At 29.5% G+C, this 115,343-nt stretch carries 85 protein-coding genes, 14 tRNA genes and 1 other RNA gene (1 of these 100 only partly in view); 59 read left to right on the top strand and 41 right to left on the bottom strand.

The annotated features are described in order from the left end of the window. From FZC36_RS02050 to FZC36_RS02025, 6 genes are all read left to right on the top strand, one after another. On the top strand, positions 1-2,022 hold the 3' portion of the coding sequence (locus tag FZC36_RS02050; protein ID WP_148972324.1) for a hypothetical protein. Its footprint begins 2,394 nt before the window's first position; 2,022 of the gene's 4,416 nt are visible here — the last part of the coding sequence; its start codon lies off the left edge, out of view; it ends in the stop codon at positions 2,020-2,022. A 364-nt stretch (positions 2,023-2,386) separates the two neighbouring features. After that, positions 2,387-3,487: a 30S ribosomal protein S2 gene (rpsB, locus tag FZC36_RS02045; RefSeq protein WP_148972323.1), complete on the top strand. Its 1,101-nt coding sequence runs from the start codon at positions 2,387-2,389 to the stop codon at positions 3,485-3,487. Positions 3,488-3,490: 3 nt separating this feature from the next. After that, positions 3,491-4,315 carry a translation elongation factor Ts gene (tsf, locus tag FZC36_RS02040; protein ID WP_148972322.1) on the top strand — a complete coding sequence of 275 codons (825 nt, stop codon included), beginning with the start codon at positions 3,491-3,493 and terminating at the stop codon, positions 4,313-4,315. Positions 4,316-4,521: 206 nt separating this feature from the next. After that, positions 4,522-5,247, top strand: a complete 726-nt coding sequence (locus tag FZC36_RS02035; RefSeq protein WP_148972321.1) for an amino acid kinase family protein — start codon at positions 4,522-4,524, stop codon at positions 5,245-5,247. Then, positions 5,247-5,825, top strand: a complete 579-nt coding sequence (locus FZC36_RS02030; protein WP_148972320.1) for a ribosome-recycling factor — start codon at positions 5,247-5,249, stop codon at positions 5,823-5,825. Before FZC36_RS02035 ends, FZC36_RS02030 begins: the two co-directional genes overlap by 1 nt. Before the next feature lie 13 nt (positions 5,826-5,838). After that, positions 5,839-7,101 (top strand): M23 family metallopeptidase, encoded by a 1,263-nt coding sequence (locus tag FZC36_RS02025; protein ID WP_148972319.1) that lies wholly within the window; start codon positions 5,839-5,841, stop codon positions 7,099-7,101. 626 nt (positions 7,102-7,727) lie between these two features. Here the strand turns inward: FZC36_RS02025 and FZC36_RS02020 are convergent. The 3 genes from FZC36_RS02020 to FZC36_RS02010 form a co-directional block, all read right to left on the bottom strand. Continuing rightward, entirely contained in the window at positions 7,728-8,381 is a 654-nt protein-coding gene (locus FZC36_RS02020; protein ID WP_148972318.1) for a MarC family protein, read from the bottom strand. Between the two features lie 194 nt (positions 8,382-8,575). Then, positions 8,576-8,650: transfer RNA gene (locus FZC36_RS02015), tRNA-Thr, on the bottom strand. Positions 8,651-8,656: 6 nt separating this feature from the next. After that, positions 8,657-8,733: transfer RNA gene (locus FZC36_RS02010), tRNA-Met, on the bottom strand. 100 nt (positions 8,734-8,833) lie between these two features. Here FZC36_RS02010 and FZC36_RS02005 point away from each other — a divergent pair. From FZC36_RS02005 to FZC36_RS01990, 4 genes are all read left to right on the top strand, one after another. Continuing rightward, positions 8,834-9,427 (top strand): DNA-3-methyladenine glycosylase I, encoded by a 594-nt coding sequence (locus FZC36_RS02005; RefSeq protein ID WP_222912607.1) that lies wholly within the window; start codon positions 8,834-8,836, stop codon positions 9,425-9,427. A 274-nt stretch (positions 9,428-9,701) separates the two neighbouring features. Then, positions 9,702-10,445 (top strand): response regulator transcription factor, encoded by a 744-nt coding sequence (locus tag FZC36_RS02000; RefSeq protein ID WP_148972317.1) that lies wholly within the window; start codon positions 9,702-9,704, stop codon positions 10,443-10,445. Positions 10,446-10,589: 144 nt separating this feature from the next. Beyond that, positions 10,590-11,816: a serine--tRNA ligase gene (serS, locus tag FZC36_RS01995; protein ID WP_148972316.1), complete on the top strand. Its 1,227-nt coding sequence runs from the start codon at positions 10,590-10,592 to the stop codon at positions 11,814-11,816. 144 nt (positions 11,817-11,960) lie between these two features. Then, positions 11,961-13,178, top strand: a complete 1,218-nt coding sequence (locus FZC36_RS01990; RefSeq protein ID WP_148972315.1) for a LysM peptidoglycan-binding domain-containing protein — start codon at positions 11,961-11,963, stop codon at positions 13,176-13,178. A gap of 128 nt (positions 13,179-13,306) precedes the next feature. On the opposite strand, the gene lpdA is transcribed toward FZC36_RS01990, so the two are convergent. Both lpdA and greA read right to left on the bottom strand, forming a co-directional pair. Beyond that, a complete protein-coding gene (gene lpdA, locus FZC36_RS01985; RefSeq protein WP_148972314.1) occupies positions 13,307-14,695 on the bottom strand; it encodes a dihydrolipoyl dehydrogenase in 1,389 nt (462 codons plus the stop codon). After that, positions 14,682-15,164 (bottom strand): transcription elongation factor GreA, encoded by a 483-nt coding sequence (greA, locus tag FZC36_RS01980; protein ID WP_148972313.1) that lies wholly within the window; start codon positions 15,162-15,164, stop codon positions 14,682-14,684. The genes lpdA and greA overlap by 14 nt, the downstream gene beginning before the upstream one ends. A 33-nt stretch (positions 15,165-15,197) precedes the next feature. Here greA and ssrA point away from each other — a divergent pair. From ssrA to rpmA, 5 genes are all read left to right on the top strand, one after another. Next, positions 15,198-15,550, top strand: a transfer-messenger RNA (tmRNA) gene (gene ssrA, locus FZC36_RS01975). Positions 15,551-15,560: 10 nt separating this feature from the next. After that, positions 15,561-15,983, top strand: a complete 423-nt coding sequence (locus FZC36_RS01970; RefSeq protein ID WP_148972312.1) for a ClpXP protease specificity-enhancing factor SspB — start codon at positions 15,561-15,563, stop codon at positions 15,981-15,983. Positions 15,984-16,072: 89 nt separating this feature from the next. Then, positions 16,073-16,714 carry a ribonuclease D gene (locus FZC36_RS01965; RefSeq protein ID WP_148972311.1) on the top strand — a complete coding sequence of 214 codons (642 nt, stop codon included), beginning with the start codon at positions 16,073-16,075 and terminating at the stop codon, positions 16,712-16,714. 136 nt (positions 16,715-16,850) lie between these two features. Further along, a complete protein-coding gene (gene rplU, locus FZC36_RS01960) occupies positions 16,851-17,150 on the top strand; it encodes a 50S ribosomal protein L21 (RefSeq protein WP_148972310.1) in 300 nt (99 codons plus the stop codon). A gap of 56 nt (positions 17,151-17,206) precedes the next feature. Continuing rightward, on the top strand, positions 17,207-17,458 hold the full coding sequence (gene rpmA, locus FZC36_RS01955) for a 50S ribosomal protein L27 (RefSeq protein ID WP_148972309.1): 252 nt from the start codon (positions 17,207-17,209) through the stop codon (positions 17,456-17,458). A gap of 1,345 nt (positions 17,459-18,803) precedes the next feature. Here the strand turns inward: rpmA and tuf are convergent. The 7 genes from tuf to FZC36_RS01920 form a co-directional block, all read right to left on the bottom strand. Continuing rightward, complete coding sequence (tuf, locus tag FZC36_RS01950; protein WP_148972308.1) at positions 18,804-20,015, bottom strand: elongation factor Tu; 1,212 nt, start codon at positions 20,013-20,015, stop codon at positions 18,804-18,806. 38 nt (positions 20,016-20,053) lie between these two features. Further along, a tRNA-Gly gene (locus FZC36_RS01945) sits at positions 20,054-20,128 on the bottom strand. 8 nt (positions 20,129-20,136) lie between these two features. Next, a tRNA-Tyr gene (locus tag FZC36_RS01940) sits at positions 20,137-20,221 on the bottom strand. A gap of 325 nt (positions 20,222-20,546) precedes the next feature. Next, positions 20,547-22,004 carry an Asp-tRNA(Asn)/Glu-tRNA(Gln) amidotransferase subunit GatB gene (gatB, locus tag FZC36_RS01935; RefSeq protein WP_148972307.1) on the bottom strand — a complete coding sequence of 486 codons (1,458 nt, stop codon included), beginning with the start codon at positions 22,002-22,004 and terminating at the stop codon, positions 20,547-20,549. Further along, positions 22,004-23,533: an Asp-tRNA(Asn)/Glu-tRNA(Gln) amidotransferase subunit GatA gene (gatA, locus tag FZC36_RS01930; protein ID WP_148972306.1), complete on the bottom strand. Its 1,530-nt coding sequence runs from the start codon at positions 23,531-23,533 to the stop codon at positions 22,004-22,006. Before gatA ends, gatB begins: the two co-directional genes overlap by 1 nt. A 68-nt stretch (positions 23,534-23,601) precedes the next feature. Next, on the bottom strand, positions 23,602-24,048 hold the full coding sequence (locus FZC36_RS01925; protein ID WP_148972305.1) for a hypothetical protein: 447 nt from the start codon (positions 24,046-24,048) through the stop codon (positions 23,602-23,604). A 112-nt stretch (positions 24,049-24,160) separates the two neighbouring features. Further along, positions 24,161-24,739, bottom strand: a complete 579-nt coding sequence (locus tag FZC36_RS01920) for a hypothetical protein (RefSeq protein WP_148972304.1) — start codon at positions 24,737-24,739, stop codon at positions 24,161-24,163. Positions 24,740-25,040: 301 nt separating this feature from the next. On the opposite strand from FZC36_RS01920, the gene FZC36_RS01915 reads away from it, so the two are divergent. The 9 genes from FZC36_RS01915 (at position 25,041) to FZC36_RS01875 (ending at position 36,670) form a co-directional block, all read left to right on the top strand. Next, positions 25,041-25,964, top strand: a complete 924-nt coding sequence (locus FZC36_RS01915) for a hypothetical protein (RefSeq protein WP_148972303.1) — start codon at positions 25,041-25,043, stop codon at positions 25,962-25,964. A gap of 334 nt (positions 25,965-26,298) precedes the next feature. Then, on the top strand, positions 26,299-28,920 hold the full coding sequence (gene alaS, locus FZC36_RS01910) for an alanine--tRNA ligase (RefSeq protein WP_148972302.1): 2,622 nt from the start codon (positions 26,299-26,301) through the stop codon (positions 28,918-28,920). Between the two features lie 238 nt (positions 28,921-29,158). Next, positions 29,159-29,674: a ribosome biogenesis GTP-binding protein YihA/YsxC gene (gene yihA / locus FZC36_RS01905; protein ID WP_148972301.1), complete on the top strand. Its 516-nt coding sequence runs from the start codon at positions 29,159-29,161 to the stop codon at positions 29,672-29,674. Between the two features lie 120 nt (positions 29,675-29,794). Next, positions 29,795-31,111 carry a UDP-N-acetylglucosamine 1-carboxyvinyltransferase gene (locus tag FZC36_RS01900; RefSeq protein ID WP_148972300.1) on the top strand — a complete coding sequence of 439 codons (1,317 nt, stop codon included), beginning with the start codon at positions 29,795-29,797 and terminating at the stop codon, positions 31,109-31,111. A 2-nt stretch (positions 31,112-31,113) separates the two neighbouring features. Then, positions 31,114-32,991: a ribonuclease J gene (locus FZC36_RS01895; protein WP_148972299.1), complete on the top strand. Its 1,878-nt coding sequence runs from the start codon at positions 31,114-31,116 to the stop codon at positions 32,989-32,991. A gap of 130 nt (positions 32,992-33,121) precedes the next feature. After that, entirely contained in the window at positions 33,122-33,307 is a 186-nt protein-coding gene (gene rpmF, locus FZC36_RS01890; protein ID WP_148972298.1) for a 50S ribosomal protein L32, read from the top strand. A gap of 3 nt (positions 33,308-33,310) precedes the next feature. Next, positions 33,311-34,282, top strand: a complete 972-nt coding sequence (locus tag FZC36_RS01885) for a phosphate acyltransferase (RefSeq protein ID WP_148972297.1) — start codon at positions 33,311-33,313, stop codon at positions 34,280-34,282. 395 nt (positions 34,283-34,677) lie between these two features. Further along, on the top strand, positions 34,678-35,607 hold the full coding sequence (locus FZC36_RS01880) for a beta-ketoacyl-ACP synthase 3 (RefSeq protein ID WP_148972296.1): 930 nt from the start codon (positions 34,678-34,680) through the stop codon (positions 35,605-35,607). Positions 35,608-35,743: 136 nt separating this feature from the next. Next, positions 35,744-36,670, top strand: a complete 927-nt coding sequence (locus FZC36_RS01875) for a hypothetical protein (protein WP_148972295.1) — start codon at positions 35,744-35,746, stop codon at positions 36,668-36,670. Between the two features lie 177 nt (positions 36,671-36,847). Here the strand turns inward: FZC36_RS01875 and FZC36_RS01870 are convergent, their stop codons facing one another. Beyond that, positions 36,848-38,311 carry a glutamate--tRNA ligase gene (locus FZC36_RS01870; RefSeq protein WP_148972294.1) on the bottom strand — a complete coding sequence of 488 codons (1,464 nt, stop codon included), beginning with the start codon at positions 38,309-38,311 and terminating at the stop codon, positions 36,848-36,850. A 71-nt stretch (positions 38,312-38,382) separates the two neighbouring features. Between FZC36_RS01870 and FZC36_RS01865 the strand changes: the two genes are divergently transcribed. The 6 genes from FZC36_RS01865 to FZC36_RS01840 all read left to right on the top strand — a co-directional run bounded on the left by FZC36_RS01865 (position 38,383) and on the right by FZC36_RS01840 (position 43,786). Further along, entirely contained in the window at positions 38,383-39,210 is an 828-nt protein-coding gene (locus tag FZC36_RS01865) for a biotin--[acetyl-CoA-carboxylase] ligase (RefSeq protein ID WP_187440089.1), read from the top strand. Positions 39,211-39,291: 81 nt separating this feature from the next. Further along, entirely contained in the window at positions 39,292-41,586 is a 2,295-nt protein-coding gene (locus FZC36_RS01860; RefSeq protein WP_148972292.1) for a DNA gyrase subunit B, read from the top strand. A gap of 451 nt (positions 41,587-42,037) precedes the next feature. Further along, positions 42,038-42,111, top strand: a tRNA-Ile gene (locus FZC36_RS01855). A 230-nt stretch (positions 42,112-42,341) separates the two neighbouring features. After that, positions 42,342-42,417 (top strand) — tRNA-Ala (locus FZC36_RS01850). A 68-nt stretch (positions 42,418-42,485) separates the two neighbouring features. After that, positions 42,486-43,160, top strand: a complete 675-nt coding sequence (locus FZC36_RS01845) for a hypothetical protein (protein ID WP_148972291.1) — start codon at positions 42,486-42,488, stop codon at positions 43,158-43,160. An 89-nt stretch (positions 43,161-43,249) separates the two neighbouring features. Then, positions 43,250-43,786, top strand: a complete 537-nt coding sequence (locus tag FZC36_RS01840) for a hypothetical protein (RefSeq protein WP_148972290.1) — start codon at positions 43,250-43,252, stop codon at positions 43,784-43,786. A 335-nt stretch (positions 43,787-44,121) separates the two neighbouring features. On the opposite strand, the gene FZC36_RS01835 is transcribed toward FZC36_RS01840, so the two are convergent. Next, complete coding sequence (locus FZC36_RS01835; RefSeq protein WP_148972289.1) at positions 44,122-45,462, bottom strand: acetyl-CoA carboxylase biotin carboxylase subunit; 1,341 nt, start codon at positions 45,460-45,462, stop codon at positions 44,122-44,124. Positions 45,463-45,656: 194 nt separating this feature from the next. Continuing rightward, entirely contained in the window at positions 45,657-46,151 is a 495-nt protein-coding gene (locus FZC36_RS01830) for an acetyl-CoA carboxylase biotin carboxyl carrier protein (protein WP_148972288.1), read from the bottom strand. Between the two features lie 227 nt (positions 46,152-46,378). Between FZC36_RS01830 and FZC36_RS01825 the strand changes: the two genes are divergently transcribed. The 4 genes from FZC36_RS01825 (at position 46,379) to FZC36_RS01810 (ending at position 48,780) form a co-directional block, all read left to right on the top strand. Then, positions 46,379-46,460 (top strand) — tRNA-Leu (locus FZC36_RS01825). 130 nt (positions 46,461-46,590) lie between these two features. Next, positions 46,591-46,664, top strand: a tRNA-Arg gene (locus FZC36_RS01820). A 133-nt stretch (positions 46,665-46,797) separates the two neighbouring features. Beyond that, a complete protein-coding gene (locus FZC36_RS01815) occupies positions 46,798-47,466 on the top strand; it encodes a hypothetical protein (RefSeq protein WP_148972287.1) in 669 nt (222 codons plus the stop codon). Positions 47,467-47,880: 414 nt separating this feature from the next. Continuing rightward, positions 47,881-48,780: a Ppx/GppA phosphatase family protein gene (locus tag FZC36_RS01810; RefSeq protein WP_148972286.1), complete on the top strand. Its 900-nt coding sequence runs from the start codon at positions 47,881-47,883 to the stop codon at positions 48,778-48,780. A 100-nt stretch (positions 48,781-48,880) separates the two neighbouring features. Here FZC36_RS01810 and FZC36_RS01805 read toward each other — a convergent pair. The 3 genes from FZC36_RS01805 to FZC36_RS01795 form a co-directional block, all read right to left on the bottom strand. Then, positions 48,881-48,952, bottom strand: a tRNA-Val gene (locus FZC36_RS01805). Between the two features lie 109 nt (positions 48,953-49,061). Beyond that, entirely contained in the window at positions 49,062-51,017 is a 1,956-nt protein-coding gene (locus FZC36_RS01800) for a hypothetical protein (RefSeq protein WP_148972285.1), read from the bottom strand. Between the two features lie 100 nt (positions 51,018-51,117). Beyond that, a complete protein-coding gene (locus FZC36_RS01795; protein WP_148972284.1) occupies positions 51,118-53,148 on the bottom strand; it encodes a hypothetical protein in 2,031 nt (676 codons plus the stop codon). Between the two features lie 311 nt (positions 53,149-53,459). On the opposite strand from FZC36_RS01795, the gene FZC36_RS01790 reads away from it, so the two are divergent. The 7 genes from FZC36_RS01790 (at position 53,460) to FZC36_RS01760 (ending at position 62,721) form a co-directional block, all read left to right on the top strand. Next, the gene (locus FZC36_RS01790) at positions 53,460-53,927 is read left to right on the top strand and encodes a hypothetical protein (RefSeq protein WP_148972283.1); all 468 of its coding nucleotides are present in this window, start codon (positions 53,460-53,462) and stop codon (positions 53,925-53,927) included. Between the two features lie 122 nt (positions 53,928-54,049). Continuing rightward, positions 54,050-54,123 (top strand) — tRNA-Lys (locus FZC36_RS01785). Between the two features lie 177 nt (positions 54,124-54,300). Next, positions 54,301-55,668 carry an MFS transporter gene (locus FZC36_RS01780; protein WP_187440088.1) on the top strand — a complete coding sequence of 456 codons (1,368 nt, stop codon included), beginning with the start codon at positions 54,301-54,303 and terminating at the stop codon, positions 55,666-55,668. Between the two features lie 78 nt (positions 55,669-55,746). Beyond that, positions 55,747-58,143 (top strand): proton-conducting transporter transmembrane domain-containing protein, encoded by a 2,397-nt coding sequence (locus FZC36_RS01775; protein ID WP_148972281.1) that lies wholly within the window; start codon positions 55,747-55,749, stop codon positions 58,141-58,143. A gap of 199 nt (positions 58,144-58,342) precedes the next feature. After that, entirely contained in the window at positions 58,343-59,656 is a 1,314-nt protein-coding gene (locus FZC36_RS01770; RefSeq protein ID WP_148972280.1) for a TolC family protein, read from the top strand. 188 nt (positions 59,657-59,844) lie between these two features. Continuing rightward, positions 59,845-61,365, top strand: a complete 1,521-nt coding sequence (locus FZC36_RS01765) for a leucyl aminopeptidase family protein (RefSeq protein WP_148972279.1) — start codon at positions 59,845-59,847, stop codon at positions 61,363-61,365. Between the two features lie 420 nt (positions 61,366-61,785). Beyond that, positions 61,786-62,721, top strand: a complete 936-nt coding sequence (locus FZC36_RS01760) for a hypothetical protein (RefSeq protein WP_148972278.1) — start codon at positions 61,786-61,788, stop codon at positions 62,719-62,721. Positions 62,722-63,668: 947 nt separating this feature from the next. On the opposite strand, the gene FZC36_RS01755 is transcribed toward FZC36_RS01760, so the two are convergent. The 5 genes from FZC36_RS01755 to FZC36_RS01735 form a co-directional block, all read right to left on the bottom strand. Next, complete coding sequence (locus FZC36_RS01755; protein WP_148972277.1) at positions 63,669-64,394, bottom strand: prolipoprotein diacylglyceryl transferase; 726 nt, start codon at positions 64,392-64,394, stop codon at positions 63,669-63,671. A 99-nt stretch (positions 64,395-64,493) separates the two neighbouring features. After that, positions 64,494-65,006: a CvpA family protein gene (locus FZC36_RS01750; protein WP_187440087.1), complete on the bottom strand. Its 513-nt coding sequence runs from the start codon at positions 65,004-65,006 to the stop codon at positions 64,494-64,496. A 148-nt stretch (positions 65,007-65,154) separates the two neighbouring features. Continuing rightward, entirely contained in the window at positions 65,155-66,474 is a 1,320-nt protein-coding gene (gene radA, locus FZC36_RS01745) for a DNA repair protein RadA (protein WP_148972275.1), read from the bottom strand. Positions 66,475-66,541: 67 nt separating this feature from the next. After that, on the bottom strand, positions 66,542-68,326 hold the full coding sequence (gene nusA / locus FZC36_RS01740) for a transcription termination factor NusA (RefSeq protein ID WP_148972274.1): 1,785 nt from the start codon (positions 68,324-68,326) through the stop codon (positions 66,542-66,544). Next, positions 68,304-68,834: a ribosome maturation factor RimP gene (locus FZC36_RS01735; protein WP_148972273.1), complete on the bottom strand. Its 531-nt coding sequence runs from the start codon at positions 68,832-68,834 to the stop codon at positions 68,304-68,306. Before FZC36_RS01735 ends, nusA begins: the two co-directional genes overlap by 23 nt. A 171-nt stretch (positions 68,835-69,005) precedes the next feature. Between FZC36_RS01735 and FZC36_RS01730 the strand changes: the two genes are divergently transcribed. The 8 genes from FZC36_RS01730 to rpsF all read left to right on the top strand — a co-directional run bounded on the left by FZC36_RS01730 (position 69,006) and on the right by rpsF (position 79,623). Then, the gene (locus FZC36_RS01730) at positions 69,006-69,428 is read left to right on the top strand and encodes an OmpA family protein (RefSeq protein WP_148972272.1); all 423 of its coding nucleotides are present in this window, start codon (positions 69,006-69,008) and stop codon (positions 69,426-69,428) included. A 703-nt stretch (positions 69,429-70,131) separates the two neighbouring features. Continuing rightward, positions 70,132-71,298, top strand: a complete 1,167-nt coding sequence (locus FZC36_RS01725; protein ID WP_148972271.1) for an ABC transporter permease — start codon at positions 70,132-70,134, stop codon at positions 71,296-71,298. Beyond that, complete coding sequence (locus FZC36_RS01720) at positions 71,298-72,122, top strand: ABC transporter ATP-binding protein (RefSeq protein ID WP_148972270.1); 825 nt, start codon at positions 71,298-71,300, stop codon at positions 72,120-72,122. The genes FZC36_RS01725 and FZC36_RS01720 overlap by 1 nt, the downstream gene beginning before the upstream one ends. A 196-nt stretch (positions 72,123-72,318) precedes the next feature. Continuing rightward, on the top strand, positions 72,319-75,747 hold the full coding sequence (dnaE, locus tag FZC36_RS01715; RefSeq protein WP_148972269.1) for a DNA polymerase III subunit alpha: 3,429 nt from the start codon (positions 72,319-72,321) through the stop codon (positions 75,745-75,747). A gap of 382 nt (positions 75,748-76,129) precedes the next feature. Further along, a tRNA-Val gene (locus tag FZC36_RS01710) sits at positions 76,130-76,204 on the top strand. A gap of 396 nt (positions 76,205-76,600) precedes the next feature. Then, the gene (locus FZC36_RS01705) at positions 76,601-77,587 is read left to right on the top strand and encodes an SPFH domain-containing protein (protein WP_148972268.1); all 987 of its coding nucleotides are present in this window, start codon (positions 76,601-76,603) and stop codon (positions 77,585-77,587) included. A 240-nt stretch (positions 77,588-77,827) separates the two neighbouring features. Beyond that, positions 77,828-79,021, top strand: coding sequence for an aminoacyl--tRNA ligase-related protein (locus FZC36_RS01700; protein ID WP_187440086.1), 1,194 nt, complete (start codon positions 77,828-77,830; stop codon positions 79,019-79,021). An 86-nt stretch (positions 79,022-79,107) separates the two neighbouring features. Next, on the top strand, positions 79,108-79,623 hold the full coding sequence (gene rpsF / locus FZC36_RS01695; protein ID WP_148972266.1) for a 30S ribosomal protein S6: 516 nt from the start codon (positions 79,108-79,110) through the stop codon (positions 79,621-79,623). Positions 79,624-80,489: 866 nt separating this feature from the next. Here the strand turns inward: rpsF and FZC36_RS01690 are convergent. From FZC36_RS01690 to FZC36_RS01680, 3 genes are all read right to left on the bottom strand, one after another. Then, positions 80,490-81,266 carry a transcription antitermination NusB family protein gene (locus FZC36_RS01690; protein ID WP_148972265.1) on the bottom strand — a complete coding sequence of 259 codons (777 nt, stop codon included), beginning with the start codon at positions 81,264-81,266 and terminating at the stop codon, positions 80,490-80,492. Next, positions 81,260-81,991, bottom strand: a complete 732-nt coding sequence (locus FZC36_RS01685; protein WP_148972264.1) for an SDR family NAD(P)-dependent oxidoreductase — start codon at positions 81,989-81,991, stop codon at positions 81,260-81,262. Before FZC36_RS01685 ends, FZC36_RS01690 begins: the two co-directional genes overlap by 7 nt. 134 nt (positions 81,992-82,125) lie before the next feature. Next, positions 82,126-83,154: an ACP S-malonyltransferase gene (locus FZC36_RS01680; RefSeq protein WP_148972263.1), complete on the bottom strand. Its 1,029-nt coding sequence runs from the start codon at positions 83,152-83,154 to the stop codon at positions 82,126-82,128. A gap of 136 nt (positions 83,155-83,290) precedes the next feature. Here FZC36_RS01680 and tssF point away from each other — a divergent pair, with 136 nt between their 5' ends. From tssF to FZC36_RS01660, 4 genes are all read left to right on the top strand, one after another. Beyond that, on the top strand, positions 83,291-85,087 hold the full coding sequence (gene tssF, locus FZC36_RS01675; protein WP_148972262.1) for a type VI secretion system baseplate subunit TssF: 1,797 nt from the start codon (positions 83,291-83,293) through the stop codon (positions 85,085-85,087). Beyond that, a complete protein-coding gene (locus tag FZC36_RS01670; RefSeq protein ID WP_148972261.1) occupies positions 85,088-86,272 on the top strand; it encodes a type VI secretion system baseplate subunit TssG in 1,185 nt (394 codons plus the stop codon). Between the two features lie 216 nt (positions 86,273-86,488). Then, positions 86,489-87,235: an outer membrane protein assembly factor BamD gene (locus FZC36_RS01665; RefSeq protein WP_187440085.1), complete on the top strand. Its 747-nt coding sequence runs from the start codon at positions 86,489-86,491 to the stop codon at positions 87,233-87,235. 97 nt (positions 87,236-87,332) lie between these two features. After that, positions 87,333-89,294 (top strand): helix-hairpin-helix domain-containing protein, encoded by a 1,962-nt coding sequence (locus FZC36_RS01660; RefSeq protein ID WP_148972259.1) that lies wholly within the window; start codon positions 87,333-87,335, stop codon positions 89,292-89,294. A 318-nt stretch (positions 89,295-89,612) separates the two neighbouring features. Here FZC36_RS01660 and FZC36_RS01655 read toward each other — a convergent pair whose 3' ends face one another. The 11 genes from FZC36_RS01655 to FZC36_RS01605 all read right to left on the bottom strand — a co-directional run bounded on the left by FZC36_RS01655 (position 89,613) and on the right by FZC36_RS01605 (position 102,125). After that, positions 89,613-90,242, bottom strand: coding sequence for a hypothetical protein (locus tag FZC36_RS01655; protein WP_148972258.1), 630 nt, complete (start codon positions 90,240-90,242; stop codon positions 89,613-89,615). A gap of 20 nt (positions 90,243-90,262) precedes the next feature. Continuing rightward, entirely contained in the window at positions 90,263-92,281 is a 2,019-nt protein-coding gene (gene tssC, locus FZC36_RS01650; protein ID WP_148972257.1) for a type VI secretion system contractile sheath large subunit, read from the bottom strand. A 275-nt stretch (positions 92,282-92,556) separates the two neighbouring features. Next, positions 92,557-93,285: a deaminase gene (locus FZC36_RS01645; protein WP_148972256.1), complete on the bottom strand. Its 729-nt coding sequence runs from the start codon at positions 93,283-93,285 to the stop codon at positions 92,557-92,559. 177 nt (positions 93,286-93,462) lie between these two features. Next, positions 93,463-94,713, bottom strand: a complete 1,251-nt coding sequence (locus FZC36_RS01640) for a type II secretion system protein (protein WP_148972255.1) — start codon at positions 94,711-94,713, stop codon at positions 93,463-93,465. Positions 94,714-94,815: 102 nt separating this feature from the next. Next, positions 94,816-95,535, bottom strand: coding sequence for a type II secretion system protein (locus FZC36_RS01635; RefSeq protein ID WP_148972254.1), 720 nt, complete (start codon positions 95,533-95,535; stop codon positions 94,816-94,818). Between the two features lie 160 nt (positions 95,536-95,695). Beyond that, positions 95,696-96,709 (bottom strand): ParB/RepB/Spo0J family partition protein, encoded by a 1,014-nt coding sequence (locus FZC36_RS01630; RefSeq protein WP_148972253.1) that lies wholly within the window; start codon positions 96,707-96,709, stop codon positions 95,696-95,698. Positions 96,710-96,872: 163 nt separating this feature from the next. Next, complete coding sequence (locus FZC36_RS01625) at positions 96,873-97,631, bottom strand: ParA family protein (RefSeq protein WP_222912606.1); 759 nt, start codon at positions 97,629-97,631, stop codon at positions 96,873-96,875. A gap of 376 nt (positions 97,632-98,007) precedes the next feature. Next, positions 98,008-98,724: a 16S rRNA (guanine(527)-N(7))-methyltransferase RsmG gene (locus tag FZC36_RS01620; protein WP_187440084.1), complete on the bottom strand. Its 717-nt coding sequence runs from the start codon at positions 98,722-98,724 to the stop codon at positions 98,008-98,010. A 76-nt stretch (positions 98,725-98,800) separates the two neighbouring features. Beyond that, positions 98,801-99,676, bottom strand: a complete 876-nt coding sequence (gene era / locus FZC36_RS01615; protein ID WP_187440083.1) for a GTPase Era — start codon at positions 99,674-99,676, stop codon at positions 98,801-98,803. Between the two features lie 119 nt (positions 99,677-99,795). Beyond that, positions 99,796-100,497 (bottom strand): beta/alpha barrel domain-containing protein, encoded by a 702-nt coding sequence (locus FZC36_RS01610; RefSeq protein ID WP_148972250.1) that lies wholly within the window; start codon positions 100,495-100,497, stop codon positions 99,796-99,798. A 206-nt stretch (positions 100,498-100,703) separates the two neighbouring features. Next, positions 100,704-102,125, bottom strand: coding sequence for an AMP nucleosidase (locus FZC36_RS01605; RefSeq protein ID WP_187440082.1), 1,422 nt, complete (start codon positions 102,123-102,125; stop codon positions 100,704-100,706). Positions 102,126-102,488: 363 nt separating this feature from the next. Between FZC36_RS01605 and FZC36_RS01600 the strand changes: the two genes are divergently transcribed. The 6 genes from FZC36_RS01600 to FZC36_RS01575 all read left to right on the top strand — a co-directional run bounded on the left by FZC36_RS01600 (position 102,489) and on the right by FZC36_RS01575 (position 110,101). Next, complete coding sequence (locus FZC36_RS01600) at positions 102,489-106,610, top strand: hypothetical protein (protein ID WP_148972248.1); 4,122 nt, start codon at positions 102,489-102,491, stop codon at positions 106,608-106,610. 535 nt (positions 106,611-107,145) lie between these two features. Further along, positions 107,146-108,345: an APC family permease gene (locus tag FZC36_RS01595; protein WP_187440081.1), complete on the top strand. Its 1,200-nt coding sequence runs from the start codon at positions 107,146-107,148 to the stop codon at positions 108,343-108,345. Between the two features lie 260 nt (positions 108,346-108,605). After that, a tRNA-Gln gene (locus tag FZC36_RS01590) sits at positions 108,606-108,679 on the top strand. A gap of 143 nt (positions 108,680-108,822) precedes the next feature. Then, on the top strand, positions 108,823-109,347 hold the full coding sequence (locus FZC36_RS01585) for a cold shock domain-containing protein (protein ID WP_148972246.1): 525 nt from the start codon (positions 108,823-108,825) through the stop codon (positions 109,345-109,347). Between the two features lie 333 nt (positions 109,348-109,680). After that, positions 109,681-109,762, top strand: a tRNA-Leu gene (locus FZC36_RS01580). A 265-nt stretch (positions 109,763-110,027) separates the two neighbouring features. Further along, positions 110,028-110,101, top strand: a tRNA-Lys gene (locus tag FZC36_RS01575). Positions 110,102-110,335: 234 nt separating this feature from the next. Here the strand turns inward: FZC36_RS01575 and rsmA are convergent. The 4 genes from rsmA to rho form a co-directional block, all read right to left on the bottom strand. Beyond that, on the bottom strand, positions 110,336-111,178 hold the full coding sequence (rsmA, locus tag FZC36_RS01570) for a 16S rRNA (adenine(1518)-N(6)/adenine(1519)-N(6))-dimethyltransferase RsmA (RefSeq protein ID WP_148972245.1): 843 nt from the start codon (positions 111,176-111,178) through the stop codon (positions 110,336-110,338). A 26-nt stretch (positions 111,179-111,204) separates the two neighbouring features. Further along, entirely contained in the window at positions 111,205-112,641 is a 1,437-nt protein-coding gene (locus FZC36_RS01565) for a hypothetical protein (protein WP_148972244.1), read from the bottom strand. Between the two features lie 234 nt (positions 112,642-112,875). Next, positions 112,876-113,472 carry a ribonuclease HII gene (locus tag FZC36_RS01560; RefSeq protein WP_148972243.1) on the bottom strand — a complete coding sequence of 199 codons (597 nt, stop codon included), beginning with the start codon at positions 113,470-113,472 and terminating at the stop codon, positions 112,876-112,878. Between the two features lie 176 nt (positions 113,473-113,648). Next, positions 113,649-115,025: a transcription termination factor Rho gene (gene rho, locus FZC36_RS01555; RefSeq protein ID WP_420887542.1), complete on the bottom strand. Its 1,377-nt coding sequence runs from the start codon at positions 115,023-115,025 to the stop codon at positions 113,649-113,651. Between the last annotated feature and the right edge of the window lie 318 nt (positions 115,026-115,343).

Raw genomic sequence — 115,343 nt, 5'->3', positions numbered from 1 at the left:
AGCTCCACTGTAGGTGAAATTTTATCATCAGGGTATAACACAGAGCTACTAGAAGCTGTGTTTAAGTCTTACTTAAATGAGAAGATAAATTCATCCTACTTTTCAGAACAGAATGCAAAGGATGCTTTTGTTGGTAGGTTAAATGCAATTACTGAAAATATAATAAAGAACAGCAAAGATAGTAATACAATTAAACTTGGAATGAATGCTTTGAACGATACTTTATCAGAATCATTTGACTTATTTGATAGGATTTACAGTGTAGAGAAATCACACAATGTAGATAGTTTGGGTGGTGATAATCTTTTCTCATTCTATTCTTTGATTGAAATTTTAGAACAGGCTAGTAAAATCATCTCTAATACATTCCCAGATGGATCTAAGAGCGAATTAAGTTTTGAAATATCCAAAACATTATTTGCTCCTTTGAAAGCACTAGGGGTAAATGGATCTGAACCAGGTGTTATTTTAAATATAGAAAATCGCTTTTTGCCTTTATTGGAGTCTAATTCTAACGATAAAGAGGGAATACTTGTTTATAAATTACTATTTAATGTTTGGGATAAGGATGGTGTAAAAGATCAGTTAGATTCATATGAAGCAATTAAAGATAGGTTAAACTCAATTTCCACATTGTCATCAATTTTAAAAAATCCAGAAGCAAGAGTGTTTGGTAGATATGTAAACGAATTCTTTGGAGATGAAAATGCAAGGCTGGTTAATGTAGGTGGTAGCGGAGACTTTGCCAACCTAGTAGATGGAGTTAAAGATTACTTAATTGCTTATGAAAGATTTGAAGGCTTAGGTATCTCAGCTCAATCATTATTCAGATTTGATTCTCTTGTTCTTAAAATAACAAAACCTGGCGCTGCTCACGGATCAAATAGAATGCTTATTGGAACAGCTTCAGATGATAATGATCTTACAAAGGTTTCTGGAGTTTTAAGTGATTTTGTAGAAGGCTTTTCAAAACTGAGTTCTGATATAAAAATTATAGCTGAAAGCTACTTAAATAATAATTTAGAGTCAGGTAATACTAGCAGTATAGTTGATGTGGAAGGATTGAAAACTCTTTTGGATGATGCATTAACGGTTAACATAGCAAAATTATTTGATTCTGTAGAGAAATCATCTAAATCATCAGCATTTAAAAAAGCATTTATGGTTAAGGTTGTTGATCTAGAGAAAGGAATAACACATTCAGAAAAAAACAATGATTCAATTTTAATCAAAACCACAGATTACTTAACAAGCATTGATGAGCTAGAATCAAGTGATAATTTGGTTAAGGATTCTGATTTATTTGAAAGATATGATGAAGATAGTAGTGATAACAATCTAACTGAATTGAAGCCTATTTATGATCCAAAGTGGACAGGTGATCAGAAACTTCATGCAGTTGTAAGACAAACACATGCTAAATATCAAGATATGGATTTGACTACAAATGCTTTTGCAAGAGCTGTAACTAATGGAGACAAGAAAGAAATTGAATTGCATGTTAACTTGTATGACTTAAAGTTCTCTAAAGGTGATATTAACGCAAATAGAGATATTGATAAAAACAAGTTCTATAGAATAAATGTTCCACAGAGTGTTTGTGCTACATACTTAAAAAAGAACAGAGATGGAATAATTATTATAGATGGTGCTATGTTTAATGAAGCAAACTTCAAAACAGTTTTGAAACGTGCGTTTGGAGAAGGTCAAGCACAGATTCATCTAAGCAATGATGACAGTGAGATTTCACTTGAGAGAGTTGAATACAAAGATGAATCACAAAAAACATTCAAATACTACTTGAATGTTGCTAAGAATGCAGATGGCAATGTTTCTTTGAGGAACTTGAGCTCACTAAAAGAAACAGAAAGATTTGAAAAATTTGCATCATATTCAAACCTTCCTTCTGGAGCAGAGTCTAATAATGCATTAGATGCGTTTAAAAAGATTGAGATAATTTTCAATACAGTGAACAGAGAGATTAATGATGAGCACTTTATTGCTCAAAACAACCCTTCTTAATTATTAAGAATCTTTTTTTTATAATTTAAACTTTCACTAGTTTAATTTCCTTCAGCTAATTAAGTTTCTAGATCTTTTCTAGATAGCTTAATTTATTTTATATATAAGATCTAAAATTTATTTTATATTTTATATTACAATTTCTATTACAAGAAATCATTTTCTAAGAATTTCTAAAAACTGTTTATTTTAAAATTTACGTATTTCTAAAAATGTATTTTTTGTAACTCTAAATTGACCTAAATCACATTCTGATATTGATTTTTTCTTGTTTTATTGAGATATTTTATACGTTAGTGGCGAGAAACTTTCTGTGGACATGTACATGATACATTCCTAGCCCAACTAAAACAGAAGGAGTAGTATGGATATTCAAAAGCAAGAGAATTTAGATTCTGAGAAAGAAGTAGAGAAGGAAACTGAATCAAAGGATTCTGAATCTGAAGAAGCTGAATCAAGTAAAAATATAGAGGAAATAATTAAATTTAATGTATTTGATTTGAAGGATCATGCATTTCATTTTGGACACAATACAAAAAAACTAAATCCTAAAATGGATTCTTATGTTTTCGGTACAGTAGGAAACATGCATGTGATAGATATATCCAAAACAGTTCCTTTGTTTAAGGATGCTTTATCTTTTTTGAGAAAAATTACATGTAATGGTGGAAGAGTTCTTTTTGTTGGGACTAAATATCAATCAAAAGAAGTTGTTAAGAAAGCTGCAGAAGATTGTGGTCAATTTTACATGAACCACAGATGGCCCGGTGGTTTGATGACAAACTGGAATACAGTTTCAGTTTCAATTCAAGGAATGAAAGATTTAGAGAAAAAAATAGAAGAAGGTTTTTTCAAAAAATATAAAAAGCATGAGCAATCAAAAATAAACAAAAAGCTTTTTAACTTAAAAAGAATGTTTTCTGGTATAAAAGATATGCACGGTTTACCTAATGCAATAGTTGTAACTTCATGGAAGGAAGAAAATATTGCAATTAGAGAGGCTATTAAGTTAAGAATTCCTGTTGTTGCTCTTATGGATACGGATGCTGACCCTGCTTCTATAGATTACCCTGTTCCAGGAAATGATGATGCGATGAAATCAATAGAATTTTTCAGCTCTTTGTGTGCCTCTGCTTGTTTGTTAGGTATACATGATGAACAAATTAAAATTTCTGAGAAAAGCAAAGAAGTCGAAAGTAAGAAAAGAAGAAATCCTAGAGAATTTAATAGAGATTACAGAAAAGAATCTTTTAGACCTAGAGAAAGAAGAGATGCTTTTGAAACAAAGTTTGTTGCAAAGAAAACTGAGCCTGAATTTGATTCAAAGATTTCTGTAGAAAAGAAAAATATTCCTTCTAATGATTCAAAGATTGATGAAAAAAAATTAAGCGATGATTCTGTAAGTTCTATAAAAGTAGATAAGGTAGAGTCTAAATCTAAAGATTCTGATAGTAAAGGAGAGTAATATATGAGTGAAGAGAAAAGTTTATTAGAAAAAATTAAATCTGTTAGAGGTAGAACTTTTGCTCCTATGGGTGATTGTAAAAAAGCTCTTATGGAATCCAGTCAAGATGAAGAAAAGGCGATAGATTGGCTTAAGAAGAAAGGAATTGCTTCTTATGCAAAAAGAGCAGGGAGAGAAGCTTCTGAAGGTGTGGCTGCTTTTGAGATTAAGGATAATGCTGGTGTTTTGCTTTCATTACAATGTGAAACAGATTTCGTAGCTAAGAACGAAAAGTTTTATTCAATAGCTAAGTTTTTGGCAACAGAACTTTTGGATAAAGAATTAGAAGATATAAAAATAGACTCTGTTTCAGTTAGTGATTATCTTATGCAACAATCATCTTCTTTAGGAGAAAATATCAAGCTTGGTGAAGTGATTAAGTTTGATAAAAAGGATAATTCTTATGTTTATGGATATGCACACAATAAATATGCTGAAAATGTAGGTAGAATAGCTACTTTAGTTAGAGTTTCAAAAGAAGATTCTGAATTCGGAAATAATATAGCTCTTAATATAGTTGGTATGGGAGCTCAGTATTTAGAATTTTCTGACATTCCTTCTGAAGAAAAAGATAGAGAGCTGGAAATTCTAAAAGATTCTGTTGCTAGCCTAGACAAATCTGAAGAAGATAAGAGCAAAATTCTACAAGGAAAGCTGGAAAAGAAGCTTAGACCATCTGTTCTTATGGATCAAGTTTATGTAAAGGATACAAAATTAACTGTAAGACAGTATGCGCTTCAATCCAGTAATGAAATTTTAGAATTTAAGAAAATTTCTATAAAAGATTAATTTTATAGAACTAGTAAATAAATTTGTTAGATTTTTTTTTTGTTAACTTTAACTTTTTAATTTTATAGATTTTAATAATTTATATTCTTTCTGATTGTTTGTTGATCATATGGTGTTTCTTGTAATGAAAATACTTGTGATTTTGTAGTGTTTATAATTAGCGTTACTTATTTAAGTCATGTTATTTGATTGTTTAAAGGTGGTTTATGAGTAGAAATTTTAGTGCAGATTTTTTAAAACAAGGTGTAGGATTGGTCAAAATCTCAGGACTTTATTTTACTAACCAGCATGAAGGTTATGGTTTGTCAAAAAACAACACACAAGCTCCTAGAGAAGAATTAAAAGAATTTATAGACAATATTCCACTAGGAAAGCTGGTTTTTATGGTTGGTGGTGGAAATATTAGAAGAGGTAGAGATTATAAAGGTGTAGAAAAGGTTTTCAACGATAGAATAGGTGTATTGAGCACTGTTATAAATGCGTTGGATTTATCTAGTATGTTTAAGGCAAAATCTGTTGTTTATTCGCCTATTTGTAAGGAAGATATAATCAGACCTTATGATCCATTAAAAATAATTGATGAAAATGAAAAAAGTTATTCTATTTTAGCCGGTGGATTAGGTTGGTGTGGTAACATAAGCACTGATACTGCAATGGTTATCAGAGCATTAGAACTAGGTTGCAATTGGGCTTGTAAAATTTCTTCTTCAGGTGGGGTTTTTGATAAGGATCCAAAGTTTGATAAGGATGCTCAACTAATAAAGAGTATTTCTTATGATGAAGCTATAGAATTCGGGGCATTTGATAAGTCTGCAATTGCTATAGCAAAAGAGAATTCTCTGAAGTTGGTTATGTCCTCTATTTCTGAATTACAAAAAATTATCTCTTCAGATTTGAAAAAAGAGAATTTTGTGGGTACAATTGTATCGTGATGCAAGACTTAAATTCTATTGAAAACATAGAAGAACAAATGAATTTAGAATGTTCTACTGTTATAAAAAAACTGCAAGATTACGTATCTGGTCTAAGAACTGATGTTGTTTCTCCTAAAATGTTACAAAATGTGAAGATAAAGACCAAAAATGGATTTCTTCCAATAAATGCTTTGGCTAACTTATCATTAAAAGATTCTAGAACTATCCTGATAGAAGTGCGTAATTCCACAGATGTTAAAGATGTCGAAAGATCTATAATGGATAGTAAGTTAGGTTTAAATCCAGCTACTGCTGGGAATAGTATGTTTTTGAAAGTTCCTTCTTTAACTACAGAAGACAAAGTTAGGCTTGTAAAGACTGCTAAATCTACTTGTGACGATTTTAAGATTTCGTTGAGGAATGTTAGAAAATCTTTTATGGATAAAGTCAAAGGCATGAAGAAAAACAAAGAAATATCTGAAGATGCTTCTAAGAAATATCAAAAGAAAATAGATGCTATCTTGGATAAGTTTTCAAAAAATATAGATAGTATTCTTTCTGAAAAGGAAAAAGAAATACTTGGCAACAAGAAGTGATTGTTAAGTTAATATGATTCCGATTTTTTTTAGATTTTTATTTGAAGAAATGAATTTCTGGGTTAGTAGTTTGATTAAGCTGAGTGTAATTAGAAGATTTTTATCAATAAGCTTTATATCTTTTTCTAGATTTTTTTCTTTATTTAGATTAAGCATATTTTTATTTGGATCTATGTTTTTCGTTTATTTTATTAAAGAAGATATTTCTCCAGATCCACTTCTTAAAAAGGAAGATTTAGGAGAGATTTTTTGTAAAAATGGAAAAATAGATTATGAAGGTGTTGGTATAGCTTTGTCTAAACATGGAGTGCCTTTGATGGATTTACATAAAATTATTCCAGAAATAAAATCTATGATTCCTGGTGAGTGGATTAGGAATGCTACAATTTCTACAAAACTTGAAGATCATAAAGATAAAATGGTCTTTAAGGAATGTACATTAAAGCACTCTGGTTATGAAGTTTTGATTAAAAATGAAAATAACATAATAACTTCAAAATGGAAGCAAGAATCAAAAAAGCAATTTATTTCTATAAGGTCTGGCAACTTTCCAGCAGAAAATCTTTCTAAACATTTTCCAGATCCTATGGTTTCTGAGATCGTTAGGAATTTTGGAAAATTAAATTTGAAAAATAAAGTAATAAATATATCCTACGATACATCTAGCAGGAAAGGATGTATGCCTGTTATTAAGTTTATTGGAATAAAAGATAGTAATGGTGGATATGCTTCGTGTTTGATGAGAGTTTCAGGTTCAGACAAGTTATACAACCCTATAAAAGAATGTGCTCATAATGAGCCTATTAATTTTATAAGACCTGTAGATGGACGTGTTTCATCTCCTTATGGAATGAGATTACATCCAGTTTTTAAGATTCTCAGATTTCATCAAGGTATAGATTATGCATCTAAAAAAGGAACGCCTATCAGAGCTACTGCAGAAGGAGTGGTAAATAAAGTTGTTTTCTCTAATTCTGGGTATGGAAATATGGTTGAAATTATTCATTTTACTAATAAAGGTAAAATCATAAGTATTTATGGGCATTTGCATTCCATAAAAGTTTCTAAAAATCAAAAAATTGCTTCTGGTCAAAATATAGGGTGTGTTGGAGATACAGGAGTTGCTACAGCGCCTCATTTGCATTTTGGTTTGAAAATTGATAATAAGTTCGTAAACCCTAGTTCTCTGAAGGTTTTCTACAAAAGTTTAAATTCTGATGTTTTGAAAAAGCTAAGAAATGAATTTAGATTTTGTAAATCAAAATTTAAAAAATAATACAAATTATATATTTATGCATTTTGACTTATTTTTAAATTAGGTTTTGAAGTAAATAAGCAGATTCAAAAGTATTTGTGAATGTGAGATTAAGCAGGCATACAGTTAGCTAACAACAGTCTTTATAAGTATTAATCAGCTCCAGAGCATTGCTGTGATAAGTAATAATCAAGCTTATTGTGTTAACTAATATATATATGAAGTAATGATTTGATATGTTAATGAGTTTCTGAAATTCTTGTAGAGTGAAATTTAGTTAGTTAAAAATAGACAACAATCAACAGAAAAGGTTAAGCATAAATCTTAGAAATTAGTATCAAATCTGATTAGATATTACTGCTTATAGTTAAGGTATTTTTAATTTTTATTCATGGTTTTTTAATAGTTTTTGTTTTATTAAAGTGCTTTAAAGGTTAATTTATAGGTTAATTTATCTGTTAAGAATGATTTAATATTATTTTCTTAATCTGAAAACTTGCCTTAGTTGTTTTATATTTTTTTAAATTCTAACTATGCAAAATCCATTAAAATATGATCCATTTATGCAATGTGTTAAGTAAAAATTATATCTCAAGAGAGAAAGTTTAAGTATTGTTCACAAAGTATGTGAGGGGGGATTTCAAGTTTCAGGAATTATTTTGTTTATAAGTTAATGTGCGTGGTTTTGTATTGATGTATTCATTTGCAAACCCTCTTGCTCCATTGATAAAGAATTGTACACCTAAAGCCATTAATATTGTTCCAAAAAACACACTTAGTATTCTCATGTGCATCTTTTTTATTTTGTTTCCTATTTTTGCACCAAATACTAATACTAAATAAGTCAAAAATATTCCTAAAAATATAGCAATTATCGTTATTAATTTCTCATGGAATAAAGTTGCTTCTTTGAACAAATTCAAAGAAGTTGTAAATGCGCCTGGTCCAGCTATTATTGGAACTCCTATTGGGTATAATGATACGTCTGAGCTATCTGTTCCGATATCTTCTGATGCTTTTCCTGAAATCATATCATATGCCGATGGGCAAACTAAAATACCACCTGTGATTTGCATTGCATAGAAAACTACTCCTAAGGATTCAAGCATAAAGTTTCCTATAAAAATGAATGCAAAGATAGAAAAAGTAACCACTATGATAGCTTTTTGTATTATTTTTTTTCTTTCTAGATAAGAATTTTCCGCAGTAAGAGAAACTATGAAAAAAGCATTCATAATAGAATTTAATATGAAAAATATTTCCAGAGTATTATCTGCTAATAGTTTGAATAAACTGTACATTGAGTCATTCTACCACATCATTTCTATTTTAGTAATTGCAGGGTTGGACTTAGATTTTTGAAAACTTATTTTCTGAACGTTCGTAAATTTTTTTTTGGTTTTTACTCTAAAAACAGAGTAGTTCGTATTAAATTTACATTAAGCTATGAATTTGTTTCTAAAAAGTCTAAATAGAAATTATTCAATAAAAAAACTGGTGCCGCTAAAGAGAATCGGACTCTTGACCTCTCCCTTACCAAGGGAGTGCTCTACCACTGAGCTACAGCGGCTTAAAGTGGTAGCGAAGAAGGGACTCGAACCCCCGACACGCGGATTATGATCCCGCTGCTCTAACCAACTGAGCTACTCCGCCAATATTCTAATTCTGCACTTTTTAATTATTTATATCAAGATTATTTCTCAATTTTCTTAAGATTTTATTTTATTTGAAAATATATTTCTAAAAAAGTAGAATGATCTTTATGTTTAGATGTTTTGGAAATAAAAATAAAGTTTTTGGAGATTATCATGATGTGGAGTGGGGAAAACCTATATATGATGACCAAGTTTTGTTTGAAATGTTGATATTAGAAGGGGCTCATGCAGGTTTGAGCTGGGAAATTATATTGATGAAAAGAGATGCTTACAGAGAAGCTTTTCACTTTTTTGATCCAATTAAAGTTTCTGAAATGTCAGATGAAGAGCTTGAGAAAAATATGGAAAACAAAGGAATAGTTAGAAATAGGCTTAAAATATTTTCAGCCAGAAAAAATGCGATTGCCTTTTTAAAGATAGTAGAAGAATATAAATCCTTTTCTAATTATATATGGGGATTCGTAAATAATAAGCCTATAAACAATGCTTGGAAGGAGTATAGTGAGGTTCCTAGTGTTTCTGAAGAAGGTGATTTGCTGTCTAAAGATTTGAAAAAACGTGGAATGACATTTGTAGGGCCTAGAATAATATATGCTTATATGCAATCTATAGGTATGGTTAATGATCATTTAACTAAATGTTTCAGATATGACCAGGTAATAAAAATGCAGAATGATGCAGAAAAGAGTTGAATTAATTAATTCTTAACTAATTAATTTTTTAATTAACTAATCGTTTCTTTAATTTGTTTTTGAGTTAGGTTTTGTTCTTATTAAACAATAGACATAAAAATTATGGAATTTTTAACTATTTAATTAGATTGATTGTTGTTTTGTGATTTATAAAATCTCTTCTTAGAGGTGATTATATTTCTTACAGAACAGAAATTAACGTTTATTTTAAACCAGGTTAATCATTTATTTAATATTTTCTGTAAATGTCTTATATGAAAGTGAAAAGAAAAACATGAAAATTCTTATAATAGAGGATGACTCTTCAGTTGCATCTAGCATTATCTCATTTCTTCAATCTCATAATATGGTTTGTGAGCATGTAGATTCTGCTTTCGAAGGTTTAAAGTACGCTAGGATTTTTGAATATGACGCAATAATAATGGACGTGGTTATGCCTGATATGTCTGGATACGATTTGTTAAACAGACTTAGGAAGTGTAAGGTTTCCACGCCTGTTGCAATGGTTTCTTTTATGAAAGAGGTAGGTGATAAGCTTAAGGGATTTAATGCCGGAGCTGATGACTATATAACCAAACCTTTTGATAAAGATGAACTTTTGGCTAGGGTTAATGCTATGGTAAGAAGGTCCAATGGACAATCTTCATCTTTAGTAGATTTAGGGCAGCTTGTTTTGGATACAACCAAGAAAATGGTTTTTGTAAATGATCAAGAGATTAGATTAACAAACAAGGAATACTTAATATTAGAGTTATTAGCAGTCAGGAAAGATTCTATATTAACTAAAGACGTCTTTCTAAGTCATTTGTATGACTCTGGATGTGATGAGCCTACAAAAAAGATAATAGATGTGTTTATTTGTAAGCTTAGATCTAAAATTAGTGAATTTTCAAAAGATTATTTAGATAATATTCCGACAATTAAAACTGTATGGGGTAGGGGTTATAAATTATCTGTGGAACCAGCAGTTAAATCTTCTGATGAAAGTGAAAAAGCAAATAAGCAAGTAGTAGTTTAAGCTTATTAAACAAATATGATTTCAATTCATTCTTAAGTATTCTATCCGACAAAACACAAACAAAGCACAAGTAATATAATCAATATAAATAGTAAATAATTTTGTAAAATTGTATAAAGTTTGGAATTGGTTTAAAATTTCTTGATGCTGGATATAAAATGGATAAAAGAAAACCCAAAAGAATTTGACAGAAATATGCTTTTAAGAAGAGAAAGCCATAAATCTTCTGAACTTATTTCTTTGTATGAAAAATGGAAGACAGAAGTTTCTAAGATACAATCCATGAGACAGAATCTAAAACAAGAATCTGCAGAATTTCAAGGGAAAGTTGATTTACAAAAAGAGCAAGCAAAAGAAAATATAAAAAATATCAAACTTAATATAAAAGAGTCTGAGCAAATAGAAAAAGAGTTTAAGAAAAGCTTAGATGAAGCTTTGTTAACTGTACCTAATGTCTTAGATTCAGAGGTTCCAGAGGGAGATTCAGAGAGTGATAATATAACTATCAGGGGGTTTGGTGATAAAATAGAGCTTCAGAAAACTCATGATGAAATACTTTCGGGTAGTTTAAGTTGGCATGAAGCAAATATGTCGGGATCTAGATTTGTTGTTTCTAGTGATAAATTGGCTACATTAGAAAGAAAACTTGCAAACTGGATGATGGATTTCAATGTTAAGAATGGATACAAAGAATTTTCATTGCCTTACTTAGTTTTAGAAAAAGCGCTATTTAATTCTGGACAACTTCCAAAATTTAGAGATGATTTATTTAGATGTGATGATAAATTTCTTATTCCAACTGGTGAAGTTCCTTTAGTTAATTTAGGAGAAGGTAAGTTTTTTCTGGAGAACGAATTGCCATACAAAGTTACTTCATTAACTCCTTGTTTCAGGAAAGAAGCAGGTTCTGCAGGAAAAGATACAAAAGGAATGATAAGATTGCATCAATTTCATAAAGCTGAAATAGTTGCTTTTTGTACAGAAAAAAATTCAGATCAAATTCAAAATGAAATGATAGCAAATGTGGAAAAAATTCTACAGAAGCTTGGTTTGTCTTATAGATTGGTTGCAATTTGTGCTGGAGATATAGGTTTCACTGCTTCAAAGCAGTATGACATAGAGGTTTGGTTTGCAGGAGCAAAGAAGTACAGAGAAGTATCTAGTTGCTCTAACTGTAAAACATTTCAAAGCATGAGAATGAAATGTAAATATATAGATAAAGAAACAAAAGATAAGAAGTTTGTACATACTTTAAACTGCTCTTCAATTGCAGTTGGTAGAATATTAGCAGCATTATTGGAGCAGTATCAGGAAAAAGGTAATGCGATTGAAATATCAAATTACATTTTAGATAAATTGCTTCATATATGAGTTATTTAATACATGATTTTATGGGTATAATGAGTCATATAAACAAAACAAATACAGTAAAGGTGTATTGAAAGCTACTAAACATATTCTAAATTTAAAGAATAAGTAAGATATAGTAGAATTTAAGGTATAAGTAAGGGATTTATGAGTAATAAGAGTGCAAAAAACGATATATGTAATATAAAAATGTTAAAGAGTAGAACATTAAGAATCAGGTCTTTATCAGTGTTTTTATTGTCTATTTTCTTGTGCTCATGTAATGAAAGTGAGAAAGTCAGAAGGATATATATAGTAAAGGAAAATGAAACTATAGAAGAAGTATCTGAAAAGTTAAATGTTTCTAAAAAAGTTTTGGTGGATTTAAATGGTATAGATAATGAATATATACAAGAAGGACAGGTCCTAAGATATACGCCTAAAAGCTCTGATGAAAATGATTTAAGTTTAAGTGACAAAAATTCTGATTCTGTTAATAAGAAAAATAAATTTAATTCAAGCAAAACCAGTGAATTGGATGGAAAAGAGTCTAATGATTCTAGCAAAGAAAGTGAAGGGTCTAAAGCTCTTGATATGCAAAGTACAGATTTGAATGGCAAGTTGAATGTTACTGAAGAATCACTGAAAAGTCATAAAGATAAAAATAATAATAATATATTGGAGAATGAATCACAAAATATAAATAAATCAGATTTAGGCTTATTAGATGAGAAAAAAAGTAAGTCAAAGTCTACTACTTTGGTAGAAAGAGATAGTGATTTAAAGGCAAGTGAAGATTCTAAAGAGAGTGTACAGAAGTTAAAGACTCCGAAAAATGATAATAAGAAAAACAAGATAGAGGCAAGGCTCAACATAGATTCTGTTAATGATTTAGTAAGCGAATCAGAATTAGACAAGGAAATATCAGAAGAGTTTAAGAATTTTATTCCACAAAAAGTAAAAAGCAAAATCGTTGAGAAAAAGAAAAGTGCTCCTAAAATTGTGTTTCCTATGAAAAATGGAAATATAGATTCTAGTGCTCCATTTTCTACAAAGCATGGAAATGTTAGGGAAGGTGTGTACATCTTAGGATCTGGGGATGTTGTATCATCAATATCAGGAGTAATTAAATTTATATCTAAATCTGAAAAAGATAACAATCAGAAGGGTGTTTCTGGATATAATTCTGGTAGTACTATATTTATTGAAGAGAATAGAGGAAGTGATCAGAAGTACTTGATAATGTATAGTGGATTAGAGAGTGTATTTGTAAGGAAAGGTGAAATTCTAGAAAAAGGATCTGTGATAGGTTCATCTAAAAGGAAATTTTTCTATAGAGTTTGGGATGGAAAGCAATATATAAACCCATCTGTGATATTTGCTTAATTTATTTATTATTCTTACAAGTAATGTGCTAGAAAATTTCTAATATAAGAGCATATTTTATTGAGAATATATTCAATTAAGTATAAATTCAGTTCACATATTACTAGTTACTATCTTTAGTTATTATCTTATTTACTTAATTTAGCTTCTGCATCAGATACTGCATCATGAATGCTTTCAGCTAGAGTAGGGTGTGGGAAAATTGTATTTTTTATATCCCAAAGAAGCCCTTCCATGTTTTGTAATATACTGAATCCATGTACAAGCTCTGTAACGTTTTTTCCAAACATATGTGCCCCCAAAAATTCTTGATTATCTTTATCAAAAATAGTTTTTATAAAACCTTCATTTTCATTTTTTGTTAAAGCTTTTCCATTGAATTTTAAATTTTGCTTTCCTATCACAACAGAATGCCCTTTTTCTATTGCTTGCTTTTCTGTTAATCCAATTTGTGCTATCTGAGGAATTGTATAAACACATACAGGAACATCTTCATCTTTTATAGGTCTTTCTGATATATTATTTTCAATTGATGTGTTGTTAAAGATTCTATGCACACATCTGATTCCTTCATGGATTGCTTTGTGTGCTAGCCAAGGTGTCCTAGAAGAAATATCTCCTATAGCATATATTCCTTTTTCTCCGGTCTCATTTAGTGGATTTGTTTTTATGAAAGTTCCTTCTATTTCTATTTTTGGAAAATTTTCTAAACCTAAATTTTCGTGATTTCCTTGAATTCCTATTGCTACTAAACAAACATCAGATTCAAAATTTTTATTCAAGACAACTTGATTGTTTTTTATTTCACATGAGTTGATGGATGTAGAAAGTTTAAATTCAATTCCAAGTGATTCGAATTTATTTTTCGCTGCTATGCTTACTTCTTCATCTGCAAATGGTAATATTTTGTCTTGCATTTCAAATACTGTCACATTAGAGTCCAATGCGTTGAAAAATGAAGCGAATTCCATGCCTATAGCTCCAGATCCTATAATTGAAATTGATTTAGGTATGGATTTCATGTTCATAGCATCCTTGCAGCTTAGTATTTTCTTTCCATCAAATGGCATTGAAGGAATTTGTCTGTTCCTTGCTCCAGTTGCTATTATTAAGTTCTCAGCTGATATGGTTTCATTATTTACTTCTACTTCGAATGGATATTTATCACTTGATATTTTTCCGTATCCTTCTATAAAATCTATTTTATTTTTTAATAGAGCATAAAGTCCTGTAGAAAGTTGATTGATTACATCTTTAGATCTTTCTATTATTTTCTTTATATCTGGTTTTGCATCTTTGCATTCTATCCCTAGGGCAGATGAATCTTTTATTTTTTGATAAAGTTCAGCACTTTCTAGTAAGGTTTTAGTTGGTATACATCCTGAGTTCAGACATATTCCACCTACATGAGTTTTCTTTTCAACTATAGCAACATGTGCTCCAAGTTTTTGTGCTTCTAGCGCAGCTGTATACCCACCAGGTCCACCACCTATAACTACTAAATCATACTTCCTCATATCTAATCTCCTTTATTAAGAAAGTTTTATGTCCTCCAGGGGCTCTGAATTCAAACTCTTGATCCACTTGTTTTCCAAGTATGCTTTTTCCTAATGGAGAGTCTATTGAAATTAGCTTTTTTTGTATATCAGATTCGTATTTTCCTACTAATGTGTATGAAACTTCTTTACCTGTGTCGCAATCTGTAAGAGTTACTTTTGCTCCGAATCTAGCAAAGTCTTTGTCTATGTTTGCGGTGTCAACAACTCTGGAATTTAGAATCATGTTATGTAGTTTTTCAATTCTTTTGCTGATTTCTATTTGTTTCTCTTTCGCAGCACTATATTCTGCGTTTTCTGATAAATCTCCTAACCCTCTTGCATATTGCAGTTCTTTCATTATTTTAGGTTTTACTGTTTCAATTAATTCATTTAATTCTAGCTTAAGTTTCAACAATCCGGTTTTAGTAATAGGTTCTTTTTGTGACATTTTGATCTCCTGTTAATTAAAAAAATGTCTAAATTATTAGACAACTAAAAGTTATTGAATTATAATACATAAGCTATGTTTTTCATAGCTATGACAATAAACAACAGATGCAATAAGTTTAGCGGACTCGGGGGCGGTACCCGACATCTCCACCAAAATGTACTTTCATTTGTAGAAAATAGAATGGTTTATGGGGATGAAATAGGATCGACGTACTCCTAAAAGTCTGTTTTTTGTCCGTTAGTTTTCGTAAAAAGCGTTGATTTAAATGCAAATCAAAACAGTAGCATGAGTCCTGCTAACTTCAATAGGACTTCTTTTGCACCTGCAGTTGCAGTTGCTTAAGTAGAGGTTTAGAGGGATGCCTAGCAACAGAAATCCCTTAGAAGGAATTTAATGATTGACTATAAATCTGAGTTAAATATTTGCTTCAGAAGCATGGTAAGAAAGTTGATGCGAAGTATTTGTTTAGAAGGCTTGAAAGGTGATCAGCATTTGTATATCAGTTTTGTGACATTTCATAAAGATGTTGTTATACCTGAGTATTTAAGAATTAAATATCCAAAAGAAATGATCTTGGTTATGCAGTATGAATTTTCTGAATTGCAAGTTTTTAAAGATTATTTTTCAGTAAAAATGACTTTCGACAAAGAAGAGCAGATCTCAATTCCATTTAGAGCTATAACAAGTATAACTGATCCATCTGAGAACTTTAGTGTAAATATAAGCCCTGATTTTGAAGGAAAAGAAATTCCAGAATCTGAAGATGAAAAAGAAAAATCGAGTAATATCATTTTCTTTCCAGAGACAAAAAATTAATCACATTTAAATTATTTAGGATTACCTTATTTTAGTGCTGCCTAATGTTTATATTTCTATTTTATATGCTTATGTGATAAGTTTTTATTATGCATAAATTTCATTCTATTCATAATACTACTATATTAGTTCATAAAAGAGATCTTCCAGATGATTTGATTTTTGGGAATTCAGTTGCAATAGATACTGAGACAACAGGACTACATATATACAGGGATAGAATTTGTTTAATTCAAATATGCTTTAATGATGGATTTTGTCACCTTGTACAGATAGAGAAGGGTCAAAAGGAAGCTAAAAATATTCAGAGATTGTTAAAAGATGAAAATATAGAAAAATTATTCCATTTTGGAAGGTTTGATATGGCTATGCTTTACAATGCATTTGGTGTTATGGCTAACCCAATTTACTGTACTAAGTTGGCTTCGAAATTAGCTAGAACTTATACCGAAAGGCATGGTCTTAAAACTATTTGCAGAGAATTCCTGGCAATAGACATACCAAAAGAAAAGCAATCTTCTGATTGGGGTGCAGATATCCTAACAGAAGCACAAAAACAATACGCAGCTGGAGATGTTTTATACTTACATCAGATTCAAGAAAATCTAAATGAAATACTTGTGAGAGAGGGTAGAATAGAGCTCGCTAAAAAATGTTTTGACTTTTTGGAAAGTATAGTAAGGCTGGATTGTGCAGGATGGCATGATATGGATATATTTGCGCATTTGTAGTTTTATTCTTGTTAAATGTTAAATTTTTTTAATTTTAGTTTGTTTTGTTTCCTTTTTCTTCAATAAAGTGCTTATTTTTACTTAAAATAATTTAGTCAATATTGACATATTAATGATAAATAAACATAATCACTGTATGGACTTTGCAATAGTAAAATCTGGATCACACCAGTATGTAGTTGAAGCAGGGCAAAAAATAATTTGTGATAAAATTGATTTGGAGCCTGGTTCTACTTTGAATTTAGATTGTGTTATGGGGTGGGATGAATCTGAATTTACTAGAGACGTCGAAGTTAAGGCAGAAATTGTAAAAAGCTTCAGAGGAGATAAAATCCCTGTTTTCAAAAAGAAAAGAAGACATAATTACAGGAGAAGCAAAAATCATAGACAAGATTTTACTTTAGTAAAGATAATCGAGCTTAATAAAAAATCTTAAGCATTCTAGTTTGTTTTTATAAGAAGTTTTTTTTATAAAATTGAGAGGAGTTTTTCATGGCATATCATGGTTCGGGTGGTAGTACGCGTAACGGTAGAGATTCGGCAGGTAAAAGATTAGGATTTAAAATTTTTGGTGACCAAAAAGTAAGATCAGGTGCTATAATCTTAAGACAAAGAGGAACCAGATTTTTTTCTGGTGAAAATACCGGAATTGGAAGAGATCATACAGTTTTCTCTAAAGTGGACGGTTTGGTAAAAATTTCTACAAAAAGAGGTAGAAAAATAATTTCAGTAAATAGAGTTTAAGTCTTTAAATTATATTTTATTTTTTTATAGTCAGAGAAATTTGTTTATAAATTTGTCTGTTTTGTTATATATATTAAATTTGATTTAGTTTCTTTCTTTAAAGTAATTATTAATTTTTTACAATCTTTCTTTCTTACTTTAAGATTTTTTTATAAGAGTAATACTAGTGATTATGTAATTTTTTTTCTAGCTTTAGTTTTAAATCCAAAGCAATTGCTCATTACAACATAGGCAATAAGTTTTTTCTACAGATTTTTTGTACTTTTAAAATAAAAGTATATTTTGAGAATGTTTATAGTAATTTATCAAAACATCCTAATGATTAATATCAATAATATTATGATTATCTATATGCTTTGGTAAAAGTATTTTACAGATTTAAAGACATATGTTTATAGATATTTGGCATTTAAGATAGGACACTTCCTGTAATATTTTTATATACATAATTTTTTTTCATATATGGAAATATTTGAACTTGTTATTATTAGTTTTTTCACTAGCTTAGAGTTTATATAGATTTATTTCTTGTTGTATAAGAAATCTTTATTTGAACATGCTTAATCAAACAAAAAGATATTATATTTCATATTATACAATTATTTATTGAGATATTTTCATAAAGTTATTGATTTAAATATTTCTTTGTTTTTTACAAAAATTAGAGCCTTATTTATATATTTTTAAATTAAATTACTCTTATTCATGCTTTATAGTTATTATAGGATCTTAATCATTATACTATCCGTTTAAAACAATATCACAGTTGACTACTCTATTGATTTTATTAGTAACTCTCTCATATATATTCTATAAAAACTAATTTTAATCTTAAAAATAGATTTATGTTAGTTTGCTTGTGAGAATAGATAATAAGCATGTAATGTTTAAAATTTTTCAATTTTAGATTTTAATTTTTTATTATTAGTGAATTTTGTTCCTAATCTTTTTCTAGCTCATTTCCTCTTTATCATACATATATAAGGATTTATTTAACTAAATATAATAAAAGTTGAGAAGGGTGGTCCATGTAATAAAATGATTTTCAAAGCTTACAACAATGTTTATATATTAAGAAAGAATTTCTTTCTTCAGTGTTATGTTTTGTAGAAATGAATACAATACAAATGTTTAAATTTACATAAATTAAAACAGATATAAAAGTTAGATCATAATTATTCTTATAAGATTTCTATAAATTATTTAATAGAAAAGATAAATGTATTTTAATTTTTTTTCTATAAAGATTTTTATTGTGTAAATCTTAAGTTTAAAAATATGATTATAAGAAATTTTTTTAGAGCGTATGCTCAGTATGTTTTTTAAACAAGCTTATTTTGTAAGCTTATTTGATGACTTTGGTAATAACACCAGAACCTACAGTTTTACCACCTTCTCTGATAGCAAATCTTAGGTTGTCTTCCATAGCTATAGGAGAGATTAAAGTGATCTTAATGTCCTTAATGTCATCACCAGGAGAAGCCATTTCTACTCCTTCTGGCAATTCTATCTTTCCTGTAACATCTGTTGTTCTAAAGTAAAACTGAGGTCTGTAGTTTCCAAAGAAAGGAGTGGATCTTCCACCTTCTTCTTTTTTAAGAATATAAACAGTTGCTTGGAATTCTGTATGAGGGGTCACATGTCCAGGTTTAGCTAAGACCTGACCTCTTTGTACATCTTCTTTGTTTATTCCTCTAAGCAAGAATCCAGCGTTATCACCAGCTCTAGCATCATCCAGAACTTTTCTGAAAGCTTCTATTCCAGTAACTGTAGTTCTTTGTGTTTTTTCAACTATTCCTACAATTTCTACTTCGTCTCCAACTTTTACGTTACCAGTTTCTACACGTCCTGTTACAACTGTTCCACGTCCTGTGATTGTGAAAACATCTTCTATAGGAGCCAAGAAAGGTTTGTCTATAGGTCTTTCTGGGTTAGGGATGTAATCATCTACAGCTTTCATCAGATTCAATATAGATTCAGCAGATTTGCTTTTCTGTTCTGCAGAAGAATCAGGGTTTATTGCATGTAAAGCTGAACCTCTGACTATAGGGATATCATCTCCTGGGAAGTCGTATTTATTAAGAAGTTCTCTAACTTCTGCTTCAACAAGCTCTAAAAGCTCTTCATCGTCTACTAAATCTACCTTGTTTAAGAATACAACTATGTATGGAACATTTACCTGTTTTGCAAGAAGAATATGTTCTCTTGTTTGAGGCATGGGACCATCTGTAGCAGAAACAACTAAAATAGCACCATCCATTTGAGCTGCTCCAGTGATCATGTTTTTAACATAATCTGCGTGTCCTGGACAGTCAACGTGAGCATAGTGTCTTGCTTCTGTTTCATACTCTACATGAGTTGTAGAAATTGTAATACCACGCTTTTTTTCTTCTGGTGAGTTATCAATTTCTGCAAAGCTTTTAGCTTCGTTACTTTTGCTTTCGTTTGCTAAAATTGTTGTAATAGCAGCAGTTGTTGTTGTTTTACCGTGATCAACGTGACCTATGGTACCTATATTAATATGCGGTTTATTACGTTCAAACTTTTCTTTTGCCATCTTTTCTCCTGTGAATTAATGTGCTCCTAGAAGTAATTTGGAGCGGGCGATGGGAGTCGAACCCACGTCCCCAGCTTGGAAGGCTGGTGCTCTAGCCATTGAGCTACGCCCGCTTGATAAATGGAGGGAGTAGGATTCGAACCTACGTAGACACAATCGTCGGCAGGTTTACAGCCTGCTGCCTTTAACCACTCGACCATCCCTCCACGAAACTTTAAGAGCTTGAGATAAGGATCACTTTTTTTTTAATTTTTGTCAATATAAAAAAACATTTTTAGGCTATTTTTCATATGTTTTTGTGATTTTCTTTACTTAAAACCCGTTATTCTGAAGATTAAAATTTACTGAAAATGAAATTATTTATTTTAAGGAGGAAAGGTAGGTTAAATTAATGATTTTAGCTAGCTGTGCTGAATATACTGACAAATTGAAATTTTAATAAATTTTCATAAAGTATTATCATAAAATGCCTACTATTTTAATTTACTACCTGTAATTTTCCTTCTAAATTTGATCATGTCTTTGATCTTATTAGGTTGCTAGTTTGCTAAGCTCTTTTTTGAGTTCTGTTTGTAATAATACAGGATTTATTCTACCTTTTGTGATTTTCATAGCTTGACCTAAAAAGAATTTTTCTAGATTTGTTTTACCTTTTTTATAAGACTCAAGTTCTTTTGGATTTTCTTCCAAGACCTGATTTATAACTTTCATTACTTCTTCAATTGAGTCAGTTTGTTCCAAATTATTTTCTTTTATAATTTCTAGTGGATTTTTATTTTTATTAATAGATTCTATGAAAACTTCTTTAGCAACCTTGCTGGATATAGAGTTACTCTCTAGTTTTTCAATTATATTTTTAAGATAGATAGGGTTTATTTCTGTATTTTGATTTTCTTTTATATATGCAGAAACATCACCAATTAACCAATTAAAAAGAATTTTTTTACCTTTTGTAGAAAAGTTTTCTTCTATATCTAAAAACAAATTTGTCAAAACCGGATTTTCTGCAACAGTCCATGCATCTGAGTGTTTTACTCCTAGTTTAGATATTTTATCGCAAATATCATAAGGTAATTTAGCGCTAGATTCTAATGAATTTATAACTTCTTTTTGTACAGTAAAGCATGGAAGATCTGGATCTGGCATATAACGGTAATCTGAAGAATCTTCTTTGTCTCTCATATGTGATGTTTTGAATGTATTTTCATCAAAAAGTCTTGTCTCTTGATTTATTTTCTCACCTTTTTCTAATAAAGCAATTTGTCTGTCAAATTCATAATTAATTGCTTTTTTCATAAATCTTACAGAGTTTATGTTTTTTACTTCTACTCTTGTTCCAAGTGGGTCTCCTGATTTGTGTACAGAAACATTTACATCAGCCCTTATTTGGCCTTTTTCCATGTTTCCATCACAAGTGTCTATTGCTTTTAGTGTTGCTTGTAAGATTCTGAAAAAACATGCTGCTTCTTCGGCTGTACTAATATCTGGTTCTGTAACTATTTCCATCAAAGGAATCCCATTTCTATTTAAATCTATTAATGTCTTTCCATTTTTATGAATACTTTTACCAGCATCTGTTTCTAAGTGTATTCTGTTTAACCTTATTTCTTTTATGTTTCCTTCTGCATCCCAGATTTTTACAATACCATCTTGAGCTATAGGTCTGTAAAATTGTGTTATTTGGTATCCAGATGGAAGATCAGGGTAGAAATAATGTTTTCTATCAAAGCTAGATGTTTCATTGATTTTCATTCCAAATGCAAGCCCTGAGGTTATTCCTTTATACAAGCATTCTTTATTTAAAACAGGAAGAGCACCAGGAAGGGCTAATTCTAGAATATCTACTCCAGAGTTAGGTTTTTCACAAGAAGTGCTAGCTCTAGAAAACAGTTTAGATTTAGTGTTTATTTGAGCATGTACCTCAAGTCCTATTACCATTTTCCAACCTTGGTTTGTCTTTGTTGAATTTTCCTTATTATCTAAGATCATTACTTCACATCCTTTTTGTATTGAGAATCTGTTTTGTTACTTAAATTACTGTTTTCTGATTTTGAATTATTATTTTCATTCATATCATTCTCGAATTTTTTAATATAATTTACAAAATTTGCTCTTTTCTCTATTTCTATTGCTGTAGAAATTAAGATTTGCTCATCAAATGGCTTGGACATAAGATGTATTCCAATAGGAAGGCCATTTCCACCATATCCAGAAGGAACAGACATTGCTGGTGATCCTATAAGATTAGGTATAACAGTAAAAACATCTTCCTTATAAGATTCTGTAGGGTTTTCGAAAACTTTATTTACTGGAAAAGCCTCTCTAGGAGAGCAAGGGTAAACTATAGCATCAAATTCTTCAAATATTTTCATGAAATCATTTTTTATAATAGATCTTGCTTTAAGGCCTAACTTATAACCACATTCATTTTTGCTAGAAAGACTATGAACTCCCATTAATATTCTCCTTTTTACTTCTTTGCCAAAAAGTTCAAAAGTTGCGTTATATTTTGGGTTAGATTCTTGTTTCTTTGATCCATAACATACTCCTGTGTACCTAGATAAATTAGAAGCAGCTTCTGATGTTGTCAAAAGGTAATAAGTTGAAAGATAAAAATCAAAATCCATAAGCTCTATTGGTTTTACTATTGCTCCTGCATCTCTTAAATATTGTAAACAATTTTCCCAGTTTTTTATTATATGTTTATCTAAGTTTTCCATCCAATTTTTTGGATAAGCAAATACTTTTCCTTTTATGGATTTATTTATATCTAATGTAGGGGGTTTTTCAGAGCATGACATTGAATCTTTTGGATCATATCCCATCATATTATTCATCATGATAGCTGTATCTTCTACATTTCTAGCAAAAACTCCTGCTTGATCAAAAGAAGATGCATAAGCTGTCATTCCAAATCTAGAGCATCTTCCATAAGATGGCTTGAAACCTACAATCCCACAAAAGGATGCAGGTTGTCTTACAGATCCTCCAGTGTCACTTCCTAGAGCAGCAAAGCAAGATCCAGAAGCTACTGCAGAAGCGCTTCCACCTGAAGATCCTCCAGGGCTTAGTTTTTGGTCGTAATTCCAAGGATTGAAGGATGGACCAAAAGCACTTGTGTTATTTGAAGATCCCATTGCGAATTCATCCATATTCAATTTTCCTAAACAAATAGCTCCTTGGTTCCAGAGTTTTTGAGTTACATGTGATTCGTATGGTGCTATAAAATCTCTTAATACATTAGAAGCTGATGTCATTCTTTCATTTTTTACACAATATAGATCTTTAACTCCTATAGGAATTCCTTCTAAAGCTCTTGCATTTCCTTGCTTTATTCTTTCCCAACTCTCTTCAGCAGATTTAAATGCACGTTCTCTAGTAATTGTTATAAAATTATTCAGATGAGATTGAGATTCTATTCTTTCAAACATTTCATGAACTAGAGTAAGAGGAGACACTTCACCATTATGCAAAAGATCTTTTACTTCTTTTAATGTTAATTTCCATATTTCACTCATATTTTTCCTCCTAATTTTTTATTTAATTTATTTGAATACATGCTTTCAAACCATACTTCTTGAAAGTGCTATAACACTCCATCAGTTATGAAGAAATTTTTAGTTTCCATACTCTCTTGTTCTTTTAATTTTTCTATATCTTTTATTGGTGTTTCATAGTCAGGTGAATAGAAATCATTTTCTATATTAATTGTGCTTATACTTACAGAGTCATTAATTAGGTTTTGATTATTTATACAGTTTGACAATGAGTTGTACTTGTTTAGAAAAGCGTCAAACGCCACTGGATTTATTTCATCCTCTTGGGTCGGAGACATTTCGTATTTATGAATTCGGTTTGTATGAGAACATTCAAGTAAATTAGAGTTTTGTGATTCTGTGCTATTTGATGTAATTTGTTTTACTTTCTCTATTAATTGTAAAATATTTTCCAAATCTTGTTCAAAAGATTTTTTATCCTTATCCTTGATTTCCATCATAAGAACTTTGGATAATTTACTTAATACACATTCCATCGTTAGACAATTCTATATCACGTACACAATTTTGTACAGTTTGTTTGTTTATTTCACATTCTTGATATTGATTTATTTTGAAATGTTAAAAAGTTTATAGGTTAAGATATTCTCAGAAATCTATAATTTTATACTGAGGAGAGGGCTTTATGCCTGGCAGTCTGTATGATAAAACTTTGTCGAATGACGGTCTGCACTTTATACTTGAATACCATATTTTGATATTCTCATATTTTGTCCACTTTATTTCATTTAAGTAATCTAGATAAGAAATTATTGAAGAAAACAAAAAATCAGAAGAAGATGGTCCATATTTACCAATCCAATTTTGGTCAGAAAATATTGATTCTAACTTGATCAAGAAATCATTCATATCTCTCTTAGAGTATTCCAAAATCTGGCTACTGTGATTTGTATTGAATTCATTGAAGAACCTTTGTTTTATTATCAATTTTAGACTAGGAAAGAAATCAGTAATAATCCAGAAAAACCAAGGTTTATCATTTTTATCTATCTTATTGATAACTTCATCAGTAGAAAGCAGTCCTATGTAAGTTTTCCCATTCTCCTTGATATAAGGAAAAAAAACATCTTCAGGAGATTCTGACACAGTGAATTCAACTTTTTGTTCTTGTAAAATTATTTCTAAATACCTTCTAAACGGGCAAAAGACAGATCCATAAATTTTCATATATTTAACAAGTACAATCTTCACATTTTTAGTAGTAATTTAGAAGAGTTTGTAATGATTCATAGTGTATTTTATGAAACTATTTATGAATTGGGTCTGTTAGGTGAGTAATATAATATATGTATATATTAATTGATTTGTGTTGTTATTGTTTTAAAATAAGTGAAAGTTCTCTGATTTATAAAATTATTCATTTAATATCTTTTTTTAATAAGAAATAAATATATTGTTATTGATTTATTTACGTTTAGAAATTATTCTTTGAGAATAAATTGGGAGTAGGACTCTCTATGGAGGAAAAATGAATAGAAAAACTATTTTAGCTTTATCTTTGTTTACTTTGATTGGAAATATATCTGCTCAAAAGAAAATGGTTTCTAGCAAGAGACAGTCTGTTTCTAAGTACACACAAAGCCAGAAGAAGAACTACATAGGATTTGGTGCTGATTTGGATATAGAATTTCATAATATGAAACTAAAATCTGAATCAATAGAAACAGATGTAGACAGAGTAGGTGCTGTAGCTTTATCTAAGAATGATGCAGGAGTATACACTAACTCAGAAGATATAAAGGTAGAAACAAAAAATGCAGGAAGCCTTTTCAAAGGAAATCCTTTTGTAGAATACGGAAGAAAAATGGGGAATGCATTTATAGGAGCTAGATTTGGAATTAGTTTGGGTCACACTAATGCTTATCTAAATGATGCTTACACACATGGAGCAAAGCCTGGAGAAGAAGATACAATTCTTAATAATCTAAAAGAAAATGAGATGTTGCCTGTAGTGACAGAAAATTCTGCAGACGCTGATTCTTCTGCTCCTTTGAATCCTGAAGTAGCACACAATAGATTTAACTTAGAATCTTACTGGGGTCTTAATGCAAGTATTCTTGGTGGTTACATGGTAAACAAAATGGTTTGTTTGTACTCAGGTTTAGGACTAAAGCATGGAGCTTACAACGCTCAGTTGATTCTTGGTTCAAATGACAGTGATCATATTGAGTCCAGTTGTCACAGACTAGGGTTAGTGCTTCCTCTAGGTACTAAGATAGTTCTTTCTAATGGATTGTTCTTTAATGTAGAAGGTTCTCTTGGAGTAATGTTCTCTAAGAATGTAGAAATGGATGGAAAAGTCAAAGAAGTAGATCACAAATTCAAAGGTACATTGAAGAATGAATTCTGTGGTGGAATTAAACTAGGAATTGGATACAAAATTAGATTCTAATTCTAAATGAATTCGGAGTATGATTGTTTGTAAATAGCTTTATTTTAATTAAAATATTTAAAATAGATCTTAATAAGGTTAGTTAAAAAGTATTTTGTTCTTTAAATCTTATTTGCAATATATAAATAATTTAAATTTTATGTCTTAATTTACATAGGTTTAATATTTATGTCATACACAAGGTTAAGCGAATTAAATTTACTTAACTGTGTTTTTTGTATTAATTTATACATCAATTTGTTTATTATATAAAATTGAAATCACTTCAATTTTTAATCCTTATAAGATTTAATTTATCTTACTCTTACTAAGTTTTTAATATATCATTTCGTTAATGACTTTAATGAACCAATTTTTAAATTTCTTTGAAAATAAAAATCATAAAAAAATAAAATCTTTTTCTTTAATACCAGAGAGAGATGATTCTATATTGTTTATAAATTCTGGAATGGCTCCTATGAAAAGTTTTTTTCTTGGACAGCAAGTTCCTCCAGCAAAATCTGTCGTAAATTGTCAAAAATGCCTTAGAGCAGGTGGAAAGCATAATGATTTAGATGAAGTTGGTTTCACAAAAAGGCATCACACATTTTTCCAAATGCTGGGAAATTTTTCTTTTGGTGATTATTTTAAAGAAAAAGCAATTCACATGTCTTGGGATTTTATTAAATCTATAAATTTAGATATTTCTAAAATATATGTGACAGTGCATCCCTCTGATTTAGAGAGTAGAAAAATTTGGTCTAAATTTGTAGATAAATCTAGAATAATAGATGAAAAAACAAATGAATGGAGCGCTGGAGAAGAAGGTCCTTGCGGAATATGTACAGAAATATTTTATGATCATGGAAATCATATAAAAGGGGATTTCCACTCTGGGGATAGATTTATAGAGATTTGGAATATGGTCTTTATGACTCATACAGTGGAGAATGGCATAAAATTAAAACTTCCTAACCCTTGTGTAGATGCTGGTATGGGTTTAGAGCGCTTAGAAGCTACTGTATCTGGAACAAATGATAACTATGAAGCTCCATTTTTTAAAAATATGTTGAAAATAATTACAGAATTAGATTTCGACAATAAACATAAATCTTTATCTGAAACTGATAAGAGAGTTATAGCAGATCATTCCAGAGCAATTACTTTTATTGTTTCTGATGGAATAGAAACTTCTTCAGAAGGAAGAGGATATGTTCTTAGGAGAATAATGAGAAGAGCAATGCGTAGAATAGTGGACAAAGGTTTAGAAAATAAAGGAATAATTGAAGCTTGCGTAGATTATACCGTACAAAATATGTCTGAATTTTATCCAGAAATATTACATAATAAACAAAAAGTTATTCAGTCAATAAAAGCAGAACAAGAGCAGTTTGGTAGAATTTATGAGACAGGAATGTGCAGGTTAAACAAATATGTAGAACTTGAAAAAGTTTCTGCTCAGAATGTTTTTGAGCTTTATGATACATATGGATTTCCATATGATTTATCTTTTGATATTTTAAGAGAAAAAGGCATAGAAGTGGAAAAAAATGAATTTGATAGGATTCTTGCCAATAGGAAAAAAGATTCCAAAAAGAAATATGATTTAGGTATATGTGATAAAAATAGCGAATTTATTGGATATGAGCTAAAAGAAACTTCATCTAAAATCATTGATTTGAAGTGCTTAGATATAACAAAATGCAAAGAAGCAAATGATGTGATAAAGGTAGATAAAGAACTTTGTGGAAAAGTCTTTGTGTTGTTAGACAAAACTACTTTTTATACAGAATCTGGAGGACAAGCTAGTGATTCAGGTGTGATCTCTACAGATACTGGTGTTTTCGTTGTTGAAGAAATGTTTAAGGATAAAAATTCCATTTGGCACGTTGGTTACTTAAAAGAAGGTGAATTAGAAATAGGTCAAGATGCAAAATCCTCTATAGATATAGAAAAAAGGAAAGGACTAGAAAAACATCATACTTCTACTCATATTTTGCTTCATGTGTTGAGAAAGAAATTTGGTGATACAGTATTACAAAAAGGATCTTCTGTAAAACACGATTCTTTGAGGCTGGACTTCTCTAAACCTGAAAACATTACAAAAGATGAATTAGAAGAAATAACTTTAGAAATTAACAAGTTAATACAAAAAAATCATGAAGTCAAAATAGAAAGTAAAACTTTTGAAGAGGCTATGAAAGAAAATGTTTTGATTACAGAAAAGGGATACCCAAGTAAAGTAAGGGTTGTAAGGATAGGGCAGTTTTCTGCTGAATTATGCTGTGGTACTCATGTAGAAAGAGTAGGAGAAATTGGTTCATTTTATATAAGAAGTTGTAAAAGTGTATCAGCAGGAGTGAAAAGAATTGAAGCACTGACAGGTATTGCAGCTATTAAAAATGGATTAGAGAATATAAAGAATCTGGAAAATTACAAAAATGCAGATAATTACAAATCCAAAAATGGAAGCTCAGGGGATAATATTTCTAAAAAAATAAATTCTAATAAAGCTGATCTTAGAAATAAGTCTGGTTTTGATGGTGATTGTGCAGGATTTGATTCTAAAAACTTAGAAGAACTTGATAAAAACTTAAATGTTATAAAATCTAAAAGAGGTGATTTAGGGTACATAGAATGTGTAAATCTTCCAAAGTCAAAAATGAAAGAACTTAGTGATAAGTTAATCAAAAGGTGTGACTTGCTTATAATAATCAACAAAGAATCTGCTGATTTTAATGATAGAAAAGTAGATTCAAATAACGTAAATAACAATACCATACAAGATAAAAGAAAGAATGATAAAAACAATTCGATTGTTATTAGAGTTAATAAGATTTCTAAGCATGATTTTTTGTCTGCTAAAGAGTATCTTAAGGAAATAAATGCCACAGGAGGTGGAAGGGAAGACTTAGTGCAAGGAAGTATAAATAACCCTGACATATTGGGTTTAGTGAATATTATTAAAGAAATTTAAATAAATTATTTGTATATAACTAAAGTTTAATTGTCAAAATTTAAATCCACAAATCCATAAATCCACTTAAGCTGTTTATTTATTATTTGTTCATGTTAATAAAATTGTTCATAAAGTTTGGTTTTTTGATTTCAAATATTTTATGATAATTTTTTGAAAGTTTATTAAGTTTTTATAAAGCATTAGATTATTATTTATAATTAAGTTAATGTTTGTAATTGGATTGTGGTAAAAGATTATGGTAAAAAAAATATACGATTTTAAAAATCTACCAGTTAAAGAAAAATATGAAATAGCAATTATGGGTAGATCTAATGTTGGTAAATCTTCTTTTTTGAATTGTATTTTAGGTGAGAAAATTTCTAGGGTAGCAAAGAAGCCTGGGTGTACAAGATGGCTAGGGTTCCATGAGACTTCTTATTCAGTAAATTTTGTGGATTTGCCTGGATATGGTTATGCAAATATGGGTAGACAAAGAAAAAACTTTATGGTTGATATGGCTAGAGATTACTTGTTTTCTGGAAGAGTTGATGAGATTTTTATTCTTATAGATTCTAGAAGAGGAGTGATGGATTTAGATAGAGAGGTTATAGATTTCTGCCGTGAAAACAATGTGCCTTTTAAAATAGTAGGAACGAAGTCTGATAAAAAAGATTCTTTGGACTTTGAAAGTAATTTCCTTACTTCCTCACATACTAAAAAAGGATATGACAAAATTGCTAAATACTTGAGAAGTGTAAGCTCTTTTACTTGAATTTATTTAAATATTTCATGACTTTAAGTTATAATAAAAAGTTTTGTTTAGTGCATTAGTTCATTTTCGTTATATTTAGTCTTTCTGTTATTATTATTAAAACTAGGTTAATATCTTTATGTGAATTTTTGTCAAATAACTGGGAGTAAGAACATAGGTGGTAAAATAACCTGTTCTGGTTCTAAAAATTTTTCAACAAAGGCCATTATAGCTTCCATGTTATCTGATCAAACATCATTTTTCGAAAATGTTCCTGAAATAGGTGATATAGATTCCCTTAAAACTCTAATCGAAGATTGTGGTGGATCCCTTATTATTAAAAATAATAAAGCTGAAGTGATCCCAGGGAAAAGTAAATCTATAATAAAGGCAAGAGATAATGTTATGTATGGAAGGCTTTCCATACTCTTCCTTGCTGTGTTAATACATAAATTTGATTATGTGGAGGTTCCAAACCAAGACGGTTGTGATTTTTCTGGCAGACCATTGAATTTTCACGAAAAAATAAGTGAAAAATTTGGATTCAAATTAGGAAGTAAAGATTGTTCTTTTTTTGCTGAAAAATCTAAAAAACTAGAGGGTCAAGATATAAAGCTTGATTTTCCTTCTGTTGGAGCTACTGAATTTGCTATATTTCTTGCAGTAATGGCAAAAGGCTTTAGTACTATAGAAAATATAGCTATAGAGCCAGAAATCAAATCCTTAATTACTATGTTACAAAACATGGGAGCTAAAATACATTATTTAAAAACAAGAAAATTGTTTGTTGAAGGTGTGGAAGAGCTTTGTGGTATAAAAACAGAAATGATTGGAGACAGAGTTGAGGCTTCTTCATGGGCAGTTTTAGCAGCATGTACAGATTCTGTTATAGAGGTAGAAAATATAAATCCTGAGCACATGAGTGGATTTCTAGGAATATTTAGAAGAATGGGTGGGGGATTTGAATTAGAAAAAAATTCCATAAAATTTTTTAAAAAAGAAAAATTACATAACATTTTAGTACAAACAGATACTTATCCAGGTTTTTCAACTGATTATCAAGCAATGCTTAGCGTAATGATGACTCAATCTGAGGGAATGGGTATTATCCATGAAACTTTATTTAAATACAGATTGCATCACTTAGAAACTTTGAAACTCTTCGGAGCTAACACTTACTCTAGTGTTCATTGCGTTGGTGATGTTTGTAGGTTTAAAGATCAGAATTATTTGCATAGCGGTTTTATAGTAGGTCCTACAAAACTTACTGCACCTAAAAAAACTGTTTTTGCAGAAAACCTTAGATCAGGAATGGCTTACGTATTGGCTGCTTGCATATCTGAAGGGACTACATCGATAGGAAATATGGATTTTGTGTACAGAGGGTATTCAGACTTATATAACAAGCTGAAATCTGTTAATGTTAATGTAAAATTAATAGATAATGAGGTAATTTAATAGTGAACATAAAAAGAAAAAAGTTTAATTACAAAAGAGTTCCTAGAAAAAATACAGAAGAGCAAGAAAAAATAAACATAGATAGAAATTCTTTGTGTTTTTTGCCTTTGGGTGGTTCTGGAGAATTCGGATTGAATATGAATCTTTATCATTGCAATGGTAAGTGGATTATAGTTGATCTTGGAATTACATTTGATAAGGTCCCTGGATCTGATATTATGGTCCCTGATATAAGTTTTATAAAGAGCTTAGATCCACAAGATGTATTAGGGCTGATAATAACACATGGACATGAAGATCATATAGGAGCAATTCCTTACTTAATAGATGATTTGAATATTCCTGTATACGCTACTCCATTTACATCTTCTTTGATAAATAACAAATTGAAAGAAGCTAACTCAAAGGGAGTGCTTAAGACAGTAGATATGGGATCTACATTAAACTTAGGGCCTTTTGACATAAAATGGATAAATGTAACTCACTCTATACCTGAAAGTGCAATGATATACATTAAAACTCCTTTAGGAAATATTATGCATACAGGTGATTGGAAGTTTGAAGACAATCCTGTAATAGGAATCCCTACAGACTACAAATCAATGGAAAGCGCTGCTAAAGATGGTATATTGGCTGCTGTTTGTGACTCTACAAATGCTATGGTTGATGAAGAGACAGTAACTGAAAAGGAAGTCCAAAATACAATAGATCAAGCTTTATCAGAAGCTAAATCTAAGGACAGTCGTATAGTTATTGGTTGTTTTTCTTCTAATGTAGCTAGAGTAGACAGCTGTGCTAGATTGGCTAAGAAGTATGGTAGAAGTGTAGTATTAGTTGGAAGATCTATACATAGAATAAAAGATGCTGCACTGAAACATGGTTATTTCAAAGATTTGCCAGATTTCCTAACAGAAGATGAGGGAAGTAGGATAGATAAAAGCAGAGTAATGTTTATTTGTACAGGATCCCAAGGTGAAATGAACTCAGGGCTGAAAAGGCTTTCTGAAAACAATCACCCAAGAATAAAAGTAAACAAAGGAGATACTGTACTTATATCTGCAAGAACTATTATAGGAAAAGAAAAAGAAGTTTCTCAAATGTTGAACAACTTTGCAAAGATTGATGTAAATATAATTAAATATACAGATTCAACTCCGGTTCACGCTTCTGGGCACCCAATGCAAAGTGATTTGGTAAAATTCTATAAAATGCTGAAGCCAAAAATTTCAGTACCAGTTCATGGAGAAATATGCCATCAGAAAGCACATGCAAAGCTTGTTTCTAATCTTAATATAAAACCTTTTATTGTTTCAAATGGAGATATATTGGTACTTTCTGGTAAGAGCGTAGGTGTTTCACAGAAAATGATTAGCTCAAGAATGGTTGTGGATGGAAAGGCGCTTGTTCCAGAGTTTGGTAGTACTATTAGACAAAGATATCTTCTTGAGGATGGATGTATATTCGTTACTATCTTTATAGATAATAAGGATTATATAAGAACAAGTTTAAGTTTTTATGGAATATGTGAAAAAAATGACACATTGAAAGATAGTATCAAAGAAACTTTGAAAAAAGATATTATTGCTATGGATTCAAATGATAGAAAAGTGTACAAAGTTTTGACAGAAAAAGTAAAGCAATCTGTTCACCATGCTATGTTTGAGAGCAGAGGAAAAGATCCTGTTGTTTTGGTTCATTTAGTAACTTCAAATATTCCAAGAAAGAAAAAAGATTCTGAGAGAGAAAACGGTTCAAAAGAAGTTGTAAAAAATACTGTTGATATTGATTCTATAAGCTTAAACAAATCTTTGAGCAGTTCAGAAACTCAATCTCCTGAAAGAACCATTGATGAAAATGTTGATTTTATGGAAGGCTTTTAAAAAAAATTAGATAATTTTTAATTGTTTTGAGAGTTTAAGAGTGTTTTTTATTGAAAAAAAACTATGTTTATGTTAAAAAGTTAATATCTTGTAAAGATTTATTTCTTTACTAAAAAATGTTGGGGGTTGAATGGCTGTACAAAAAAAGAGAGTTTCGATTACAAAAAGAAGACAAAGACAAAGTAGTTCTTACAAAGTTACTTTACCTGAATTGTCTGTTTGTAAATGTGGATTTTACAAGCAACCTCATACAGTATGTATGGGATGTGGACAATATAAAGGAAGACAGGTCCTAAAAATAAAGGATAAAAAATAAAGAGTGAGTTTAACTTTATCTATTGATTGCATGGGTGGTGATTTAGGTCCCCAAATGGTTTTCGATTCAGTAAAGATTTTTCTAGAAGAAAACAAGGATTTATCTGTTTCTTTATATACAACTATTTTGCCTGAGGAAAATTTTTTTAGAAATTTCGAAGGAAGAGTTGAATTGGTTAAATGTTCTGATTTTGTTGACCCTAAAAAAAATATACTTGATTCTTTAAAGTATTATAAAAAATCTACAATGGGATTAGCATTGAAATCTGTAAAGGATGGAGCATCTCAGGGAGTAATAACTTTAGGAAGCACAGGTCCTTATATGATACTTTCTAGAAAGATTTTAGGATTTTTTGAAGGATTCTCTAAAACTCCATTAGCTGTTTTTATACCAGGATATAAAAAATCAAAAGTTCTTACAGATATAGGAGCTAATTTAACTTGCTCTGCAAAAGACTTACATTCCTTTGGTGTATTAGGATCTATTCTGGCTAAATGTTACTTGGGTGTAGATAAGCCTAAAGTGAGCTTGATAAATGTTGGTCATGAAAACATAAAAGGAACTCCTGAAGTTAGAGAAGCTGGGGACATGATGGAAAAAGATGGTAATTTTGATGGATTTATAGATTCAGATAAAATATTCTCTTGCGATGCAGATGTAATTGTTACTGATGGCTTTAGTGGAAATTGTATTTCTAAATCTTGTGAAGGAACATTTAGATTTTTAAGATCTAAATTAGAGAAAAATTTCATTACAAGAATGTTAGTCAAAGTTCTTAATAGATGGAGCGAAGATAAATATAATGGGGCTATTATGATGGGAATAAAGGGATTGTCTATAAAAGCTCATGGATCATCAAGTGAAAAATCTTTTTTGCAATCTTTAAGAACTGCAAGTAAATTCATAAGAAGCTATGAAAAGCTGAAACAAGAAACAAATGATGCATCTTTAATAGAGCAGAAAATTTCTACCTAACAATTACTTGTTGATTATTTTCTGTTAAATTAATATCTATATTTTTTAACTTTATACTTCTTTAGTATTAGTTTTTTTTTACAAATTATATATTGAGTTATGTCTGCATTTTACCATTATTTTTTACCATTACTTCTTGATTTGATTTTTTATGGTGATTTATTTCATAATATAGATTTTTGTTTGTTATAATCTGGATTAAAATAATAAGCATTATATGCTTGAATTTGTGTAATCTTCATGAATTTAAAATTTTATCAATTTGCAATAATCTCTGTATGTAATATAATGTTCTCAGTCGTTAGTTATATATTTTAAAGTCTGGATATGAAGATTGCCTTGGTTCTGATGGTTTAATATGTATTAAATATGAATAATTGAAAAAGGAATTGCGAATGAATGGTATGCTTATAAAAGATTGTGGTATTTTTGTCCCATCTAATTGTGTAAGTAATTTTGATTTACAAAAAAAGCTGGATACTTCAGATGAATGGATAAAAACAAGAACAGGGATAAGCTCTAGATTTATTGCAGAAAAAGAAACTACTTATTCAATGGCATATGAGTCTGCAAAAAATTTAAATTTAGGAAATGTGAAAATAATCTTATGTGCAACATCTACGCCAGATTGTAATTTTCCAACATGTTCATCTTATGTTCATGGAAAACTAGGATTAGGAAAAGATGTTATGTGTTTTGATATACATGATGCATGCAACGGTTTTGTCCAAGCATTTACAACAGCAATGGTTTTTCTACAGAACATGCCAGAAGATTCAGAAGCTCTAATTATTGGTTCAGAAAAAATGAGCTCTATACTTGATTGGAATGACAGGTCTACAGCAGTATTGTTTGGAGATGGAGCTGGAGCTGTTTTGGTGAATAATAAATTTGGTAAGTTGTTAAAGTATTCCTCTTATTCGAAACCTTCATTTGATTCATTAAATGTTGAGAACACAACCACAAAAATAAATGACAAGGAATTTGGGAATGGTTCTATAAAAATGAATGGACAAGATGTTTTTAAAAATGCATGTTCTAGTATGCGAGAAGATGTGATTAATATAGTTAAGGAATCAGGAGAAGTAGATTGGTTTATTCCACATCAAGCTAACTTACGTATTCTGAAAAAAGTATCGGAAAATTTGAGTGGTATAAAAAATCTAGTTTACAATGGTGATAAGTATGGGAACACTTCGGCTGCTTCAATTCCGTTGGCATTATATGATGTTTTTAAGGAAGGTAAGTTATCTTCTGGACAGAAATTGTTGTTTACTGGTTTTGCTGCAGGATTTAGGTGGGGGTCAGTTCTGGTTCAACTATAGATTTCTTATTTATTGAATATTTTTGAAATCTCTATATTTTGGAAATTTAACATTATTTTATTGTATTTTTATTCATGTGTTGTGAATTACGTGATTAAATAATGGAATGTGCTTAATAAATAAATTACATGTACTCATGCTTCTGTGTATTACATTTGAATCGAATAGTTATTTTGCAGAATATGCAAAAATGGATGGATTTACATCTGAAGCTAAAGAATTGATTGGGAAAATGGATGAAGCTATGGCTTTGCCTGATCAATGTACTGCTGGAGCATTTTGTGTTTACAGGGGAAATAACTTAGTAGACTTAGTTTACGGATCAGTATTTGATGAACTTTATAAAAAGACTGAAGTTATTAAAAGCGTATCTCTGAACGAGATTCAAAAATGGTTAATTATCAATGATGGTTCTTTAAAAGGAATTTCTTATGAGTTTTTTCTAGATAAAGAAGAGAAACATAAATATGGAAAAAGAACTGAATTAGTGGATTTAGGTCCTTTTATTCATTTTAGATCAGAAATGAGTGAAAAAGAATCTGAAAAGGTGTCTAGATCTGTTTGTATGCTGCTTTGTGATTATGATGGTAAATATATTCAAAATGGTTATGTGCAATCTATAGTTAATCAATACAGGGATAGTGTTTTGTTTGTATATGATGAAGAGAATAAATCTGTTTTAGAAAAAAAATCTAATATTGATGATGTTCTTTATGAAAATCTTTATTCCCATAGATTGTATAGTATTGATTCAGAAGTTTTTGAAATACGTACTAAAAATAAATTAGGTGGTTGGTTGCAGGTTAATTACAACAGAATTGATCCAGAAAGTTTCAATCTGGAATTTTATAATAGATTAAGCTCGTTGTTGAAAAGAACAAGTTATATTAACTCTGAAAAAATTCCAGAATATTCTACTGAAGAAGAATTTACATACGAAAAATATGTTAAAGATATAAGTCTGAATTTGCTATTTTATATAACAGAAGAAGAGTTTAACTCTAAAGAATCGAAGTATGATGCTTTGAAATTTTACTATACAAATATGAATGAAGTTGTTTAATAATTATTTCATTATCCTTGGTTTTTTTAGATTTAGATAAAAAAACTTTAGTTAAAAAATAGCTATTTTTATTATTAATATGGAGAATCCTTAATGTTTAAGTCTTATTTAGTTTGCTAACTTATCCTTTGGTTTGTTTGCTATTTTATACTGATGTAGGTTTAAAGGCCTTAGAAATCAAGAATCTCTATTGAAAAGTCTGAAATTTACTACTTCTATATCTATGTTTTCAAGTAAATCTGTTAGAGTAGGGCCGAATTTTCTGCCTGTTAGTACGAATCTTAATTCTTTTAGTATATCTCTTCTATTTCTTCCTTCGCAATTTCTTTCTATCCAATTTTTCCAGATCTCATTTTCTTCTTTTTCTAAAAATATAATCTTATCAGTTTTTTCTGTATTGTTTTCATTGTCTGATCTATAGAAATGAATCTTTTTGTAGAATATATCATGCCACTCCTCTAATTCATGCTCGAAATCAATCTCTTCCCTTACTAAAGAAAGCGTTTTTTCAGACATTTTATACTTATTTTGGAAATACGCATTTTGCTCTTTTATTTTGTTTCTGAGAATTTTCTGTTGTGTTTTTAAAAATTCTTTTTGATTAAATCTAGCTTGGGAAGATGAATAATTTATATCGAATGCTTTTAGCACTTCTTTCATATTACCAATGATATATTGTGATTTTCCTAAGTTAGTGATGTAACTTATTAATGTTTCTGGTAAAAAACCTTCCTCTCTGATTTCCTTGATACTTTTTGCTCCATTCCTTTTGGAAAGTACTTTTCCAGAATTATCTAGAATAATTGGCAAATGAGCCCATTTTATTTCTGATTTATTTCCAAGAGATTCTATATTTTGACTTGATTCTCTATCGAAAGTTGATTGTTCTGTAGGTTTTGAATTTCCGTCAGTTTCAGGTTTACTTATAATTTTTTGCTTAATTGTTTCTATCATATATTGTTGAACAGCAGTGTTTATGGTGTGGTCTTCCCCCCTAATAACATGTGTGACTTCTTCTGAAATATCATCAATTACGCTTGTAAAGGTGTATGTAAAGCTTGAATCGCTTTTTCTGATAACAGGATCGCTTACATTTCTGAGATTTATTGAAATTTCTCCTTTAATTAAATCTTTCCAGGTTATTTTTAAATCAGGTAGTTTGAATCTCCAGTATTTTGGTTTCTCTGACTTTGTGATCTTCTTATCTGATGTAGTGCTAGATTGTTCTGACTCTAGGCTAGTTTTTATGGAGTAAAATTTAAAAACAGGAGCTTTCCCTTGTGATTTTAATTTTTCTCTTAAATCTTCTAGTTCTTCGGGAGTTTCATCACATTCATAAACTAGATTTGCATTTAAACATATACTAAACCAATTGCAGTAAATTTCATTTCTTTTAGATTGGAATATTGTTTTGTCAGGATTTATTCCAAGCCAAAGCAAATCTTCTTTGATATTGTTTGAAAATTCCTGTTTAGATCTTTCTGTGTCTGTATCATCGAATCTAAGAATGAATTTTGCATTATTTTTTCTTGCCCAAAGATATGTTATCAATGCAGATCTTATGTTTCCTATGTGCATCAATCCAGTAGGGCTAGGAGCGAATCTTGTACAAAGTATATTATTACTGTTTGTATTGTTCATGCTGTTAAGTATATGTTTTGTTTATATTATTTGCTATTGCTATAGTTGTGAATTTAACAAAAACAAACTTTGTGAAGTTGAAAAAATTTCATGGTACAGAATTCTTTTTTAAATCTATTGATAGTACTCAAAAATTTGCTAGAGAGTTGATTAAAGAGAACTTAGATGAATATTTTGAAGATAATAAATTTATAACTGTACGAGCCACAAAGCAAGAAGTAGGGGTAGGGCAGTATGAAAGAGTTTGGAATTCTCCAGAAGGAAATTTGTATCTTACTTCTATAATTCCAGTTCCGAATGACAAAGAAGCACAAGATCTAATTAACTTATCACAAATGATTAGCTTGCTTATTCATCAGATTTTAAAAGATTACAGAATAGATACAGAAATAAAATGGATAAATGATGTAATGTATTGCGGCAAGAAAATATCTGGTAATTTGTCAGAATTGTATGATTACAACGGTTCAAATTCTGGCAAAATATCAAAAGTTGCAATTATAGGAATAGGATTGAATATTAACCTCTCTCCTTTAGGTAGGTCAACTTGTATGAAAGAAGCATTCATGTTGAATAACTTTATTAATAACAATGGAATGGTTTCTTTGAATTGTGTGCAAAATATAAGTGTAGAAGATTTTTCTGATCATATAGCTTGTAGGTTAGGTAAATTTTTTAGAGACTTTCTGCAAACTGGAATAAAGCCGCATTTGGATTATATAAACTCTAATTTGGCTTATGCAGGACAAAATGTGATTTTGAATAGTAGGGAAGAGACTTTTAAGGGTGCTCTAAAAGGAATAAATGACAATGGTATGGCTGTTTTGACTATAGATGAAAAAGAAAAGGAATTTTCATCTGGAAGTATGTTTTTAGATTTAAATGATACTGATCATTAGAGCAAGTAACAGGGATGCATAAAAGATCAAATGATAAAAAGATAAGTTGAAGAAAAGTTAATATGAATGTAGAATGTATTAGTGAATAATAACTATAGTGCTGAATCGATTCAGGTCTTAAAAGGTCTTGAGGCTGTAAGAAAAAGACCCGGGATGTATATAGGTGATACAGACGATGGAAGTGGTTTGCATCATTTAGTTTACGAAATAGTAGACAACTCTATAGATGAAGCTTTAGCTGGTTATTGTGAAAATGTTTCTGTGACTATATGTAAAGATGGTTCAGTTTCTGTAGAAGATGATGGTCGTGGTATTCCTGTAGACACACATGCTGGTGAAAAAATGTCTGCTGCTGAAGTTATAATGACACAGCTTCATGCTGGTGGTAAGTTCTCTTCAAACGCATATAAGGTTTCTGGTGGTTTACATGGAGTTGGTGCTTCTGTTGTGAATGCTCTTTCCGTATGGATGGAAGTTGTAATATGGAGAGATTCTCTAGAACATGTGATGAGATTTGAAAGAGGAAAAACAGTTCAGGTCTTGAAAGTAAATAGGGAATTAAAAGGTAAAGAGTCTAAAAGAACTGGAACTAAGATACATTTCTTTCCTGATGAGCAGATCTTTAGTAATATAATTTTCGAAAAAATTAAGCTTTTTAACAGATTTCAAGAATTAGTTTATCTTAATCCTGGTGTTAAGATAAATCTTTTGGATGAGAGAGATGGGTCCGAAGAAAAGTTACATGATGAGGGTGGTGTTACTTCTTTTGTAAAATCTGTTGCTAAGAGAAAAAAAATGGTTCACCCAGAGCCTATTAATATAAAAAGCAAGAATGAAGAAATGGAACTAAGTTGTTCTATGGTTTGGACTGAAAGTTATTATGAAACTTCTTTGTTTTTTACAAATGCTATACCACAAAAAGACGGTGGAACTCATATGCAAGGTTTCAGAAGTGGACTAACAAGAGCAGTTCAATCTTATATTAAAAATAGTAACAATAAGAATTACCAAAAAGTAAGCATAACAGGTGAAGATATTAGGGAAGGCCTTGCTTGTGTTTTGTCTGTAAAGGTTGCAGATCCTAAGTTTTCTTCACAAACAAAAGAGAAGCTTGTTTCTTCTAATGTTAGATCATTTGTTGAGTCTGCTGTTTTTAAAGATGTGTACGACTGGTTGGAAGAGCACCCAAGTGAAACAAAAATAATCATACAAAGAATAATTAGTTCTTCTTCAGCAAGAGAAGCTGCTAGAAAAGCTAGAGATATGACTAGAAAACAGAAAAATGGTATAGATTTTCAAGTTTTAAAGAAATTAGCAGGTTGTTCTGAAAAAGATCCAGCTAAATGTGAGCTTTTTATAGTTGAGGGTGATAGTGCAGGTGGTTCTGCTAAGCAGGCCAGAAATAGATTTGTTCAAGCTGTATTGCCATTGAGAGGAAAGATTTTGAATGTAGAAAAAGCACGTTTTGATAAAATGCTTAGCTCTGCCGCAATTACAACTCTTATATCTTCTCTTGGAACAGGGATAGGTGAGGATTTTGATGTTGAAAAGATCAGATATCACAAAATAATTATAATGACAGATGCTGATGTTGATGGAAAGCATATATTGTCACTTCTTCTTACATTCTTCTTCAGATACATGAGAGCTGTTATAGATAGAGGATACTTGTATATAGCTCAACCACCTTTATATGGATTAAAAAGGCATGGTAAAATTGTTTATGTAAGAGATGAAAAAGAGTTTTTATCTAAATTGATTGATATGAGTAAGGATCTTGCTATAGAAGATTTCGAAATGGAGCAAGAAAAACTTAAGCTGTTTTTGAAAGATGCAAATGAAGTTAAAAACAAAATAGTGAAAAAGTCTGATTCTTGGAGAGTAATGTTAGCTTCTAAAGCTTTCGATGGAGAAGTCTTGGGTGTAGAGCACGTAGGAAAAATGAAGGAATATTTGGAAAGCAAAGGTTTTAATGTATCTGTATCTCAAAGCGATTCAATATTCGTAATAGAAAAAGAAATTGATGGCATAAGAGAAGATATAAAGATAGACATCAGCAATATAACCTCTGATGAATTTAGATTGTTTAATGATTTTACTAAAAATTGGTCTGAATTTTGGAAAGAAGATCCAGTAGAATTGTTTGACAAAATTATAAAAAAGGCTAGAAAAGGTATAGTAATACAGAGGTATAAGGGTTTGGGTGAAATGAATCCTGAAGATTTGAGTGAAACTGCTATGAAAACTTATCAGGTTGTGAAAATCGATAGCTATGAAGAATCAGATAGAATTTGTATTGACTTGATGGGTGAAGAAGTAGAAGAAAGAAGATGTTTTATAGAAAGAAATGCAGAATACGCTGATTTAGATACTTAAATCCTATATATAATATATTAGTATAAAAATTCTTGAATATTTTATGAGTGGAGGAGAAATCCTTAGTATTTTAGTTATGACGCTATGATTTGTGTGTTTATACATTTTAATTGTGGTTTATATTTTTTTGATCCGTATATTATTTTTAATTATATTTTTTCACATAATGGATATTATGTCAAATTTCTGTTATTCTTGAATTTTACTAAATCAAATTTTCTTTTAGCTATCTTTAGTTATCCTTTTATCTTTAATTAGTTTTAATTATATATTTTTTATTTTATTGTTTAGCTTGTTATTATAGCAATATATAATTTAATTATATTTAATTATTAGAAATTTTTGTAAAACAATTATTCATATATATTTATTTAGAATTTTCAATAAATTTTTCATTTTTTAATGTGTAGATATTTAATATTTATTTAAACTGATATATAATTCAGCAAATGGGCTGGTAGCTCAGTTGGTTAGAGCGCACGCTTGATAAGCGTGAGGTCGGAGGTTCGAGCCCTCCTCGGCCCATTTTTGTTTCTAAGTTTTTAAATTAGACTCAAGTAATACCAGTTTTCTCAATAAACATGTTATTTTAATTATGTTTTTTATAATTAATCACTTCATTAGTACAAATTTATAGTATATTTTTAACTAAATGTAATTTTCTAGTATTTTCTTTTAGATATAAAATAGAAAGTGGTAAATAATATACGAAAAGACTTGATCATAACCAATAAATTTCTTATGATCTTATTGTTGGGGGTGTAGCTCAATTGGGAGAGCGCATGCTTTGCACGCATGAGGTAGTCGGTTCGAACCCGACCATCTCCACCAAACTCCTTGTAATTATCCAATAAATTTTTATAGCTTTACAGCTCAAATTCTTCATGATAAAAGAACTTATGAATATTATAAATAAATGTTTTGCTTTATGTGTTTTATTTAGTTTTGTAAACAAACCTAATGCATCATCTTTAGAATTGGAATTAGGAGCTCTTAATAAAGTTATAAGAAAAGAAGCATATCATTATGCAGAAAACTATGCAGAAAACTCGAAAGAATTTAAACTTGGCAATACACTTGGCATTGCTTTTGATAGCAATGGAATGAATGAAAATAAGCTTAATACTGGAATTAGACTTGGTATTGATATTTGTAAAATCTATGCAAAAGAAGCTAGATATAATCATATAACAAATGAATATGACAGTGATGATAAAAGTGATTATGAAAAAACAGGATATGATAAAAGTGATTATGAAAAAATAGGATTTGTTGCGATTTTTTTCGCAGGTACTTCTTTAAATTTCAGGCCTTTTTCTAGTGTAGGCAAATTACGTTTAAGAGTTTATCCAGGAATTTGTTTGTCTCAAAATATTCTTAATAATAACAACTTCTTTCTAAAAATTGGTCTTTCAGTTTGTTATGATATTTCTAAAAATTTGTATAGTTTTATTTCATTAGAGAAAAATGTTTTTTTTGCTTCTGAGAGTTATGGTAAAGGATTTGATTATGATGCAAAGAGTTCATTTAGTTTTTTGAAATTTGGAATAGCTATAAATAGAACAATAAAATAATTTGATTTTAGTAAATAGATAGGTTGACAAATGTTTTATTAGTTAAATTAAGGGTAGATTTTTCTGTTAAATATTAATATTATTACAGTATGAATATTAGAAATAAGTATTTTGCTTTATGTGTTCTATTTAGTTTTGTAAGCAGATCTAACACATCATCTTTAGAATTGGAAACAGGATTTATTAATACAGATTTATACAATACAAATAAAATTGGAAATAATATTTCCATAGAAAAACTTAAACTTACAAAGTCAGCAGGTATTGTTTTTGATACAGCAGGAATGAAGAATAGATTTAAAGCTGGAATTAGAGTTGAAACTGGGGTTGTTCGGTTTGAAGATGAACTAAAAAATATGTTATCTGGTTTTAAAGGATTTGTAGGGCTTTCTTTAAACTTTAGACCTTTTTCTAGTTTTGAAAAACTTTATTTTAGAGTTTATCCTGGGCTTTCTATGATTAATATAAGCTCTAATAATTCAGTATCTTTTAAAATTGGTGCTTCTGTTGGTTATGAACTTTCCAAGAATTTGTATAGCTTTGTTTCATTTGAGAGAATAATTGAGGATCAATTATCTGCATTTAATTGCTTTAAACTTGGAATAGCAATAAGAACAATTAAATAATTTGATTTTAATAAATAAATAGGTTTATAGAATTTCAAATTAAAAATCTTATTTCATATAGAAGATCAGAGCTGTATATGATTTATATGAATAAACTATATGTATGAATAAATTATGAGTAAGTTCATATTTAAAGAATTTTTTTAATATATAGTGCTTTTTTTGTAACTTGAACATTTTTTGCTATTTATGTTATATGTTATGTATTTCTACAATTAATTTAAATATATTATTTAGATATTAGTTTGATTTTATTCCTAAATATCACTTAATACGCTATATTTTAATTTACTATTGTGGTTAGTTTGTTATTACTTGATTAGTTTATATCTAATTTAGTTTGCTTGGTTATTCAAAAACTTTTCTAACCAATTAATATCTATATTATTGCTCAAAACATCTGCATTATTAACTAATTTTATAAACAGTGGGATTAAATGTTTTGGTCCTGTGATTATATATTCTTTTAGAGCATGTTTTAGATTTCTGATACATTCATCTCTATCATCTCCTTTGACTATAAGCTTAGATATCATGCTGTCATAATAAGGTTGGATTTGGTACCCATTGTATATTGCGCTTTCTATTCTTACATAAGGTCCTAATGCAGGTATGTGATTTGTTACTATTTTAGGGCTAGGTGCAAAATCTTTTGGATCTTCAGCATTTATTCTACACTCTATAGCATGCCCAGTTAAGTTTACATCTGATTGTTGTAAGCTCAATTTCTCACCGAAAGCAACCCTTATTTGCCACTTTACTATATCTACTCCAGTTATTTCTTCTGTAACAGTATGTTCAACTTGCAGTCTTGTATTTACTTCCATGAAATATAACTTTCCATTTTGGTATAAAAACTCCAACGTTGCAGCGCCTTTATAACCTATTTCAGAAAACATATTTGTGATTTTTTTGTAAAATTCTTGTCTTTCTGCATTTGTCAAAACCATTGAAGGTGCTTCTTCCCAGATTTTTTGTCTTCTACGTTGTAATGAACATTCTCTTTCACCTAAGCATATAGCGTTTTTCCCATCTGATAGAATTTGGAATTCTATATGCCTAGGTTCTTCTAGATATTTTTCTATATATATTGACCCTTCTCCGAAAATAGCAGTACTTTCTTGTATTACAGCATTATAGGAATCTTCCAGGTCTGCAGGTTCTAGGCATATTCTTATGCCCTTTCCTCCACCACCATTTGAAGCTTTTATTATTACAGGAAATCCTATTTCTTCAGCACAAATTTTTGCCTCTTCTAAACTTTTAACTGCATCTGAACCATCTATTGTAGGTATGTTATATTTCTTCATCATGGATTTGGAGTTTATTTTGTCTCCTAATTGCTTTATATGATTCGAAGAAGGTCCTATGAATATAATGTCATGTTTTTCTACCATTTCAGCAAATTCACTGTTCTCTGATAAAAATCCATACCCTGGATGTATAGCATCTGCATGAGTTAATAAAGCAGCAGACATTACAGCTTGCATATTGTTATAACTATCTTTAGCTTTTGCAGGACCTATACAAACACTTTCATCAGCAACTCTTACATGCATAGAATCTTTGTCGGCCTCAGAGTAAATGGCTACGGTTTCCATGCTTAAAGCCTTACAAGCCCTAATTATTCTGAGAGCCACTTCTCCTCTATTTGCTATTAAAATTTTTTTAATCATAGTGCCCTTTCTAAAGCTTATTTTTAAACCCTTATAAAAGTCTTCTTAAGAATTTATATTTTCTTGTCTTTATACTTTTTCTCTATTTAAGGTTAATTTTAAATAGCAGAGATTTTAATAAGAGATTGTCTTGTAATTAATTTCTGAATCACATATAAATTTTTTGAAGCTTTAATTATTTGTTATATTGCTTATTAGTTATCTTTTTTTATTCTAGCAAGCACTTGACCATACTCTACTGGACAAGAATCTTCCACTAGAATTTCTTCCACTGTTCCAGAAAATTCAGCTTTTACTTCATTCATGAATTTCATAGCTTCTATTATGAAAAGTGTCTGCCCTTCTTTTACACGATCACCTTTTCTTACAAAAGGATCTTTTCCTGGAGAAGGAGCAATGTACATTATACCAACTATATGTGACTTGATATCTGACAAATTAACCATATCTTCTTTTGAAGTTGCTTTGTTTTCAGAATTACTAACGTTTTCTTTTGCATCTGGATTATTGTTTAGTACAACAAAATCATTTAAATCTTCATTTGAGTTGAAATTTTCTATTTGATTATTATTAGATGAGTAAGGGTCTTGGGTTATTCTAATGCTTTTATCTCCCTCTTTGTACTCTATTTCTTTAAGTCCTTTAGTTTTTAAAACTTCTACTATGAAAGGAATCTTCTTTTCAAACATAAGTGAAATTTACCATAAAATGAAATAAATTTACATATCATACAAATTCCAATGTGCTTATAGAATTATTATCTGTTAAAAAACAAAATACTATTCAAACTATTATGCCTAATTTGGCTGTCATTTTATGTATATTTGTGGACACTTAAGAGTTATTTATGAATTTTCAATATGTATTGTATAAATATGATTGATTTTAATGGATTAATTTAGTAGATTTTACATGTGCCCACTTGGTGGAATGGTAGACACAGCAGACTTAAAATCTGCAGGCCCTAGGCCGTGCTGGTTCGAGTCCGGTAGTGGGTACTTTTTATTTTTCTTTTATTTTGTAGTTTTGCTATTTCAAGTTTTTAAATATCAAGATATAAGAAAGTAATCTTAAATCATTAGGATCTTTTATTATAATTTTTTGAGATTGTTTGATAAAAACTTTTATGCGCCCGTAGCTCAATTGGACAGAGCGTCAGACTACGGATTTGAAGGTTAGGAGTTCGACTCTTCTCGGGCGTGTTTTTCATATCTTGTAAGTAATTTATATAAGAAATTTATATATTTCAATTTGTTATAGTAAGTTTCTTGTAATTTAATTATAAAAAACCTGATTATATACTTATAAAAAAATAAAAATGTAATAGAATGGGTAATGATTTCAAATTGTAGGATAGTTATACTGTCATTTTTATTTGTTTTTGTAGAGTTAAAATCTGTGTCAATTTCTGTAGAAGGAGGAGCTGGATCTCTTTTAGATTTTACAGTATATGGAAGAGATAAAGCTATCTATGATAGAAAACAGGTTTATATTAAAAATAAATCTTACTTTAATGAATTTATTAGAGGTCAGATTAATATTGATTTATTTGAATCTATAAGCAAGCGTTTTATTTTTAAGCTTTATATTGGCTTGGCAAGTACTATTAGACAAGTACATCTTTCAGCAAAGTCAATTGAAAATGACCCAGAAGGTAATTATACAGAAAGTGATAGTGAAGATTTAATGCTTAGTGATATAAAACCGATCAGGTATATAGCTCCTTTTTTTGGTTACTCCATAGGTACAGAACTTAGCAATAAGATATGTGTTGGACTTTTAGCTAAAATGGGGTTTGTGGATTTTAAAAATATGAAATGGAAGTCTGGCGCTCCTATAAAAAGAAAAACATTGGATTTAAGTGAAGTTGTAACTGTGTATATGTTTGCAGGAGCTTTTTTAAGCACAAAACTTACAAAGAGAATTAATGTATTAGCTTCATTTGAAGTAGCTAATAATAAAAATAAGCAGATAACATTAAGTACTGAAGTGAAAATTATATAAAGATCTGAATCAGAGTTAATGAAGTGGAATTTATGTTTATAAGTGATCTTTTTTAATGTGGTTTAATTTTGAGTTTTTCTTTTTCTCATAGTTTTGCTTTTTGACTTTATTTGGTTTGGAGTAAGCACTATAACTGTCTTGTAGAGTTTGTAGAAATTGAAATCTAATATAATCATTGATTGTATCTCCCTTTTTTTATTCTAAAAATCAAAAATTAAGATTTTTAATACTTTTGAACAAAGTTGGATTAATTTTTTAAGAAAATTTAAAGCAAACTTTATTTTGGATATTAAAACAGGTAAATGGTAAAGAAACTGTAAATATTAATTTTATTTCTTTATTTGACTATGATTTATGCTTCGATGGATATAAGGCTTTAATGTTAATATACACAAAACATGATAAGGTTAGTCAATGGAAAGAAGTAGGAATTACGCCTGTATAGATTTGGGATCTAATTTATGCAGAATGTTAATAGGTTATAAAAACGAGAAACATGGCGTTACTGTGCTTAAGTCTTTAATCAGTCAAGTCAAATTAGGTGAAGATATTTATAAAAATGGATTTGTAAAAGAAGAAGCAATAGATAGATGTGTTAATTTTCTTAAAAAGTGTATGAAAGTTGCTAAGAATTATAAAGTCAGAAGAATAGAATCTGTTGTTACAGCTGCATGTAGATTAGCATCTAATAAGAAAACTTTGTTACATAGAATAAAAAATGAAACAGGTTTGAGTTTTCGGATGATAAACCCAGATGAAGAGATATATTTTTCAGCTTTAGGCTGTTTAGATGTTATGCCTTACAAGGATTGTTATGTAATAGATATGGGTGGCTGTAGTACTGAAGTAGGTTTATTTTCAAAGAGAAACAATAGGATATATCTACAGAAATGGGTTTCTTTGCCTATTGGTATTTTAAAATTCCAAGAGAGTGGAAATGAGCAGCATTTAACAGATGATTTAAAGGATATTATGAAAAATTTTTCTGACTCACAAACTGAAAAACTTCCACTGATTTTATCTAAATCTGGGATAATGAGTAATATTTCTAAACATATATCTCAAAATAGTAATGTAGATCCTGAAGTGTTCCATGGGAAGATAATCAGCAACTCTAGAACAGAGCAGATTTTGGATGAAATTATAAGTAAATATAAAAATGAAGGCCTGAAAAACAGAAACCACTCTACATATGGCAGTTGTAAGTTTATGAAAGACTTGCTTCATACAATACAAAGCACTGAAGCTATAGTCATGTCAACAAAAGGTTTAAGAGAAGGCTTGCTGTACAAGCTTTGTAACAATATTTATTAATTACACATTCTTTATTTTATTTACGTATTCAAGTAGAAAATTTTAAGGAATAATAATGTAATAAATTCAAATTTTTGGTGTGTTTATGTTAGGAAAAGTATGAGTATAACAGGATTTGAACCTGTGACCCCCACAATGTCAATGTGGTGCTCTACCGCTGAGCTATACACTCTCTCAGAAATCAATCTATCACAAGATTAGTGGACCTGTCTACATTTGTGATATAGATTTAATATAATACTTGAAGTAATATCTGGAAAAGATGCAAATTTTTTTGATCATCAGTTAGTTAGCTGATCTTCTTCGTATTCTTCAGTTTCTTCTTCGGATTCCTCAAGTTCCTCTTCTGACTTTTCAGATTCTTCCTCAGTTTCCTCTTCATATTCTGAAGAATTACTTTCAGTTTTATCTGAAGAACTTTCATAATTGTTAGTGTGAACAGGAACATTACTTTCTTCTGAATCTGCATCACTATTTCTTTCACAGTATTCAGAATACGTTTCGCTTGGTTCAGATTCTTCCTCTTCTTCAATTAACTCTTGTAGATGTTCTTTCATTACTTTGAATGCTTCTTCTTCAGCTTCATTCTCGGATAAATTATCATCTATAACTTCAATATAAGAATTAGGTTTGTGATTATTTATTGTTTCTGAAGCAGAATGAAGATCATCTTCACTGAAAGAATTTCCAGTTAAATCTAGAGAAAAATCAGCTTCAGGATGTATTGATTCACCAACAAGTTTAAGCAATTTAATCATTGTAGGGCAATCTTTAATCTCTGTCCAAGGGAATTCTTCTTCACAAAGTTGTTTTTTATCTTCTATACCTAGATCCTTTTCTATTCCTCTGTAATCTATATCATACCAGTATATGGATTCATCCCCTCCTAAGATTTTAATAGCTTTTACATTCTTAGCTGATAAAATTATAGGTATGAACTTTTCTATTTCTGGATCATTTAAATTTAGATTAGATAAGTTAATGTGTAAGTTAAAATAACCAGGTAGTGGTGAATTTGTATTATAATCCAAGAAATCTCCCAAATATCTCACAGCTTGAAATGCTGTAAACATTCCTTCTTGTGAATCTAGAGTTGGGTTATAAAATCGTTCACAAAATGCATTTATATTAATGCAAAATTCGTTTAAGTTGATTTGAATAGAATTACATCTAGGGTTATTTGTTTTTAGTGAATCTCTTAGATGTTCTATAGTTTTTCTAAATTCCTTCAATTTATCAGGCATGAAGTGTGTTATTTTACTTAGAGATCGCATTATTGATCCAGAGAAGATTCTGCTATACCCATTTGTACATAAGATGAATGAAACTATTGCATTTAGTTTTTCTGTAATTGATTCTAGTCTTTTATCTAAATCTGTGAATTTGCAGTTTTCTGATTTATTGAAACTTGATTCTTTAGAAACATCCAAGAAATATCTATACCTATGATACTTGCCAGGTATATGGAATGGAAAGTTAACTTCTGCATATTTATGATAAGGTTTTCTGCTTGCATTGTTTATAGTTATTCCTAAAGTTGCAAATTCTTCTGCAACAAAAAATGGGTTTAGAATTTTTATTTCATCTAAAGGTACAACAAAAATATCTAAGTATCCTAAAAGTGAGTTTATGAATCGTCCATTTCTTTTTTCAGGTTTTCTGGCTTGGTCTGAGCAGCTTCCTGCGCAAAACTTTAATGCAGAACAAGGGTCTAGAGATGTAGAAACCAGGAAATTACTATTTATATACTCACCTGTAGTTATATCTGTAGTTTCAAGTAGCATCTGAGACAATTCACTTGTTCTATCTTCAAGTTTTTCTTGGAAAAGATCATGATGTTGAACATACATTTCTTGTACAGCATGCATTGGAGATCTGAAATCTCTTTTTGTTGAATTGCTATTTCCTGTTTGAAATTTCATGGACCCTTGTTCGTACAATTTTGCAAAGTCGTTACTAAGTCTTGAGCAAGCATTTTCATCTAATTCGTTTTCAGCAGAGTACTTTGACAAGCAATCTATTCCTTGGAAATTTCTTTGTTTAGATTCACGAACAATTTTGTTTATATTGTCTTCTGTAAAGCTTGTATTAAAGTGGAACCCTCTGAAAAAAACGTACACTTCATTCGGAGCAGCAGATACAGCCAAACAAGTTAAGTAAATAAATTTGCATACATGTTTTGCTGCAAATCTGTCAGGTTTTTTTACAAATCCTAATAAATTTTGATTTTTTAACATTTTGATTAATTCGATTAATATTTTAAAGCTTTTAATAATTCACTTCCCTTATGTATAGAAGGTATTATTAAGTATAGAGCTTGAGCTGTAAAGAGCTCTTCTATTTGCTGCAGTTATTCGCGTTTCCGCTTTCTGAGCTGTCATGTCCATAACTTGGGTTACTGCTATCACTTCCATTACCAGAACCTTTAGTATCATCAGATTCTGAGTCTGTATATCCACTACTTCTTTCATCAAGATCAGAATTTTCTTCTCCTGATTCTGAAACTATTTCAGATTCTTCCTCTTCTTCAATTTCTTCTTCATATTCTGAAAAATCACTCTTTGTTTGATCTAAGGAGCTTTCATCGATGCTTGTGCATTGATTACTTTCTGAATCTGTACACCTACTTCTTCTTTCAAGATATTCGGAATATGTTTCGCTTGGTTCAGATTCTTCCTCTTCTTCCTCAATTAACTCTTGTAGACGTTCTTTCATTTCTTCAAATTCAAATTCTTCTGCCTGATTTGCATCTAAGTTTTCATCTATAATTTCAATATAAGAACCAGGTTTGTGATTATCTATTATTTCGAAAGCACGGTGTGATTCATCTTCGCTGAAAGAGTTTCCAGTTAAATCTAAAGTAAAAGTAGCTTTAGGATGTATAGATGTACCAACAAACTCAAGCAACTTAATAATTTCAGGGAAATCTTTAAGTTTTTTCCAAGGGAATAATTTTTCCTCACAAAATCGTTTTTTCCCTTCTATATCTAGAGATCCTTCTATTCCTCTGCGGTCTATATTACCCCAGTATATAAGCTCATCCATTCCTAGGATTTTAATAGCTTTTACATTTTTGGCAGACAAAATTATAGGTATTAATTTTCTTTTTTCTGGAGAATTTAAACAGAAATCAGATAAGTCAATGTGTAAGTTAAAATGACCATGTAGTGGTGCATTTTTATTGTAATCCCAGAAATCTCCTAGATATTTAATAGCTTGGAATTTGATAAACATATCTGTTTGTAAGCTTTGACTTGGATCATAATTTTCTTTAAAAACTTTTTTAAGATTAACATGGAAACAATGTTCTTGTGAATTACTGCTTCCATGATGTGGTTTTATATAGTTGCTTGGATTAAATAGATTAATAAGAGAAGATTTATTATTATTACTTTCACTTCCATGATGTGGTGCTATTAGAACAATTCTTGCTTCTTCTACAGCTTTTCTAAATAGCTTCAAGTCACTAGGTGTAAAATGTTCTACTTTGTTTAACATCTGCAAGGTAGGACCTGAGAATGTTTGTACAAACTTATTTTTAAGCAAGAAACCGGAAACCATAGTTTCTATATTTTGAGCAATTGGGGTTAATCTATTAGGGTTTTCGTTTCCTTTATTAAAAGTTTTAAATGCGCAGTTTTCTACCTTATTGAAACTTGGTTCTTTAGAAACATCTAAAAAATATCTGAGTTTGTGATACTTGCCAGGTATATGGAATGGAAATGTAACCTCTTCTTGTTCATGGCGAGGATTGCTAGCTCCATTAAATAAAGTTATTCCTAGAGTTGAGAATTCTTCTGTGACAAAAAATGGGTTCAGAGATTTTATTTCATCCAAAGGTACTACAAAGATATCTAAATATCCTAAAAGTGGATTTATAAATAATTCATTATTTACTTTTTCAGGTTTTCTGACTTGACCTTCTGGGCACCCTGCTCTTCCTGTACAAAACTTCAAAGCAACATAAGGGTTAAGGGATGTAGAAATTAGGAACTTTTTATCTATGTATTCACCTGTAGTTTCAAGTAGCATCTTAGATAGTTCACTTGTTCTATCTTTAAGCTTCTCTTGAAATAGATCACAATTTTGAACATGCATTTCTTGTACAGCATGCATCGGAGATCTGAAATCCTTGTTTGTTGATTTGCTCTTTCCTGTTTGAAATTTTATGGATCCTTTGTAGGATAATTCTGCAAAATCATTACTAAGCTGTTCGCAAGCACTTTCATCTAACTTATTTTCAGCAGAGTATTTAGACGTGCAATCTATTCCATGTAAGTTTCTTTTCTTAGAATCATTAACAATTCTGTTTATATCATTGTCTGTAACGTTCGTATTGAAATGAGTTCCTCTGTAAAAAACGTACACTTCACCTGGGGCGGCAGATATCGTTAAATAAAATAAGCAAATTAATGCATGCGATGACTTGCACGCAAATTTGTAGGACTTTTTCAAAAATTTGAACGACCTACTGAATTTATAGTTTGTTTTCGAGATCTTTATTTTAATAAAACTTTTCATAAAAAAGTACTTTATTGAATAGAAAGGACCAATCATACAAACCTCCTTAATATTATCAAAACATAAAAAACATTGTTTTCAAATAGTTTTAGAGTTGTAATTGGAATTTTTTATTGCTTTATTAATAGATTGTTAAGAGATAATGAGTATTATTTGTTATGAAAAAGTTCTATTTATCTCTGTTGTTGATATCTACTTCAGCTTGTTTTGCAATGAATGAAAGACCCTGTTCTAGAAATGGTGGTAAAAATATTGTAATGAGTGATTTTGTAGAAAAAAGAGATATGGGAGACGATTTTGATTTTTCAAGAGAAGCAACAGGAGTTTCTTTTGGGTCTAGAAGTAATACATTTGTAGATTTTGGTGAAGACGGCAAAACAGGAGTTAGTCCAGCTGCTGAATACAAAGCTTTTTTGAATGAAATAGGTGTGAATTCTAGGTCAGGAAAATATGACCTATTTGGATTTAACGGACCTGATTGTGATTTAAGTGATGATTTAATGGATGAAATGTTAAGTTCTAAGACTGGGTGTTCACTTGGTTCAGAGTCTAGTGAATCTAAAGAAAATGAAGAATGTGATTCAAGAAAAGTTGTAGAGCAGAAAGTTCCTACACTTGAACTGTAATACTAATACTTAATTTTCATTATAAGAAATACATAATAAAATAGTCCTAAAATAAACAAAATATAGTTAAATAGCGTACATCTTTTTTTATTAAGACAATCATAGTATAATTCCACCTGCAAGGGCACTTAGCTCAGTTTGGCAGAGCGTCTGACTCTTAATCAGATGGTCGTAGGTTCGAATCCTACAGTGCCTGCTTTAAAATCATATTCATATGTTGTTTACTTTCTTTACATAAATCTTTTAATTCTTTATAACCTTATATCGATGTATAAAATTAATAGTTATTTAGAATATTAATATTTTCAATAAATCATTAAATAAAAATTATTAATTAAATGTACAAGAAATTTTAATTGTGATAAAAAAAAGAATGAATTTTACTAAAGAAAACTTAAGTAATCATAAAAAACGCCAGTGGTTTGGAAGGTTCAATCTAAAGAATTTTATAGCGTTTTCTGCCACAGCGGTAGAATATTATGATTATATATTATTTATGGAAATGTCATTTTTTACAGCAGTTATATTTTTCCCTGAAAAATTTAACTCCTTATTTTATTTCTTCTCTATGGGGTATGGAGTAAGGCTTGTTGGCTCTTTCCTGATGTCTGTTTTTAAAAACAAAATAGAAAAACTGACTGGAATGAAAATTATGACATTTGCTTTGTTTAGTGTTAGTTTTATAACATTTTTTATATGTTTAATACCTCCATATAAGCAGGTAGGAATTGTATCTACATATTTATTTATTATTTGCAGAATAGTTCAAAGTTTCTTTTACGGCACTCAAATACCTTCTGCAATTTCTTTTGTTAGAAGCGGAAAAGATACTGAGAGCTTAAAAGGTATGGAGTATAGAAAGGACAATAGTTCTTCAAGTTCTTCAGAAAAAGCTGGTCTTGTGATATCTGGAGCTTCTTTGGGAACATTGGCATGTTCTTTAGTTGTGTTTTTATTATCTAAACTTTTCTCTAAAGAAAGTATAGTGAGTTTTTATTGGAAATTTCCGTTTTTATTTGGATCTATACTTGGATCTGTGATTCTGTATTTTTCTAAGCCTAGGAAAGTAGATAGCGAACTAAGTTCTGAAGAAGATCTAGAAAATAACTCTGAAAATGGTTTGGATGTAGATCAGGAAAATAAAAGTAAGTACGATAAAAAATCTAAAAGTGTATTTATGATTTATAAAAACTTAAATGTAGATGATTTTTTGGATTTCTTTTTTTCTGTTTCTATGATGTTAATGCCTGCTGTTTTGATTATAACTTATATATATTTTGCTAACTTCTTTTCTACAAAATGTTCTTATGATTTTAATGTAGTTTCTGCTTATAGATTGATAGGATATATCTCTGCTTTGTTTATGAATATATTTGCTTATAAAATAGTAAAACTTTTGGATAATATGAGATCTTTAGATATATTAAAGATTTTCGTATTCATTTGGGTTGTTTTCTTGATTTTGGCAACTAAGATATCATTTTTTCTGTTTTGCCTTTTGATGTTTACCCAATTATCAATTACTTACACAATGAACCATGCTTTGCAAAACATGTATAAACATAATAGTCATTCTTTGAACACATTATCTTATAATGTTTCATTCTTTATCGCATCTTTATCTGTATCAATGATGAACAGCTTGGTTAAGGTAATGTTAATTCCTGTGATTTTTTCTGTATTTTTCTATTTTGGAAAATCTTCCATTGAAAAGAAAAATGTATCAAAACACAGTATTTGATGACATTCAGTTCAATTTTTGAAGAATTTGAAGGAAATTATTTGATAATAACTAATATTTGACAATAATCAGTCTTATATGACTTTGAACTCAATATTTAATTTTATGCATATAGAGCCTACAGAAATATTTTTTCTTAGTTTGATTTTGTTTTGCATACCTATTTTTTTGTACAGATTATTTTTTATTAGTAAGTTTGATTTTGGAACAAGATTTTCAGGTATAAAAATATTATACGATAAGGAAAAGTTGCATATAATTTTTTTATTTATATGCTTTTCTATAATTTTCTTTGGTAGCAAATCAATAACTACTACGTTTGTAAAAAAATATATCAATACAGGAAATATGGAAACAAACATCAAAACAGAGCTAATTAAAAATCTAACTTTTGCATTACTTTTTATTTCTTGGGAAGTTACTACTTGGTTATCATATTTCTTGATGTACAAAAATGCAGAAGACAAGAAAGAAGCAAGAATACCATTAATTACTAATTTGCTTGGTGGTTTGTTTTTTATGATTTTTGTTGCCTTAAGCTTTAAATCAAAATTTTTTCTTGGTAACGAGATTGGTGACTTGAGATCTTTAGAAGCTATAAGTAACTTTTCGAAGTTTTTTTATAACTATAAGTATTTTAAGTATTTGAATTTAAATATTTCAGATTTAATAGGAATATCTGCTGCAATTTTTGTTTTAACAAAATCATCTCAATTCCCTTTTTGTTGGTTGGATTACGCAAAAAATGCATCTCCATATGTAAGTGCTTTTTTACATTCATGTACTTTAGTTAAAATGGGAGTTTTTATGTCCATGTTTCATCTAAGTTATTTACATACTAATGTATTCTTTAAAAATACAATTATTTTTTCTTCCATGATTACTTCTTTAAGTATTCTCAAAAATTTAAATAGAGAAAAGTTAGATTTAAAGAAATATTTGGCCTCTACTACTCAGATTTATATTTCTTTTTTACTTTTTTATAGCTTTGTAGTTGATAGTTTTACAATAATGAAAATGATTTTTGTACATTGTGTATATAAATCAGTTATGTTTTTGACTTGTCAGGATTTGAAGCATGCCAAGCAAGTAAACTTACAAGAGATCATAGAAAGCAAATCAAATGACAATGTAAGTATTGCAACAGGAAGTGGGGATTCGCATGAGGATTCGCATGAGAATTCAAATAAGGATTCAAATAAGGATTCGCATGAGAATTCAAATAAGAATTCAAATGATTCAAGTGCCTCGGATTATCCCTCTTCTGGCAATTACATAGCATGTCCTGAAGCTTTGAGAAAACAGCCCTTCTCTACTTTGTTTATATGGATTTCTTGTTTCTTTATTATGACTGGATTTCCATTTATATTTTCATCTGATTTATATAAAATAGAAAAACTAAAAATATTTAGTATTTTTATTAAATCTTTGCACGCTGCATTTGTTGTAAATTTCCTGTTTAAAACTAAAATGATCTCAGAGTTAAAATTCAGAATTCTAAACATAAAAAGCAAGATAAATCATAAGAAAGGCTCAGTACCTGTTTTAGAGAAAAGACACTTAGTTATTCTGTACCCTGTTTTGTTTTTGTGTCCAAGTATTTTTATTTCAGATTCAGTTAGGGAAATATTTAATTTAGGCCCTAGCTCTTTTAATTTTACTTACAATATAATTAGCTTCTTGATTGTTTCTTCAACAGGTTTCTTGATTTTTAAAGCAACTAAGTATTGCAGAATAAAATCTATATTACACAAAATTGGAGAATTATCTAATTTTAATATTACAAATTATATTTACAAAGCTATTGCTAGGAAAATGTACGTGCTAAGGGATATAAATATAATGTTTTTCTGCATTACATTATTCTTATTAAGTGTAGTTTGCCAGGTTTATAGTTCTTTTTACGAAAGTCTTTCATTTAATAGTGAGTTTAACAAGTTTATTAATGGATCATTGTTTTATGATTTGTTTTTTGTAAGTTCATTTTATGATAAATTATTTTTCTTATTTGTGTTTACTGGGTGTTTGTGTGTGTTTTCTAGAAACAAATTGAATATTATAGTTGGTCTGAACTTTATTGGACTCGGGGTTACAAGTTTTTTCATGAGATATGGAGGAAGTGATATAGCCGTTACAAATGTCATTGCAGATATATTGATTACAATTATTTTATTGAATAATGATAAATTTTGGAAAAATGACCATAGAATTGTATTCAGCTCTAAAATATTAAAAATATTGTTTTATAGTTTTTTGTTTTCTGCATTCATTGTTGCTAAAAATCCAGCCCTTTGGCAAAGTGTTTCAAGCGGTTTTTATTTCCCGAGTGAGACTACAGTAAATGATGTTGTTATAAACCTTAGGTTGTTTGACACTTGGGGGGAAACTTTGGTGTTTCTAATCTCAGGTATAGTAATTTCAAGTCAAATCAAAAATAAGAAATATAGAAAAAATAAAAATCAAACTAAAAAGTAGAATTATTAATGCTTGTAAGAATTGAATAAATATGAAGAAATGTGTGAAAACAAGAAAGTGATTTCAGACATAAAATTTTTTAAATGACAAGGTTAGATTTCAAGGTTATATAATGCAATAATTGAACATGACCTCATTTAGATTATTATTTACTTTTGTACTGATAACTTCAGTAATTAATTCTGTCCCAAAACAGAATATGAATAAGAGTGTAAAAAATTACAATAACAGCAAAAGCAAGTTAGTTTCAAAGAAATATAGCTTAGAAAGATCTTTCGATTTTAATAAGCTAGAAGAAGTTTTTAGAGGAACAACAGAAGAGCTAGATTCTGTAATCAGGCAGGTTGCTACTTCTGACATATATTTTTCGTACCTAAAACAAAAAATGTCCAGCGAAAAATGGGAAAATTTTTCAGAGTTTGCTAAGTATTTACCTTCTTTGGACTTTTCTTATGATTCTTCTTATGTTGGAGATAAGCTTGGTAATCATAAGGCAACCTTAAATGCAAGGTTGATTAGCATGGATTTAGGGTTTATATCATCTATTGTTAGAATGGATTCTAAGAATAAACTAATTATAGAAGATGCTCGATATGAAGCTTCAAAGTTTCTACTTGATGAAGTGATAAATGTATTGATTGATTTAATATCTCAGAAATACATAATTTCTTTATCTAAGCACAATGTACAAACTAGTGAGGATTTGCTGAATGCAGTTAAAGCTAGAATAAAGATTGGTGTAATGAGTAGAAGTGAATTACACTCAGCAGAAGCTAATTTGCAAAAAAGAAAGACAGATTTATTTAGAGACAAGAGAAAGTACTTGTTTTTAAAGAAGAAATTTTCTAATTACATAAAGAACTTTAAAGTTCCATCAAGAATCGGAAGAGTTCCAAATGTAGAGTCTTGGGAGAAGCAAGAAGCAAAAATATTAAAAAATTCTCATGAAATAAATAAGGCTAGAATTGCAAGAATGTATAACATGACAACTGCTCAGAAAAAAGTTTTCCAATCTGTGTTTCCTACTCTTAATATAAGTAAGCTTTTGGCTAGCAACTCATCAGGAGCAGATAAAGGTATAAAGATCTCTTTAAAATCTAAATTAGGATTCGATTCTTATACTTCATCTGTAAGCCATTCAAAAACAACTTTATATTTAAGAGAGTTTTACTTAAATGAAGTAAGAAAAATAAAAAACACTGCTTTAGAATCATTCCTTTCTTTGGAAAATAGTCTAGAGGAAAAAACAATGAACAAGAAAACATTGAGACATGAAAGGGAATCTGCAAAAGCTAAGAGATTGCTTTTCATGAATGATTTGGAACAAAGAGGCAGGAAATACTCTATAGATGAAATTATTTATGCTCAAAATGATGTTAACAATACATTTGGAAAGCTTGTTAGTAGCTATTCAAAGGCTTGCAAAGCTTACTTTACTTTAATGCACCATAAAGGTGAATTGATAGAAAAGTACTTTAGTCAAAATTCTGTTTTCGTAAACAAAGAAGATTAAAAAATAGACTCTGTTTTTTTAAGCAAATAGGATTAGAAAAATAGATTCTGTTTTTATAAGCAAACAAGGTTAGAAAAAATATAAAACAACTTGTCTGAAATACTTCTTATATATTCATATTTAGGCAATAATAAAAATAAATCTAAACAAAGTATATAAGGATTTAAGAAAAGAAATGGTGGTGTAAAATGAATAAAAAGATTTTCAAAGTATGTTTTGATATGAAGCTAGACAAAACTATTTCTATAAAAAAATCAAAGAAAAATAAATGTGAAATGTTAGATGGAAATATAACTTTTTTTTCTAATGAAGAAGATTTTCTTTTGATAGGTATAGAATTATCAAAGCATATAGGGATAGATAATTACAATGTCAATTTAGATAGTAATTATTTATTTGAAACAGAAACAAATGATCTAAACTCTAACTTTCTAAGCTTTGGAGATAAAGTAAAAAAACTTTACGAGGGATTGATGTTAGGATCTTGGAAGTATTCTGGTCATAAAACAATGAATAATGAAGATTCAGAAGCAAGCTTGGATAAATCTAATTTGGCAAAATCAGGCTTAATGGAAATTAACTTAAGTTTTGACTTAGAAAAAAGTTTGCTTGAATTTAATAACTCTAACACTAATGAATTTAATCAAACACTTAGGGATGCCATTTATGAAATGAATTTGAATCCAGAGTTAAAGAAAAATTATCTAAAAGAATGCTTAGAAAAAATAACATACGAAATTGATGAAGTTAGAAAAATATGTGAATGTACAAACTTTGCAAGAGAATTGGTGGAAATGCCAAGCAACTTCCTTACTCCTTCTATTTTTGCAGAAAAAGCAAAAAAAATTGAAAAAGAATCTGAAAACAAAAAGCTAAAAATAACAATTATAGAGGAAGTTTCTGGTGGAATATTAGAAGTTTCTAAGGGAAGCTTAGAGAAGCCTAAGCTTATAGTTTGTGAATATTATGGGGGAGAAGGAGAAATTCTCGGTCTTGTAGGTAAAGGTGTTACATTTGATTCTGGAGGACTTTCTTTAAAACCTGCTAAAAGCATGGAAGATATGAAAACTGATATGGCTGGAGCTGCCAATGTTTTGTCCATTATGAAGCTTTTGTCTGATACAAACTCTAAGAAAAATGTTGTTGCTGTAATGCCTTGTGTAGAGAACATGCCTTCTGGATCTGCATTAAAGCCAGGAGATGTAATCTCTGCCATGTCTGGTCAGACTATTGAAGTTTTAAATACTGATGCAGAAGGTAGGCTTATATTGTGTGATGCGCTTTGGTACATTCAAGAAAAATTAAATGCTAAAACAGTTATTGACTTTGCAACTCTTACTGGATCAGTTGTAGTAGGTTTGGGAGAACTTTTTGCAGGATTGTTTTCTAATGACGACTTTTTGTCTGAATCTTTGATAAAATCAGGAAAAAGGAAGTCTGAATTTTTGTGTAGGTTACCTTTGCATAAAAACTACGACAAGCTTATAGACAGTGATATAGCAGATATGTGTAATATACAAAAACCTGGATCTGGGGCTGGAAGTATTACAGCAGCTCAGTTTTTGCAAAGATTTGTTAAAAAAGATACAAAATGGGCTCATATAGATATAGCTGGAACTGCTTACACATCTCATAAATCAATGATTAATTTAAGGAAATCTACTGGATTTGGAGTTAGATTGATGTTTGATTTTATACAAAACATATAACTATTCTCTTATAGCATTCTTCATGGATCTATGGATTTAAATTGTATGATTTTTCTCTGAGAAATTAAAATATTTACACTAGAAAACAAGAATAAATGTTTAGTTTTATGTTGTAAGTTGTTATGTATAATTTTTTTACATCTTAAGAGTTGAATTTTCTTATAATGTAAGTTATTTTGGGTAGGTATTTTGTTAGAGTTTTTATATATTTGTTAATGCTTTTTCAGTGCTTTGCATAGCTTTTATTGTGATAAATATTAAGAATTTATTTAGGTTTTTTTGAGTAAGTTAATTTTCTATTAACTTTACTAAAAATTCCAATAAAAAAGCTAGAAAACTATTTGATTTGCAGAGAAAAGTATTGAATGGCGATATTTTTTATAATAGAATATTAGAGTTAATAAAAGAAAAGGGGATTAAATGAACAAAGTAAAATCTTTACTTAGTTTGGCTGTATTATCTGCAGCTTACTCAAACGCTAAACCAACACTTAGCCTTGGTCTAGGTGCTGCTCTTGTAAAGCAAGGAATGGACATTGAGCTTACAAAGACAAAGCAAATAATGCCAGAAAGCAAGGCAATTGGAGACATAAAGTCTGAAGCATCTTCATTCGTGATTAAGAATGAAGATTCTGAAACAAAAGGAATCTTTAATCTTTTCGGTGCTTATGCTTACTTAAATGCAGGATTGCTAAAAACAGGACCTGTATGTCATGAAATTAGAGCTGCTTTCGGACTTAGAGATGGAAACAGAACATTAGTAGATACAAAATCTACTAAGTATGCTGAGTTTATGGGCATTGCTACAGCTGCATCAACTGCTAAAGCTGACGATGACAATACAAAAGAAGAAAACAAGCAAGAAAACAAGTCTGCTCAATTGTCAGAAGAAAGACCGTTCAACATTGATCTTCATTACATCTTGAATTTCAAGCCAACATGTAGATTTGGTATTTACGCTGGTGGTGGAGTTTCCATGATCAAGACAAAAATCATTTCTTCCTTGTCAGATAATAATTCTGATACAGAAGATAATGATAGTATTAATGGCTATGCAGTAAAATTAAATAAAAAGTATAATGATGTTTCTGAATCATTCTTTGCATTCGTTCCTCAAGCTATTCTTGGATTTAGCATGAACTTTACAAAAAGAATTGCTATGAACCTTGAAGGTTTCGTAGGATTCCCAGTAGGTGGAAAGAAAGAAAACATTAACATGTACAATGGAACATATTCTTTCAAAGGTGTAGAAGGTGCAGCAGCACAAGCTGATTTGCATGACTCCATTTCAATTAAAACCAGAAAGCAAGCTTTGTCATATGGTGGAAGATTGATGGTTTCTTTCAAAGTAATGTAATTCCTTTAAGGAATACCTTTACTTGATATCGGATATTCTTACTTAGTTGTAGAGTTTTTGCTTTAATAACTTTTTGTAAGGTTTCCAATGTTATCTTTTTAGTGTATATATCTTATACACTTTATAATTCTTATAAAGTGAAATCTATATTTCTATTGAATTGATTTAAATTTTATTTATTTTTAATTCTTGAGTTAATTTCTGTTTATAAAAATTATGTTTATTTTCATATCATAATAAATAATAGAATATGTCTAGAAACTATTTAGTTTTAACTTAATTAATATTATTACTTTAATTTTATAAATTACTATGAATTGCTTAATATAATTGTAAAATCATTATAATTCTTATTGGTAATTTGGGTTAATTTAATAAGCTTAATTCATGAGCAACATTAATTTTATGTTTATGATAAATGCCCTCAAAACTCTTTAATTATAGAGCTATTTTATTATATGATTGTAGGTATGGCATAGCGCTTTAATTTACTTCTAAATTATTGTTTCAATTGAAATGTTAAACCTGTTCCTTAGAATAATTTACTATCATAAGTTCCAGACATAGAATTCTTTTATATATATTACTCATTAGCCTTCCTTATATCTATGCAGAAATTAGTGTAATTCACCTAAATCTTATTTACTGTAATAAATAATTGTATATAATTACAAAATACTTATTGAAAATTCTAGAAACTACTAAATCTCAATACAATTAAGCGATTTACAGGTATTAAGTAAAAAAATTCTTAAAGAAAGTTCATTATTTTTCATGAATTAATTTAATAAAAATTAGGAATACTTTGATTGGAAAAAAATAGTATTCGTCTGAATTTTAATTCTCAAGTATATTTCTCAAAGGTTAGGATTTGTCTACCCTAAATATCAAAGCGTAATTAATTTGATTACATAAAGAATTCTAATATTAGCAATAATGCCCTATTTCTAGAACTGTTTTGTTTGTAAATCTCTTTTAATAATTAATCCTATTACTAAGCTTATTAGTCCAAATACTTGTCCGTAAGTGATTTCTATTAAACTATTTTGTAAAAACATACTAGATTCAGTGTCTCTAAAGAAATCTAAAATTATCCTTATAATTCCATAATAAATGAAGAAATATTTAGTAGCATTCTGCTTTCTTTTTGAATTAAGAAGTAAATATAAAACAATGCCTTCTAACAATAGGGAGTATAATTGAACTGGGTGCCTATATAAGATTCCTTTATAAATAAAAACCCTTCCACTTATTTCTCCATTTATGAAATTGGCGAATCTGCCTAACCCTAACCCTATTGGCAGTTTTTTGATAATTTCATTTGATATTTTAAAGAAATCAATGTTAAAAATTTGCGAAGCATAAAACAGATATATTCCTGAAAGTAAAAATCCTCCGAAAAATGACATCCCTCCTTTCCAGAATGAAATTATATTAAGGAATGTTATTTTGTCTTTACTATAGAAGAATATGTACCCTAACCTACCCCCAATTAATCCAAATAGAAATATAAGGCTGATTAATTTATCTAAAAGTTCTATACTGTAATCTTTTTTTAGGTTTTGTAATAAATAAAATCTACATGTAAAATACCCTAATAAATAAGCAACTCCATACCACTTGATTTGTAAGCCGAAAAAATTGAATAAAACTGGGTCTATAAAAATATTCATAAATATAGTTATATTATAAGATTTTTATATAAAAACATAAGTATGTAAATCATTATTTAATTTATAAATTAGTATTTTTTTCCTAATTTATAATATGATTCAATTTTGGAAATTTTCAGTAAAACTTGAAAATCTGTCTGCAGAAAAGTATAGCAAGTTTCTTAATCCTGTAATTACAGAATTGTTAGATTCTAAAATTCTCATTACATAAGAATCTTTTAGCATATCGTTCATTCCTAAATCTAATTGAGATACTATGAATCCTAGCAACAATATAACCATAATTCCTCTTAGTAATCCAAAAATAAAGCCAGCGAACTTGTCTACTGTTCTCATGTGTCCCTTTTTTACATAAGAAGAAACCCTTGATACTAAAGATAGCATTGCAGATCCAACTATCATAAATATACCAAAACCAGAACCAAAACCTAATGCGTATCTCATCCATATTTTAGAAAGGCTATTAAATCTTCCAAACAAAGATACTCCAGCCCAAAAACTAACTAATGTAGATCCTAAAATAGAAACTATTTTTAGAATTTCCCAAACAAACCCTCTTAAAAACCCAAATAAAGAGGAGTAAATTACAATTCCTAAGGATATTAAGTCCATTATTTTACTATTATCCAAAACTTCCTCCGCTCAATAACATGTTATTATAAAAACATATACTTAAAAAAATAACAATAAAAATATCAAAAACATATGCATATATAGCTTGTTTTTAATAATCCTTATTTATAATTTTAATTAATTATTATCAATCTTTGGCTTTAGATCTTAGCCATTGTTGCACTTCTTGTACATGCTTGAATTGAATCAAATCCATTTTGGATGATGTTACCTCTGATTTATCTGGTATGCAAGCAGACTTAAATCCAAGTTTTTCTCCCTCTCCTAATCTTTGATCAACTTGACTTACCGGTCTTATTTCTCCAGAAAGTCCTATTTCTCCAAATACGAAATGATCTTGAGGAACTGGTATCATATACCAAGCTGACATTAGTACTATTGCAACTGAAAGATCTGATGAAGGCTCGAAAACCTTTATTCCTCCAACTATATTTAAATATATATCTTTTCCTGATAACGGAACTTTGCAATGATTTTCTAGAACAGCACATATCATGGCTAATCTTTGAACATCCCACCCAACTACAGCTCTTCTTGGGTTTTGTAAGTAAGAATTTGACACTAAAGCTTGAACTTCTACTAATAGTGGTCTATTTCCTTCCACAGCAGGGAATATACAGGATCCATATGTCAGAGATCTGTTTTTTAGAAATGACTTAGAAGCATCAACTATAGGAATTAATCCTTTATCTCTCATTTCAAAGATACCCATAGAATTCGTAGATCCAAACCTATTTTTTATAGCTCTAATTATTCTCATAGAGTTGTTTCCTTCAAAATACAGAACTGTATCAACCATATGCTCTAAAACTTTTGGTCCAGCTATCATTCCGTCTTTATTAACATGACTTACTATTAAAATAGGTATATTCTTATCTTTTGCCCATTGTATTAGCTTATTTCCACATATTCTGACCTGAGCAATACTTCCTGGCGTTGTATCAGAAAAAGGATCATACAAAGTTTGTACAGAATCTATCATGGCAAGACTTGGTTTTGCATCATTAAGTGTTTCTATTATTTGATCAACATTTGTTCCATACGCACATTCCATATTTTCTAGATTTATGTTTAATCTGTCAGCTCTTACTTTTATCTGATTAAGAGACTCTTCACCTGACACATAAACTACTTTTCCAGGAAAGGATCCACTTATTTGTAATAGCATGGTAGATTTTCCTATACCAGGATCTCCACCTACTAAAGTAACTGAACCAGCAACTAACCCTCCTCCACAGACATGATCGAATTCTGAAATATTAGTCTTGAATCTGATTACTTCATCAGCTTCATCGGATAAAACTTTTAATTCTAGAGGTTTAATAGAAGATTTTCTTACAATATTCTCCATAACACTGTTCCAAGTATTACAACTATCACATTTTCCTTGCCATTTGCTGTAATTTGTCCCGCAGCTTGCACATGTAAATTTAGGAGTTTTACTCATACTTACTAAAGACCCTTTCTTTGTTGATTGAAGTTATATTTTTTATTTTTAACGTAGTTAATTTACTTTAACTAACTTCCTCAATTTTTTCGTTAGATTTTTCAGCTTCTTCAGATACTTCAGATACTTCTTCAGATATGTCTGAAGAGATTTCTTCTGAGTCTACAGATGCGCTTGAATTGTCTGTTTCATGTTGATCAGATTCTTCAGGTGTGCTTGTGTTTTCTGAAGAAAGTTCCTCTTTATTAGTTTTGTCATCATCATTTGCATTTGTATCGCTTTCATTTTGACTACTGATACTATCTTCATTGGTATCCTCATTTTGAGAGTTTTCAGGTTTGTTAGCAAAAGTTTTTATAATTTCAGCACAATCCTCAATGCTATAGTCAGACAAAATCTCATTTAGTTCTTCTGGAGATAAGGAAACTAATTCTATGTTTTCATAAATTTCCTTTTCAGAAAGTGAGCAAGCTTCATAAAAACCTATTTTTTCATGCAAATCTATATCCAATGTGCTTTCGAAATCTTCCTTAAGTGTTTTTATTTGATTTGTCTTGTTTTTATCAAATGCTTTTGTTCTGATTTCATCCATTTCATTTTCTGAAAGATCTGATTGGTATTCTAGCATTTCTTCATCAGTTGCATATGCCAAAAATTCATAAGCTGGAATCCCAGATTCATATAGATTTTCTGCAAATATTTCTGAAACACCTATTTCAGCTAACTCTTCAATAGTTTCTTGCTTTAAGTTTGAATATTTGCTTTCTGGTATTATCGTAATATTGCACCCTACAAGATCTTTTATTAGCCTGATGTTTTGACCTTTGCTTCCTATGACTTTGTAATAATCTTCATCCCTTACAACAATATCAAATTCAGAATTATCTTCATCTTTTATAACTCTTAATGCATCTATTCTTTTTCCTAATGCATTAACCAAAAACACGTCAGTATTTTCAGACCATCTAACTATATCAATCTTTTCTTTTGAAATTTGATCTTCTACAGATCTTATCCTCATGTTTCCTTTTCCTATACAAGCTCCTACTGGATCTATTTCAGGATCATTAGAATGTACAGCTATTTTTGACCTGTTTCCAGCACTTCTTGCAATGGATTTTATAGTAATAATATTGTGTTGTATTTCTGGCACTGCTTCTTCGAAAAGTTTTCCTAAGAATTCAGGGCTTGTTCTTGTAAGTAAAACCTGTATTCCAAATACGCTTTGTTTTACTTCTTTTATACAAGCTTTTATTTTTTGATTGACTCTGAATTTCTCTCCATCAATAACATCGCTATTAAATAAGTATCCTTCACCCATAATCAGATCTAGAACAACATATCTATCTTCTCTTCTTTTTACAGGGCTTAAAAAGAACTCTCCAACTTTTTCTCTAAAGTATTCATATTCTTTCTCTTTTTCTAAAACAGTAAGATTTTTTTCTAGAGATTTTCTTGCGTTGAATGCTAAGGTTCTTGAGTTAAGTAATTTTTGCACTTGCTCGATATCTATAGCATCATTTACTGTGCCTTCGATTTCTGCTTCTGGATCAAGTTTTAGAGCATCTTCTAGAGAAACTTCATTTTTATATTTAGGCTCCTCCACAACATCTTTGATTAGATAAGCTTCTATATTTTGAGCTTTTCTGTTTATTTTTACAGAAACTGGTACATTCCCATTTGCTCTGGAAAGAAGTCTTCTCATAGCATCTTCAAACATTTCTATAACAGAGTCTTCTGAAAGACCCCTTTCTCTAGAAACCTCGGTTATGCTTTGCAAAACATCTCGTGTGTCTATATTTTGCTCTTCGTTAGCCTTTACATTTTTTTTACTTTTTGGATTGGTATGCATCGCTTATTAATTTGGCCTTCCTGATCGTATTATATGGTATAAAAACTTTATTATAAATAGAATTTTCTTCTGATCTTTTGTTTTGTGAATCTTTGTTTAACTCAATTCCATCTGGTAAAATAGACATTAGCTCACCTATTAAGGTTTTACTTTCAGAAATAGGAAATCTAGTTTTTACTTTTATTTCCTTTCCTTTGTGTTCTTCAAAATCTTTTAATCTAGTTAGATCTCTATCGATTCCTGGAGAACTTATTTCTAGATTAGCTTTTATATTATCTACTTTTAGTTTCGTATCTATAAGAATTCCTACTTCAGAGCAGTCTTCATGTGTGATAGGTTTTTTATCTATTCTTTCTATATTAACTCTTGTTATTACAGATCTATATTCATGTACAATTCTTATCATTGTTATCTCATAACCTCTATTTTTGACGAATTCAAAAACAGAATCATATACTTTTAATTCATTTTCATCCAAATAAACTATAATTTTTTCAGCATTGCTCATTGAAGTAACGATAAAACAATTTAATGTAAATTTAAATGTTTTTTATTGATTTGTAAGTTTTTATGATATAGGATTTATCCGTAACATTAAGTTGCCTTGAATGGTTTTTGCTTTTTAGATTTTAATTTTTGAGCAAGATATTTGAGTGATTTAATAGAAAAAGGAGTAAAAATGAATTCATTATTTCGTTTGTCTATTTTGTCTGTAGCTTTGATTTTGACAGGTTGTGGAGAAAAGGATAAGAGTGCATCTTGTTCTGAGCACGTACATTTTGCTAACAATGTATCCGCACCTTCAAAAGAAGAATCTGAAAAAGTTAAGAACTTTGCTGACAAAGTAAAAGGTGGACTATGTAAAGTTCACGTAGAAGGACACGCAAGTGCCGTAGGAAGCAAAGCATACAACCTTGGAATTTCTAAGAGAAGAGCAGATAAAGTAGCATCTCAGTTGGTAGAACACGGAGTAGATGCAAGCAGAATCGAAAAGAGAAGCTTTGGAGAAACAAAGATGAAAGATGACTCTAGCGAAGAAAGAAGAGTTGTTGTTCTATCTATGGGGCCATCCGAATCCTCACACGAATCTGAAGAAGCTTAAATTTTAAAGCTTGAAACAGATCAGTCTTGTTAATATTTAAATTATTGATAAGATAACTGTAAGAGTCGTTTGATTTTATAAATCTAGATATTTATTTAATTTGAATTTTTTTTAATTTAGATCAGTATTTAATTTATTCATTGATTGCGATCTTGAATTAGTTTTGTATAAATTTTTTAATTTTATATAGAGCTTTAGTAAGCTGAATTTTAATCATGGTTTTTGCTATGTTTTGTAAATTTGGTTTAAAAATAAGGAATAAAACCTGAGGGTAAGAAAATTAAAATGTCTAATAAGATGTACCTCATTTTTTATTTACTAGAAAATCCCATTTCTTAAAACCTTACACTAAAAATGGCTGGAGTAATCCAGTCGAATTTTGTCTAACAATTTTTATTTTATAATTAGAGCTGAGTTTAAAAGTGCTTATAAGATTATGCGCAATTTAATTATTTTGCTTTAAAATAGTAGAGATATTCAGACTATATTCAATAATGTATTCTAATTTATTTATTTGTTTTTTATCATCTATTTCTGTTTATTTTATGAATTTAGATTTATTTTTAAAGTGATTTATATGCTTACAATTTTAATTAGTTGTATTGAAATTCACTAGAAATAGATTTGTGACTTTTATATAAAAACTAAATTATATATTATTAACTTAGTGATAAGATTAGCTTTTAGGTATTTTTATATATCTATGACAGGAAAAAGAACCAAAAAAGTAATGTGGATAACTATACTCAGTATAGGATTTAGTTTAGGAATACTAATAAAAACCATAGCGATAATGCGTGGTTTCCAAGAATCTATTTTACAAAAAAGTTTGCATATTTACGGACATATGGATGTAGTGTCTCAAAAAGGATTTAAAGTTGATTTTCTAAAGAAAAAAGATTGGTATGTAAGGTCTATTAAAAATTCTGAAAAACATGGAATGATAAATCATTATAGCAGCACTAAAGGTGTGAAAATCGTATCTGCAGATCCAGAAGACATAGATTATATAATACAAAATAAGTGGATAAACAAAAAATTCCAAAAAAATAAAACTGGAGATGTGGAATCAATTGCAGTGGGTCAGAAACTTGCGAAAGAGTTTGGATTAAGAATAGGAAGTTACGCAGATTTGCTGATACCTCATGGATTTGGATCAAATAATATATCTATAAAAAAAATACGAGCAAAGGTTGTTGGTATTTTCAGTTTAGGGTTTCATTCTTTTGACAGGAATGTAATTTTCACGCTTGGCCATGGGTTGGATAAATATACAATAGGAAATCCTGAAGAAACACATACTGTATATACAACTAATCCTGAAAAGATAGAGAATTATAAAAAAGAAGTTTATAAAGAAAATAGAAATGCATTGAGCGTATGGACTTGGAAAGACACAAACCCTTCCCTAAAACAGATGTTTGTTATGCAGAACTTGGTGATTGGGATATTCATAGGTCTGTTTGTGTTGTGCGCAATGGTTCAAAGCACAAACAGTTTATGGATGTTAATATCAGAAAAAACTAGAGACATAAGTCTGCTTAAAGCTTTTGGAGCTAGCAAAAAACAGATTTTTTGGCTTTTTGCTAATCTAAGCATAATTATGAGTATTTCTAGTGTTTTAATAGGAACATTATTTGGAGTGTCTATGATAAAGATTTTCCCATATATTATGAGTTTTATAAAAAACAGAATGGGTATAAATATTATTCACGGAGATACATTCGGTTTTACAGAATTCTTTCCTAGAATAGAAGTTTTAGACTTGGTTATAATAACCTTTTCTGCCTTTTTTATAATGTGCTTTATATTATTCTTTGCCGCTAGATCAGCTACCAAAACAGATATTTTGAAAGGAATTAATTTCTAATGTTAAAATTTGACAAGGTGTTTTTTAAGTATCCAGACGAAAATAATAACAAATCAAGCAAGCTTAATGAAAACAAAAACCACAAAAGTAATTCTACTAAACATGAAATTGATCACAAATCTGATTATGAATCTTATGAATCGGGCAATGAAAAAGTTTTACAAAACTCAGGAAAGAAGAGTTTAGAAGAAAAGGATTCTGGGGAAAGTTATGTATTGAAAAACGTTTCTTTGGAAGTCTCAAAGGGAGAATCGTTGATTATAGAAGGTAAGTCTGGAAGTGGGAAATCTACATTTCTGAATTTAGCTGGTAAGTTAGAAACTCCTTCTGAAGGAAAGATTTTATTCGAAGGTCAAAACCTGATTGATTTTACAGAACATGAATTTAGAAGAAAAATAAGTTACATTTTTCAATCTCATTCATTGTGGAAGGATTTTACAGTTCTGGAAAATGTGAAAATGCCTTTGCTTATAAAAGGTGTAAGTGAAAATAAAGCTACAAAAATATCAAAACTATGGTTAGATCAAGTAGGGCTTTCAGATCATTTGAATAAGAGTGTAAATGCTATTTCTGGAGGAGAACAGCAGAGAGTTGGAATAGCCAGGGCATTTGCAAGCAGTCCTAAACTTATACTTGCTGATGAACCTACAGGTAATTTAGATAACCAAACTGGTGAAAAAATAATCAACTTATGTTTAAGCTTTTCAAAGCAAAATAATATAACCTTTATTTGCGTTACTCATAATCCAAATTGGAAAAATTTATTTGATAAATCATATACATGTTCCATGGGGAAGATGCATTTAACATCGAGCTTTAACTGATTTTAGTTTATGCTTGGATTTTATAATATTTTCTTTATTGAAGTTTGAACTATGTTTTTGTAGAAAATTTAACAGAATAGAAAAACAGAACAAAGAAATAAAAATATAAGTAAGGTTTTAATGAAGATTATTACAAATTAGTTTGCAAAGAGTATATAAGTAGACAAAGCATGCAAAAAGAATTAAAATTTAGCAGATGTACATTCCTCTAGGGATAAAAACCTCATACTCTCTTTTAGACAGCACTGTAAGAATAAACAAGTTAGTTGAATTTTTGACAAAAAATAATTTCTTAGGAGCCGGATTCATTGATAATCATAATTTGTTTGGAGCTATGGAATTTAATGAAAAATTTATAAATTCTAGCTTAAAGCCAATAACAGGGTGTGAAGTAAAATTGGAAAATGAAAAATCCATAATGATTTATTGTAAAAACTCAGAAGGATACAAAAATCTCTGTTTCTTGCTTAGTAAAAGTTACGAAAATGATCTTAAGAACCCTTTTATATATTGGTCTGATTTAGAAAATTTAATGAAATCTAAGTTAGAGATAGTTAAATCTAAACCAGAGAAAGAACTTAGTTTAGAAAAACTTAATTTAGATGACAAGCACAGCAAGGCTAATAATTCAATTCACTGTGAAGTAGATTTAGAAAGAAATATAGAAAGAAATAGTGAGTTAGGTAAGGTGGATTTAGGCTTGATGGCCATTGCTGTACCAAGTGAAATATGTGAAGTAAATGATATAGAATCATGCGCATTAAAAATGGAAAAATATTTTAATGGATCTTGGTGTGTTGGAATAAGAGATAGGCAAGAGAATGAATTTCTGGTTTGTAAAATGTCAGATTTACATAAAACACCTGTTGTGGCAATTCCTAAGGTAAATTACATAAAAAAAGATGATGATGAGGCTTATGAAGCATTAAAATGTATTAAAAATGGAACTTATTTAGAGTCAGGTTTTTTTAATGATTTCTATTTACAAACACAAGAAGAGCTGGAAGAAATTTTTCATGATTGGAAAGAACCTTTGGAAAACACTTTGTTGTTTGCTAAAAAATGCTCTTTTATACTTGAGAAAAAGAAACCAGAACTGCCTAAGTATACAGACAATGAAAATGAATGTTTGCGAGAGCAAGCTATAGAAGGAATTGAGAAAAAAGGTATTACAAAGCTAGAGAATTCTCAAGAATATGTGGATAGATTGAATTTTGAGTTAGGTGTCATAATCAAGATGAATTTTTCTGGTTATTTCTTAATAGTTGCAGATTTCATAAACTGGGCTAAAAAAAATGGTGTTTCAGTTGGTCCAGGAAGAGGTTCTGGAGCTGGTTCTCTTGTTGCTTATGCCATAGGAATTACTGATGTAGATCCTTTGCAGTTTGGTCTAGTCTTTGAAAGATTCCTTAACCCTGGAAGAGTAAGTATGCCTGACTTTGATGTAGATTTTTGCCCTAAAGGAAGAGCGAAAGTAATAAATTACATAGTGAACAAATATGGTAAAGATCATGTCGCGCATATAGTTACTTTTGGTTCTTTGCAATCAAAGGGTGTTTTGAGAGATGTTGGTAGAATATTACAAATACCCTACCCCGTTATAGATAGATTATGTAAGGCCATTCCAAGCATACAAGGGTTTAATGTAACTTTAGAAAAATTCATGGAAAATAATGCTGATTTAGAAAAGCAAATGAAATCTAATCCTAATATAAAGAAACTATTTGACCTTAGTTTAAGACTTGAAGGATTATTTAGACATGCATCCATACATGCTGCAGGTATAGTTATAGGAAGTAAGCCTTTGCATGAAATGCTTCCATTGCTTTTTGATGAACACACAGCTGTAACTCAGTTTTCTTTGAATTATATTGAAACTGCTGGTTTGGTGAAATTCGATTTACTTGGACTTACAACTTTAACTATCATAAGCAAAACTTTAGATGTGATTTCTGATAGGAGAAGTGGAGAATGTGATTTAGGTGATGTACATAGTTCAGTAGGTTCAGTAAGTGAAAATATGCTAGATATAAGCAAAATACCTTTAGAAGATGATAAGACTTTGGATATGCTGTCTAAAGGGCACACTGTAGGTATATTTCAATTTGAAAGCAAAGGAATGAAAGAAGTTCTTGTTGGATTGAAGCCTGAATCATTTAAAGACTTAATTGCTGTTATTTCTCTTTACAGACCTGGTCCAATGGAGAATATACCAAAATTTATCAAAGGTAAGCATAAAGAAATAAAAATAGAATATTTATATTCTGAGATGGAAAAAATACTAGAATCTACATATGGAGTTTTTGTTTACCAGGAGCAGGTTTTGCAGGTTGCAAGAGATTTGGCTGGATATAGTATGCAAGAAGCTGATTTGCTTAGAAGAGCCATGGGTAAAAAGAAGCCTGAAGAGATGGCAAGGCATCAAAAAGAGTTTATAAAAAGAGTTTGTGAAAATACTAAAAGTACAAAACAAAAAGCAGAAGATTTGTTTAATCAAATAGTAAATTTTGCTAAATATGCATTTCCTAAAGCTCATGCTACTCCATATGCACTTATAAGTTATCAAACAGCTTATCTGAAAGCTAATTACACAATAGAATTTATGACAGCTTCAATGATATTAGAGCAACAAAATACTGAAAAATTGGCAGAATTGATTTACGAAACAAAAAGAATGGGGATAAAAATATTAAAGCCTAATATAAATAAATCTGAGCGTGATTTTAAAGTGGAGAATGATACAACAATAAGTTTTGGGCTTTCTGCTATAAAGAACGTAAGTGGATCTTGTATAGAGGAAGTTATATCTAAAAAACCTTTTGTAAATATGCAGGATTTCTACGACAGAGCAAGTATAAATAAGAAAACCATGGAATCTTTTATAAAAGCAGGTGCTTTTGATGATTTAGAAAGAAACAGAGCGAAGATTTTTAATGAGTTTAATTCTGAGAAAGTTAAGAAACGTAAGATAAGTTTGTTTGAAGTGATAGAAGATGATATTCAAAAATGGACTGAAGAGGAAGAAGCGAATTACGAGTTTGAAGTAATAGGATCTTATATAGATCACCACCCTCTTCATAAAATAAATCCTAATAATTTTGGTATAAAATGGATTTCTACTAGACCCACAAAAGAAGAAGATGTTGAAGCTGTAGGTTTGTTAGAAAATTTGATTACTAAAAAAAGTCAGAGAAATAAGATTTACAAGATTGGTATAGTTTCAGACCCTTGCGGTATGTGGAGATTTATAGCGAATGATTCTGCAGAGCTGGCTGCTTTACATAAAAAAATGGTTTGGATTTCAATGCAAGATAAAGGTAAGTTTTTGTCAGTGAAAAATATATACCCTTTGTCAGAAAAACTAAAAAGAATTAGCAGAATAAATGTAAAAATAAAATCAGAACAAGATTTACTTAATGTGAGCAAAAAGCTTAAAGAGCATATAATAAGTCCTAGTGTAAGTAAGGATACAGTGGATTCTTATGATGAAATATACAAAAAACCAAGTGGAATAGAGCTAATGTTAAGATTTGAACAACAGCCCCCCTTGAAAATTGGTTACGTTAATTGGTCTGATAGTCTAATGAATTCTATAAAAGATATAGATTGGGAAGCAGAATTTTAGTTGCATAGTGTATTATGCTTATATAAATTATTACTACAGAAAACCTACCCTTCTGATAGCTTTTTATTCTAAAAACCTACCTTTCTGATAGCTTTTTATTCTAAAAACCTACCTTTCTGATAGCTTTTTATTCTAAAAACCTACCTTTCTGATAATTTTTTTATTAAAAACCTACCCTTCTGATAATTTTTTATTAAAAAATCACCATGCTGATAGCTTTTTATTCTAAAAGATTCTTTGTGCATACTACTTCTGTTTGTTTGTGTTTATTTAATATTTTGTTCAATTTTAAATTTATATTTATGTTCATGCGTAGAGTTTTATTTGAATTGTTTTTAATGTGAATATTGTAAAAAGTGTTAAAAAGATGTAAAGTTGTTCCGAGTGATTAGCTCAGCGGTAGAGCACCTCGTTTACACCGAGGGGGTCAACAGTTCAAATCTGTTATTACTCACCAGTGATTTAGATGTACAAGCTTATTTCTTTGTTTGTTTGATTTATTTTGTGTATCTTGAATAAGTTTTTAATTTATTTTTTGCTGTTAATTTATTACTTTTATACCTAAATAAAAGCAAATTGGTTTTTGATTTTGTTATAAAATCAAAAAGTTTAAAACATTACATTATAAATAAAATTTAACAAAATCCAACAAAATTTAAGCTTTAAAGATTATTATATTTATATTATCAATTTATTTAGTAATTTGATTTACTTGTGAGAATATATTGACCTCTTTAAACCTGCTTAAGAATATCTGTATCTGCATAAATATGGAGAAATAATACAAATTTGTGCTAATCTTAAATGTTTTCAGCACACTATTTTTTTAGCTTTAAAGTGATAATATGCCTATATGATTAATAATGACGTTTTTATATATGTAGGTGTGTTCGTTTTAGTGGTTGTTTTTATTACAATCACATCATCTCTTTTCATAGTAGAGCAACAAAAGGTAGCTTTGATCGAAAGATTGGGTAAATTTTCTAGAATTTCTGGAGCTGGATTACATTTTTTGACTCCTTTTATAGAGAAAGTATCTGGAGTTATCAGCTTAAGAATTAAGCAGTTAGATGTTTTGGTGGAAACAAAAACTCAGGACAATGTTTTTATAGATATAATGGTTTCTGTGCAATATAAAGTGCTTCCAAATAAAGTTTACGAAGCATTTTATACTTTAGATAATGCTGAAAAACAAATTCAATCTTTTGTTTTTGATGTAGTTAGAGCTAGAGTTCCTTTGATAGACTTAGATGATGTTTTTTCTAAAAAAGATGAAATAGCTATTTCTGTAAAAGATGAACTTCAAGAAGTTATGAATAATTTTGGTTATAACATAATAAAAACACTTGTTACAGATATTAAGCCGGATTCTAGAGTAAAGACTGCTATGAATGAAATTAATGAAGCTCAAAGGTTGAGAGTTGCATCCATGGAGCGCGGTGAAGCAGAAAAAATACTTAAAGTAAAACAAGCTGAAGCAGAGGCAGAAAGCAAAATACTTCAAGGAAAAGGTATGGCTGGTCAAAGAAGAGCAATTATGGATGGATTAAGAGAATCACTTGATGAGTTTCAGAAGCAGATTGGAGATGCTGACCCACATGATGCGATGACTCTTATAATGATGGCTCAGTATTTCGACACTATTAAAGATTTAGGCTTACATAGCAATCAAAATACTATACTAATACCTCATTCTCCAGGTGGAATGAATGATTTGTTCAATCAAATTAGGAATTCAATAATTACTGGTAATAAAATGTCTGATGATATGAATAGTAATACATCTGAAAAAAAATCCACAAAGAAATCTACATCAGCTAGTAATTTTTCTAAATACTAAAATAGAGATTTCTAAAAAGAATTAAGAAAAATCTAACTTAATTCTAAATAATTCTAAATTTTCGTTAAATTCTACAAAATCTAATTAAAGAATATTTTTTGTGTAAATTGAGCGTATAATATTTTACCAATTAGATTTATTTTATGGTTTTATTTAATTTTTGTTAGTAATTTGTCTAACAAGTTTTTTGTAATTTGATAGTATGAATATACAAATCTATAGATATAAAAAGGAATGATAATGAATACATCTAAAAATGATAATTATAGCTCTAATTGTGAGTCTCTTGGTAAGTTTTTTATACCCACAAAAAAAGACTCTGATGAATTTTCAGAAACAGCAAAATTGATGATGAAAAGTGGAATGATACATAAATTGTCTTCGGGTATATATGCTTGGCTTCCGTTAGGGTACAAAATTCTTTCAATCGTAGAGAAAATAATTTCTGATAAATTTGAGGATATTGGATTTAATAGAATGTGTTTACCAACTTTGCATCCTGCATCTCTTTGGATAGAAACTGGAAGATATGAAGTTTATGGAAAGGAAATGTTAAAGATAAAAGACAGGAATGAATCAGATCTTGTTTTTGGACCAACCGCAGAAGAAGCATGTGTGGATATGGTAAGGAATAAAATAAAATTGCATGACCTTCCTGTAAAAGTTTTTAACATACAGTGGAAGTTTAGGGATGAATTAAGGCCAAGATACGGAATTGTAAGATGCAGAGAATTTTTGATGTGTGATGGATATTCATTTCATGAAACAGAAAAAGATGCTTTGGATTTTTACGATAATGTTTCAGAAGCTTACAAAGAAGTATTCGATGAGTTAGGTTTGGATGTTATTTCAAAACCAGCTGAAACAGGGGAAATTGGAGGTTCTAAAAGTCATGAGTTCTTGATTGAATCTGAAATAGGCGAAGACACAGCAGTGGTAGATGGAGTTGAGAAGAGTTTTATGGAGTTAGGTCATATTTTTCTGCTTGGTACAAGATACAGTGAGCCAATGAACCTAAAAGTAACGAATAGTGAGAATAAAACTAATGCATTGGTTATGTCCTGTTATGGAATTGGTGTTTCAAGGCTTGTAGGGGCTTTGGTAGAGAAATATAGTGTAGAAAATGGAATTAATTGGCCTAAAAATATAGCCCCATTTAAAATTACAATTTTGAATATGTGTAAGGATAGCGAAAAAGCAGATAAAACTTGTGAGAAAATACGTAGAAAATTTTCTAAAACAACATATATCGTAAGTGGTAAAAAATCACCTGGTGAGAAATTTGCTGTTTCAGATTTGATAGGATCTCCTATTAAAATTATTATAGGAAATAAGCAGTTAGAGAGTGATTCTGTAGAAGTTAGAGTAATATCTGATAAAACTCATTATATAAAAATAGATGAAATTATAGATTTCTTAGATAAGGTTATTTAGATAAATTTATGCTGGATTTATTGTGTTACTTTGCTTCTCTTACAATTCTTTAAAGTTTTTGATACAGTATGTCCAGGAGGCGTTAATTGCGCAATTACAGGTTAAACTGTGTACTGAAACAAAACATATCAGAAGAAGAAGCTGAAAAAGTAGTTGATCAAATTTCAAAAGAAATTGACTCTTTAGGCGGAAAAGAAGTATCAAGGAAAAATTTTGGACTGAACAAGCTAAAATATGAAATACAAAGAAACATAAGAGGACATTATATTCTTATGGACTTTAATCTTCCTTCTGAACAATCAAAAAAACTTGTAAACACATTAAAATTAAACAAGGATTTGATCAGATACATGATCAGATTACTGGACAAGAAAGAAAGACCTTTGACAGAAGTTCAAAGTTTATTTGATCCAATCAGAGACCCTAGAAATAGATTTGCTGAGAATAAAATAGATTATCTAAGAGATACCTCTAGAATGACAACCCCTCATGGTCGTATTTTAGCTCCAAAGATATTAGGCTTTAGTGCTAAAGAAATGAGAAGACTTTCTAAGGCTATAAAAGAAAGAAGATTTCTAGCTTTAATGCCATACAAAGCTTAATTTTTACTTAATTCTTGTTCATTAATTTATATTCCTAAGGAAAACTTAGCTTTTATATTTTATGTACAAAACAAGAAAATATTTCAAAACCTTTAAATATTTTTAAGTTTCATTTTAATTTGCACTATTGGTTTTTGTTCTAAAAACTGTTTTTTAAGTGAAATCAATATATAAATCTTAAACTATAAGGTTAAGGTATTTGATTTCCATTTAACCAACTATCGAATCAAAGTTATTTCTTAATCAGTTTTCACATTTGTATAAAAATTAATAATACTTTTAATAAATAGAAAAGAATTTATTTTATAAATTTATTTTTATATTAAAATGAGTTGATAGCTCATATATCTAAATTTTTTTAGTATTAGTTTTTTAGTAATTTGTAATAAGTGTTATAGAAGTAGAAATTATGGAAATATAAAACCTGATTTAGATTCTAATTAAAACCAGTTTTATTAAATTTATTAATAATTTTCTACAAAATTTTGGACAGAATGTAAACCTGTTCAGATTATAAAGCTAATTTGTACATATACTATATTTAAGTTTAACAAGATGCTTTGTAACCTTATATATATAGTTTTAAGTTTATTGTAAAAAACTGAAACCTTGTAAATTGGTTATGAATTTCATACTATTTTTTGTTACAATTGTTATATTTTCATGAATAGAATATCAATAAAGTGCTTTAATAGTAGAAAATAATGAGTGTACCTGCTAAATCCATTATATAAATGAATGCTCAGAAGAAGTTGATACAAATATTATATAAAAAATATCAAAACCTGCTGGTTATATTATAACTTATATATTAAGCCATTGATTAGCTGTTTTTACAAAAAGTTGAATTATGTAATTTTTTATTATTATACGTTTATTTTGTGTTTGATTTTATGTAAAACAGAGAAGATTACATCTACCCCTTTTTCTTCTCCTAGTACTCTAGCTATAGATATGTAATTTTTTATTATATGCTGCTTTGTCTTTTCTAGATCTTCACCATTGTCCAAATTTGCAAAAATAATTTCATACCCAGCAGACAAAAATATACTTTTTAAAACTAATTGCATGTTCTTCCATTTGCAGCTACTAGTTAAGTATTTAGAAACTTTTTCTGTCACTTCTTGCTCATTATGTAGAACACCTGAAAAAAGTTTTTTGAATTCTACTTTATCCCCTAAATTATCGAAAATAATTTCTTCAAACTCACGCATCTTATAATTTATATCTATGTGTTCATTTATGTTTTCAAATTCTTTGGTTTCAAGATCTTCGATTAATTCTGTAGATTCAGTTTCGAGTTCATTGGTATTTAAGTTTATATCATTTAAAATTACATCATTAAATTCATCGGATTTCTCTTGTAAATCTTGTAAAGTATCATCTTCATCTTCCTTTACAATTTCATTATCTTCGTTTTCTTCATTTAAAGTGGTTTCTGTTGTTTGTTCAGATTCGAAAACTAGAGTTCCATCTTCGTTGTTAATGAAATCTGATTCAGGCTTTATTTCTTCATTACGTATTTTCTCAGATTTAACTTGCTCTGAATTATTTTTCCCTAATTTGTAAGGATTTTTATTTATTAGATGTTGGAAAATAGATTGCACTAACCATAGTCTTGTTTGTCTATATTTTGTTAGCACATCATCATCCCACCATTTATATGTAAACTCGTTCCAGTAACATATGCAGACTCTTCACTTGCTAAATAAATCACTCCAGCTGCAACCTCTTTAACTGTTCCAGCTCTTTGTAGTGGAATATTTTCTAATATTTTACCATTTGATTCCAAAAGTTCTTTTGTCATTTGAGTGTCTATAAATCCAGGGCAAATAGCATTTACAGTAATGTTGCTTTTCGCTACTTCTCTGGCTAGAGTTTTAGTCATTCCTAGAAGAGCAGCTTTTGAAGTGGAATATGCTACCTGTCCTATATTTCCAGTACAACCCACTACAGAAGACATGCTAATTACCCTGCCCCATCCATTTCTTCTCATTTTACTGAGAGCTAATTGAGTTAACTGAAAAACTGAATTTAGATTTACATCCATTTGTTTTTGCCATGATTCATTTGTTACAGCTGGGTATAGTCTGTCTTGTGCAAAACCTGCAGAGTGAACCAAAATATCTACTCCACCCATGCATTTTACAGCCTCTGAGAACATTTTCTTTAAATCATCATAGGATGTTAAGTCTGCTGCAAAATATCCACTCGCACCTATAGGTTTGGAAATTTCCTTAAGTTCTTCTGTTTTTGTGCCGGTCAAAAAAACGTCAGCCCCATGATTTTTTAATGTTTTTGCAACTTCAGATCCTATTCCACCTGCAGCTCCTGTTATAAGAGCTCTTTTGCCTGTAAGATCAAACACAAATCCACCTTTCAATATATAAATAATTAAAATAATTACACTTAAAATTAAAAATGTAAAAATAATAACAACCAAATCAGTATAGCAAAATTAAAGGCATTTATATATATGGCAGTTTATAGTAGTTAGAAAGTTTATTTATTCAAAAAGGATTCTAAATCCAAAAGCTCATTTTTATTAGATATCGAAAAAGAGTCTACTCCAAGTTTTGCAGATATTTTAGATAATACATTTCCTCCTACTTCAACAATTTTTTCTACTCCATTTTCTTTCATAAACATAATTGTTTCTCTCCACTTTACACCAGAAACAACATGATCCATTAAATTATCTTTTATTTTTTGTCCTATTTTTTCTGGCAGTGCAGTTTTATTAGATATTACTGGAATCTCTACATCATTAAACATGACCTCGTTGATTCCTTTAGATAATTCAGATTTTACACTTTCAACTAAAGGAGAATGAAATCCTCCGCTTACTTTAAGTTGTATACATCTTTTTACATTGAAATTTTTATAACTTTTATTAATTAAATCTATGCAATCATTTTCACAACTTATAACTACTTGAGTGTCATTATTATCATTTGCAATTTGGCATATTTTATTAGTCTTTTCAGACACAAATTGGCAAAGATTTTGTACATCATCAAATTTTCCTATACAAGCAAACATAGTACCCTTCGATTTAGACATTAATCTCGACCTTAGTTTTATCAGCTCTAACCCAGATTCAAAGTTTATTGCATTAGAAGCAAAGCAAGCTGAATACTCTCCTAAAGAATGCCCTGCAAAAAATGATGGAGCTGGAATCATTTTTGTATCATTTTTGTTAACAGTGGTTTGATCAGATGTTTGTAATTTATCAGCTTGGTTTATATGTCCATTTTGTATACTATGCTCATTATTATTACCTGCATTATTACTTAGAGATGAGAATGAATACATTTTATTTATTTCTTCCCATATCATACTGCAAGCTACAAATATTGCTGGTTGAGAATTTTCTGTCTGACTTAACTCTGGATCTGGTAATTTGAATATGTTTTCTATATTTGGGTATATGTTTTTAGATGTATCTAGCAATTTAGAACATGAATAAAAATCACTTGCCATATTTTGTTTCTGAGATCCTTGGCCAGGAAAAACGAATGCATACTTCATCACAACATCCTATACAAAATATATTTTAATTCCTACACTGAGCACTCTCTTTCATAGTTAAATACAGTTTAAAGATCAAATTTAATCAAATTTTGTATGAAAACTGACAGTTTAATACGTTTTTAACATAAATTTAATGATTTTATTTTTAAATTTGCCTATGAAATCTACACCAGATCTAAATAATCTGTTTCCACATTTTAGAAAATCTATGGATTATCTTTTGAAAAAAGGAAATGAGTTTGCAGAAAAATACCCTTCTGTAGCAAGGGAGTTGAATTTTGCTGAAAATAAGGTCGATGACCCGCATGTACAAAGAATATTAGAGTCTTTTGCTTTTTTTGATGCTAGGCTGCAATGGCAAATAGATGACCAGTTATCTTTCCTGAGCTCTTTTTTATTAGATTCTTTGTATCCACAATTTATGGCTCCGTTTCCATCATGCACAATAGTTCATTTTGAAAGTAAGAAAAATATATCTAATCAGAAGAATATTAAAATCCCTAAGCATACAAAAATCAGCGCTAATAATAAGGAAGATATTTTATGTGACTTTATTACTTCTCAAGAAATAACAGTTAATGATTTTAATCCTAAGAAAATAAGTTATATGAAGACCGAAGATACAGAATTATTAGAATCTCAGAATTATTGGTGTCTTTCACTTGAAACAGAAAATATGAAAAGTTTCAAAAATAATTCTAATGTAGTTTTTTATATAAATAGTGATCTTTTTTCTGCTAAGAGTTTATACGAGCATATTTTAGGGTATCACCCAACTGAACCTACTCCGATTTATTTATCTGATAAATCTGGGAAATTATTACAAAAGAGTAAAATAGGTGTAATAACTCCAAAAGGATTTGGAGAGGATGAATCTCTCATAGATAGACCTATATATACTTCTGATTCTCATAGGCTTTTGATGGAATATAATATATTCCCGCATAAGTTTTTATTTTTAAATTTCGAGATTAATAATTTAAATGTTAATTTAGAACAAATAAAAGGAGATATAGCTTTTCTTATCCCTCTTAGCAAAAGGACAAAGCCTTCACTTCTTCCAATGAGTGATAATATTCTTATGAATAATTGTTGCCCAGCAGTAAATTTGTTTGAACAGAAGTCTGAGCCATTGAGATTAGATTACGAAAAAGATTCATATAAAATCATGTCTGATAGATTTGATTCAAATTCAGAAATACACACTATAAAAGAAGTATTTAGTTACAAGAGTTCTTTTAAGAATAATAGAAAGGTATATTATCCCTACTTTTCATTTTCAGACATAGAAAATGGCTCTGAAAGATCTTTTTGGTATTCAAGAAGAGAAAAAGAAGATAAAGGATCAAAAATGATGATTTCTTTTATTGATGAAGATTTGGATGTAGAGGAATATAGTGAAGAAACTGTTTATGCTGATTTATTATGTACAAATAGAGATAAAGCTCAAAGTATAAATTACAAGACAAGTTTTCAGTTTAATAAAATAGATAACCTTTCTTGTGTTAATATTTTAAAACCGACAGAACAAGTAGATCCTCAGTACGGAGGGCAATCTCAATGGGAAATAATATCTAATTTATCTTTGAACCATGTGGATCTTTCTATTAATAACTCAGATATAAAACCTTTAAGGAAAATGCTAGAAATATATAATTTTAATTTCAATCAGAAATATAATGAGGTAATTTTAGGGATAAAGCACAAGAAAACAATAGCTAGGATGCCTAATTCTCCTTGGACAGGGTCAGTTCCTAAAATTGTTATTGACTTAAAAATAAAGGATGAAGTTGCAGAGCATTTTATGCTAGGAAAAGTTTTGTCTTGTGTCATAAGCAACAATGTAGGCTTCAATACGCTATTAGAAATGAGAGTTTTCGGGTCATCTAATGATGATGTACCGTGGAAAAAATGGGAAGTTCAGAATTAAGTGAGCTCAGAAGATATTAAATATTTAAATGTTACAAAACTGAAATTATTAGAAAGTAAATTAGAAAGTGAGTTAGAGATGGAGCAAAATAAATTAAATTCTGAAAGTAAGTTTTACTTAGATAAGTTAGATTCAGGCATAGATTCAGGCATGGATTCAAAAAATGAATTAAAAACTTATCATTATTTTGACAGTCAATTTGTTTTGTATAATTTGATTAAATCTCCTTGGAATTTTTCCGTACACCAAGCAATCTTTCTCTTGGAAAGTTATCAAAAAAAGAACCCGAAAGATATAAAAGAAATAGTTTTTAAAGGTTCTGTTGAAATGAGCGTAAACTCTAGTGATATAAAATCTATATCGTACGATAAGAAAAGAAAAAGAATAGAAATGATAGTTAATAATGTAAGTATGCTCGGAATACAGGGTGCTTTGCCATTATTCTATATACATAAATTTATTAATGATGGAAAAGAAAAAGATCATGTTTTCAAAGATTTCTTAGATATTTTTAATAATAAGATAATAGAAAATACTTACAAAATAGCACAGAGGGGAAATGTATCAATATGTAATCCTCAAAACAAGAGAGATCATGTTATTAATAAAGTTCTAGAATCTATAGGCTCTACAAAACCTTATGTAAATTCTTATATAAATAATATATCTAGATATGTGTCTGCAGCATTTTGGAAACAAAAGCATAATAAATTTCAATTAAAAAGGATAATTTTATCATTTTTAAATTATAAGTGTGATGTGGCAGTTTTTCAGTTTAAGGGGAAATGGGAATATATAAACGATGAGGATGTGTTTTCATTTGACAAAGTTACTAGAAGGCATGTGGAAAATAAAGGGTATTGTCTTGGGTATAGTGATGCTCCAGGAAGAAGTTTTGGAACTACTTTCTTAGGAAAGAGGTTTTTGGATAATACATATGGAATAGATATACTAATTACTATACACAGCTTGGATTTGTATAAAAAACTTATGCATGGAAAAAGGCTTAGGAGTCAAATTATAAAGTTGATTAAATCTTATGTTCCATTTGATTTGAATTTTTCAATAAAGTTAAATTTGAAGAAAGAATCAAGACCTGATGCATTATTAGGAGAAGATTGTATTTTAGGAGAGTTAAGTTGGTTGAATAGTAAAAATGGATACTGCAAAGTAAACTTGGCGTAGTTTTTACGTTGATTCTATGTATTCTATTTTGTCTAGCTGTTTTTATCTAGCTGTATATTAGTTAATAAATATAACTATTAAAATAAATAATATGATTCAAATGCGCTTATTCAAATTATTCATATTCTAATAATCTTTACAAAATGTTATATTTTTGATGTGTATTTCTTTAAAAAATCTAGAAGAAAAATTAATAAAATAATTAAGGCTATTTTAGTGGCTTTATTCTTATATACTTTAAGCTCTAGCGGTTTATATGATCTGAATCTTGAAAAATCTGCTGCTGTAAAAGAAAATAAGAAAGTAAATCAAAAGAGCTCTGACCAGAAAGATAAAGTGTCGGATTTGCAAAAAATTTGGCTTAATGCAGAGGATCTTTTGAAAAGGAAAAAATATTCACAGGCTGCAGAAAAGTACCTTGAAATAGAAGAAAATTATCCAACATCTAGCAAAGCTAAGTATGCTATTCTTAAAGCAGCTAAATCTTTTTATAATGCTAAGGAATATGAAAAGAGCTTAGAAGCTGCAAGAGTTTTGAAATCTATATTTCCTATTTTTTCTGGTGAAATGGATGTGAACTCTATAATAATTAAGTGTTTATATAAAAAAATAAGAGATGTAGGTAGAGATAATTCAGAAATAAGCGAAATTCTAGAATTAATTCCCCTTTCTAAATCAAATCATTCAGAAATAAGAAGTAAATGCATAAATATTCTTGCTTACCAAAATTTTCAATTAGGTATTTTTTACTCCAAGAAAGGAAATCCAATAGTTTCCTTAAAGTATTATGGAAAAATAATAAAAGAATATAGCAAAAGTGATTATGTACAAGAATCTTTGTTTAGGTGTGCTGAAATTTTTCAGAATATAGGTTCAAAAAGAGATAAAGAGAGAATCTTAAAATACTTTGAAATGAAATACCCCAAAAGTAAGTGGTACGTAGAGGCTAAAAACCTTAACTAACTAATCTAAATATGATTAATAAGTAAAAATGAAATTATAAAATTTATAAAAAAATAATTAAAAGATATTAAATATTAAAAGCAGAAAAGAGCTAATTATGGGAAGTTTATTTGATGAAATTGATGAAAGTAGTGTTTTAAAAAAAGATAAAAACTTAGAAAATACATCTAAAGTGAGTAAATTTGTTGAAGATAAACCTATAGGCAAAATAACCGAAGAAGGTTTAGGCGGAGATTTAGGTAAGTTGAAACAAGAGTGGAAAGAAGTTTCTAAGAAAGTAAAGTTTTATGACAAAAAATATGCTTATGGTAAGCCTTTAATTGCTGATACATCGTATGATTTATTAAAATATAGATTGCAAGAAATAGAAGAAAAAATAGGGAAGCAAAAAAACAGCCCTTTAAATAAAATCGGACATATAGAAGACAAAGAAGTTAAGCATAAATTTCCTATGCTTTCTCTGGACCATGGGTACGGAACTGATTCTATGGAGAAGTTTTATAAAAAAATACTTAATTCTATAAAATTAGAGCCAGAAATGGTTTTGGAACATAAGATAGATGGAATATCTGCGTCATTAAGTTATACAAAAGGGAAACTGAGTTTATGTGTAACAAGAGGAGATGGAACTTATGGAATGGATATTACTAAACAAGCTAAATATATAGAAAACATACCTCAAGAAATTCCAGTAAAAATAGAAGCTTTAGTAGAAATAGTAGAAAGTGCAGAAGAAGATAAAAATATAGATATAAACAAAGATACAAAAGATGAAAGCTCAGGTGCAGTAAGTGTAAATATAATGGATACAGAAGAAATTACTATGCCTGATGAATTTGAGATTAGAGGTGAAATTTTTATGGATTTTGAGTCTTTTAATAAAGTTAATAACTCTATAGAAAAGGAATTTAAGAATCCTAGAAATGCTACTGCTGGTATTTTAAGAAATAAAGAAATGGATTTTATAGCAAATTACAAATTGAAATTTATTCCCCATGGGTTTGTACAGAATTTAAGATCTAAGTACTCTAATCAGATAGATTTAATATCCAAATTGGGATTTAATACAATGAAATATGTCATTTGTGATGATTTATGTGAGGCAAAAGAAGCTTTTCAGAAAACAGAGCTGTCTAGAAACGATATACCCTACCCTGTAGATGGAGTTGTTCTGAAAGTGAATAGCTTGAAGAGCTGGGATGAATTAGGTTTTCATAGCACAGCACCTAGATTTTGCTTTGCTTGTAAGTTTTTTCCGAGAAATTCTTCCACAACTATTGTAGATATAGTTATGCAAATTGGAAAAAGTGGAGCAATAAGCCCTGTAGCCATTTTAGATCCGATTTTTATAGATGGAGTAGAAGTTAAGAAAGTTTCTTTGCATAATGTTCAAGAAGTTATTAACAAAGATTACAGAATTGGTGATGAGGTGATTATAGCTAGAGCTGGAGATGTAATTCCACACGTAATGTCTAAGAAAAATACTGGAAAAGAAAAGTTTATACTTCCTGTAATTTGCCCATCTTGCAATAGTGAATTAGTAAGAGAAAGTGTTATGTTGAAATGCATTAATCCTCAATGTAGTGAACAGAAAATATTACAAATAGAGCATTTTGTTTCTAAAAAAGCACTAAATATATCTAATCTGGGTGAGAAAAATATTAGAAAATTATTTGAAATTGGTTTAGTGAACAATCAAGAAGATGTAATTAAAAAATTAAGAGAACTTATACTTCAAAATAATAGTCAGGTAAAAAATATATTGGGCAGCAAAGTAGCTATAAATATATTGAATAGTATAAACTCTCAATCAAGAATAGAGCTTAATAGATGGATTTTTGCTTTATGTATTCCTAATGTTGGATATGGGCAAAGTACTTTGCTTGCAAAGAATTTAATTACCTTAGAAAATTTCATAGAAACTTTTACAGATAAAGAAAAATTAGCAAATATAAATATAAAAGGAATCGGCCCTTCTGTTATTGATTCTATAAGCAATTATTTGAAAGAAAACACATGGGTGTTAAATTCTTATAATTATTTGAAGAATATAAGTTGAGTCATATTTAAGAAATGTTTAAAAAGTCTATCTTATAAAAGTTTAAATTGAGTAAATATGTAATGTAATAGATCTGAATATTAGTAAATTAATATGCTTGAGCATTGTTATGTTTTTTTTAACTATTAAAATCAATATACATTAGTTTATTAGAAATAAAATTCCCTATAGAATAGAAAATAGTGTTTTGCTATTTTGAAAATATTTCTTAATTAGAACTAACCTAAAAAATTAAATGACACCATCCTGATATCATTTCTGCGAAATCATATATCATCCTGATACCATTTTTTCTTTAGATTGTTTTAAGCTCTTGTATTATGAAGGACTGTAAGGGTCTAGTTTACCGTCTGCCAACAAGGTTCCTTTTTCATTTGAATAAGCATATCCAAAGCTTCCAGTAGGATTTCCTGCTGAGTCATATTGGTTTATATGTTTATGAACTTCATTAAATCCAAGTTGTAACCAAACGTGATCACCTAGCTGACCTGCACTTCCAAGTACGAAAGATTGTACGAAAATTCTGGATTCAGAAATAACTCTTTCTTTCTTTACGATTTGTGTTCTAACTACTTCTATGAATTTAATACCTGTATTTGTTAAACCAGTTTCTTCCATAGACATGGCAAACACACCAACTGGAACTACAACTTCTATGTAACTTGATATTACTTTTCCGCTCAATGTTTTGTTTGGGTTAGACATATCTTTGTTAACTGATCCTGTGAAAGATTCGTGGTAACTCTTCATTGGATGGAAGCATGTGTATTTTTCAATATTACTAACTTCTTTTTTTGTATCTTCTCCCATTCTGATTAGAAGATCAGAACCAGAATCTTGTCTTTCGAGTTGGTTTATACCATCAACGCTCGATCCATCTCCATACTGTATTCTGTTATTTTCTAACTTTCCTAGATTTGAGCCCATATTATTGTTTTGTGCTATCATTTTCTATTTATCCTTTCTTTTTAAGCAGGAATCTTAGCTACTAGTCTTAATGAAACGGTTAGTTCTTCCAACTGGAAGTGAGGTTTCATGTATATAATAGCGCTATAAGATCCTGGATCAGATTCATTTGTTTTGATCTTTATATTTGCTTCTCTTAATGGATACCTGGATTTTATTCCTTGGCTTCCTGTGTCTGATAAGAATACATATTGTGCAATCCATGTGTTCAAGTATGTTTCTATATCTTCTGCAGAGGCGAATGAACCTATTTTTTCTCTCATGATCATTTTTATATAATGAGCAAATCTAGATACATTAAGCATGTAAGGCAATCTTGAAGAGATCAACGCATTTGAAGTTGCCTCTGGAAGGTTGTACTCTTTTGGTTTTTGTGTACTTTGTGATCCAAAGAATACAGCTTTATCTGTTCCTTTGTTATGACAAATTGTTATGAAACCTAAATCACTTAATTCTTTTTCTCTTCTGTCAGTTATGATTGTTTCTGTAGGGCATTTAAGAGCTATGTCACCATATTGTGTCTTAAATGTGTATGCAGGTAGATTTTCTACTAATCCACCACCTTCTACACCTCTGATAGCAGCAGTCCAACCGAATTTTGCAAATGCATCTGTAATTCTTGAAGCCATCGCAAAAGCTGGGTTACCCCAACAGAACTTAGAGTTATCTAGTCCATCGACTTTTTCATTGTAAGAAAATTCTTTTACAGGAATGGTATCATCACCGTAAGGAAGTCTTACAAGAACTCTTGGTAAGAACAAGTTTACGTATCTAGAGTCTTCTTTGTCTCTAAAGCTGTTCCACTTGATCATTTCTGAACTTTCGAAGATTTTTTTCAAATCTCTTGGGTAGTGAAGTTCTGTGAATGCAGACAAATCAAACATAGATGGATCAGCAGCAGCAAGGAATGGTGTGTGTGCAGCAGCAGCAACAGTGCTTATATGATCTATTAAAGAAACATCTACAGGACTTCTTCCTACGTAGAAATCACCTAGAAGACAAGAGTAAGGCATTCCACCCAATGTTCCATATTCTTCTTCATAAACTTTTTTGAATAATTTACTTTGATCGAACTCTATAGCATTTTCTAGATCAGATTGTAATTCATCTCTTGTAATAGATAAGACTCTGATTTTCAATCTTTCACCAGTTTCAGAATTCATGACTAAATAATGTAGCCCTCTCCAAGAAGCTTCTAATTTCTGAAACTCTGGATTGTGAATTATTTCGTCAAGTTGCAAGGAGATTTGTTGGTCTATGTTTGAAATTCTATTCATTATGTATGGATAGGAGTTACTCAACTCTTTAGCTTCATCCAAGGATCTTACAAAAGCTGCGACAATTTCTTTAGCTTTTAGAAGCTTGTCAGGGTCTACAGTTTCTCCTTCTTGTAGGATCATTTTTCCTTCTTTTATGATTTTTTCTATTTCTGGAGTTGCTTTAGAAATATCTGCTGATTCTGCTATTAGTTTAGCTTTATCTTCAGATTTTACTACATCGCATAGAATTTTATCTAAATCTTCGTTTCCATCTACTTTTGAAAGTAAATCTACCAAAGATACGTGATCTTTAATCATAGAATTCAATTCAGGAATTTTGTTTACTATTGATACTGGATGAAAATCATCAATGCTTTCGAACTTTATTTCTAAAGGAATCATTGCATCTTCGGATGCAGCATCATTAGATTTTGCTTTCTTTGAATCTTTCTCTTCTTTTCCATCAGATTTCTTAGCTTTCTTAGAATCTGGTGCCTTCTTTGCTAGTGTGTCTTTGACTCTGATTTTTAGCATAGGCTTGATAGAAGACATAACATCGTTAAAATTATCCCTATCTATAAAAATAAATCTTCTATCTTTAAGATCTATTTTTTCTTCCTGGTGTCCGTAAAGATCAGATATTACTCCCATTATGAAAGGGAGCTCTTTCTTTACTATAGCTCCACCTGTCTCTACATCATAGGTTATCTTAACTCTAGGAGGTCTTATTCTTGATAAAGTTTTTTGTATACTTTCTGTCATTTTTTTTCCTCTCAAATTAGTTAAAACATTTAACTTTTAAAAAACTGTCAAAATAATGTTTCAAAAAAATAAAATATAAGAAAGATTTGCAATAAACTTTTTAAAAACAAAGCAAAATAATCTATTGTTTTTATGTAATTAAGTTAGAAATTAAGACAAAAGCATAAAATTAATTAGAATTAACGCTTGATTTTACTAGGTTAAATGGATTTACCCATATTTTATTTTGGTTTGAAAATGATCCTTATATGTTTTGTTAGTCTTTTTGTAAGATATTAATTTCTTTCTCTGATTTTTTTAAAGAAATTCTGAAGTATTTTTTTACATTCAGTTTCCATTACTCCACCAATATGATGACTAGAGTGATTTTTATAGTGATAATCATGGTAATTGTTATGACTCTTGCAAGAATGATAATTAGTATTATGTTTTTGTGAATTATTTTGCATGTTACTAATATGTCTTTCTTTATGATTTTCTTGTAGATCGTTATCTAATTTATTTTGGTTTAAATTATTTCTATACGCTCCAAAGATAACTCTTTTTATTTTACATAGCTCTATAGCCTTCATGCACATATCGCAAGGCTCTAAGTTTGTTATTAAAATACAGTTTGTAAGATACTTTGTATTTAATTTTTTCAAAGCTAGCTCAAGTGCTATTAATTCTGCATGCTTTAATGGATTTTGTTTTAGCTGTACTTGATTTGAAGATTTAGATACTAATTCATATTTATACTCGTTATTATACTCATTAGTATTTTTATATTCATTGGAATTAATTTGAGATATACATTCGCTATACTTTTGGTTTTTGTTATTGTGAAATGTTTTTCTGTCAGGCTCTGTAGATTTTAGCTGTAATTTATTTAATGATGATGAGCTTTGATTTGTAAGTGTTTTATTCAAAATAACACATGCTACTGGTACTTCTTCATGATTCTTTGTTTTTAATGCTAGCTCAATAACAAATGACATCCATTTTCTGCATTCATCTATATACATTTTATCCTTATTCTATTTTTTGATGATAAATCTCAATAACTATTTTATTACAATTGTTATAATTATTTAGCTCTGTTTTTTAATTATTTCGTTCTATTTTCGCTCTAATTTTATTATCATATCTCTTTATATTTATTATATATACCCACTACATTTCTAGTTTTTAAGTTTGACTTTTTATTGATTATGTTCTGTCAAATTTTGTTTTTTAGCTATTTTATCAGCTATATGAGGTGCAGGTATATAAGGTACGTGTCTTTGGCTTGAACTTAATGATTCGCATAAGAATCCTCCGTAGAGTGCTGCAAAATTGAATCTGGATACAAATAAAACAGTATCATCGAAAATCTTACTCTTATCTTTTTTGGTTTCTATATCAGTTTCAAAAAAAGAACCATTATGCTTTGAATTACATCTTTTCCCTCTTGACACATCTCCCTTTAAAGGTTGCCTTGTTCCATTTGGTGTTATCCATCCACCTGAATCTCCGTGACTTATGAGTACTACAGCTATTGTATCCCTTACAACAAGCCCTTTGTGTGAAGAGCTCATTTTAGCAGAGAAAGCTTTGTTTAGAACATATGGTCTATGGTGTTGTCTATAGAGATCATTGTCATGTTGGTACATTTCACTTATAAAATATTTAGTAGCAAGATTGTTTTGAGGTATATATTCTGGATACATAAGCTGATATGCGTATACAGTTTTGTCTTCAATCAAACTAATTTTTTCTCTCCAATGCACTAAATCTACTAGAGATGCTCTGAAATTAAGTCCAATATGCTTGAAATACCCTGAATCTCCAACTCCTTTGGTTATTTCACCTTTGGTTATTTCTGTAGGATCTCCATAGTGTCTTACAAAGCAAAAGCTAGATATTTTTATATCTTTATCATCAGAATCATATTCATATTTTATTCTGTCATCATTTGGTGAAACGGATTCTACATATGTTCGTCCGCCTAATGTAGTGTCCATAACGTATGTAAAATATCTACCATTCCCATCTTTGGCCATGTGCTCAGGTATTTGTAATGTTTTGAATGGAACTATGCCTGAATATAAGTATATATTTCCCCATTCTTTATCATTTTTAGGCCAAGGGTATTCAAACCCTGGAGCTACAGTAACTGGATTATCAGGGTCAGGAAACTTATTTGAAGGTGTGGATGGATATGGTAATCTGCCACGTGACGAAACAAAAGTTCCAAGTGATTTTAAGATTTTTTCCATATTCGATTTAGTTACTTCACTTCTTTGCCACTTTACATACTTTTGCATCGAGCTAAACATAATGCTACTTAATGAACCAAATATTACTAAAACTATTGCCATTTCAAGCATAGAAAATCCTTTTGGTCTTAGAAATTTCTTCACATTATTTATGTACATTATGTTTGTATTTCTGGATATATATTTATTTTTCATTAAGGTTATTTTCCTTTATGTTCCTATTTTTTAATTATTAACAAACTGCTGAAATTTAAGTTTATATGGTTTTAATACTGTTATTAAACCACCGTACTATTATCATATTCTGATATATGCTGTAAAAATTTTCTTAGATGATTGTTTGTTTTCATTAGAAATTTCCTCAGGTTTCTTTGCAGAACCTTCATTTGCCGTTTTTATCATTAATTCTCCATCATCAATAGAATCACTAAGATTTTTGATTAACTCTATAATGTTCGTATAACTGAACAAAGGGCCATTAGCTCTGTTAGTTGATGTTACAGGTTTTCCTATAATTAACCATGCATCTTCTAATCCATCAGGGTTTTGCTCAACGGTAATTATACCCCCTCCCATTACACTTATAAAATGAGATTTAGGGATTTTAGTATTTTCATGCATGTAAAGGTGATCCCAAAAAACATAAGACTCTGAGTCTTTCTCTAATCCTTTTCCTTCTATTATATTGTTTCCATTTCCTGGTTTGTACATATTTTTATGAGGACAATCTCCTGGTAAGAATCCATGAGAAATCTTGAAAGATTCGATGGACATTTTTGTATCTCTTATTTTATTTGATACTTCGAACATTTTTGTCTTTTCCATGATTGTAGACCCTTTTTTTATTACATATCCAAGTAATATGCTAATCAAGAAAATCACTATACCTATTTCAAAAAAACTAAACCCCTTTGGTCTAAAATATTTCGAAAGTTTAGTTGAAAGTTTTGATAAACTGATTTTAAAACGTGAAATGTTAGAATAAATTGAATTACTATCCATTCGGAATTGTATCATCTTGACGTGTTTGTATCTACTGCGTATTTTGTATACATTTCAAGGAATCTATTCTAAAAAAATCTTAACTGTTTGTATCTATTGATTTTATTTTCTATTACATATATTTATTTTTTTAGTGTTGTTGCATTTGGTTTCTATAGTTCTTGTTTTTATTATATTATTTTTTTTTCTGTATCGAAGATAGTTTAGATAAAATATCATCAAGATCTATACTGTTTTTGAAATTTATTTTTATATTTCCGGAAGATTTAGATAACATTTCTATTTCAGTCGTGTAATCTAATAATTGAGAAATTTGACTTTCTATTAGAATCAGATCCTCATTTTTGGTTTTGCTTGCTTGTGATTTTGGTTCATTTACATTTATACATTGTTCTTCAGTTTTTTCTTGATTATGACCGCCTAGATTTATCTTTCCAGTTTTTCCATTCTGTGCGTTATCTGACTTCCTTGAATTTTTGTTATTATTTTTTGGATTATAATCATTCATATTCTCTGGAACATTGTTTGATCTATTTTCTATATCTCTAACAGAAAGATTTTCTTTTAGGATTCTACCTAACTCTTCTTCCATTAATTGTGTGTTTTCTTTTTGTAATAGAGCTTTCCCATGACCTACAGTTAGGTTTCCTTTTAATATTTCATTTTGTATATTTTCAGGTAATTTAAGTAATCTGACTAGATTAGCAATATGGCTTCTGCTTTTACCAACCTTCTTTGATAACTCTTCCTGTGTAATGCTGTATTTATCTAGTAATTTTTTATAAGCTCTGGCTTCTTCTATTCCATTTAACTGAGATCTTTGTATATTTTCCAGTAAGTTTGCTTCGATTATTTCTTCTTCTGACCAATTTACAACTCTACATGGAATGTTTTCTAAACCTGCTAATTTAGCAGCTCTAAACCTTCTTTCTCCAGCTATTATTTCGAATTTTTGTTCAGTATTAGAGGAAGATAGTTCTGTTTTTTTTACTATTATAGGCTGTAAGATACCGTTTGTTTTAATTGTTGCTGATAATTCTTCTATTTCGCTTTCTTTAAACTCTGTTCTTGTTTGAAATTTACTAGGGTGAAGTTTTTTAATGCTTATTTCTTTGAATTGGGATGTTTCTGTTTCTAACAAAGCTTGAAGCCCTTTTCCTATTCTAGGTCTATGATTTTTTGAATTCAATTAAATCTCCATTTTATAATTTGTAATAAATAATTTGATAGTAAAACAAATATTTTGTTTATTATGCTATTTAAAATCATTTAGTTTTAACTTTACCCACATTATATAACTTATTTTTATATTTCTTAAGGTTAGTTTAGTATTTATTTTCTGATTTAGATTCTTATTGATTTAATTTTTCTTTAGATAAAAATTCTTCTGCTAAATCATCATAAGCTTTTGCCCCTGGAGATAATGGACTGTAAATTACTCCTGGCTTCCCAAAAGAAGGAGCTTCTGCTAGTTTAACATTTCTAGGTATTTTTGTTTCAAAAACTAAATCTTTGAAAAACATTGTTACTTCATTCAAAACATCTTTAGAAAGCATATTTCTTCTGTCGAACATTGTCATTAGTATTCCATCTATTTTAATATCTTTGTTCCAATTTTCTCTTACAGAGCTTATTGTTTCCATTAGCTGAGCTATTCCTTCAAGTGAGTAAAACTCACATTGCATTGGTATAATAATTCCATTACATGCGTTCAAAATATTCAAGCTTATCAATCCTAGTGTAGGTGGAGAATCCATGATTATGTAGTCATATTCAGGATAATTTATAGATTGCTTTAGTTTGTAATTTTTTACTGGATCAGAAGCCAGCTCTATTGCAATCCCTGCTAAATCTTTACTACTAGGAATGCAATGTAAATTTTCCACAAAGGTTTTACTTTCTTGTACTTTTTCAAAAAATAGATCATATGAATTGCTTACGGAATTTTTCTCTAAACCAACTCCAGTAGTTGCGTTTCCCTGAGGATCTAAATCTATCAACAGAACTTTTTTCCCTTTTTGAGCAAGTGCAGTAGATAAATTTACAGCAGTAGTGGTTTTTCCTACTCCTCCCTTCTGATTCACCACCGCGATGGTTTTGTTTCTATTCAACTTGCGCTCCTGTTATTCTCCTTGGGGCATCTTCCTGATTCACCACCGCGATGGTTTTGTTTCTATTCAACTTGCGCTCCTGTTATTCTCCTTGGGGCATCTTCCTGATTCACCACCGCGATGGTTTTGTTTCTATTCAACTTGCGCTCCTGTTTTTTAACATTATCCTTATAAAATTTGTATTTCTAGGATTCTTTATATAATCCTTACTTATGATTGTGATGATTTTGTTCAACTTCGCCCCTGTTTGCTTATAATCATGTTTTAAAATCTAGTATATTTAATTTTTATTTATTTAAGTTTAATATTTAGCTTGTTTTGCAAACAGTTTAACCTAAAAATCATTATTACTACTATATCTATACTTTAATGCTTATCAGATTTTTCTTAAATTTTTTAACTCTAATACAAATCCAGGCATATACCTACTTAGAATCTTGTGATTAAAATTCCATTTTGTCAAAGCTTGTTCCAATTCAGACTCTACATCATTAGATTTTATGAACAAACCTACTGTATCTTCTGACCAAATATGCTCTGTATATTCTATGCATTTATCTACCTTGCCAAATCCCTTGGTAACTATATATTTTATTTCTTTATATTTGCATGAATTAGAAGATTGTAAATTAAAGTTTCTGATATCAGAATTATATACTTGCAAGTTATTTAGTTCTAATTTGATTTTTACCTCATCTAAGAAAATGCACTTCTTTTTATGAATTTCTACTAAAATTACATCCAATCCTAATATAGCTAAAATAACTCCAGGAAACCCATTTCCAGATCCAAAATCCAATATATATTTACATAGTTCTGGACTTTTTGGTTCATTTAATTGATCTTGTTCTGTGATATTCTTTATCCCAAAAAAACTTTCATTTTCAGATTTTGCAGAAGTTAGTTCACTGTCCATGAATTTTAACAAATAAGCAGAATCCAAAATATGTTTTCTTAGATTCTGAAGAGCGTTTGTGCTTACCAAATGAAGCATAGGTTGCCAATCCAGTATCATTTGCATATAAATATCTAATTTTGTTTGTTGATCTTTATCAAAAATTCTTGAAATTTTTTCTTTGCCAGATTTGTTCAATATAACCCCTTCTCTTAGTTTTAAAACCATTTAATATCTAAGTTTACGTTCAAAATTATTCCACAACATTATAGGTTTAGCTGCTGTAATAAAGTTCTTTAATTGTTTCTTCAAATTGATTGTCTTTTACAACTTCTACAAAAAGCTGTCCAGGTCCCCATAATGACATTAACTCAGCCCTTGCAGCAGATCCTATTTGTTGTAATTTGAATCCCTTTTTACCTATAATGATTTTTTTATGAGATAAAGTTCTGACTAATAATCTGACTCTTAAAACCCATTTTTCTGAATTGAAATCCCATTCAGTTGGTTGTACGGCTATGTTAAAGGGAACTTCTTGGTGTATAGATTGGAATACTTTTTCTCTAACATATTCAGCACCTATCCATTCTTTTGTTAGGTTTGTATCTTGATCTTTATCAAATAACCAAGGCCCTTCTTTAGCTAAGCTTACTATTTTATCCAATAATTTCTCTGTACCAGTTTTTGTGTTTGTGGAAGTTAAGAAAATTGGATCTTCATAACTTTTGGATTCCTTTAACCATCTTCCTATTTCATATAATTTGCTTTTTTTAGGTCTATCTGTTTTATGTACTGTGACTAATAAATTTGCATCAGTTTTTTTTGCTACATCAAATAATATCTCTGTTCCTAGCTTAAATGGACTTAAAGAATCTATAACTAATAATATTGTGTCTACATCTTTTAAGGATTCATACATAGATTTTTGTAGGTGCTTTCCCCATACACCATGTTTTTTAGCAAATCCTGGAGTGTCAACGAAAACAACCTGCGTATCTTCTTTTGTTACTGATCCGAACACATTATTTCTAGTGGTGTGTGGTTTTGAGGAGACTATACTTATTTTCTTGTTAAGCCAATTATTTAGTAAACTAGATTTTCCAGCATTTGGTGGTCCAACTATCGCAACTAAAGAGCATTTTTGATTCATAAAGTGAGTATACATCATAAGATACAATGATAAAATGAAAACTTGTACATTGTTTGTTTATTTATTAACTTATTTTTACATTTTATGATATTTATAAGTTAATTTATTATTTAAATTAACTAACTAATCTTATTGTACAAAAAATCCTTATATGCAGATCCAACTACGCAGCCTTTTATTTTGTGATGTTGATTGGTTATGGTGTTTTCTGTAATTTTCTCATGATCATTATTATATTTATATACTGCTTGTATTGTTTCTAAATTAACCCCTCCATCTACAAAAATATTCTTTGTATGGTAAAAATCGTTTGTAGCTTTCTCTTTACAAAAAGAATCAATTTTATCTAATATAAGTAAGTTTTTTTCAATGAATTTCTGACCACATTTGCCTGGTTTGACAGTCATGATCAATATTTCATCTATTTTATCAAAAATACTCATTTCTTTTGTTCCAAAATTTTCTATAGAGATTCCAATTTTTATATTTTTAGATTTAACTTTTTCTATAACAAGTTCTGGATTGTTTGATGAGTCTATGTGGAAGAAAATAGAATCTGGCAATGCATCTTGTGATAAAATTTCGTCTATAAAGTTATCTACATACCCCATAATGTGTACTTGTATTGGTTTCTTGAAAAATTTCTTTATAAATTTTATGAAATAAGGAGGTATTCCAAACTTGTTTATAAAATTACCATCTATATAATCTAAATGAATTCCTGCAAAACTATTTTCTATCTTTTTGATTTCATCTTCGAAATTTATTGTTTCAAATGCTAATAAAGAAGCGTAAAGGTCTAGTTTCATTTTTTCGTTCATCTCATCATTGTACTTATATTTTTGTATAATTATTACCCAGAGCAGTGCGTTTGCAGGTCATATTTCAAGGGAATGGTGAATTAATACAAAGATAGTCAACAAAGGTTATATAGGTTATATAAGAATGTTTCTGTAGTAGTGATTATTTCTAAACTAAGTCTAAACTAAGTTTAGTGAATTTAGTCCATATTCTTTAAATAATTTTTTTATCTAAATGGAACCAGTTTTTTACCTTTTTTACTTGAATTAGTTCTTATGCTGTAATTTAGTTTTTTGTTTATATTCTTTACAGCTTCCATTCCTGTGTTGAAATGGGTTCTTATTCTGGTTTCATAAAAGTTTTGAGCCATTCCTTTTAGTTTTAATTTTCTATGCAGAGGCATGTCTGATATGCATAGGAATGTAAGGCAAGGTACAGAGAACCTAAATCCATTTGTTGCTATAGTTGCAGACTCCATATCCACTGCTATAGCATTAGATTCTGAAAATTCTTTTACCATTTCTCCATTTAGTTCCCAGTTTCTATCTCCAGTAGTTGCTATCGTTCCTTTGTGCAATTTTTCCCCATTGTGGTTGTTTCTAAGGACGCTTTCTTCTAGACATTCTGTCAATTCTTTTGATGCTGGAATAGGTATTCTATTTGCAATATATGGATCTAAAACATGATCATGTCTTGAGTAGTTTTGAGCCAATACGTAATCTCCGACTTCTTGGCTTGAATGTAATCCAGCGCAATGTCCAAGCATTGTCCAGCTATTAGGCTTAAGAACAGCTAAATGGTCTGTAATGTTTTTAGCATTACTAGGCCCTACTCCTATATTGATAAGAGTGATTCCTCTTCTGTTTGGAAGAGAAAGGTGGTAAGCAGGCATTTGTGGATTTGTATTAGCTTTTACACAAGATTCATTTTTAGAAATGTGGAAATTAGGTCCTGTCATGGATTCATATTTTCCTTCTTCTATGAGTTTTTTACCATCTTCTAAGAAAAAATCTACATAACTTTGGTAGTTTGTGAAAACTATGTTGTTTTGAAATGTTTCTGCATTTGTTCCGCAGTAGTGGTGTAATCTGTTTAGGGAGTAGTCTACATGCTCAGCATGGAATGTAGATATATTTATTATGCTTTCTTGTTTGTGAATTTCTGAAAGTCCAGTTTGTATTCTGTTTATGCAAGGTGAATTGAACTTCATTCTTTTTTCAAGATTTAATTCATTGAACAAATCTTCTGACACAAATGCCAATGACATGGGGTAAGAAGACTTCCCTACCCATATATCTCCACCTGAGCTTGTTATTTCTTTCATTTTATTTATGTAAAAATCTTTGAAAATTTTAGGCTTAGTAATTGTAGTTCCGTAAAACCCTAGTTCTAAACTACTTGCATTTTTCTTTTTTGATTTTATTTCACACCCTATATAAGGATATGTTATATCGCTTTCACATACTGAATCATCAAAATTCTTTTGCTTACTCATTTCTTTTAGTAAGTCAGCAGACTGATCATAAAGATACAGACAGTAGTTATAAGCTTCTTCAGGTGAAGTAAAGCACTTAGGATCTGTTATTATTTCCTTTAGTTTAGAAGGAATATCTTTTGGAATATTTGAGTAATCAGTAAGTTTGTGCACTATCGAATGATAAGTGTCTTTTATGTTTAAAACAAGTTTTTCTTAATTAAATTGCAGATTTGCAGAGTTTCACTACTTTTTTATGAGCTAATAGAATATTAATAAAATGATATATACAATGCATGTTTATGCTTAATACAAAATATATATATGTTGATTAGTTTTTGTATGAAATATTTCTTCTAGTTTTTAGATAGTTTTTTTAGTTGTTAGCTGTTTTGGAAATAAGCAGGATTTAAGTTAATTTCTTATTCTATTTGTAGAGTGTAAATTAAGTATTAAGAAAAGTATTGGAAAATGTAAATTATATGATAATATTCCTATATGAAAAGAAATTTTTTTCGCTTTTGTTTGACTGTTTCAGTGTGTACAAGCATAGTAAACGCGGATTTTGACCTAAATAACGGGTTTGTAATAAAAAATGAAAATGCTCTTGCAAGCTTTAATGAAGATTTTGGAAAATTGTCCAAGAGTCATAAAAACTTAGTTGGATTTATAAAAAGAGAAGATAACGGCACTTTCTTTTATCATAAAGATGGAGTTAGATTTGACTACAAAAAAGGCACCAAAGGTTTATCTTTTAACTCTAGACATAATGTTGCTGACAAATGTTTCTTAAGAGGCTCAGACTTTAACAGAGTTTTAAATGCTGTAAATTTTAATTTGAAAAATAATGTTAGGACCAGCAATAGTGTAAAGCTGAATGAACGTTTGTTAGAAACTGTTACAAACGAAGGTGTTGAACTTGAAAATTCTATAAAGGAACAAGATGTACTTGAGAGTAAAATTGTTGAATTAGAAGAAAAGTTAGCTTTAAAAGAAAAATGTGTTGCAGAACTTGAGGTCTCATTTAGAAAAACACAAAATGCACTTGAGTGTAGAATGGATGTTTTGGTTAAAGAGAAAAATGCACTTGAAGGAAAACTAGGAACAGCAGGTAAAGAATTAACTGCTAATAATGATTCTTTAGAAGAAAGTGTGAAAAATAACGAAGCACTCCAATCAGAACTAAAAACTTTAAAAGAGTCCAAAGAAAATCTAGAAAAAGATTTGGAAAATAAGCAAAAATTAGAAAAAGAATTAACAAATCTAAAGACTGAATTGTCTGAGAAAGCTACAAACCTATCTTTGATTCAGAAAGAGCTTGATGAACTTAAAGAAAGTTCTGAAAAGTCTACAACAATTAAAAAGAACGAAGAAATTCTTAAAGAAGCTGAAGTGGAAAAAATGGCAAATGAATTAAAAACTACACTTGAGATAGAGCAAAAGAAAAAATTAGATTTAGAAGCAGAGTTAAATGCTAAAGCTGAGAATTTGCAAGCAGAATTAAAAACATTACAAGAATCTAAAGATGAACTTTTAAATGACATTAAAGAAAAAACAGTAAAAATAGAGCAATTAGAAAATGATATAAAAACAAAAGATTTTGATATTTCAGAAAATATGACCAAATCTTCAGAAACTAAAGCCAAATTAAATAAAGAAGTTTCTGAAGCTAAAGAAAAATTAAACACAGAATTAAATTCTTTACGATTAGCAAGTCTTATTGAACAAGGAAATATGAAGCGTGCATTTATTGTACAAGAAGAAAGATCCAGTCTTGAAAAAATGTTGTCTGATTTTAAGTATGTAAAATTATCATTAGAAAATAAAAAAGAATTACTTGATAAGAATACAGAGATTGAAAAAGTAACAAAAGAAAGTGTTGCAGCAGATCTTGAAAAAAGACTAAATCTAATTATTGATAAAGAAGAGTTAGTAAGAGATTTGTTGGAAAGAGATAGTGAGTTGAATGGAATTCTAGTAGATTTTTATAAATCTAGTCTTGAAATGAATTCTGCAAGAAAAATTTCATCAAATGATGCTGGCATACAAACAGAGTTGGGTTTTTCTTCAGTTTCTGTGAATACAGATTCCGAAGGTATTTTACGCTCATTTCCTAGAAAAAGGTTTGAAGAAGGGTTTGAAAATGAAGTTGATCTAAGTTTAAATTCTGATAATCATAATATAGCTGGAAATGATTTTGTACGTGGATTAAGTGATTCAGGTTCACAAAGAAGAAGAGCTAGATCTGTTTCATATTCTCGTAATGATTGGGATGGGGAGTTTTATCCTAAAAGATCTATATTAGAAAAAGGTTCTTTGAAAAATGCATCTGATGCAGCGCGTAAATCTTTTTCAAGACCTGAGCTGAATAAAAATATTTCTGAGGATCTTGGTAATGGAGCAAGGTTAGCAAGTAGATTTTCTGATGATATAATTCAAATTTCTAGAGATAACCTTGATAATGTTGCCTCAGTAGACTTGTTCGAGCAGAGTCACGTTTTGTCTACCTTAGCTAGCATTCCATTAACAAATGAAGGTTTATTAGTTGAAGATTTAAGAGAAATGATCAGGGGATGTAATTTGTCTGATACAGAAATTAAGTCTGTGAAAGATGAATTAGAAAATTCAGAAGCAAAAGTTCTTGATAGTATTTTAGATGAAAGCAATAAAACACAGGGCAGTGGTAGCGCAGTATTTTTAGATGATCTTGCAGCATCTGTTTCTAATGCAAGGCTTTCAGATGCAGCATACGAACCAGAGAGAAAAATATTAAACGCAATACTGTCTTGCAGAACTAGCTTTGCAGGAAGTCCAGCTAGAGCCTCTGAGTTTGCTTTAAGTAGAGAGACAAGTAAGATTAGATCAGGTTCTCCAGAACCTAGAATTCCTGTACAAACTACAGAACGAGGAACCCAATCATCTCCACCTCTAAATCCTTCACAATCTCCGGTACCTACCCTTCCACTTGGTTCCGTTGATAGGAATTATTCTTATGCAACTGCTTCTCCAGAAAGTATAAATAGTACAAATAGAGGAGATATGTTAGAAACTCAGAGAGGTATAAATCTTACATCAAGCTTCAATTCTACAATTGGTCAAGGACAGCAAAATCCTTTATTAGATCCTAGCAATACTGATGGATATATAATGAGCGATAGAAATGGAAAAGTAACTGATAGATCAGCAAGACAAGTTGATTCTGTTGATCAAGAAGAAAGAGATCAGGTTCAAAGCCATTTGAAAACTAATGCTGAAGCTGAAACAATTGCTGCAAGTCCACAAAGAGGTGTTTTGCCACAAACTCCTAGAGATTCTATGGATGGTGGAAAAAATTCAGAGAGAACTATTGAAGGTTTTAAGAGTAACTCAGATAAAACAGATAGCAATATAAATAAGAGTAAATCTGGAGCAGAAACTCATAGAACAGAAGAATTATTACAAAAAGCTCAAGCAGAATTAGAAAAATCTGGATCAAATGGCACTGTAACACCTAAAAGTTCAAAAACAGACAGCCTTAATGGGTCAGGAAACTCTTCTTTTGTAGCTGTAGAAAGTAAGTCTAGCAGTGGAAAATCTGGAGATGAGTCTGAAGAATTAAATGTAAAGTTAAACTCTGAAGTAAATGAATTGAAGTTAAGCAAAATTAGTGAAGGTTTCTTAAAGGAAATTGAAACTGCAGAAGAAAACTTTGCTTTACAAGGATTATCTGTTAAAGAATTGAATTCTAAAAAACTAACAGACAAGCAAAAAAGTACACTTAAAAATCAAATGATAGCTCTGGAAAACAAAAAAGAGGAATTGAAAGATGAATATTTAAAAAATGCAATTAATCGTCTAAAGATAGAAAATTCTAAGAGCCATAGTTACACAGCATTTTCTAATGATCAAAAAGCTTTGCAAAGCACTGAAGAATATAAGTCTTTGTTTAATGAAAAGAACTTTGAAATGCTTAATAAAATTTCATTGAATGGAAAATTTGAAGACTTTAAAAAACAATTCGCTGTACCTTCTTTAAAGAATATTTGGAAAAAAGCTATTTTTGTTAAATTTATACTTACAGAAAATAGCTCTGAATATAAAAAAGAAGATTACAGTGCTGAACTTTTGATACAAAACATCGTTGATAGTAAAGTTTTTGGAAAAATGGTTAAATCAGTTGATAATAAAAATATTTCCACAGATTTAAATATTAATTTAGCAAATCAAGCTATAAAATATGCAGAAAGTAATCCTAATGCATTTTTGAAGCTAAGAAAAAAAGTAGTTAGAAAACAGAGTGGTTCAGATTTGAGCAGAAAAGGTTCTAACGTTTCTGGAGTTTTATTTGGTAGAAAAAGTAGCATGCAGAGTTTTGGAACCCCTGTTTCTGCTTCATTAAGTAGATCAACAAGTGTAACTCCTGAGAAAGTTACTAGACTTTTTAGTAATTCTCCAGAAGTGTCAAGAAATCAGGCTATAGGATCTGTTTCTAAAAATAAGAAATCAGTAAAAAATACTGTAAAAACAGCTGAGGCTAACAACACTGAAAATAAAAAATCTACTTCAAGAAGAAGCAAAAATCAGCAAAATGTAGCTCCTAAACCAGCTACAAAACTGAGCAGAAAGTCATCTGCTTCTGATAAAAATAAAAGCAACCCAGTTAAAATAACAAATATTTAAACTTTGCTTTATATATAGTTACAATAAAACGCTATTTAATAGAATTTTCAGTAAGACTTACTGAGATGAAATTCATGTATAAATGTATAAAAGTGTATAAAATTCAAACATAAAACATAGTAATAATATAATATTTAGAAAATAAATTTCTAAAAAAGTTATATAATTTAAATATCATATGGTGAGTTGATTATTATGTCTGCTTCCCTACCCCCTATTTAATTACCTGAAAATCTAGACAATGTTCTCATTTATTAGATCATTATTATTACGTTTTCTAGAAATGAAGTAATAAAGTCAAAGAATTTAATAATATATTTAGTTTATTCATATAGCATTCTTGTCAACTCTTTTTGAGTTTGTGTATAATTTTTAGCTCTGTTTATAAAATTTATTTAGCTTTTTATGTAGAAATTATGATCTGAATTTGTTTTACTTACATTTTTATAACTTTTTCTTGAAGCTATTTTAAAAATACTGGAGATTATTAGTAGAAAGCACTTTCTATTTTGTTTTTCATGTGATATTTTTGTTTGTGCGAAAAAAAATAAACTTCCTATCACTTAATTCATTTATAATAGGTAATATAATCGGGAGTGGTGTATTGTTGCTTCCTTCTAGTTTAGCAAGATTTGGTTCATTTGGTATTTATGCATACTTTTTGAGCGCCTTAGCTATGTTTTCTATAGGTATGGTATTCTTTAAACTGCAAACTTGGACAGGTTGTCAAGGAGTGCATGGTCCAATAAAAAGCATGTTTGGAGAAAAAGCTGGAGCAGTGGCTGCGTTTGTGTATTGGCTTTCTGTTGTTTTTGGTAACGGGTCAATGATAGCTACACTGTTCTCTTATATGGGTCTTTATAGCATTTCTTTTTCTAAGGTGTTCTTTTATTCATTTTTAATCATGTCATTAATAACACTTGCTAATTCATTCGATATAAGAATGGTAGAAATCATAGAGATTGCTGTTGCTTTTATAAAGGTTATTCCTTTGCTTGTAATCCCTATGATGTGTTTTTATAAAGCATATTTTTCAGAAATACCTTTTCCACCAGTTTATGATTTTAATCAGGCAATTTATAAAGGAATTCCTATAGCTTTATGGGCATTCTTAGGAATAGAAACCGCTGTAATAATTTCCAAAAAAGTTGAAAATCCTGAGAAAAATATACCAAGGGCATTAACCTTAAGCTTATGTATAATATCTTTGATATACATGTTAGGTTTCTGGGTTATGGTTAAGTTAATACCTAATTTGTCCAGCTCCACATCTCCTTATGCAGATTTGTTATGTTTTATACTTCCAAATAGCTACTCTTGCTATGTAGGATATTTCATCAGAGCCCTTTCTGTCATGTTAATACTTGGAACGATATATGGGTGGGTTTTTACTTCTGGAATAATAATACAAGATTCTGCAAATGAAGGGCTTATGCCGAGAATATTTGCAAAACAGAATAAATTCGGTTCTCCTGCGATTGGTTTGTGGATTTCTAGTGTTTTATCTACTTTATTTATAACTTTAACTTATCAAGAGAGTATTCTGAGTCATTTCGAGCTTATGACAGAGATTTTAGTGTTAATGACATTTTCTATATACCTTTTTGCTAATTTTGCGTTTTTCTCAGTTGTGCTGAAGCAAAACAAGAAAACATTTACAAATTTAGCTTATGGAGCTGTTTCTTTATTTTCTATAATTTTTGCTATGTTTAGTATAATTAAAAATATACTTTAATAATCTTTTAGTTATTTACAGGTTAATTTTAGAGTTGTATTAGAGCTGTAGAGCTGTGTGTTGTTTATTTTTAGAATTATTAGACATGTTTAGAGCATATTGTATAGATATGAAGAAATGTATTAATAGAATATCTAGTGCAATTATTTGAAAATAGCTATGGTTTTTTAGTATAATTATAAAAATATTGAAAAATTTACTAAAAAAGGGTTGTAAAGAATAATTTTTTGTATATGATAACTAGGGTTGTGCAAAAAAAATGGGAAATAGTTTAACGGCAGAACACCTGACTCTGGATTAGGTAATCTTGGTTCGAATCCAGGTTTCCCAGCCAACTTGGAAATGTAGGAAGAATAAATATCTATATATTCTCCTGAAGATCATATGAAAAATACGTGAGAGTCTCTATTTTGCTATTGTTTTGTTTGTAAAACAATGACATAATCCTTCTATTATTAAAATTTATTTAAGGAGGATATGAAATTGAACGACTTGTACTCTTTTTCGCCTAATTTACTAAAAAACATTAATTGTAAAGTAAAATGGTTTAAAGCTAAAAGGGGATATGGTTTTGTTGTAAATGAGCAAATCAAGGAGGATATTTTTATACATTCTTCTGTTTTGCTATTGTTCAAAAAAGACCTTGTTTTATCCCCTTCATCTAATATAGTTTGTGATATAAATTTGAACGGACATATGCAGAAACCTCAAGTAATTGCAGTACATGAAGTTTTGGGTTCTAAATCTGAGAAAATGGACTTGCAAGAATGCAAAGGTTACATTAAATGGTTTAACGAAATAGATGACTATGGATTTGTAAGAGTTGATAACTATGATGTGTTTCTACCTGGAAAGGCAATCAGAGAAAATAAAATTAACTTTTATGATCTAAATCCTGGCACAGAAGTGGATATTTCATACTTCATTGATGAAAATGAAAAGAAAATTGTACAAGATATTAAAGAATCTAATAAACAAAATGTACAATCTGCAAATTTCTGATAAATTATATTTCCTGTAATAAAATTTACCACTGATTAAATTGTGGATGTAAATTCTTTATAACTACATAAAAAAGTAAAAAAGTATAGATATATTACTTATAAGAAGCATTATTATAAATTTATGAATTAATTTTCTTATAAGTTTAGTTTTTATATATAGATCTTATTTTAATGATTTGTAATATATTTGTGGGTATCTTTTAATGCGCTGACATTATTTTCTAGCTTAATTGCTCTATGACTAGTAGTTTCTACCAATATATCCTATTTGTATTATGGTTTTAGATCATATTATTGACATGTAAAGATTTTTATAAGAAAATGATTCATTGCCTCTGTGGCGGAATGGTAGACGCGGCAGACTCAAAATCTGCTATTCCTAGAATGTGAGAGTTCGAATCTCTCCGGAGGTAATCTTTATTAACACCCTGTTATTAAATTCATAAACATAACCCTTAAAGTTCTTTTATAAGTTCTATTTATGTAGTTTATATAGGTTTAAAATAAAGTTCTTATAGAATTAAAGTGGATTATTATGTTTATTTTACAGAATTTACTATTTATATTTTGTTGATAAGAAGAGTTTGAATAATGGAACTTTATAATAGATTAAGATTACATTTTATATCCAATATATTGACATAGAGGTCTAAAAAAAATATAATTAAGCTCTACAGGGGGCACTTAGCTCAGCCTGGTAGAGCAACTGACTTTTAATCAGTTGGTCGTAGGTTCGAATCCTACAGTGCCTGCTTTCTGTATATTTCCTAATGTTTATCATCTGATGAATTGATTTTTTATATTACTCTCATGTTTGAAAATAATTTTAAATAGGGTTTTATTTAATTATGGAATTACCTTACTTATTATGGCTTATAGCTCTATACAAAAGATTACAATAATATACAATATTTTCTAAGTGTACATTTTCATTGTTTGTAAATATATGATTAAAAATTAATTTTTATGAGTAGCGGTTTAGTTAACTATGATTTACTTTCATTTAAGTAAATTTCAGCTACACGTTGATATTGGATAGATGTCACTTCAGATGGCCTAACCTTATCAATGTCTACAACTTTTGCAAATATTTCAGTTAATAATTTATCTGGGCTTATATTGTTTTTTAAAGTTTTTCTAGGTTTGCTAAAGCATAACTTTGTTATATAATCCAATTCTTCCAAAACCATTGAATTGAAGTTTTTCTTGGGAGTTATTTTAATTACTTGAGACATTACTTTCGGTGGTGGGCTAAATGAATTTGGACTGATTTCAAGCAAAGTTTCTTTTGATGATGAAAGAAAATCAGTGACTATACTTAACCTACCAAAAGTGTTTTTATTTTTACTAATTATTTTTTGTGCTATTTCTTTTTGAACCATGAAAATCCCAAAATTTGAGTTATTTGAGAATTTGAGCCAGTTTATTATTATTTTTACAGATATATTATAAGGTAGGTTTCCAACTACTGTATTTTTATTATGTAAATCCTTCCAATCAAAATCTAATATGTCTCTTAGAATTATTTTATAATCTTTTTTACAATCTTCTAAATTTTTTTCTTTACCAGTTTCTGACTCAAAAATGCTTTCGATTATTTCAATAAATCTTTGATCTTTTTCTATTGCTAATAGTTTTTTTGCACCATGTTTTATTAGAAATTTTGTCAGATTACCAGTTCCTGGCCCTATTTCTACTATCTGACAAAGTGCATTTACATCATTTAAAAGCACTGGTAATAAAGCTGATTCAGCTATTCTGTTTAGGGCAAACTTGTTTGTCAAAAAATGTTGACCTAAGGATTTTTTAGTTCTTATTTTAGAATTCATTTAAAAAACCTTTCTGATAGCACGAATTATTTAGTGATTTTGGATAGCTTAGCTTTTAAGAAAAATGCAAGTTCTAATCCATTGGATTCTTTCATATGATTTAAAGTTCTCTCAGAATCATTTAATTTTCCATTACAGACTTCAGAATAGATTTTCTCCACTAGGTCTGCTTTGTTTTGACTTCTATTAATAGTTAGTCTTATTCCAGCATCTGCATTTTTATGTACAGGCTTTGAAAAACCAAGACAAAATACATGTGATGTTGCAAGTACTGATTGAGAATCTATTGAAAATTCAGTTTCTCTACTAGAAAATAAATATGAGAAAGCAAACTCTGATCTATGAAGAACACCTCTTGGGAAAATGTATCTTAACGTAAAGCAAGCTGAAGAACCACCATTTCCTTTGGATTTATCATGGTTCAGTAATAAAAGCTCCTCTGAATTTTTGGTTTTACCTTCTGTTAAGCCTTGAAAATCAATTGTTTTTAAATATTTTTCTACATCTTTAGAGAAATTGTATTGGAAGCTAGTTCCTGCAGAAAATGAGCTGTTTTTATACCCAATTCCAATGTTTGCGCAAGTGTTTCTATTAAATAAAGCATATTCATTATTATGTCTTGCATATGAACCAATGTTTGCACCAAGAATCATCGTATCATGATCAGAAACTGATTTTTCTAAACAAGTTGCAAAGGCTACATGATTGGTTTTTTTACTATATTTGTTGATCTTAGTATTTGTATAGGAAGATCCCATGTTTCCAACTTCTGGAGCATAGCTAAGTCCTACTTTTAATGTATCTTTTGATGAAATTTTAGAAATGTTTTTCAAATAGATTTTTGCTGCATCTCCAGAGGTGGTCATTGAAACTGGTGAGGAAATTACATTTGGAGATGGCAATGTCTCTCTTGATGAGAAAAAGCTTTCAAACTTATCTGAAATAAGTGAAGTTGAGTAGAACGCTATGTCATCCTCTGCGCCTTTCAATGATCCTAAGCATATATATAAATCTTGGCTGTCATTTTTTCCATAAGCTTGCTTGAAATAAACGTATAGATTCTTTACAGCAAAATTTTCTGGAATTAATTTTATTTTTGTTTCTATTCCAAATGTAAGTTTAGATTCATTTTCATGTGAGAGTCCGAAAACTACCTTGCCTATTTTGAAATAAAGGTTATCAAAAGGTTTTTTATCTACTTTTTCTGTTAATAATCCATCTCTGATTTTTATTTCTATGTTATTTAAAGCTGTCTCATCTGCAACCTTTGATTTAGAGACTAAATAATTTACTGGCTTTTCATCTTGTGAAGAGTAAATTGATTCCATCTCAGTTGATAGTTTTAAAGAAAACTTTGTTCCACTATTAGCATTGAATGCTTGTCTTGATTTTGAAACATAAGTTTTAGAACTTAAAGATGTGCTAACTAGTGTAGTAAAAAGTAATAAAGATTTTAAAAACATGGACTAATTATAATTTATTTTTATAATATGTTGTAGTGATTTTCATGATTTTATAACCATTTTTAATCTTTTTTATATTATAATAAACTTAACTGCGTATTTTTTTAAGGTAGTATAAAATTAAAAAATTACGATTTCTTTAAATAAATATTTATCTGAATTGATTTTTTACACTTCGTATGTTTTTTATGTTCTCAGCTATTATTACAATAATTACCAAGGAAGGTAGTGAATTTATCTTGGAAAATTATAGCTTCTTCTATGCATTTTGTGTGTAGAAAATTTCTTGATCAAAAGCAAGTGTTCTGCAGTGCCATATCCTGAGTTTTTCTGCCATAAAAATGGCTGATCTACTTTCTTCATACAAAAATCCCTCATTTCTTTTGCTATAATAGAAGCATGAGAAATATATATATTATTGCAATCCCCTTTTATTAAGGATTCTATTTTTATATCTTTTAAATTTCTTTCATTATTATACAAATCTAAGTACGTACAATCTAACTTTGGTTTATATTTTCCATCTATGATTATTTTATCTATTTTATATTTTCTGGAAATGTTTAAGATTGCTCTTTGAAAAGAATTGTCAGTAGCTTTTCTAATACCTTTTAGATCTATTTCTTGAGGATCTGCCCAACCAATAGACCAAATATGTTTGGAAAATAAATAACCTAGAATTTCATGCCTTTTTTTCTTAGAAAGCATTTTTGAATCTTGTATTGGAAAGTTTTCTATGTGTTTTCCTAAAATTCCACAACAAACTACAGGTCCAGCTATTGGCCCATACCCTACCTCATCTATGTACAAAATATTTTTATGTGTATTCATATAAGTTGTTCCATTTTTATATTTTTTATATAATTTCAGACTATATCAGTTATTTGCTTACCATAATAAGCTAAGCTGTTTGCTTACCATAATAAGCTGTTTGCTTACCATAATAAGCTGCTTGCTTACCAAGTGCTTATGTGATCTCTACTTATGCATAGACTTTGCTAACTTATTTATCTTTTATTTATTCCATTCATAGCTTTGAAAAATTCAGCATTATTAGGGGTGCTTCTTATCTTATCTAAAAGCAAATTTAATGAATCAGTTGGTTCCATATCAGCAGTAACTGCTCTAAATAACCACATTTTAGAAAGTTCAACTTCATTTCTAAGAAGATCTTCTTTTCTAGTACCAGATTTGCTGATATCCAGAGCAGGGAATATTCTCTTGTTAGCTGATTTTCTTTCAAGAACTATATCTGCATTACCTGTTCCTTTGAATTCTTCATAAATTATGTCATCCATTCTTGATCCAGTGTCTACAAGTGCTGTTCCAATTATTGTCAAGGAACCACCCTCTTCTAAGTTCCTAGCAGAACCGAAAAATTTCTTAGGGTGTTGTAAAGCATATGCATCCACACCACCTGTTAGAACCTTACCAGAAGAAGGAAGTACTGTGTTGTAAGCTCTTGCTAATCTGGTGATTGAGTCAAGTAATATCACGACATCTTTTTTAGATTCTACTAATCTTTTTGCTTTCTCTAATGTTCTTTCTGCAACCTTGACATGCCTAGAAGCAACTTCATCAAAAGTTGAGCTTATAACTTCTCCATGTACAGATCTTCGCATATCTGTAACTTCTTCAGGTCTTTCTCCTACAAGAAGTATTATTAAAATGGCTTCAGGATGATTTTGGTGTATTGCATTTGCTATTTGTTGCAATAATATTGTTTTACCTGTTCTGGGAGGAGCTACTATCAATGCTCTTTGTCCAAAACCTATCGGAACTATACACTCTAATGCTCTTAAGCTAGAAGAAGAGCTCTTATCTTCTATTTCTAGGTTTATTTTCCTTGTTGGGTACAAAGATGTAAGAGATTCAAATGTAGATCTTCCTAATAACCTTTTAGGAGGTTCTTCATTTATAGACAACATTGTCTTTATAGAATAATTTTTTTCTGATTTTTCTGGAACTTTGATAGTACAGCAAATATTGTCCCCAGGTCTTAAGCTATATTTAAATATAATGTTTTGTGGAACATATATATCATCTTCAGAAGCTGTGTAATCTTCAGAAGAATATCTAATGAACCCAAAGCTATCATTTATAATTTCTAAACTTCCATATGCTTTTATTTCATATCCATTTTTAGAGTAAGATCTTAATATTTCTACCAACAAATCTTTGTTTTGTAATTTGTTTATATTTATATTTAAACTTTCAGCCAGCTCAGCTAGATACATAGGTTTTTTGCTTCTAAGTTTGCACAAATCTATTTTTACACTCTTTTTTTCAACAGGTTTGTTTTCTTCTAACTTAGGTTCATTTAGTTCAGAGGTATTCTTTTTGCTTTCATTCTGATTGTTTTTAGTTTTACTCTTTTTGTTTATATTTTTGTTGAGATCTATTTCATTTGTAGGTAGATCATCATTATTTATTGAAGAGCTTGTAGAATCAATCTCAGGATTTTTAATATCTTCCTTTGTATTCATATCATGTGATTTTTCTATGCCCCGTTCATTTGAATTTAATTGTTCTTCTTTCAATGATGTTGGTTGATTTATTTTTGTTGATGAATTTGAATTTTCACGAATTAAGTTTCTAGTAGAATTTCTTTTTATCGGAGATTTTTTTGTAGAATATATTGTTCTTGTGGGACTTTTTATATTTGTCCCAGAATTTTCTTTAGAGTTTTTGTTTTTTAAATT

The organism is Candidatus Nesciobacter abundans (assembly GCF_008189525.1).
Taxonomy (GTDB): Bacteria; Pseudomonadota; Alphaproteobacteria; order CAJXXZ01; family 1604HC; genus Nesciobacter; species Nesciobacter abundans.
This window is presented reverse-complemented; position numbering and strand designations above follow the sequence as displayed.

What these genes read in the sequence shown, in the direction of transcription:
- rpsB (WP_148972323.1), top strand. Translation starts at nt 2,387, where the DNA reads ATGGATATTCAAAAGCAAGAGAATTTAGATTCTGAGAAAGAAGTAGAG.
- tsf (WP_148972322.1), top strand. Translation starts at nt 3,491, where the DNA reads ATGAGTGAAGAGAAAAGTTTATTAGAAAAAATTAAATCTGTTAGAGGT.
- FZC36_RS02035 (WP_148972321.1), top strand. Translation starts at nt 4,522, where the DNA reads ATGAGTAGAAATTTTAGTGCAGATTTTTTAAAACAAGGTGTAGGATTG.
- FZC36_RS02030 (WP_148972320.1), top strand. Translation starts at nt 5,247, where the DNA reads ATGCAAGACTTAAATTCTATTGAAAACATAGAAGAACAAATGAATTTA.
- FZC36_RS02025 (WP_148972319.1), top strand. Translation starts at nt 5,839, where the DNA reads ATGATTCCGATTTTTTTTAGATTTTTATTTGAAGAAATGAATTTCTGG.
- FZC36_RS02020 (WP_148972318.1), bottom strand. Translation starts at nt 8,381, where the DNA reads ATGTACAGTTTATTCAAACTATTAGCAGATAATACTCTGGAAATATTT.
- FZC36_RS02005 (WP_222912607.1), top strand. Translation starts at nt 8,834, where the DNA reads ATGATCTTTATGTTTAGATGTTTTGGAAATAAAAATAAAGTTTTTGGA.
- FZC36_RS02000 (WP_148972317.1), top strand. Translation starts at nt 9,702, where the DNA reads ATGAAAATTCTTATAATAGAGGATGACTCTTCAGTTGCATCTAGCATT.
- serS (WP_148972316.1), top strand. Translation starts at nt 10,590, where the DNA reads ATGCTGGATATAAAATGGATAAAAGAAAACCCAAAAGAATTTGACAGA.
- FZC36_RS01990 (WP_148972315.1), top strand. Translation starts at nt 11,961, where the DNA reads ATGAGTAATAAGAGTGCAAAAAACGATATATGTAATATAAAAATGTTA.
- lpdA (WP_148972314.1), bottom strand. Translation starts at nt 14,695, where the DNA reads ATGAGGAAGTATGATTTAGTAGTTATAGGTGGTGGACCTGGTGGGTAT.
- greA (WP_148972313.1), bottom strand. Translation starts at nt 15,164, where the DNA reads ATGTCACAAAAAGAACCTATTACTAAAACCGGATTGTTGAAACTTAAG.
- FZC36_RS01970 (WP_148972312.1), top strand. Translation starts at nt 15,561, where the DNA reads ATGATTGACTATAAATCTGAGTTAAATATTTGCTTCAGAAGCATGGTA.
- FZC36_RS01965 (WP_148972311.1), top strand. Translation starts at nt 16,073, where the DNA reads ATGCATAAATTTCATTCTATTCATAATACTACTATATTAGTTCATAAA.
- rplU (WP_148972310.1), top strand. Translation starts at nt 16,851, where the DNA reads ATGGACTTTGCAATAGTAAAATCTGGATCACACCAGTATGTAGTTGAA.
- rpmA (WP_148972309.1), top strand. Translation starts at nt 17,207, where the DNA reads ATGGCATATCATGGTTCGGGTGGTAGTACGCGTAACGGTAGAGATTCG.
- tuf (WP_148972308.1), bottom strand. Translation starts at nt 20,015, where the DNA reads ATGGCAAAAGAAAAGTTTGAACGTAATAAACCGCATATTAATATAGGT.
- gatB (WP_148972307.1), bottom strand. Translation starts at nt 22,004, where the DNA reads ATGATCTTAGATAATAAGGAAAATTCAACAAAGACAAACCAAGGTTGG.
- gatA (WP_148972306.1), bottom strand. Translation starts at nt 23,533, where the DNA reads ATGAGTGAAATATGGAAATTAACATTAAAAGAAGTAAAAGATCTTTTG.
- FZC36_RS01925 (WP_148972305.1), bottom strand. Translation starts at nt 24,048, where the DNA reads ATGGAATGTGTATTAAGTAAATTATCCAAAGTTCTTATGATGGAAATC.
- FZC36_RS01920 (WP_148972304.1), bottom strand. Translation starts at nt 24,739, where the DNA reads ATGAAAATTTATGGATCTGTCTTTTGCCCGTTTAGAAGGTATTTAGAA.
- FZC36_RS01915 (WP_148972303.1), top strand. Translation starts at nt 25,041, where the DNA reads ATGAATAGAAAAACTATTTTAGCTTTATCTTTGTTTACTTTGATTGGA.
- alaS (WP_148972302.1), top strand. Translation starts at nt 26,299, where the DNA reads ATGACTTTAATGAACCAATTTTTAAATTTCTTTGAAAATAAAAATCAT.
- yihA (WP_148972301.1), top strand. Translation starts at nt 29,159, where the DNA reads ATGGTAAAAAAAATATACGATTTTAAAAATCTACCAGTTAAAGAAAAA.
- rpmF (WP_148972298.1), top strand. Translation starts at nt 33,122, where the DNA reads ATGGCTGTACAAAAAAAGAGAGTTTCGATTACAAAAAGAAGACAAAGA.
- FZC36_RS01880 (WP_148972296.1), top strand. Translation starts at nt 34,678, where the DNA reads ATGAATGGTATGCTTATAAAAGATTGTGGTATTTTTGTCCCATCTAAT.
- FZC36_RS01875 (WP_148972295.1), top strand. Translation starts at nt 35,744, where the DNA reads ATGCTTCTGTGTATTACATTTGAATCGAATAGTTATTTTGCAGAATAT.
- FZC36_RS01870 (WP_148972294.1), bottom strand. Translation starts at nt 38,311, where the DNA reads ATGAACAATACAAACAGTAATAATATACTTTGTACAAGATTCGCTCCT.
- FZC36_RS01845 (WP_148972291.1), top strand. Translation starts at nt 42,486, where the DNA reads ATGAATATTATAAATAAATGTTTTGCTTTATGTGTTTTATTTAGTTTT.
- FZC36_RS01840 (WP_148972290.1), top strand. Translation starts at nt 43,250, where the DNA reads ATGAATATTAGAAATAAGTATTTTGCTTTATGTGTTCTATTTAGTTTT.
- FZC36_RS01835 (WP_148972289.1), bottom strand. Translation starts at nt 45,462, where the DNA reads ATGATTAAAAAAATTTTAATAGCAAATAGAGGAGAAGTGGCTCTCAGA.
- FZC36_RS01830 (WP_148972288.1), bottom strand. Translation starts at nt 46,151, where the DNA reads ATGTTTGAAAAGAAGATTCCTTTCATAGTAGAAGTTTTAAAAACTAAA.
- FZC36_RS01815 (WP_148972287.1), top strand. Translation starts at nt 46,798, where the DNA reads ATGATTTCAAATTGTAGGATAGTTATACTGTCATTTTTATTTGTTTTT.
- FZC36_RS01810 (WP_148972286.1), top strand. Translation starts at nt 47,881, where the DNA reads ATGGAAAGAAGTAGGAATTACGCCTGTATAGATTTGGGATCTAATTTA.
- FZC36_RS01800 (WP_148972285.1), bottom strand. Translation starts at nt 51,017, where the DNA reads ATGTTAAAAAATCAAAATTTATTAGGATTTGTAAAAAAACCTGACAGA.
- FZC36_RS01790 (WP_148972283.1), top strand. Translation starts at nt 53,460, where the DNA reads ATGAAAAAGTTCTATTTATCTCTGTTGTTGATATCTACTTCAGCTTGT.
- FZC36_RS01780 (WP_187440088.1), top strand. Translation starts at nt 54,301, where the DNA reads ATGAATTTTACTAAAGAAAACTTAAGTAATCATAAAAAACGCCAGTGG.
- FZC36_RS01775 (WP_148972281.1), top strand. Translation starts at nt 55,747, where the DNA reads ATGACTTTGAACTCAATATTTAATTTTATGCATATAGAGCCTACAGAA.
- FZC36_RS01770 (WP_148972280.1), top strand. Translation starts at nt 58,343, where the DNA reads ATGAATAAGAGTGTAAAAAATTACAATAACAGCAAAAGCAAGTTAGTT.
- FZC36_RS01765 (WP_148972279.1), top strand. Translation starts at nt 59,845, where the DNA reads ATGAATAAAAAGATTTTCAAAGTATGTTTTGATATGAAGCTAGACAAA.
- FZC36_RS01760 (WP_148972278.1), top strand. Translation starts at nt 61,786, where the DNA reads ATGAACAAAGTAAAATCTTTACTTAGTTTGGCTGTATTATCTGCAGCT.
- FZC36_RS01755 (WP_148972277.1), bottom strand. Translation starts at nt 64,394, where the DNA reads ATGAATATTTTTATAGACCCAGTTTTATTCAATTTTTTCGGCTTACAA.
- FZC36_RS01750 (WP_187440087.1), bottom strand. Translation starts at nt 65,006, where the DNA reads ATGGACTTAATATCCTTAGGAATTGTAATTTACTCCTCTTTATTTGGG.
- radA (WP_148972275.1), bottom strand. Translation starts at nt 66,474, where the DNA reads ATGAGTAAAACTCCTAAATTTACATGTGCAAGCTGCGGGACAAATTAC.
- nusA (WP_148972274.1), bottom strand. Translation starts at nt 68,326, where the DNA reads ATGCATACCAATCCAAAAAGTAAAAAAAATGTAAAGGCTAACGAAGAG.
- FZC36_RS01735 (WP_148972273.1), bottom strand. Translation starts at nt 68,834, where the DNA reads ATGAGCAATGCTGAAAAAATTATAGTTTATTTGGATGAAAATGAATTA.
- FZC36_RS01730 (WP_148972272.1), top strand. Translation starts at nt 69,006, where the DNA reads ATGAATTCATTATTTCGTTTGTCTATTTTGTCTGTAGCTTTGATTTTG.
- FZC36_RS01725 (WP_148972271.1), top strand. Translation starts at nt 70,132, where the DNA reads ATGACAGGAAAAAGAACCAAAAAAGTAATGTGGATAACTATACTCAGT.
- FZC36_RS01720 (WP_148972270.1), top strand. Translation starts at nt 71,298, where the DNA reads ATGTTAAAATTTGACAAGGTGTTTTTTAAGTATCCAGACGAAAATAAT.
- dnaE (WP_148972269.1), top strand. Translation starts at nt 72,319, where the DNA reads ATGTACATTCCTCTAGGGATAAAAACCTCATACTCTCTTTTAGACAGC.
- FZC36_RS01705 (WP_148972268.1), top strand. Translation starts at nt 76,601, where the DNA reads ATGATTAATAATGACGTTTTTATATATGTAGGTGTGTTCGTTTTAGTG.
- FZC36_RS01700 (WP_187440086.1), top strand. Translation starts at nt 77,828, where the DNA reads ATGAATACATCTAAAAATGATAATTATAGCTCTAATTGTGAGTCTCTT.
- FZC36_RS01680 (WP_148972263.1), bottom strand. Translation starts at nt 83,154, where the DNA reads ATGAAGTATGCATTCGTTTTTCCTGGCCAAGGATCTCAGAAACAAAAT.
- tssF (WP_148972262.1), top strand. Translation starts at nt 83,291, where the DNA reads ATGATTTTATTTTTAAATTTGCCTATGAAATCTACACCAGATCTAAAT.
- FZC36_RS01660 (WP_148972259.1), top strand. Translation starts at nt 87,333, where the DNA reads ATGGGAAGTTTATTTGATGAAATTGATGAAAGTAGTGTTTTAAAAAAA.
- FZC36_RS01655 (WP_148972258.1), bottom strand. Translation starts at nt 90,242, where the DNA reads ATGATAGCACAAAACAATAATATGGGCTCAAATCTAGGAAAGTTAGAA.
- tssC (WP_148972257.1), bottom strand. Translation starts at nt 92,281, where the DNA reads ATGACAGAAAGTATACAAAAAACTTTATCAAGAATAAGACCTCCTAGA.
- FZC36_RS01645 (WP_148972256.1), bottom strand. Translation starts at nt 93,285, where the DNA reads ATGTATATAGATGAATGCAGAAAATGGATGTCATTTGTTATTGAGCTA.
- FZC36_RS01640 (WP_148972255.1), bottom strand. Translation starts at nt 94,713, where the DNA reads ATGAAAAATAAATATATATCCAGAAATACAAACATAATGTACATAAAT.
- FZC36_RS01635 (WP_148972254.1), bottom strand. Translation starts at nt 95,535, where the DNA reads ATGATACAATTCCGAATGGATAGTAATTCAATTTATTCTAACATTTCA.
- era (WP_187440083.1), bottom strand. Translation starts at nt 99,676, where the DNA reads ATGAATCAAAAATGCTCTTTAGTTGCGATAGTTGGACCACCAAATGCT.
- FZC36_RS01610 (WP_148972250.1), bottom strand. Translation starts at nt 100,497, where the DNA reads ATGAACGAAAAAATGAAACTAGACCTTTACGCTTCTTTATTAGCATTT.
- FZC36_RS01585 (WP_148972246.1), top strand. Translation starts at nt 108,823, where the DNA reads ATGAAATTGAACGACTTGTACTCTTTTTCGCCTAATTTACTAAAAAAC.
- rsmA (WP_148972245.1), bottom strand. Translation starts at nt 111,178, where the DNA reads ATGAATTCTAAAATAAGAACTAAAAAATCCTTAGGTCAACATTTTTTG.
- FZC36_RS01565 (WP_148972244.1), bottom strand. Translation starts at nt 112,641, where the DNA reads ATGTTTTTAAAATCTTTATTACTTTTTACTACACTAGTTAGCACATCT.
- FZC36_RS01560 (WP_148972243.1), bottom strand. Translation starts at nt 113,472, where the DNA reads ATGAATACACATAAAAATATTTTGTACATAGATGAGGTAGGGTATGGG.